At 28.4% G+C, this 115,343-nt stretch carries 113 protein-coding genes, 3 tRNA genes, 1 pseudogene, 1 riboswitch and 1 other annotated feature (1 of these 119 running past the window's edge); of the genes and pseudogenes, 68 read left to right on the top strand and 49 right to left on the bottom strand.

The window, feature by feature from the left end; all coding sequences use genetic code 11:
• From J2Z76_RS10830 to J2Z76_RS10765, 14 genes are all read right to left on the bottom strand, one after another.
• Nucleotides 1-1,114: the start of an S-layer homology domain-containing protein gene (locus J2Z76_RS10830; protein ID WP_209512072.1), read on the bottom strand. The gene continues 1,148 nt to the left of window position 1, outside the view; only the first 1,114 of its 2,262 coding nucleotides appear in the window; the start codon lies at nt 1,112-1,114; its stop codon lies beyond the left edge, outside the window.
• A 50-nt stretch (nt 1,115-1,164) separates the two neighbouring features.
• The gene (locus J2Z76_RS10825) at nt 1,165-2,343 is read right to left on the bottom strand and encodes an ABC transporter permease (RefSeq protein ID WP_209512071.1); all 1,179 of its coding nucleotides are present in this window, start codon (nt 2,341-2,343) and stop codon (nt 1,165-1,167) included.
• On the bottom strand, nt 2,333-3,028 hold the full coding sequence (locus J2Z76_RS10820) for an ABC transporter ATP-binding protein (RefSeq protein WP_209512070.1): 696 nt from the start codon (nt 3,026-3,028) through the stop codon (nt 2,333-2,335). Before J2Z76_RS10820 ends, J2Z76_RS10825 begins: the two co-directional genes overlap by 11 nt.
• Nucleotides 3,029-3,049: 21 nt before the next feature.
• Entirely contained in the window at nt 3,050-4,783 is a 1,734-nt protein-coding gene (locus J2Z76_RS10815) for an efflux RND transporter periplasmic adaptor subunit (RefSeq protein WP_209512069.1), read from the bottom strand.
• A 178-nt stretch (nt 4,784-4,961) separates the two neighbouring features.
• Nucleotides 4,962-5,594 (bottom strand): bifunctional phosphoribosyl-AMP cyclohydrolase/phosphoribosyl-ATP diphosphatase HisIE, encoded by a 633-nt coding sequence (gene hisIE, locus J2Z76_RS10810; protein WP_209512068.1) that lies wholly within the window; start codon nt 5,592-5,594, stop codon nt 4,962-4,964.
• Between the two features lie 18 nt (nt 5,595-5,612).
• Nucleotides 5,613-6,416, bottom strand: coding sequence for an imidazole glycerol phosphate synthase subunit HisF (gene hisF / locus J2Z76_RS10805; protein ID WP_209512067.1), 804 nt, complete (start codon nt 6,414-6,416; stop codon nt 5,613-5,615).
• A 2-nt stretch (nt 6,417-6,418) separates the two neighbouring features.
• A complete protein-coding gene (hisA, locus tag J2Z76_RS10800; protein ID WP_209512066.1) occupies nt 6,419-7,147 on the bottom strand; it encodes a 1-(5-phosphoribosyl)-5-[(5-phosphoribosylamino)methylideneamino]imidazole-4-carboxamide isomerase in 729 nt (242 codons plus the stop codon).
• A gap of 23 nt (nt 7,148-7,170) precedes the next feature.
• Nucleotides 7,171-7,776 (bottom strand): imidazole glycerol phosphate synthase subunit HisH, encoded by a 606-nt coding sequence (gene hisH, locus J2Z76_RS10795; RefSeq protein ID WP_209512065.1) that lies wholly within the window; start codon nt 7,774-7,776, stop codon nt 7,171-7,173.
• A gap of 1 nt (nt 7,777) precedes the next feature.
• Nucleotides 7,778-8,356, bottom strand: a complete 579-nt coding sequence (gene hisB / locus J2Z76_RS10790; RefSeq protein WP_209512064.1) for an imidazoleglycerol-phosphate dehydratase HisB — start codon at nt 8,354-8,356, stop codon at nt 7,778-7,780.
• Nucleotides 8,353-9,393: a histidinol-phosphate transaminase gene (hisC, locus tag J2Z76_RS10785; RefSeq protein ID WP_209512063.1), complete on the bottom strand. Its 1,041-nt coding sequence runs from the start codon at nt 9,391-9,393 to the stop codon at nt 8,353-8,355. The genes hisB and hisC overlap by 4 nt, the downstream gene beginning before the upstream one ends.
• 27 nt (nt 9,394-9,420) lie before the next feature.
• Nucleotides 9,421-10,710: a histidinol dehydrogenase gene (gene hisD / locus J2Z76_RS10780; RefSeq protein WP_209512062.1), complete on the bottom strand. Its 1,290-nt coding sequence runs from the start codon at nt 10,708-10,710 to the stop codon at nt 9,421-9,423.
• A complete protein-coding gene (gene hisG / locus J2Z76_RS10775) occupies nt 10,694-11,335 on the bottom strand; it encodes an ATP phosphoribosyltransferase (RefSeq protein ID WP_209512061.1) in 642 nt (213 codons plus the stop codon). The genes hisD and hisG overlap by 17 nt, the downstream gene beginning before the upstream one ends.
• Complete coding sequence (locus J2Z76_RS10770; RefSeq protein WP_209512060.1) at nt 11,332-12,285, bottom strand: ATP phosphoribosyltransferase regulatory subunit; 954 nt, start codon at nt 12,283-12,285, stop codon at nt 11,332-11,334. Before J2Z76_RS10770 ends, hisG begins: the two co-directional genes overlap by 4 nt.
• Nucleotides 12,286-12,857: 572 nt before the next feature.
• Nucleotides 12,858-13,769 carry a DUF2156 domain-containing protein gene (locus tag J2Z76_RS10765; RefSeq protein WP_209512059.1) on the bottom strand — a complete coding sequence of 304 codons (912 nt, stop codon included), beginning with the start codon at nt 13,767-13,769 and terminating at the stop codon, nt 12,858-12,860.
• Nucleotides 13,770-14,010: 241 nt separating this feature from the next.
• Here J2Z76_RS10765 and J2Z76_RS10760 point away from each other — a divergent pair, with 241 nt between their 5' ends.
• From J2Z76_RS10760 to trxA, 4 genes are all read left to right on the top strand, one after another.
• Nucleotides 14,011-14,739, top strand: coding sequence for a cytochrome c biogenesis CcdA family protein (locus J2Z76_RS10760; RefSeq protein ID WP_209512058.1), 729 nt, complete (start codon nt 14,011-14,013; stop codon nt 14,737-14,739).
• 92 nt (nt 14,740-14,831) lie between these two features.
• Entirely contained in the window at nt 14,832-15,266 is a 435-nt protein-coding gene (locus J2Z76_RS10755) for a winged helix-turn-helix transcriptional regulator (protein ID WP_209512057.1), read from the top strand.
• A 27-nt stretch (nt 15,267-15,293) separates the two neighbouring features.
• Nucleotides 15,294-16,154 carry an NAD(P)/FAD-dependent oxidoreductase gene (locus J2Z76_RS10750; RefSeq protein ID WP_245210421.1) on the top strand — a complete coding sequence of 287 codons (861 nt, stop codon included), beginning with the start codon at nt 15,294-15,296 and terminating at the stop codon, nt 16,152-16,154.
• A gap of 33 nt (nt 16,155-16,187) precedes the next feature.
• Nucleotides 16,188-16,511, top strand: a complete 324-nt coding sequence (gene trxA, locus J2Z76_RS10745; protein WP_209512056.1) for a thioredoxin — start codon at nt 16,188-16,190, stop codon at nt 16,509-16,511.
• Nucleotides 16,512-16,556: 45 nt separating this feature from the next.
• Here the strand turns inward: trxA and J2Z76_RS10740 are convergent, their stop codons facing one another.
• From J2Z76_RS10740 to J2Z76_RS10730, 3 genes are read right to left on the bottom strand one after another with little or no spacing between them, the layout of a single operon-like run.
• On the bottom strand, nt 16,557-17,108 hold the full coding sequence (locus J2Z76_RS10740) for a GNAT family N-acetyltransferase (RefSeq protein WP_209512055.1): 552 nt from the start codon (nt 17,106-17,108) through the stop codon (nt 16,557-16,559).
• A gap of 42 nt (nt 17,109-17,150) precedes the next feature.
• The gene (locus tag J2Z76_RS10735) at nt 17,151-17,840 is read right to left on the bottom strand and encodes an LrgB family protein (protein ID WP_209512054.1); all 690 of its coding nucleotides are present in this window, start codon (nt 17,838-17,840) and stop codon (nt 17,151-17,153) included.
• A complete protein-coding gene (locus J2Z76_RS10730) occupies nt 17,833-18,216 on the bottom strand; it encodes a CidA/LrgA family protein (RefSeq protein ID WP_209512053.1) in 384 nt (127 codons plus the stop codon). Before J2Z76_RS10730 ends, J2Z76_RS10735 begins: the two co-directional genes overlap by 8 nt.
• A gap of 554 nt (nt 18,217-18,770) precedes the next feature.
• Here J2Z76_RS10730 and J2Z76_RS10725 point away from each other — a divergent pair.
• Nucleotides 18,771-19,796 (top strand): DmpA family aminopeptidase, encoded by a 1,026-nt coding sequence (locus J2Z76_RS10725; protein WP_209512052.1) that lies wholly within the window; start codon nt 18,771-18,773, stop codon nt 19,794-19,796.
• 89 nt (nt 19,797-19,885) lie between these two features.
• Here J2Z76_RS10725 and J2Z76_RS10720 read toward each other — a convergent pair whose 3' ends face one another.
• Genes J2Z76_RS10720 through J2Z76_RS10700 form a run of 5 tightly spaced genes read right to left on the bottom strand, consistent with a single transcriptional unit; the run spans nt 19,886 to nt 25,318 of the window.
• Nucleotides 19,886-21,499, bottom strand: coding sequence for an ABC transporter substrate-binding protein (locus J2Z76_RS10720; RefSeq protein ID WP_209512051.1), 1,614 nt, complete (start codon nt 21,497-21,499; stop codon nt 19,886-19,888).
• A 59-nt stretch (nt 21,500-21,558) separates the two neighbouring features.
• On the bottom strand, nt 21,559-22,542 hold the full coding sequence (locus J2Z76_RS10715; RefSeq protein WP_209512050.1) for an ABC transporter ATP-binding protein: 984 nt from the start codon (nt 22,540-22,542) through the stop codon (nt 21,559-21,561).
• A gap of 2 nt (nt 22,543-22,544) precedes the next feature.
• Nucleotides 22,545-23,516, bottom strand: a complete 972-nt coding sequence (locus J2Z76_RS10710) for an ABC transporter ATP-binding protein (RefSeq protein WP_209512049.1) — start codon at nt 23,514-23,516, stop codon at nt 22,545-22,547.
• Nucleotides 23,517-23,528: 12 nt separating this feature from the next.
• Nucleotides 23,529-24,377, bottom strand: coding sequence for an ABC transporter permease (locus J2Z76_RS10705; RefSeq protein ID WP_209512048.1), 849 nt, complete (start codon nt 24,375-24,377; stop codon nt 23,529-23,531).
• Nucleotides 24,377-25,318: an ABC transporter permease gene (locus tag J2Z76_RS10700; protein ID WP_209512047.1), complete on the bottom strand. Its 942-nt coding sequence runs from the start codon at nt 25,316-25,318 to the stop codon at nt 24,377-24,379. Before J2Z76_RS10700 ends, J2Z76_RS10705 begins: the two co-directional genes overlap by 1 nt.
• A 255-nt stretch (nt 25,319-25,573) precedes the next feature.
• Here J2Z76_RS10700 and J2Z76_RS10695 point away from each other — a divergent pair, with 255 nt between their 5' ends.
• Together J2Z76_RS10695 and J2Z76_RS10690 are read left to right on the top strand one after the other, a co-directional pair.
• Complete coding sequence (locus J2Z76_RS10695) at nt 25,574-26,992, top strand: serine hydrolase domain-containing protein (protein ID WP_209512046.1); 1,419 nt, start codon at nt 25,574-25,576, stop codon at nt 26,990-26,992.
• A 185-nt stretch (nt 26,993-27,177) separates the two neighbouring features.
• The gene (locus J2Z76_RS10690) at nt 27,178-29,184 is read left to right on the top strand and encodes a sigma-54 interaction domain-containing protein (protein WP_209512045.1); all 2,007 of its coding nucleotides are present in this window, start codon (nt 27,178-27,180) and stop codon (nt 29,182-29,184) included.
• A gap of 89 nt (nt 29,185-29,273) precedes the next feature.
• Here J2Z76_RS10690 and J2Z76_RS10685 read toward each other — a convergent pair whose 3' ends face one another.
• The 11 genes from J2Z76_RS10685 to dnaA form a co-directional block, all read right to left on the bottom strand.
• Nucleotides 29,274-29,642: a VOC family protein gene (locus tag J2Z76_RS10685; protein WP_209512044.1), complete on the bottom strand. Its 369-nt coding sequence runs from the start codon at nt 29,640-29,642 to the stop codon at nt 29,274-29,276.
• A gap of 198 nt (nt 29,643-29,840) precedes the next feature.
• Nucleotides 29,841-32,699, bottom strand: coding sequence for a UPF0182 family membrane protein (locus J2Z76_RS10680; RefSeq protein ID WP_209512043.1), 2,859 nt, complete (start codon nt 32,697-32,699; stop codon nt 29,841-29,843).
• A gap of 27 nt (nt 32,700-32,726) precedes the next feature.
• On the bottom strand, nt 32,727-33,476 hold the full coding sequence (locus J2Z76_RS10675; RefSeq protein ID WP_245210420.1) for a SigB/SigF/SigG family RNA polymerase sigma factor: 750 nt from the start codon (nt 33,474-33,476) through the stop codon (nt 32,727-32,729).
• Between the two features lie 25 nt (nt 33,477-33,501).
• Nucleotides 33,502-33,879 carry an ATP-binding protein gene (locus J2Z76_RS10670; protein ID WP_209512041.1) on the bottom strand — a complete coding sequence of 126 codons (378 nt, stop codon included), beginning with the start codon at nt 33,877-33,879 and terminating at the stop codon, nt 33,502-33,504.
• 11 nt (nt 33,880-33,890) lie between these two features.
• Complete coding sequence (locus tag J2Z76_RS10665) at nt 33,891-34,205, bottom strand: STAS domain-containing protein (protein WP_209512040.1); 315 nt, start codon at nt 34,203-34,205, stop codon at nt 33,891-33,893.
• Nucleotides 34,206-34,222: 17 nt separating this feature from the next.
• Nucleotides 34,223-36,688 (bottom strand): DNA gyrase subunit A, encoded by a 2,466-nt coding sequence (gene gyrA, locus J2Z76_RS10660; RefSeq protein WP_209512039.1) that lies wholly within the window; start codon nt 36,686-36,688, stop codon nt 34,223-34,225.
• A gap of 40 nt (nt 36,689-36,728) precedes the next feature.
• The gene (gyrB, locus tag J2Z76_RS10655; RefSeq protein WP_209512038.1) at nt 36,729-38,642 is read right to left on the bottom strand and encodes a DNA topoisomerase (ATP-hydrolyzing) subunit B; all 1,914 of its coding nucleotides are present in this window, start codon (nt 38,640-38,642) and stop codon (nt 36,729-36,731) included.
• Nucleotides 38,643-38,653: 11 nt separating this feature from the next.
• Nucleotides 38,654-39,775, bottom strand: a complete 1,122-nt coding sequence (recF, locus tag J2Z76_RS10650; RefSeq protein WP_209512037.1) for a DNA replication/repair protein RecF — start codon at nt 39,773-39,775, stop codon at nt 38,654-38,656.
• Nucleotides 39,762-39,992 carry an RNA-binding S4 domain-containing protein gene (locus tag J2Z76_RS10645; RefSeq protein ID WP_209512036.1) on the bottom strand — a complete coding sequence of 77 codons (231 nt, stop codon included), beginning with the start codon at nt 39,990-39,992 and terminating at the stop codon, nt 39,762-39,764. The genes recF and J2Z76_RS10645 overlap by 14 nt, the downstream gene beginning before the upstream one ends.
• Before the next feature lie 20 nt (nt 39,993-40,012).
• The gene (gene dnaN / locus J2Z76_RS10640; protein ID WP_209512035.1) at nt 40,013-41,113 is read right to left on the bottom strand and encodes a DNA polymerase III subunit beta; all 1,101 of its coding nucleotides are present in this window, start codon (nt 41,111-41,113) and stop codon (nt 40,013-40,015) included.
• 264 nt (nt 41,114-41,377) lie between these two features.
• Nucleotides 41,378-42,706 (bottom strand): chromosomal replication initiator protein DnaA, encoded by a 1,329-nt coding sequence (dnaA, locus tag J2Z76_RS10635; RefSeq protein ID WP_209512034.1) that lies wholly within the window; start codon nt 42,704-42,706, stop codon nt 41,378-41,380.
• Between the two features lie 416 nt (nt 42,707-43,122).
• Here dnaA and rpmH point away from each other — a divergent pair, with 416 nt between their 5' ends.
• From rpmH to J2Z76_RS10530, 21 genes are all read left to right on the top strand, one after another.
• Nucleotides 43,123-43,257: a 50S ribosomal protein L34 gene (gene rpmH, locus J2Z76_RS10630; RefSeq protein ID WP_209512033.1), complete on the top strand. Its 135-nt coding sequence runs from the start codon at nt 43,123-43,125 to the stop codon at nt 43,255-43,257.
• 52 nt (nt 43,258-43,309) lie between these two features.
• Entirely contained in the window at nt 43,310-43,651 is a 342-nt protein-coding gene (gene rnpA, locus J2Z76_RS10625; RefSeq protein ID WP_209512032.1) for a ribonuclease P protein component, read from the top strand.
• The gene (gene yidD / locus J2Z76_RS10620) at nt 43,644-43,853 is read left to right on the top strand and encodes a membrane protein insertion efficiency factor YidD (RefSeq protein WP_209512199.1); all 210 of its coding nucleotides are present in this window, start codon (nt 43,644-43,646) and stop codon (nt 43,851-43,853) included. The genes rnpA and yidD overlap by 8 nt, the downstream gene beginning before the upstream one ends.
• A 15-nt stretch (nt 43,854-43,868) precedes the next feature.
• Entirely contained in the window at nt 43,869-44,651 is a 783-nt protein-coding gene (locus J2Z76_RS10615; RefSeq protein ID WP_209512031.1) for a YidC/Oxa1 family membrane protein insertase, read from the top strand.
• Between the two features lies 1 nt (nt 44,652).
• Nucleotides 44,653-45,279, top strand: coding sequence for an RNA-binding cell elongation regulator Jag/EloR (gene jag, locus J2Z76_RS10610; RefSeq protein ID WP_209512030.1), 627 nt, complete (start codon nt 44,653-44,655; stop codon nt 45,277-45,279).
• Between the two features lie 150 nt (nt 45,280-45,429).
• A complete protein-coding gene (gene mnmE, locus J2Z76_RS10605; protein ID WP_209512198.1) occupies nt 45,430-46,821 on the top strand; it encodes a tRNA uridine-5-carboxymethylaminomethyl(34) synthesis GTPase MnmE in 1,392 nt (463 codons plus the stop codon).
• A gap of 48 nt (nt 46,822-46,869) precedes the next feature.
• Entirely contained in the window at nt 46,870-48,795 is a 1,926-nt protein-coding gene (gene mnmG, locus J2Z76_RS10600; protein ID WP_209512029.1) for a tRNA uridine-5-carboxymethylaminomethyl(34) synthesis enzyme MnmG, read from the top strand.
• Nucleotides 48,788-49,504 (top strand): 16S rRNA (guanine(527)-N(7))-methyltransferase RsmG, encoded by a 717-nt coding sequence (gene rsmG / locus J2Z76_RS10595; protein ID WP_209512028.1) that lies wholly within the window; start codon nt 48,788-48,790, stop codon nt 49,502-49,504. The genes mnmG and rsmG overlap by 8 nt, the downstream gene beginning before the upstream one ends.
• 13 nt (nt 49,505-49,517) lie before the next feature.
• Nucleotides 49,518-50,306: a nucleoid occlusion protein gene (gene noc / locus J2Z76_RS10590; protein WP_209512027.1), complete on the top strand. Its 789-nt coding sequence runs from the start codon at nt 49,518-49,520 to the stop codon at nt 50,304-50,306.
• 11 nt (nt 50,307-50,317) lie between these two features.
• On the top strand, nt 50,318-51,079 hold the full coding sequence (locus J2Z76_RS10585) for a ParA family protein (RefSeq protein WP_209512026.1): 762 nt from the start codon (nt 50,318-50,320) through the stop codon (nt 51,077-51,079).
• An 11-nt stretch (nt 51,080-51,090) separates the two neighbouring features.
• Nucleotides 51,091-51,936 (top strand): ParB/RepB/Spo0J family partition protein, encoded by an 846-nt coding sequence (locus J2Z76_RS10580; RefSeq protein ID WP_209512025.1) that lies wholly within the window; start codon nt 51,091-51,093, stop codon nt 51,934-51,936.
• A 290-nt stretch (nt 51,937-52,226) separates the two neighbouring features.
• Complete coding sequence (nuoE, locus tag J2Z76_RS10575) at nt 52,227-52,715, top strand: NADH-quinone oxidoreductase subunit NuoE (RefSeq protein ID WP_209512024.1); 489 nt, start codon at nt 52,227-52,229, stop codon at nt 52,713-52,715.
• 11 nt (nt 52,716-52,726) lie between these two features.
• Nucleotides 52,727-53,095, top strand: a complete 369-nt coding sequence (locus J2Z76_RS10570) for a (2Fe-2S) ferredoxin domain-containing protein (RefSeq protein ID WP_209512023.1) — start codon at nt 52,727-52,729, stop codon at nt 53,093-53,095.
• A 30-nt stretch (nt 53,096-53,125) separates the two neighbouring features.
• Nucleotides 53,126-54,916, top strand: coding sequence for an NADH-quinone oxidoreductase subunit NuoF (nuoF, locus tag J2Z76_RS10565; protein ID WP_209512022.1), 1,791 nt, complete (start codon nt 53,126-53,128; stop codon nt 54,914-54,916).
• Nucleotides 54,917-54,933: 17 nt separating this feature from the next.
• Nucleotides 54,934-56,745, top strand: coding sequence for an NADH-dependent [FeFe] hydrogenase, group A6 (locus tag J2Z76_RS10560; RefSeq protein ID WP_209512021.1), 1,812 nt, complete (start codon nt 54,934-54,936; stop codon nt 56,743-56,745).
• Between the two features lie 138 nt (nt 56,746-56,883).
• A complete protein-coding gene (locus tag J2Z76_RS10555; protein ID WP_209512020.1) occupies nt 56,884-58,149 on the top strand; it encodes a dihydroorotase in 1,266 nt (421 codons plus the stop codon).
• A 151-nt stretch (nt 58,150-58,300) separates the two neighbouring features.
• Nucleotides 58,301-59,443 carry an aminotransferase class V-fold PLP-dependent enzyme gene (locus tag J2Z76_RS10550; RefSeq protein WP_209512197.1) on the top strand — a complete coding sequence of 381 codons (1,143 nt, stop codon included), beginning with the start codon at nt 58,301-58,303 and terminating at the stop codon, nt 59,441-59,443.
• Between the two features lie 142 nt (nt 59,444-59,585).
• Entirely contained in the window at nt 59,586-60,656 is a 1,071-nt protein-coding gene (locus J2Z76_RS10545; RefSeq protein WP_209512019.1) for a DUF5711 family protein, read from the top strand.
• A gap of 62 nt (nt 60,657-60,718) precedes the next feature.
• On the top strand, nt 60,719-61,414 hold the full coding sequence (locus J2Z76_RS10540; protein WP_209512018.1) for a CvpA family protein: 696 nt from the start codon (nt 60,719-60,721) through the stop codon (nt 61,412-61,414).
• 12 nt (nt 61,415-61,426) lie between these two features.
• Nucleotides 61,427-62,020, top strand: coding sequence for a sulfurtransferase-like selenium metabolism protein YedF (gene yedF, locus J2Z76_RS10535; RefSeq protein ID WP_209512017.1), 594 nt, complete (start codon nt 61,427-61,429; stop codon nt 62,018-62,020).
• 116 nt (nt 62,021-62,136) lie between these two features.
• Nucleotides 62,137-62,358 (top strand): DUF951 domain-containing protein, encoded by a 222-nt coding sequence (locus J2Z76_RS10530; RefSeq protein WP_209512016.1) that lies wholly within the window; start codon nt 62,137-62,139, stop codon nt 62,356-62,358.
• A 73-nt stretch (nt 62,359-62,431) separates the two neighbouring features.
• Here J2Z76_RS10530 and J2Z76_RS10525 read toward each other — a convergent pair whose 3' ends face one another.
• The gene (locus J2Z76_RS10525; RefSeq protein ID WP_209512015.1) at nt 62,432-63,793 is read right to left on the bottom strand and encodes an MATE family efflux transporter; all 1,362 of its coding nucleotides are present in this window, start codon (nt 63,791-63,793) and stop codon (nt 62,432-62,434) included.
• A 259-nt stretch (nt 63,794-64,052) separates the two neighbouring features.
• On the opposite strand from J2Z76_RS10525, the gene J2Z76_RS10520 reads away from it, so the two are divergent.
• From J2Z76_RS10520 to pyrE, 7 genes are all read left to right on the top strand, one after another.
• Nucleotides 64,053-64,679 carry a HutD/Ves family protein gene (locus J2Z76_RS10520; protein WP_209512014.1) on the top strand — a complete coding sequence of 209 codons (627 nt, stop codon included), beginning with the start codon at nt 64,053-64,055 and terminating at the stop codon, nt 64,677-64,679.
• 49 nt (nt 64,680-64,728) lie between these two features.
• Complete coding sequence (gene pyrB / locus J2Z76_RS10515) at nt 64,729-65,655, top strand: aspartate carbamoyltransferase (protein WP_209512013.1); 927 nt, start codon at nt 64,729-64,731, stop codon at nt 65,653-65,655.
• Nucleotides 65,655-66,074 carry an aspartate carbamoyltransferase regulatory subunit gene (locus J2Z76_RS10510; protein WP_209512012.1) on the top strand — a complete coding sequence of 140 codons (420 nt, stop codon included), beginning with the start codon at nt 65,655-65,657 and terminating at the stop codon, nt 66,072-66,074. The genes pyrB and J2Z76_RS10510 overlap by 1 nt, the downstream gene beginning before the upstream one ends.
• A 75-nt stretch (nt 66,075-66,149) precedes the next feature.
• Nucleotides 66,150-67,016, top strand: coding sequence for an orotidine-5'-phosphate decarboxylase (gene pyrF, locus J2Z76_RS10505; protein ID WP_209512011.1), 867 nt, complete (start codon nt 66,150-66,152; stop codon nt 67,014-67,016).
• A gap of 10 nt (nt 67,017-67,026) precedes the next feature.
• On the top strand, nt 67,027-67,749 hold the full coding sequence (locus J2Z76_RS10500; RefSeq protein WP_209512010.1) for a dihydroorotate dehydrogenase electron transfer subunit: 723 nt from the start codon (nt 67,027-67,029) through the stop codon (nt 67,747-67,749).
• A gap of 15 nt (nt 67,750-67,764) precedes the next feature.
• The gene (locus tag J2Z76_RS10495) at nt 67,765-68,667 is read left to right on the top strand and encodes a dihydroorotate dehydrogenase (protein WP_209512009.1); all 903 of its coding nucleotides are present in this window, start codon (nt 67,765-67,767) and stop codon (nt 68,665-68,667) included.
• A 67-nt stretch (nt 68,668-68,734) separates the two neighbouring features.
• A complete protein-coding gene (gene pyrE / locus J2Z76_RS10490; RefSeq protein ID WP_245210417.1) occupies nt 68,735-69,298 on the top strand; it encodes an orotate phosphoribosyltransferase in 564 nt (187 codons plus the stop codon).
• A gap of 103 nt (nt 69,299-69,401) precedes the next feature.
• Here the strand turns inward: pyrE and J2Z76_RS10485 are convergent, their stop codons facing one another.
• The 7 genes from J2Z76_RS10485 to J2Z76_RS10455 all read right to left on the bottom strand — a co-directional run bounded on the left by J2Z76_RS10485 (nt 69,402) and on the right by J2Z76_RS10455 (nt 76,134).
• A complete protein-coding gene (locus tag J2Z76_RS10485) occupies nt 69,402-69,638 on the bottom strand; it encodes a hypothetical protein (RefSeq protein WP_209512007.1) in 237 nt (78 codons plus the stop codon).
• Nucleotides 69,639-69,738: 100 nt separating this feature from the next.
• Nucleotides 69,739-71,304, bottom strand: coding sequence for an aldehyde ferredoxin oxidoreductase N-terminal domain-containing protein (locus tag J2Z76_RS10480; RefSeq protein ID WP_209512006.1), 1,566 nt, complete (start codon nt 71,302-71,304; stop codon nt 69,739-69,741).
• Entirely contained in the window at nt 71,297-72,058 is a 762-nt protein-coding gene (locus J2Z76_RS10475; RefSeq protein ID WP_209512005.1) for an ABC transporter ATP-binding protein, read from the bottom strand. Before J2Z76_RS10475 ends, J2Z76_RS10480 begins: the two co-directional genes overlap by 8 nt.
• Before the next feature lie 11 nt (nt 72,059-72,069).
• Nucleotides 72,070-72,696: an ATP-binding cassette domain-containing protein gene (locus J2Z76_RS10470; protein WP_209512004.1), complete on the bottom strand. Its 627-nt coding sequence runs from the start codon at nt 72,694-72,696 to the stop codon at nt 72,070-72,072.
• A gap of 15 nt (nt 72,697-72,711) precedes the next feature.
• Nucleotides 72,712-73,509 (bottom strand): hypothetical protein, encoded by a 798-nt coding sequence (locus J2Z76_RS10465; protein ID WP_209512003.1) that lies wholly within the window; start codon nt 73,507-73,509, stop codon nt 72,712-72,714.
• Nucleotides 73,510-73,528: 19 nt separating this feature from the next.
• The gene (locus J2Z76_RS10460; protein WP_209512002.1) at nt 73,529-74,485 is read right to left on the bottom strand and encodes an ABC transporter permease; all 957 of its coding nucleotides are present in this window, start codon (nt 74,483-74,485) and stop codon (nt 73,529-73,531) included.
• On the bottom strand, nt 74,485-76,134 hold the full coding sequence (locus tag J2Z76_RS10455) for an ABC transporter substrate-binding protein (RefSeq protein WP_209512001.1): 1,650 nt from the start codon (nt 76,132-76,134) through the stop codon (nt 74,485-74,487). The genes J2Z76_RS10460 and J2Z76_RS10455 overlap by 1 nt, the downstream gene beginning before the upstream one ends.
• Before the next feature lie 295 nt (nt 76,135-76,429).
• On the opposite strand from J2Z76_RS10455, the gene J2Z76_RS10450 reads away from it, so the two are divergent.
• The 3 genes from J2Z76_RS10450 to J2Z76_RS10440 all read left to right on the top strand — a co-directional run bounded on the left by J2Z76_RS10450 (nt 76,430) and on the right by J2Z76_RS10440 (nt 77,500).
• Nucleotides 76,430-77,284, top strand: a complete 855-nt coding sequence (locus J2Z76_RS10450; protein ID WP_209512000.1) for a polysaccharide deacetylase family protein — start codon at nt 76,430-76,432, stop codon at nt 77,282-77,284.
• A 56-nt stretch (nt 77,285-77,340) separates the two neighbouring features.
• Nucleotides 77,341-77,416, top strand: a tRNA-Thr gene (locus tag J2Z76_RS10445).
• A 10-nt stretch (nt 77,417-77,426) separates the two neighbouring features.
• Nucleotides 77,427-77,500: transfer RNA gene (locus tag J2Z76_RS10440), tRNA-Gly, on the top strand.
• Nucleotides 77,501-77,596: 96 nt separating this feature from the next.
• On the opposite strand, the gene J2Z76_RS10435 is transcribed toward J2Z76_RS10440, so the two are convergent.
• Nucleotides 77,597-79,831, bottom strand: a complete 2,235-nt coding sequence (locus tag J2Z76_RS10435; protein WP_209511999.1) for a HelD family protein — start codon at nt 79,829-79,831, stop codon at nt 77,597-77,599.
• A 310-nt stretch (nt 79,832-80,141) separates the two neighbouring features.
• Between J2Z76_RS10435 and J2Z76_RS10430 the strand changes: the two genes are divergently transcribed.
• From J2Z76_RS10430 to J2Z76_RS10390, 9 genes are all read left to right on the top strand, one after another.
• Nucleotides 80,142-80,717 carry a helix-turn-helix domain-containing protein gene (locus J2Z76_RS10430; protein ID WP_209511998.1) on the top strand — a complete coding sequence of 192 codons (576 nt, stop codon included), beginning with the start codon at nt 80,142-80,144 and terminating at the stop codon, nt 80,715-80,717.
• Between the two features lie 61 nt (nt 80,718-80,778).
• Nucleotides 80,779-80,983 (top strand) — a binding site (T-box leader).
• Nucleotides 80,984-81,035: 52 nt separating this feature from the next.
• A complete protein-coding gene (gene serS, locus J2Z76_RS10425) occupies nt 81,036-82,310 on the top strand; it encodes a serine--tRNA ligase (protein ID WP_209511997.1) in 1,275 nt (424 codons plus the stop codon).
• Nucleotides 82,311-82,436: 126 nt separating this feature from the next.
• A complete protein-coding gene (locus tag J2Z76_RS10420; RefSeq protein ID WP_209511996.1) occupies nt 82,437-83,201 on the top strand; it encodes an HpcH/HpaI aldolase family protein in 765 nt (254 codons plus the stop codon).
• A gap of 171 nt (nt 83,202-83,372) precedes the next feature.
• Complete coding sequence (locus J2Z76_RS10415; protein ID WP_209511995.1) at nt 83,373-84,536, top strand: D-alanyl-D-alanine carboxypeptidase family protein; 1,164 nt, start codon at nt 83,373-83,375, stop codon at nt 84,534-84,536.
• Nucleotides 84,537-84,750: 214 nt separating this feature from the next.
• Nucleotides 84,751-84,827 (top strand) — tRNA-Arg (locus J2Z76_RS10410).
• A 146-nt stretch (nt 84,828-84,973) separates the two neighbouring features.
• On the top strand, nt 84,974-85,531 hold the full coding sequence (locus J2Z76_RS10405) for a hypothetical protein (RefSeq protein ID WP_209511994.1): 558 nt from the start codon (nt 84,974-84,976) through the stop codon (nt 85,529-85,531).
• 13 nt (nt 85,532-85,544) lie between these two features.
• Nucleotides 85,545-85,910 carry a GntR family transcriptional regulator gene (locus J2Z76_RS10400; RefSeq protein ID WP_209511993.1) on the top strand — a complete coding sequence of 122 codons (366 nt, stop codon included), beginning with the start codon at nt 85,545-85,547 and terminating at the stop codon, nt 85,908-85,910.
• Nucleotides 85,911-85,926: 16 nt separating this feature from the next.
• Entirely contained in the window at nt 85,927-86,832 is a 906-nt protein-coding gene (locus tag J2Z76_RS10395; protein WP_209511992.1) for an ABC transporter ATP-binding protein, read from the top strand.
• A complete protein-coding gene (locus tag J2Z76_RS10390) occupies nt 86,804-88,558 on the top strand; it encodes a hypothetical protein (RefSeq protein ID WP_209511991.1) in 1,755 nt (584 codons plus the stop codon). The genes J2Z76_RS10395 and J2Z76_RS10390 overlap by 29 nt, the downstream gene beginning before the upstream one ends.
• Nucleotides 88,559-88,589: 31 nt before the next feature.
• On the opposite strand, the gene J2Z76_RS10385 is transcribed toward J2Z76_RS10390, so the two are convergent.
• On the bottom strand, nt 88,590-89,675 hold the full coding sequence (locus J2Z76_RS10385) for an S-layer homology domain-containing protein (RefSeq protein WP_209511990.1): 1,086 nt from the start codon (nt 89,673-89,675) through the stop codon (nt 88,590-88,592).
• Between the two features lie 169 nt (nt 89,676-89,844).
• On the opposite strand from J2Z76_RS10385, the gene tadA reads away from it, so the two are divergent.
• A complete protein-coding gene (gene tadA, locus J2Z76_RS10380) occupies nt 89,845-90,312 on the top strand; it encodes a tRNA adenosine(34) deaminase TadA (protein ID WP_209511989.1) in 468 nt (155 codons plus the stop codon).
• Between the two features lie 9 nt (nt 90,313-90,321).
• Entirely contained in the window at nt 90,322-91,410 is a 1,089-nt protein-coding gene (locus J2Z76_RS10375; RefSeq protein ID WP_209511988.1) for an alanine racemase, read from the top strand.
• Nucleotides 91,411-91,460: 50 nt separating this feature from the next.
• On the opposite strand, the gene J2Z76_RS10370 is transcribed toward J2Z76_RS10375, so the two are convergent.
• Nucleotides 91,461-91,802, bottom strand: coding sequence for a hypothetical protein (locus J2Z76_RS10370; protein ID WP_209511987.1), 342 nt, complete (start codon nt 91,800-91,802; stop codon nt 91,461-91,463).
• Between the two features lie 3 nt (nt 91,803-91,805).
• On the bottom strand, nt 91,806-93,074 hold the full coding sequence (locus J2Z76_RS10365) for a DUF1576 domain-containing protein (RefSeq protein ID WP_245210416.1): 1,269 nt from the start codon (nt 93,072-93,074) through the stop codon (nt 91,806-91,808).
• A gap of 203 nt (nt 93,075-93,277) precedes the next feature.
• On the opposite strand from J2Z76_RS10365, the gene J2Z76_RS10360 reads away from it, so the two are divergent.
• From J2Z76_RS10360 to J2Z76_RS10340, 5 genes are all read left to right on the top strand, one after another.
• Complete coding sequence (locus tag J2Z76_RS10360) at nt 93,278-94,357, top strand: alpha/beta hydrolase (protein WP_209511986.1); 1,080 nt, start codon at nt 93,278-93,280, stop codon at nt 94,355-94,357.
• Between the two features lie 76 nt (nt 94,358-94,433).
• Nucleotides 94,434-95,186, top strand: a complete 753-nt coding sequence (locus J2Z76_RS10355) for an exodeoxyribonuclease III (protein WP_209511985.1) — start codon at nt 94,434-94,436, stop codon at nt 95,184-95,186.
• Between the two features lie 123 nt (nt 95,187-95,309).
• On the top strand, nt 95,310-96,872 hold the full coding sequence (locus J2Z76_RS10350; RefSeq protein ID WP_209511984.1) for a M23 family metallopeptidase: 1,563 nt from the start codon (nt 95,310-95,312) through the stop codon (nt 96,870-96,872).
• A gap of 74 nt (nt 96,873-96,946) precedes the next feature.
• Complete coding sequence (locus tag J2Z76_RS10345) at nt 96,947-97,381, top strand: NfeD family protein (protein WP_209511983.1); 435 nt, start codon at nt 96,947-96,949, stop codon at nt 97,379-97,381.
• A 16-nt stretch (nt 97,382-97,397) separates the two neighbouring features.
• Nucleotides 97,398-98,324: an SPFH domain-containing protein gene (locus tag J2Z76_RS10340; protein WP_209511982.1), complete on the top strand. Its 927-nt coding sequence runs from the start codon at nt 97,398-97,400 to the stop codon at nt 98,322-98,324.
• A 65-nt stretch (nt 98,325-98,389) separates the two neighbouring features.
• Here J2Z76_RS10340 and J2Z76_RS10335 read toward each other — a convergent pair whose 3' ends face one another.
• Nucleotides 98,390-98,968 carry a DUF5317 family protein gene (locus J2Z76_RS10335; RefSeq protein WP_209511981.1) on the bottom strand — a complete coding sequence of 193 codons (579 nt, stop codon included), beginning with the start codon at nt 98,966-98,968 and terminating at the stop codon, nt 98,390-98,392.
• Between the two features lie 255 nt (nt 98,969-99,223).
• On the opposite strand from J2Z76_RS10335, the gene J2Z76_RS10330 reads away from it, so the two are divergent.
• The 6 genes from J2Z76_RS10330 to J2Z76_RS10305 are packed head-to-tail and all read left to right on the top strand — an operon-like array spanning nt 99,224 to nt 103,290.
• Nucleotides 99,224-100,282 carry a type II secretion system F family protein gene (locus tag J2Z76_RS10330; protein ID WP_209511980.1) on the top strand — a complete coding sequence of 353 codons (1,059 nt, stop codon included), beginning with the start codon at nt 99,224-99,226 and terminating at the stop codon, nt 100,280-100,282.
• 21 nt (nt 100,283-100,303) lie between these two features.
• Nucleotides 100,304-100,603 carry a hypothetical protein gene (locus tag J2Z76_RS10325; RefSeq protein ID WP_209511979.1) on the top strand — a complete coding sequence of 100 codons (300 nt, stop codon included), beginning with the start codon at nt 100,304-100,306 and terminating at the stop codon, nt 100,601-100,603.
• Between the two features lie 38 nt (nt 100,604-100,641).
• Complete coding sequence (locus J2Z76_RS10320) at nt 100,642-101,145, top strand: DUF4860 domain-containing protein (protein WP_209511978.1); 504 nt, start codon at nt 100,642-100,644, stop codon at nt 101,143-101,145.
• 13 nt (nt 101,146-101,158) lie between these two features.
• Nucleotides 101,159-101,668, top strand: coding sequence for a hypothetical protein (locus J2Z76_RS10315; protein WP_209511977.1), 510 nt, complete (start codon nt 101,159-101,161; stop codon nt 101,666-101,668).
• Complete coding sequence (locus J2Z76_RS10310) at nt 101,661-102,227, top strand: hypothetical protein (RefSeq protein WP_209511976.1); 567 nt, start codon at nt 101,661-101,663, stop codon at nt 102,225-102,227. Before J2Z76_RS10315 ends, J2Z76_RS10310 begins: the two co-directional genes overlap by 8 nt.
• Before the next feature lie 4 nt (nt 102,228-102,231).
• The gene (locus J2Z76_RS10305) at nt 102,232-103,290 is read left to right on the top strand and encodes a type IV pilus twitching motility protein PilT (protein ID WP_209512195.1); all 1,059 of its coding nucleotides are present in this window, start codon (nt 102,232-102,234) and stop codon (nt 103,288-103,290) included.
• A gap of 69 nt (nt 103,291-103,359) precedes the next feature.
• On the opposite strand, the gene J2Z76_RS10300 is transcribed toward J2Z76_RS10305, so the two are convergent.
• Nucleotides 103,360-104,241: a transglutaminase-like domain-containing protein gene (locus tag J2Z76_RS10300; RefSeq protein WP_209511975.1), complete on the bottom strand. Its 882-nt coding sequence runs from the start codon at nt 104,239-104,241 to the stop codon at nt 103,360-103,362.
• Between the two features lie 87 nt (nt 104,242-104,328).
• Nucleotides 104,329-104,412: riboswitch (cyclic di-GMP riboswitch) on the bottom strand.
• A gap of 200 nt (nt 104,413-104,612) precedes the next feature.
• Here J2Z76_RS10300 and J2Z76_RS10295 point away from each other — a divergent pair.
• From J2Z76_RS10295 to J2Z76_RS10285, 3 genes are all read left to right on the top strand, one after another.
• Entirely contained in the window at nt 104,613-105,944 is a 1,332-nt protein-coding gene (locus tag J2Z76_RS10295) for a hemolysin family protein (protein ID WP_245210415.1), read from the top strand.
• Nucleotides 105,945-106,062: 118 nt separating this feature from the next.
• The gene (locus J2Z76_RS10290) at nt 106,063-106,680 is read left to right on the top strand and encodes a site-2 protease family protein (RefSeq protein WP_209511974.1); all 618 of its coding nucleotides are present in this window, start codon (nt 106,063-106,065) and stop codon (nt 106,678-106,680) included.
• 10 nt (nt 106,681-106,690) lie between these two features.
• The gene (locus J2Z76_RS10285) at nt 106,691-107,257 is read left to right on the top strand and encodes a 5-formyltetrahydrofolate cyclo-ligase (protein WP_209511973.1); all 567 of its coding nucleotides are present in this window, start codon (nt 106,691-106,693) and stop codon (nt 107,255-107,257) included.
• A 78-nt stretch (nt 107,258-107,335) separates the two neighbouring features.
• Here J2Z76_RS10285 and J2Z76_RS16990 read toward each other — a convergent pair whose 3' ends face one another.
• Entirely contained in the window at nt 107,336-108,058 is a 723-nt protein-coding gene (locus tag J2Z76_RS16990) for a ComFC family protein (RefSeq protein ID WP_209511972.1), read from the bottom strand.
• A gap of 14 nt (nt 108,059-108,072) precedes the next feature.
• On the bottom strand, nt 108,073-110,316 hold the full coding sequence (gene recD2 / locus J2Z76_RS10275) for an SF1B family DNA helicase RecD2 (RefSeq protein WP_209511971.1): 2,244 nt from the start codon (nt 110,314-110,316) through the stop codon (nt 108,073-108,075).
• Between the two features lie 291 nt (nt 110,317-110,607).
• Here recD2 and J2Z76_RS10270 point away from each other — a divergent pair, with 291 nt between their 5' ends.
• The 5 genes and pseudogenes from J2Z76_RS10270 to J2Z76_RS10250 all read left to right on the top strand — a co-directional run.
• Nucleotides 110,608-112,203: a putative polysaccharide biosynthesis protein gene (locus tag J2Z76_RS10270; RefSeq protein WP_209511970.1), complete on the top strand. Its 1,596-nt coding sequence runs from the start codon at nt 110,608-110,610 to the stop codon at nt 112,201-112,203.
• 2 nt (nt 112,204-112,205) lie between these two features.
• A complete protein-coding gene (gene yabN, locus J2Z76_RS10265) occupies nt 112,206-113,651 on the top strand; it encodes a bifunctional methyltransferase/pyrophosphohydrolase YabN (protein ID WP_209511969.1) in 1,446 nt (481 codons plus the stop codon).
• Between the two features lie 42 nt (nt 113,652-113,693).
• Complete coding sequence (locus tag J2Z76_RS10260) at nt 113,694-113,969, top strand: HU family DNA-binding protein (RefSeq protein WP_209511968.1); 276 nt, start codon at nt 113,694-113,696, stop codon at nt 113,967-113,969.
• Nucleotides 113,970-114,160: 191 nt separating this feature from the next.
• The gene (locus J2Z76_RS10255) at nt 114,161-114,697 is read left to right on the top strand and encodes a GNAT family N-acetyltransferase (protein ID WP_209511967.1); all 537 of its coding nucleotides are present in this window, start codon (nt 114,161-114,163) and stop codon (nt 114,695-114,697) included.
• Nucleotides 114,698-114,811: 114 nt separating this feature from the next.
• Nucleotides 114,812-115,343: pseudogene (locus J2Z76_RS10250) on the top strand (HTH domain-containing protein); the annotation flags it as partial.

The following is a 115,343-nucleotide window of genomic DNA, read 5'->3' as shown; positions in this document are numbered from 1 at the left end:
TATCATTTACACTAACCTTATTTCCATTTCTCATAACTATTACGTTTGAATTATTTGTATTAAATAAGTTGCTCCAATTTGAATCATTAGCTATAACCGGTCCTTGCATTTTATTACCTGATACTACTACAAAATCTATGTTTCCTCTTGAATAAGATACCTTTATAATATCTCCTACACTTATGCTAGAAACTATATTATCAACAGTTGTTTTAGTCCCTTTATAATATACAGTTGTACTTTTATTGAGCCCTAGTGATTCTGTATACCCACCAGACATTGAAACTATTATATCTCCATCAATTGCTGCATATGCAATATAGGTTGTAATCTGGTCATCCGAAGGGATAAAGCATATAATTTCATCATTATTATTCAATATAGCATTCCCTTTTCTTCCTATGTTCTCTACATTAAACATACTAGTAATCTTATATGTACCTGCTGAAGTAGAAATCTTTCCAACACTAATTGATGAATCTTCATCGGAAGTAGCAATTAATATTACATCTTCAAGTATTTCATACCCTAAAGAATCAACATAGGCACTACCTGATTTTGTATTGCTATTTAGCATATTGTATATTATTTGCATTGCATCATTTCTAGTTATTTCAGTTCCTGCTTGAACAGAAGAGTTTTTCAATAAACCTATATTAGTTGCTAAGCTCAGTTGACCATATGGCCAAGATGAACCAAAGTCTTCACTTGTATAACCCATTAAGTTAAGTACGACTGTTACAGCTTCTTCAAGTGTTACATTTTTATCTGGCTTAAATGAAGAATCTGGGTACCCTGTTATAAGCTTGCTTGCAACTGCAACGCTTATGTATGGTGCTGACCAACTGGAATACGGTACATCTTTAAATGGTGATGTAGTTGATTTTGATGACACACTATTTTTATAAGGAGATGCATTTACTATTATTTTTGCAAATTGTGCCCTCGTAAGTTTATCTTCTAGATGCATGTTTCCGTCCGAGTATCCGCTCATTATATTGAGTGATTTCATCATCTGTACTATATCATCAGATGATGTTTCAGCTGCATATGTTGTAGCAAATATGGTACAAAATGTTAATACAATTAATGTAAGTGCTATTATTTTTTTCAATTATATCAATCCTTTCTTTTTTTAAGGTTGTAATTATGTTGTTGATTGCGTTAGTCTTGTCTTAATGCATCTATTGGGTGCATTTTAGCTGCTTTATTAGCTGGAAAATATCCAAATGTTATTCCTATTATAACTGAAACAGAAAAGGCAATGATCACTGCATAAAAGGATGGCTTAACAGTCATATCTAGTAAGGATCCGATTCCATATGCTGATACTACTCCAAATATAATACCAATTACCCCTCCTACTGAACTAGTAGTTGCAGCTTCTACAACAAATTGACTCATTATATCTTTTCTCTTTGCTCCAAGTGATTTTCTTATGCCTATTTCTCTTGTTCTCTCTGTTACTGAAACGAGCATTATGTTCATAATTCCTATACCACCTACTAGAAGTGATATTGCCGCGACTCCAACTAGTACCAATGTTACGGTTCCCATTAACTCATTTACTTGGTCTAGAGCCTGGGATGCACTAAATACACTGTAGTAATTAGTGCTGCTAAATACTTCTGACATTTTTTTATTTATTGCTTCCATTGCTTTTTCTACAGTTTCAGTAGAAGTTGCACTAAATGAATAGTTGCTTATTGACATCATACGTGATAATCTCGATGCTGAAGTGTATGGTATCATCACTATATCATCATCTCCACTCTCTTCGGAATCTGCTTTTTCTGCTAAGACTCCAACAACAGTAAATGCTGTTCCATTTATTTTTATCTGTTTTCCTATTGGTGATTCATTTTCAAAGAGTTCATTTTTTACATACGAGCCAATAACACATGTTTTTTGTCTTTTTTCAACATCTAAATAACTTATGTATCTGCCCGATTCAACAGTTGAATTTTTTATTTGGGGAAAATATTCATTACTTCCTGTACAAGTTGTTGTCATATTGTTATATTCAAACTTTACAGTAGCATTATTAATAGAAACTAAAGGAGTAACAGCTGCTATTGAATCTGGATTTTCTTCGGCAAGTTCCTGCATTTCCTTTGGATTCAATGTTATGTTTCCACCTCTACCCCTAATGTTTACTGATATAAGATTTGTTCCCATACTTTCAAAACTTTCTGACATATCAGCTGCCATACCACTTATTAAGCTAACTAAAAGTATAACCGATGCGACACCTATAATAATACCTAGCATTGTTAAAAATGAACGCATTTTACTTCCTCTTAAACTTTTTATTGCTAATATAAAGGATTGTTTAAAGTTCATTTTCTGCCACCCCCAATACTTTATCTTCAATTATCTTGCCATCGTGCAGCCTAACTATTCTCTTGGCTTGCTGGGCAATAAAATTATCGTGAGTAATAAGGACTATGGTGTTTCCTTCTCTATTAATTTCTTTGAGGAGCTCAAGAACCTCTGCTCCAGTTTTTGAATCTAATGCACCTGTTGGTTCATCTGCAAGTATAACAGGTGGATTTCCAGAAAGGGCTCTGGCAATTGAAACCCTCTGCTGCTGTCCTCCTGATAATTGTGATGGCATATTTAATATCCTGTCTGTCAAGTCCACTCTTTCTAAGGATTCTTCTACCATTTTCTTTCTTTTATTCTTTTCTACTCCCCTATATATCAATGGCAACTCTACATTTTCAAATACATTTAGCTTTGAAATTAAATTGTACTGTTGGAATATAAACCCTAATGTAAGATTTCTTATTTCTGAAAGTTCATCTTCTTTTAATTTGCTTGCATCTTTTCCGTTTAAAATAAATTTACCTGATGTTGGAATATCTAAGCAACCAATCATGTTCATACATGTTGATTTTCCAGACCCCGACTGTCCTACTATAGCTACAAATTCATTTTTATCTATATGCAGATTTATTCCATCAAGTGCCCTTATTTCACTGTCACCTATTTTATATATTTTATATAAATCTACTAAATCTATCATGTTCAACCTCCCGAATTATCACTACATACCTCCTGGAGGCATTCCACCGCCACCTGTAGGCATTCCTCCGCCTTCCATTCCTCCTCTGAAGTTTTGTTGATTTGTAGTGGTTGTAGTTGTTACTTCAGTAGGTACTACAACAACGTCACCTTCTTCAAGTCCACTCACTATTTCTACATAATCTGTATCATTTATTCCTATTTCAACTGTTACATATGTATATCCTTCTGGTGCACTTGTTGGAGCAAAGGATTTTATGCCATTGTTATTTTGATTGTTTGTTTTTGAATTTTGGGCTTGAGCTGCTGCTTGTGCTGCTGCTTTAGAACCATCTTTATCTTCTACTAGAACTCTATTGTTTCTATTAAGTGCTGATGATGGTATTCTCAATATATCTTGCTTTGATTCAATTACAATTTCTGCATTGACATTCATTCCTATCATTAAGTCACCAGTGTTATCCATTTCTACGGTTACAGGGTATGATGCTACGCCATCAGTGCTTGTTCCTATAGCACTAATGTTCTCAATTGTTCCTTCAAAGGATTTACCACTTAGGGAATCCGCTGTTACTGTAACTTTTTGACCAACTGCTATCTTTCCTATATCTAGTTCATCTACATCTAACTCAAAGGTTAGTTTTGACATATCTGCTATAACTGCCATGGTGGTACTTTTAGTATTAGTGTCTAAGGTATCTCCTGCTTTGGAGTTTTTTTGAACAACTGTACCTGATATAGGTGATGTAATATTGTAATCATCTAATTGATCGTATGTATTTTGCAAAGCAAGTTCAGAATCTTTTAGAGAAAGCTCACTTTGTTTAAGTGAAATTTCAGCACTTTTACTTTCTAAATTTACTATGATACTTCCATCACTAACTTTATCACCCGTTGTATGATTAAGGCTAATTACATCTCCAGATGTTTGTGCTGTAACTGTTTTTTGTTCCCAATAATCAAATGTTCCCGATGAGTTGCATGCCATGTTGTTTATTATTGCTGTTGCCTTATCTGCGTTTGTTATAGATCCTGGATTTTTAACTTTTATCTTTACTGTGGATACTGTAGCCCCAGAGTCTATTACTATTTCACCAGACGAAACATATTGAACAGTACCTGTCGATTCATAAAAAGAATTTTCAAGAGTTACCTGTGCCGTATCTCCAACATTTATATTTGAGGCATCGTTTGAATTGAATGGAATTTCTAACATCATATACTCATTATTTATAATATCCGCTATTTTAGTACCACTTTGTACATAATCACCATTTTTTACATAACATTCAGTTATGACCCCTGGTATGGGTGAAGCTACTAATAAGCCTGCATATGAATCTAAAATTTCACTATGAGATAATTGCTGCTTTTCTAAAGATACTTTTGCTTTTTCTATAGTATTTTCTATATCTTTTGTATCAATAACATAAAGCAAATCTCCTGCTTTAACTTCTTGCCCTTCTTCAAAATCTGACTGAAGTATTTCTCCTGTAGCTAATGATGTTATTTCATACATCTCGATTGGTTCAATTACACCCGAACCCTCTATTGATACAGTTATACCTCCTTTTGTTACTGTAGCAGTATTAAAATTTTCAATACTTTTACCTAAAAACAGTTTATTATACCCATAAATACTACCTCCTAGAACTACTACGCCTATAATTACAATTATTACTATTTTCTTTTTTGTTAGCTTAGGTAACTTTATTTTTTTAGGCTTCCATTTCTTCGATTTCTTTCCATTATCCATACAATCCTCCTAGTTTACTCTATTTGCACTTATTCCAAATAATAGAATTTATTTGTGTTGAAAATGTGTTAATTTAGTGTGTTGAAAATGATATATTCCCAGCCAAAATAGTTTATTTTTTATTTACTTACTACATAAAAAAAGAGTACAATATATTATTGCACCCATAGTTTAATTTCTATTTATGTCTTTTCGCTAATTCTTGTTTTATCTCATCTATTGTTACACCTTCACTTACCATTAACACTAAGGAGTGATATATTAAATCACTTAGTTCATATACAAGTTCTTCTTTATTTTTATTTTTCGCTCCTATTATTACTTCGCTTGTTTCTTCTCCAACTTTTTTTAATATTTTATCTAATCCTTTTTCAAATAAATAATTTGTATATGATTCTTCTACTGGATTTTCTTTTCTATTTATAATTTGATTGTACACTTTTTTTAATATTGCCTGATCTGTAACATTTTCTTCATATGCCTTATTATAAAAGCATGAATATGCTCCTGTATGACAAGCACATCCTATTTGCTCAACTTTCATTAGTACTGCATCTGCATCGCAGTCGTAATATAAACCTTTAAGCTTTTGAATATGTCCTGATGTTTCACCTTTTCTCCATAAACTTTGTCTACTGCGTGAAAAATAGCATGCCCTCTTTTCTTTTAATGTAATTTCTAATGATTCTTTGCTCATATATGCTACCATAAGAACTTCATTTGTTATATAATCCTGTGCTACTGCAACAACAAGTCCCTTTTCATCAAATTTAATTTGTTCTAAAAATTCTTTTAATTCTTTAATTTCCATAATTTTATCCTTTATATTTTATTTTTTATAATTCTCACTTTTATCTTTTGCAATAGTTCTCTCTATTGTTCTAATTTCTATTCCATTATTTTTTAAATATTTCTTTAAATCAACAATCTTTATTTCACCAAAGTGAAATACTGATGCCGCTAGTATACCATCAACATTTGCGTATTTCGCTGCTTCTAAGAAATGCTCATATGTACCAGCTCCTCCCGATGCTATTACAGGAACACGAACTGCATCGGTAATTTTTTTTAGGAGTTCAATATCATAGCCATTTTTCATACCATCTTCATCTATGCTATTTACTACTATTTCTCCTGCGCCAAGTTCCACGCCTTTTTTTGCCCACTCAATTGCATCTAAATCTGTTTTTTCTCTTCCACCCTTTACATAAACGCTCCATGAACCTAAATCATTTTTCTTAGCATCTATTGATAGTACAACACATTGGTTACCAAAACGCTCTGATGCTTCTTTAATTAATTTTGGATTTTTAACAGCAGATGAATTTATAGAAACTTTATCTGCACCACTTCTCAATATATATTTAAAATCATCAAGAGATGAAACCCCTCCTCCTACTGAAAATGGTATATTTATTTCTTGTGCAACTTTTTTTACAAATTCTAGTGATGTTTTTCTTTCTTCATTTGATGCTGTTATATCATAAAATACAAGTTCATCTGCACCTGACTCACTATAAAATTTACCTAAGCGAGCAGGGTCATCAACATCTTGTATGTCTTTAAAATTTTTACCCTTTACTACTCTACCATTTCTAACATCTAAACAAGGTATAATTCTTTTTGCTAACATAATTAATCCTTTCTTTTATTATTCATCGCTCTTAGTGCTTCATTAAAATCTAGTTTATTGTCATATAATGCCTTTCCTATTATTGCACCATACATTTTCATATTATTTAATTTTTCAATGTCTGAAATTGTTGTTACTCCACCTGAAGCTATTATATCTAGACCTATTTTTTGTGATAGTTCCTCATATACAGCAAAATTTGGACCATTTAACATACCGTCCTTTGATATGTCTGTATAAACAATTGTTTTTATTCCTATTTGCTCTAAAAATTTGCATATATCAACAGAATCTGTGTCTCCTACAGCCTGCCACCCTCTAACTGCTACTTTCCCTTTATATGCATCTATTGAAACTGCAATTTTCTCTTTATATATTTTAGTTAGTTTCTCTAATAATTCTTGGTTTTCTATAGCCATTGTTCCAACTATAACTCTATTAACACCAATATCTATAAGGTTTTTTATCCTTTCTTCACTCCTTATACCTCCACCAGTTTGCATTGGTATTTTAATTGAGTTTGCTATTTTTTCTATAGATTTTCTGTTTTGAAAACCTTCATTTTTTGCTCCATCTAAGTCTACTACATGTAGGTAACTTGCGCCGAGACTTTCCCACTTTTTAGCCATTTCTACTGGATCGTCTGAGTACACGTTCATATTATCAAATTTACCTTGTTTAAGTCTAACGCATTTATTATCTTTTATATCTATTGCAGGAAATAATATCATAATTTATCCTCTCATTTTTAAATTTATTTTTCTATAATTTCTTTATATGCCTTAAGTATATTAAGACCTGTTTCTCCACTTTTTTCAGGATGAAACTGAATTCCATAAACATTTTCGCTTCTAACTATCGCTGGAACATTTTTTTCATACTCTGCATATGCAACTAGCTCCGAATTATCCGAAACTGCATAATAGGAATGCACAAAGTACACAAATTCATCTTCTTTTATATACCTTAATATTGGGTCATCTTTTTTAAACTTTAAATTATTCCATCCCATATGAGGTATTTTAAGTTTAATATCCATATACTCTATATTTCCTTTAATAAGTCCTAAACCCTCATAATCTCCATATTCGAATCCTCTTTGATAAAGTAATTGCATGCCTAAACAAATACCAATTATATTTTTACCTTTTGCTACTTCATCTTTGATAGCATCTATTAACTCATACTCTTCAAGAGATTTTATTGCATCTCTAAACGCTCCTACTCCAGGTAATATCAACGATTTTGCATTTTTTAAATCTTCAATTTTATTGCTAATTTTAGTTTCCACATCTAACTTTTCAAATGCTCTTTGAACCGATGCTAAATTGCCCATTCCATAATCTATTATAACATGCATTTTATAAATTTCCTTTCGTTGATTGTAATGTAGAGGAAGTTATGCGGCTTGCACTTTTTAATGCCCTTCCAAATCCTTTAAATATCCCTTCAATTTTGTGATGATCATTTTCTCCATACAATAACTCAATATGTAATGTAGTCAAAGAATTATTTACAAATCCCTTAAAAAATTCCTTAAAATCCTCTGTAGAAATATCTTTAATCATTGCTCTATTAAAATCTAAGAGGTAAACGAGATATGGTCTGCCACTTATATCAACAACAACCCTAGCCAAAGCTTCATCCATGGGCAAAAGCATCGTCCCATAGCGATTTACCCCTTTTTTATCTCCTATTGCTTCTTTAAATGCTTGACCCAAAGTAATTCCTATATCTTCTGCTGTATGATGAGAATCTACTTCTAAATCACCTATGCATTTAATTTTTAGGTCAAATCCTCCATGAAATCCAAACAAGGTTAACATGTGATTTAAAAACCCAATGCCAGTATCTATTTCTGTTTTTCCACTTCCATCTAAATTTATCTCAACTTCTATACTTGTTTCATTTGTTATTCTTTTAATATTACTTTGTCTCATACAATCTCTCCACTTATTATATTTTTAATTTCAGTTAAGAGTATTTCATTTTCTTCTTTTGTACCAACTGTTATCCTATAATAAATATCACTATTATAATTAATTTTTCTAATTAATACTCCACAGATCATGAGTTTTTCGTATAAGTTATCCACAGGTGACTTGATAAATATAAAGTTAGAACCAGAATCATACACTGTAAAATTTAATTTCTTTAAATTATTCATTAATTCTTCTCTTAAAATAGCGACTTCTTTTGTATATAAATTTACAAGGTTGATATTTTCTAGAGATTTAACTGCTGCACATTGGGATAATATATTGATATTATATGGAACTTTTACCTTCCAAATCTGCCTTACTAAATCTTCATTTGCAATCATAGCTCCTACTCGTAAACCTGCTAAACCAAAAGCTTTTGATAATGTTCGCATAACTATTAATTGTTCATAATTGTTTATTAAATTAACTATTGAATTTTCACAAAAATCAACATAGGCTTCATCAATTATTATTATAGAATCTTTAACATTGTCCAACAGCTTTATTATATCTTGCTTAGCTGTAACATATCCCGTAGGATTATTTGGAGTGCAAAGAATAACTATTTTAGGATTTATCTCTAAAGATTTGTCAATAAGTTTGTCTATATTTTGAGAGAAGTCTTTTTCTGTTTCAACTCCCTCATATTCAGCTCCACACAAGTCACAATATGTTTGATACATGCTAAATGATGGTACAAAACTTGTTACTTTATCACCCTTTTCACAGTAAGCATTTATAACCATATTAATTAATTCGCTCGAACCATTTCCGGCTAAAATATTTTCAGGATTACAACCATAGTACAAAGCCATTTTTTCTCTTAATAATTTAGAGTCGCTATCAGGGTATAAATTTGGATTAAAATCTTCAATATTCAATCCACCTTGTAGTAAATAATTGCTTCCTTCATTTGCATCAAGTTTAACTTTGTATGGCACGTCATTTACAAAATATGCATTTAACTTTTCTACACTTGGTTTTAGTTTTATCATTTTTGGCCTCTTCCTAATAAAATTATTTTAAATTGATTTTTCTCTTATTCTAACTGCGTTTGCATGTCCTGTTAGTCCTTCATTTTCAGCAAATCTAATTATATCTTCTCTGTTTTCGTTCAATGCTTCTTTGCTATAATATATAATAGATGTTTTTTTAATGAAATCATCTACACATAGTGCTGATGAAAATTTAGCTGTAGAGCTTGTAGGAAGTGTGTGATTAGGTCCTGCAAAATAATCCCCCACAGGTTCTGGGCTATATTCTCCTAAAAAAATTGCACCTGCATTTTTTATTTCTTTATACATTTCAAAGCAATTCACTGTTAGAAGCTCTAAATGTTCAGGGGCTATTTCGTTGGCAATGTCTATACACTCTTTTATGCTATCTGTTACAATTATTGCACCGTGATTAGTAAGAGATTTTTCTATGATTTCTTTTCTTTCTAACAGATTTACCTGTCTCTCTAGTTCTTTTACAACTTTATCTACTAAACTTCTTGATTCTGTAACAAGAATAGATGCTGCCATCTCATCATGTTCTGCTTGTGAAATCATATCTGCAGCAATATATTTTGGATTTGCACATTCATCAGCTATTATGAGGATTTCACTCGGTCCTGCTATCATATCAATCCCAACAAAACCTGAAACTTTTCTTTTAGCTGCTGCTACGAATATATTACCTGGCCCAGTAATCTTATATACTTTAGGTATAGTTTCTGTTCCATAGGCGAGTGCTGCAACCCCTTGTGCCCCGCCAACTTTAAAAATTCTATCAACACCTGCTAATGATGCAGCAACAATTATTGAATCTTTAATTTTTCCATCATTTTGTGGAGGTGTTATCATATTTATTTCATTTACACCTGCTATTTTAGCTGGAATTGCATTCATAAGAACAGTTGAAGGATATGCGGCTTTCCCTCCTGGCACATAAATGCCGACCTTATCTATGGGATTTACCATTTGACCAAGTATTATATCCTTGCCTTCTGGTTTATATTTAAATCCTTTATTTACTTGTCTTTTGTGAAAATTATAAATATTTTCTTTTGATTTTTTTATAGTGTCTAACAGTTCTTTATCTATAGTATTAAATGCTTCCTCTATTTCTTCTTTTGTTACCTCTATGTTGTTTATGGAAACTTTATCAAACTCTAAGGTGTATTTTTTTACTGCACTATCTTTATTATTTCTTACATCTTCTATTATTTTATCCACTACTTCATAAACATCATTGTAGTCTTCTGCATTTCTTTTTTGAAGTTCTCTTAAAAATCCTATTTTATCAACATCATTAATTATTTTTATCATTTTTTTCGTCCTCCGCCCTTATTATTTCAATTGTTTCCTTAATTTTTTCCCTCTTAAACTTATAGCTTATTTTATTTGATATAATCATTGCATTTATATCATACATATCATCAAAAATTTCTAACCCATTTGCTTTTAATGTATTACCTGTTTCAACCAAATCCACTATCACATCTGATAACCCTAATATTGGAGCAAGCTCTATTGATCCATTAAGCTTTATAATTTTAATTTTTTGACCTTTCACACTAAAATATTTTTTTGCTATTTCAGGAAACTTAGTAGCCACATTTAATATAGTATCATCTTTGAATATTCTTTTTCCTTTTATTCCTGCAACGGACATTTTACATCTACCTATGTTCATTTTATAAAGTTCATATATATCTGCATTTTTTTCCATTACCATATCTTTGCCTGAAATTCCTATATCTGCTACTCCATTTTCTACATATGTTATTACATCTGAATTTTTAAGGAGCATGAACACTATGTCATTTTTTTTATCCTCAAATATAAGCTTTCTTGAATCTTCATCAATTGTTTCGCCTATTCCAGCAGATTTAAACATATCTATTGTCTGATTCCCAAGTCTTCCTTTTGGTATTGCAACTGTTAAACTCATATTGTCATTTCCTCCTCATAAATAGTTTTAATTAACTCATCTAATTCTATTGAAAAACCTATGGCTGGTATCTTGTATCCATATTGCTCTGTAAAAGAATCATATCTTCCACCTTTTATGATTACTTTATTTGAACCATCTATGTAACCTCTAAATATAATTCCATCATAATAGCTTAACTCAGAAACCATTGATAAATCATATATAATCTTGTGTGTATTACCATTTAAGCTTTTATCTAGGGTGCAAAGTTCATCTATTCCTTGTTGCATTAAATCATTAATATATAAACCTTTAAGGTTTTGTAATATTTCATCAAGACTGCCTTCCAAATCAAAAATATTTATTAGAGTACTCATTGGTTCTTTGTATGAAATCTTTGATAAATATTCTTTTAACTCCTGCTTATTCTTTGAATATAATAAATTCAAAATATTTTTATAATCATAATTGTTAAATGAACAAGCTTGCATTATACCCTTTAGAAATTTGCTGTTACCTATCTCAAATAAATATTGATTGCTGTATTTTTTCATAGTTTTTATAGCTATGCTTAATACACTTTCATCTGTATTATTATTTTTTTCTCCTATGAGTTCTACGCCCATTTGTCTGTTTTCTTTTATTCCTATTCCATTGTTTATGTATGTCTTACCGTAATAAAATATTTTGAGTGTAAGTCCTAACTCCCATCTTGGCATTAATTTATTAACTATTCCTGTTGTTATATCTGGTGATAGTATAAATATATTTCCACTGTTTTCTAAAAGTTTTACTGATGATTTTTTGTCCACTCTGAAGTTTATTCCTGTAAATTCATCGTAGTTTTCATATATTGATGGTTCTATGTTTCTATATCCCTCTTCACATAAAAATTGTTCTATTTCTCTTTTTAAAATAAACATTTTATGTGAAAATTTAACCTCGTCTTCTATTTTTAAAAAATCCATGTTTTCCTCCTATAATATTTCTTTTTTAATTAGACCTATCGCAGTTTCGCATCGCAAATTTATTTACTCTCTATCGTTCGCATAAATTTGGAGCTCATTGCAGTTGACCTACCAACCATTTTTCAGAAAAAAGACTCTGAAAAATGGGGTTAGGGCCTTACGCAGTCTCATTCTCCAATGTATTTGCTCCCTATGGTCGCATACATTGGGAATTCGTTGCGGTTGACCTACCAACCATTTTTCAGAAAAAAGACTCTGAAAAATGGGGTTAGGGCATACAATAAAAGCCATCTGACTTGTATATCAGATGGCTTATCTTAACGTTTATATTATTCACCACAGATACAAGTCTTTTAATTAAATGACTAAAAGAGCTTGCATCTGTGAACTTAAATCTTACTTAAAGTTCCCTAACAAACCCTGTTCTGTGATGATGATGTAATTGTACACATAATAATTTAATATCCATGTTACACCTCTCAAATTTTTACCATTGTACTACGATTGTTTTTATATGTCAATACTATTTTGAATTTTTTTATAAAAATATATTTTATGTATATGTATTTAAATTAGCTCAATTTAACTAAATATTTTTTTACCATCTTTACAGGATGATAAGATTTTTTTGCTTTTCTTAATCCAGAATTACCCGTATCTTCCTGTCTATTTACAAATTCCGTGTCTGAAAAGCACTCCATTAAAAATTTTCTATTTATAAAAGCATATACTCCCTTATATTCTAGTTCACCACGCTCCACATGTATTACGGCTAATTTATCATTAACTCTCTCACCAACTGTGAAACCTGCTAGTTTTTCATCAACATAAACAGCTATTGACTCAAGATTAAGATATTGCAATTCACCAAAAATATCTTTTATTGCATCTATCTCCATGCACATTTCTTTATCAATAGTTTTTAAAACTTCTTCATGCCATTTATGTAACAACTCTAAACAATCCTTAATGACACTTTCATTTGTTATAGCTTTTATTTCATAGTTGTATGTTTTTTCAAAAGTATTAACATGATTTTTCTTTCCATGATATTTTTTACCCCTTAATTCAATTAAATCTTCTGTTTTATATACATACTCAAAATCATCAACATCTTCTATAATTTCTATATTATAATCAGTATATTCCTTTAAATCGTTTATAAAGTCTTGATCAACATCACCAAAAAAATAATCTCTATCAGTGTAATCTTCATTTCTTTTTTTTAAAATTTCAATTAAATTTACAAGATTTTCTTTCTTATAATGAAGTGGTCTTGCATAAAATGTTCCTTTTCCCTCTTCATTTTTTTCTATTATAAGTGTATCATCTATTATTGCATACTTAACTCTATTTAATTTTCTCCACATATATAGTGATGAAAATAAGTATTCATATGATTCAATTGAATTCATATTAACAAACTCATTTATTATCTGTTTATCATCTAAAGTCAAACCCTTAAAATTAATTATTATAATCACTCCTCAATATTGTCAACGATATTATGTTGTATTTATTTGTTATATATTTCTAGTATAATCTACCCTATATAATATGTTTTAAACAAAAAAATTATTTATAAATATATTTAAGTATATGATAAATAGGAATTATTTTCAATATAATGTTTAATAAATTATGTCATTTTACTATTTATAGTTACTTGACAAATTAAAGTTACTGTGCTATATTAAATTAAAGTCTTATACTAGGAGGTAGACCTTGTTTAGTGGATTATCTATTGTTAATAATGTTAGCTTTGTTTTAGTATTTTTCGAAGGGGTTTTATCTTTTTTTTCGCCTTGTGTTATACCACTTATTCCTGTTTATATTAGTTATTTAGCAGGCAATGGTAAAATTATTAATGAAGATGGAACTATTTTTTACAAAAGAAAAAAAGTATTAACAAATACATTGTTTTTTATAGCTGGTATTTCAAGCACTTTTTTTATACTTGGACTTTCCTTTTCTGCTTTAGGAACATTTTTTATTAATAATAAAACATTATTTAGCCAAATTGGTGGAATAATAATTATAGTATTAGGACTTTCACAAGTAGGATTGTTAAAATTAAATTTTTTAAAAAATGAAAAAAAGTTTAATTTAGAATTAACAGATAAAATGAATCCAATTATAGCATTTATTATGGGCTTTACTTTTAGCTTTGCATGGACTCCATGTGTTGGCCCCGCTCTTTCATCAGTGCTAATTTTGGCATCAGGCGCGTCACATCCTCTTAAAGGCAATTTATTAGTACTTGTTTATGCTATTGGATTTGTCCTTCCTTTTTTAGCATTAGGCTTATTTACAACACAAACTTTAAATTTCTTTAAAGAAAATAGAAATTTGATGAAATATACAGTTAAAATAGGTGGAGCAATTTTAATCATAATAGGTATTTTAACATTTACAGGACAATTCAATGATTTAACTAAATTACTATCTTTTTAATTAAGTGTGATTTAGTATATTATCTTATAAAAATAAAATAATATTAGTATTATTAAATATGCATAGTCAAATAGTACTCAAGGAGCATTCAAATGAAAAATCAATATAATTTGCCATGTAATATTGCTCAAACATTAAACATCATAGGAGATAAATGGTCTCTACTTATTCTTCATCAAATGTTAATTGGTAATGAAACATATAAAGAAATTCAAGATGGACTAGAAGGAATACCAACAAACTTATTGTCTGAGAGACTTAAGACTATGGAAAATGATGAATTAATTAAAAGAGAGTTATACCAAACTCATCCACCTAGATATAAATATTCTTTAACTGAAAAGGGTTATGATCTGGAAGATGTTTTTAATAGTTTAATATTATGGGGAGAAAAATATTTAGATAAATGTTATAAAAAATTAGTTCACAACGAATGCAACCATAGTGTTGTACATCGTTATTACTGTTCTAATTGTAATAAAATTGTTGAAATTAACGAAATTTCTGTTCAAGAACCAAAAGAATGATAAATATATACTAATTTGAGGTGAAATATGAGTGATATAATTGATGTTGCAATAATAGGTGCTGGTCCAGCAGGCCTTTCCGCAGCTGTAAACACTTTAGCGAGAGGAAAAACACTACGTTTGTTTTCTAGCAGTGAAAATTATTTAGCAAAAGCTGAACGTATCGACAACCATTTAGGATTTTATAATATAAGTGGAAAAGAATTAATGAATCGTTTTGTTGAACATGTAAATACTATGAATGTCCATATAGAAAATGAAAAGGTTGTAAATATACTACCCTTCTATGATCATTTCATGGTCAATATCAATGGAGAAATTGTTGAAGCTAAAAAAGTAATTCTTGCTATGGGAATGTCAAAAGTTAAAGAAATACCTGGTGAATCTAAATTACTTGGAAACGGAGTAAGCTATTGTGCTACATGTGATGGAATGTTGTATAGAAATAAAACTGCTGTAGTTTGGGACCAAAGTAAAGATGCTACAAGAGAAGCTAATTTTCTAAATGAAATTGGTGTAAAAGTAATTTTTGTTTCTAAAAACGAACAACCTAAGGAACTAAATCCTAATATAGAATTTATATCTGGAACAATAGATGAAGTAAATGGCAATACAAAAGTTGAAAGTGTAATTATCGGAGATAAAATAATTAAAACTGATGCCGTTTTTATGTTAAGAGAAATTGTAGCACCAACAGCACTTATAGATGGTTTAGAATTAGATGGTGGATTTATTGCAGTTAATAGCTCCATGGAAACAAATATTGAAGGTGTTTATGCTGCTGGAGATTGTACAGGAAAGCCACTTCAAATTTCTAAAGCTGTAAGTGAAGGTCTTATCGCTGCACAAGATGCAGCTAAAAAAATAGATAAAATTAAATTAAAATAAAATATTTAAAAACTAAATAAGGAGATTTTTAAAATGAATATATTATATCCAAAAAATACAAAAGAATTTGATGATATTATTAAAAAGGATAAATTAGTTTTGGTTGATTTCTGGGCTACATGGTGCTCACCTTGCAGAATGCTTGCTCCTGTTATTGAAAAAATTGCAGAACAATATGAGGGAAAAATAACTGTATTAAAAGTTGATGTTGATGACCAACAAGAACTTGCAATACGCTATGGAATTCAAAGCATACCAACAGTAACTTTATTTAAAGATGGTAATGTTGCAGCAAAGGAAATTGGAGTAAAACCACTTAATTCTTTTACTAGCATGATTGAGGCTAACATAGCTTAATATATAATAATATGTTATATATCATATAAATTTAAAACCGCCTGACTACTTTAGGCGGTTTTCATTATTAAAATTATATTCATGTTTAAGTAATCCATACAAAAACATATCGTATCTTTGATTATTTCTTAGAACAAAATCCCTAAATACACCTTCTCTTTTAAAACCAGCTCTTTCATATAATTTTATTGCAGAAGTATTAAATTCTAAAACATTTAATTGAATTCTATAGAAATCCATATCATTAAATCCATAATCTAATAATATTTTCAGAGATTCATTTCCATAACCTTTACCTCTTAATTCTTTATCTCCTATACCTATAAAAAGAGTTGCCACTTTATTTGATTTAACCATATCATCAAACCCTGCTATACCAATAATTTTATTATCTGATTTCAATCTTATTGCAAATACTACTGATTCATCTTTTGTTTCATAATCATTAAAAGTTTGATTAACCTCATCTTTGCTTTGTGGTACAGGAGGTACATAATCATAATATTTTAAAAAGTTTGTATCTGAAAACCATTGATATAAATAATGCATATCTTCCTTTTCTATAATAGAAAAATATATTTTTTTAGCATTAATCATTATAACTTCCTCCCATTTTATTTTCTAATCATTATTTATCACTTAAATAAAATTGCGTATTACTATAATTATTAAAATAGTTGTTATTCCTGAAACTGCTATTGCTAATCCACTTGCTGCTCCAATTTCTTCTCCCATTTCAACTGCTTTAGAAGTTCCTATAGCATGTGACGATGTACCTATACCTAATCCCTTTGCCACATCATTTTTTATTTTACCATACTTTATTACAAAAGGTGCAAATCCAGCTCCAAGTATTCCTGTTATTGCAACTGCAATTATAGTTATAGATTCACTTCCACCAAGAATTTTTGTAGCTTCTACAGCCATTGGAGTTGTAATAGATTTTGAAAACAATGATAACATTATTGAATATTTAATATTAAACATTTTACATAAAAGAACAACTGTTATAAAGGTAGTTACTATTCCAGCAAAAATACCGCCCATAATAGGTATGAAATTCTTCATTAAAGCCTGTCTGTTTTTATAAAGTGGTATAGCCAATACAACTACTAATGGACCTAGTAAGCTTGTTATTGCTCTGCCACCCTTATTATATGTAGGATATGGAATTTTAAATAAAATTAGTAATAAAATAATAAAACATGATGATACTAAAACTGGGTTTAGTATCGGTGATTTTATATTAAGGTACAATTTATTAAAAGACATATATATAATTATTGTTGCTACAATGAAAAACAAAGCTGAAAATATTTCATTAATCATAATTTTGTTCCTTTCTAAAAAAAATAATTAATAAATCCGTAACCTTACATGATACAAACATTACAGATATGCATGAAATTACTAATATGATTAACAACTGTAGAAAATTATCTTGAATTAATTCAAACGAATCCATAATCCCTACTACTAATGGAACAAAAAAAAGCCCCATATACTTTAATAAAAAATTTCCTGTATCCACAATCATAGATAATTTTACAATGTTTGTGCACAAAAAAATAAATAATATCATCATCCCTATCAAACTACCTGGAATAATTATAATAGGTGAAATAATTTTACTTATATAATTTCCTATGATATATATTACATAGATTATTGCTATTTGCAACAGTATCTTGATGATTTTTTGCATTTCATGCCCTCCTTACTACAAATTGCTATAATGATTATACCTTATTCTCTATAAAAAACATAGTAACTTTTTAATAATTTTACTCAATAAAATTTAATAAATTGGTATATCAAATACTATATACTTTATAACATTTTTTTGATAATATTAAATTTTTAATAAATATAAATTATTATAAGTTATATATTCCTAATGAAGTTATAGTTATTTAAATACCACCACTTTCAAAATTAGAAAATGTTGAGTCATTTTTCTAAACAGTTAAAAGAATTTTATTTAAGTAAAAATTCTTATGTAAATATCCTAACTAATTGGTTTAAATAGGACTAAATGTATATTAAATAAGAGTAAATAGGTCGAATACTTTTCTAATAAATAATATTAATTAGAATATGTGTTTTAAAATCTTATTTATTAGTTTATAATAATACCAAATTCTTCTTTTATATTTTTTTTACAAAATTGGAACGATATTTGCAAAGTATACTTGAGAAGAAATATTTATAATATATATAATCTGCTTTACATTCAATATTTTAAAGGAGGTAACTATTATGGGTTTACCAAGTAAAAGTGGCTTAAATTTATATGAAAAGTATAAAAAAGGTAAAAAAAATCTAATTACAGATGTAAAAGGTGTGAAAATTGGAAACATAACTTTACAAAAAGAAAATATTAATACAGGTGTTACTGTTATTTTTCCTCATGAAGGTAATATTTTTCAAGACAAAGTAATGGCAGCCACTTATATTTTAAATGGTTTTGGGAAAAGTATAGGACTATTACAAATAGAGGAATTAGGTACAATTGAAACTCCAATTATCATGACCAATACTCTTAGTGTTGGAACAGCAGCTACAGCTTTAACAAAATATATGCTAGAACAAAACAAAGATATAGGTGTTACAACTGGAACAGTAAATTGTCTGGTTACAGAATGCAATGATAGTAGGTTAAATGATATTCGAGGTCTTCACGTAACAGAAGAAGATGTGCTTAAAGCTTTAAATTCCCCTTTGGAAGATTTTGAAGAAGGTGCTGTAGGTAGCGGAACTGGAATGTGTTGCCTTGGTGTAAAAGGAGGTATAGGCTCTTCCTCAAGACTTATTGATGTTGATGGAAAAGAATTTACTATTGGCGCTTTGGTAATGTCAAATTTCGGTTCTTCCGGAAATTTGATAATTGGTTGTAACCATATAGGAAAAAAAATAAAAGAAATTCAAGACGAAGACAAAGATCAAGGGTCTATAATTATAATTATTGGCACAGATATACCTCTTTCTGAAAGACAATTAAAAAGGGTAGCTAAACGGTCTGCCATATCCCTTGGAAGAACAGGCTCCTATATGGGAAATGGTAGTGGAGATATTGCTATAGCATTTACTACTACAAATCGTGTTCCTCACTATAGTGATAAAGATATTATTGAAACAAAGATGTTCTTTGACGATAACATAGACAAGGTTTTTGAAGCTTCAGTAGAGGCAGTTGAAGAAGCTATTATAAGCTCACTTTATCACGCCAAAACCACAGTTGGATATTTGAATAAAAAGGTCAAAGGATTAAGAGACTATTTATAGTATACATTCATAAAATGAATCCATATAACTAAAAGCAAGAGTGTAAACCTCTTGCTTTTATATCTATACATTAATATATTTAATAAATCTTATTTAACATTTTTGAAATTACCATCTGCATCAGTAACCACATCACCAAGATAGAATCCACCTGTAGGCGTATGTACAATTCCTTTTATCTCAGATCTCCAACAACGATATCCGTTGTTATCTATAAGAGGAATAATTGTACAATAATCAAATAGTTTTTTCTGAATAGCAGTAATCTGCTCAGTTATTTCATCATAATCAACTGTTTTTCTGGCTTTAGCTACCATCTCATTGTATTTTTCAGGATCCGGATTAGTACATTCCACATTTCTATTACAAAAATTATCAACTAATAAGAACGGTTCTGACCAACCTAACCCTAAATAACCCATTTGGAAGTTACCATCAACTACATCTTGATTTACATATGACCAGTTTTGTGTTTTTATTTGCATGTCGATTCCAACTGCCTTAAGATCAATTTGAAGAGATTGTGCAACCTTCTTTGCTGTTTCCGAGTCTCTGCAATTAAATTCAAATACAAAATTACTTCCATCTTTATCTATAAATCCATCATTATTTGTATCTTTCCATCCAGCATCAGCTAATAATTGCTTTGACTTATCCGTATCATATCCATAATTAGATTTATAGTAATCAACTGCTTTATCTGAATAGTTTAAACATTTTTTTAAAACTAAGCTATATGCAGGCGTTTCAAATTCACTTAAATACTTCGCTAAATTATCTCTGCTGATAGCATGAATAATTGCTTTACGAATGTTAATGTCCTGGAAAAGAGAATCAGTCATATTGAGTTCTACGTAATTAACTTCTGCACCATAAGCTTCAAATATATCAATATTATCTGCAGCTTTTAACTCGTCGTAGTATTCTGAAGGTACTGTTGAAAGAACATCATAGTCACCATTTTTAACACCTTGAGCAAATGTAAAATCCTCTCCAGTGAACACTACTTTTAAAGTTTTTACAGGAGAAGATCCTTGATTTTTCAACATAGGGTTGTTTGTTTTATATCCTTCATTAGCTTTCAAAATTGCAAATGCTCCTGGCTGATATTCATCAAGATAGTATGCACCATATGGATGGCAACCCCAAAGTTTATCGTCAGCAGACATATTATCAATTTCATCTTTATCAATTAAACCTACAAAACAACTTTGAAAATTATACTGCATATCTGCTTGATATTCGCTTAAATTAACAATGACATTACGTCCATCAACTTCCATTGACTCAATAGCTCTATAACCATCTGCATATGGACTTACTTCTAAACCATATTCAACACTTGCAATGAAATCCTCAGGTTCAACTTGTTCACCTGTGGAATACTTCATTCCTTCGGGAAAAGTAAGTGTCCATGTAAGACCATCTTCGCTCCATTGAGAATCTGAAGCAATTCCTGGAAGAACCGCTCCTGTTTCCGGATCTTTTTCAAGAATAGGATCTGCTAACAGACATTGCATGTCATTCCAAGAAGATACTTGGAAAAGATCTACACCTTCCCAAGCAGAGTCCTGAATTATCAATGTTTGTCCCTCTGCCAATTCATTAGAAACCTTACTTCCATCACTACAGCCAGTAAAACTCAAGAGAGAAAGTACTAAAGCAACAATTAAAATAAGTGTAATTATCTTATTTTTTTTCATTTTATTCCTCCTATAATTTTAATTTATAATATATGAATAGTTTATCTATTCAGTATATTCTAAGAATTTTTTCCAAATAACTCATATTTAAAGCAAGTTACTTGATGTCCATTAGAAAGTATTATATTTTGAGGTTGTTCATTCTGACAACGTTCTGTATAATAAGGACATCTTGGATGGAAGTGACATCCTGTTGGCAAATTAATTAAACTTCCAGGATCTCCCTGCATTAAATACTTTTCTTTATCCCTATCATGAGGATTAAGTATTGGAGATGCTGCCATCAAACCTTCTGTATATGGATGCTTCGGATTTTCTATTATTTCCTTTGTAGGACCAAATTCCACAAGCTTGCCTAAATACATTACTGCTACTCTATCGCTTATATATCTTATTACATTCAAGTCATGGGTAATAACAAGATATGTCAGACCAAGACTCTCTTGTAAATCAAGGAGCAAATTTAGTATTTGTGCCTGTACTGAAATATCAAGGGCAGACGTAGGCTCATCTAATATCATTACTTTAGGGTCAAGTACCAATGCTCGTGCAATGGCAATACGTTGCAATTGACCTCCCGATAATTGATGTGGATAGCTATTGAGATATCTTGAATCCATTTTAACTAGTTCCAAAGAATCTATTGCTTTTTGCTTTGCTATTTTTTTTGATATTCCATGTAGTATCATTGGTCTCATAATTGAATTCATAACTGTGTCACGAGGATTCAAATTTGATGCTGGATCTTGAAAAACAACCGCAACTTCAGTACGAAATTTTTTCATTTCCTTGCTAGTAGCCTTTGATAAATTTACTCCATTAAACACAACATGGCTATCTGTAGGCTTTGTAAGATTTAGAAGTACTCTTGCCAAAGTAGTTTTTCCACTTCCTGATTCTCCTACCAAACCAACAATTTCTCCCTTATTGATGGTAAGAGTAACACCATCTACTGCTTTCACATATGCCTTTTTATTTTTTATTCCTATATTTATTTTAAAATATTTTTTTAGATTGTTTAGTTCAATTACTGCTTCGCTCATTATTACTCACCTCCCTTTTCTAAATGACAATTAAAGAAATGCGATTCTGTAACTATTCTTCTTTCTGTATCTTTTATTTTACAAATATCCATTACATATGGACATCTATTTTCAAATCTACAACCAGGTTTGTTCTCAGTCAATCTTGGAACGCTACCATTTATGGTCTGTAAACGCCCTTCTGATTTTGCTTTTCTTGGTAGCGATTTCATAAGTAATTTAGTATAAGGATGTTTAGGATTGTCAAATATATCAAACACTGTTCCTTGCTCCACCACTTCTCCTGCATACATTACTGCAACTTTATCAGCAACCTCTGCGACCAAACCAAAATTGTGAGTAATCAACATAACTGCCGTATTATATTCATCTCTAAGTGTTTTTATTATATTTAAAATTTGTGCTTCAATGGTAACATCAAGTGCTGTAGTAGGTTCATCTGCAATTAGTAATTGTGGTGTTCTAGAAAGCATCATGGCTATCATTACACGCTGTCTCATTCCTCCCGATAATTCATGTGGAAAGCTTTTTGCACGTTTCTCTGCGTCAGGCATTTTAACATCATTATATAAATTTATAACTCTATTCCACGCTTCTTGTTTTGAAACATTGTCAAGCATTATTCCCTCTGCTACCTGAAACCCAGTAGTATACACAGGATTAAGGGAATCGAGAGGATTTTGAAAAATCATTCCTATTTCTCTTCCACGGATGCTCTCAAGCTGTTTATCCGTATATTCATGTAGATCTTCTCCATTAAAAAATATATTTCCTTTTATTATTTCGTTATGTTCAGGTAAAAGACGTAAAATAGAATGGGCAATTGTGGATTTTCCACATCCAGATTCTCCTACAATAGCAAATATTTCCCCTTTATTTATAGAAAAAGAAACTTTTTTCACTGCAGACAAATATCCTTCTTTAACCTTATAATCAACATATAATTTATTTAACTTTAATAATTCTTCGCTCATATTTGTCTCCTCCTACTGTGATTTCATTCTTGGGTCAAGCAAATCACGAAGACCTTCACCCAAAATGTTAAATCCAAATACTGTATAAACTAGTGCCAGTCCTGGAAAAATACAAAGCCATGGTCCACGAGATATGAAATTAATTCCCTCAGAAACCATTAGCCCCCAGTCAGGTGTAGGTGGTTGTGATCCTACTCCAAGAAAACTAAGAGTAGTTGTTGACATAATAGTTCCAGGCAACTGCATAGAAACAGTTACTATTAATACCGGAACTATATTCGGTAAAATATATCTAGTCATTATAGCTAAAGGCTTTTCACCAAAGGATATTCCAGTTTCTATGAATGCTTGATTTTTTATTGACATTGTTTTAGCTCTCACCAGTCTTGCATAAGATGCCCAGTTTACTATAGCAATAGCAATTATTGCATTAGTGAGACCTGTACCTATTATGGTGACAACAGCAAGGGCCATAATCATTCCCGGAATGCACCAAGTTAAATCTGCCATAAATGTTAAACATCTATCAGCAAGACCTCCAAAGTAACCACAAATTAAACCTATAGTTACACCAAAAATCAACTGAAGACCTGCACCTAATATTGCAACTTGCAAAGTAATTCTACTTCCATAAATTATGCGACTAAACAAATCCCTACCCATATTGTCTGTACCAAATATGTATTCAACACAAGGAGAAACTAAAATATCTTCAGGGTGTGCTTCATCAAAACTAAACGGAGCAATTTGCTTAGCAAATATTGCAAAAATAACTACACTCAATACCATAATAAAACCAAGCATAAAATTTCTATTTTTATAACAAGAGTTTAAGAATTCTTTAAATGGACTATCATTCATTATTTGTCACCCCCTGTAACTGAAATTCTAATTCGGGGATCTAGAATACCCAGAACTACATCGCTAAGTATATTGCAAATGATTGTTAAAGCAGTGATAATTAATATACATGCTTGAACAACGTTAAAATCCTGTTGAATAATAGAATTTATCATCAAATTTCCCATACCTGGTATTCCAAATATTTTTTCAATAATAATATATCCTGAAATCAACCAAGGTAACGACATGAATATATTTACAGTTATTACAATTAAAGAATTACGTAACACATGTCTTGTTAATACTGTTTTGTTGTCCAGCCCCTTTGCATAGGCTGTTGTTACATATTTTTCTCTTAAAACATCCAAAGCTTCTGATTTAGTTAGACGTATGGTGCTTGCTAACCCTCCTATTACACCTGTAGTTATAGGCAATATGTAATTTTTCCACGATTCATACCCACTTAATGGTAGCCATTTTAGCTGAACTGCAAAAACCAACATTAGTAATACTGCTAACCAAAACGAAGGTATGGCTGTAAAAACCAAAGAAGTATTTACCGTTATACGGTCAAACCAGCTATCTTTTTTATATGCACACATAAGTCCTAGTGGAATAGCTACAATTGTACTTATAATCATTGTTGTAATTGTAAGTTTGAGACTTATTGGTATACAATTTTTAATTAATGACCAAACATCTATTCTGTACTTATACGAAATACCAAAATCGCCTCGGAAAATTATGCCTGACATCCAGTCCACATATTGCACCAATAAAGGTCTATCCAATCCATACTCATGTCTTAATCCTTCTAAATTTTCCACTTTAACTAGTGGTCCTGCCATTAGAGTAACTGGATCCCCCGGCATCAGATATAACATACTGAAAACCAAAAATGATACACAAAAAAGTAGTAAAACTCCTACTCCCAATCTTTTTATTACATAGTCTCTCATGAAAAACCATCTCCTTTCTTAATTTGCATTTAAATCTGTCTGAAAATGTTTTCAATAAAGTTTTTTATCTTCTTAAGTATTAATTATCTTCTTAATTACTAAACACATTCAGAATATAACAACTAATACAATATATGCAATATTTATGCCAAAATTATAGAAGCATTTACAGGTAAAAGTATTTATTGACAGCAATATTTCTTTATTGTACTATTTGCATGAACATGAAAATTAAATACTAGGAAGGTGATTATTATGTATGATACTAAAAAATTTGATGACTATTTAAAAAAATTATTTGAAGAAAAGGAGTACCCTAGTCTGGCAATCTGCATAAGAGGACCCGAAGGCATTATCTTTGAAAAGGGTTACGGATACTGCGATATGGAGAAATCCAGACCTGCCAATGTCAATACTATTTATGGAATTGCCTCCATGAGCAAATCCATGACTACTCTTGCTTGTGCAATTCTTGAAACTGAAGGAAAACTAAGCTTTTCAGATCCAGTAATAAAATATTTTCCTCAATTTTCTATTCCTGGAACTCCAAAAGAAAGCGTAACATTACGACATTTGGCAATGCATACGGCAGGAATACCTCCAATTCCCCCATTAGAGTGGTCCATAGCAATGAATACTTCAGAGCGAAGTACGGAAACATCTCGCAAACTTAGAGAAAGTGCACCAAACAAAATGAGTACAATTGAAGATATTATAGATTATATTGCCAATAGTGGAGCTTATGAACCACTTGGAGCTCCAGGTGAATGCATGAGTTATTCTAATGATGCATATGCAATGCTCTCTTATGTTGTTGATCAAGCAGCTGGAATGCCTCTTGAGGAATTTCTAAAAGAAAGAATTTTTAAACCCCTTGGGATGACTCGCTCAGTGCTTGATTTAGACGGAAAAGAAGCTATTGCTTTGGCAAATGGCAATATTGCTGATTTATTTGATTTAGATGATAATGAAAATCTATACACAGATCAGATATGGTCTATTCTTCCACCTTACCGTGGCTGTGCTTGTGTGAAATCTACCGCTATAGATATTACAAAATATTATCAAATGCTTTCTCAAAATGGCAAATTTGAAGGAAAACAAATAATCGACTCAAAAGCTGTTGAAATTCTAATAGGTCGTGAGTTTCCTGAAACCCGTTATCCATTCTACTGCTTTGGTTTAAATAAACGTTTAAAAAATGGAAAAGTAATATGTGAACATTCCGGAGGACTTCATGGAGTTTCAACTTATGGAGGGTTAATTATGGGAGGTTATTCAATGACCGCTCTATGTAACCAAGGAGATGTTACCACAGAACCTTTTATATGGGCCTGCTACAATTTAATTTTGGGACTGCCTCTTGACGCATCTCATGCCTTTGCAATCCCTTCAGGTAAAAAATTCAGCATGCCTAAAGCAGTAGTTGGTACTTACATCAGTAGAGAAGCAGTCCCATCATATTGCATTGTAACTACAGACGAGGACGGAAACTTGTTCGCAAATTATTATGATGAGAATCTAGTATTGTATTACTGCGAAGAAACACTTTTCAGTGCACGAACTGTTGATGACCCTGACGTTCAACGTACCACTATGCGCTTCTTGATCAGAAATGGTAAAGCATGGGGAGTAAGATGCTACACAAGGGTTTTTCAAAAAATTAATGAGTAATAAAAAGTATTATAATAAATATTAAAATAAATTAATAATATAATATAAAAAAATATTAATGTAAAATATTAGGATCAAATAGGTTAAATCCTATTAAATCTTAATATTTTTATATTAAGTCCTTTTAAATTATATAAATTTATATTATAATAATTTATATAATTCATATATTATTGGAGACTACCATGAAAAAAGTTGCAGTTATTTACAAAAATAGTGATAATCAAGAAGTCATTAAATATTTAAAAAATAATTTAGAAAAAATATTTGAGAATTATATAATTGTTGAAAACCATTATTTAGATGAACTTCCCTCCAATTTCAAAATACATGCTGATGCTTATATAATTACAGATGAAACAATGTTGTATCCTCTAAAAGAAAGAATTACTAACTACAACAATATCGTAACAATGTACAGAAGTATAAAAAAACAAAAGCTTTATGAAATTTCAAATATTCCAAGTAATACAAATGTATTAATTATTAATGATACCTATGAAACTTCTGTTCAAACATTATGTTCTCTTTATGAGTTAGGTATGGGTCATATTAATTTAGTACCTTTTGATCCCAGTGATGCAGATAATCCACAATACAAAGACTTTAAAATTTGTATTACACCAAATGAAGTACATTTAGTACCAGAATACATACAAAAAACTATAAATATAGGTTATAGAGAAATAAGCTTTGAAACACTTATGAGACTTATGATTAGACTAGAACTTGATTTTGAATTAACAAATAGAAACCTGGTACGTCATATTAAATCTATAGCTGAACCAAATATATATATTTACAATAATTATTTAAACAATTTTGTTAAAAATTATGTTTTTGATAGTGTTATTAATGATTCCCCCACAGCATTAATTATAACGAATGAAAAATATCATATTCTTTTTTCAAATAATAAAGCTAAAGAAATGTTCAATTTAAAAAGTAAAAGTGCTGTGATACCTCTATCTAACATAATGGAAAGTGATAAATTTGCAGAAATTCAAGAAGAAACTATGCCAAAAGATGGTATTATTTTTAATGGAATTCAATATTTTATTGAAAAAAAACCTATTATGTTAATTGACGAAATAATGGGTTACCATATTATTCTTCAAAATGAAAAAGATATAAGAGATATAGAAATAAATGCAAAAAAAATGTTAGAAAAAAAAGGCTTAGTTGCAAAGTATAATTTTTCAGATATTATTCATGTTTCTCGTAAAATGAAAGAATGTATTAATACTGCAAAAACAGTTGCATTAACCGATCATACTGTTTTAATAACAGGTGAAAGCGGAACAGGAAAAGAATTAATGGCTCAATCAATTCACAATTATTCTGATCGCAAAAACATGTCATTTGTAGCCATAAATTGTGCTGCAATTCCTGAATCATTATTAGAAAGTGAACTATTTGGATATGAAAGTGGTTCTTTCACCGGTGCAAAGAGAAACGGAAAACTTGGACTATTTGAACAGGCAAATGGTGGTTCTATATTTTTAGATGAAATCGGAGATATTTCACCTAACCTTCAGTCAAGACTTCTTCGAGTATTACAAGAACGTCAAATCATGCGTATTGGTAGTAATAGAATGATAAGTATAGATACAAGAATACTTGCAGCTACAAATAAGGATTTATTAAGTGAAGTTGAAAAAGGTAATTTTAGAAGAGATTTATTTTATCGCTTGAATGTAATCTCCATATGTATTGAACCTTTAAGAAATAGAAGAGAAGACATTCTTCCATTGATTTCAAGTTTTTTAGGTGCAAAATATAATCACCTTAATGATTCTAATAAAAACTTATTATATACATATTCATGGCCGGGAAATATTCGCGAACTTGAAAATACTGCTATACATTATAATACTTTGTCCACATTGCCTAAATATCTTTTAAATACACCGATTACACCACTTACTATAAATAATACAGATAAGCCCGCAGATAGTGTTTGTATTGAAATGGAAATTTTAAAAATAATTATGGAAAATTCACAATGCTTCCATGGTATTGGTCGCTTGCAAATTAATAATTACTTAAAATCACTACAAATAAAAATTGGTGATGCAAATTTGCGCAATATACTTCAAAACTTACAAGAAAGAGATCTAATAACAATAGGAAAGGGAAGAAATGGAACAAAAATAACTAAATTAGGAATACAAAAAATCAAGTATTTTTAATATTATTACTAGGCTTAATTTTATATTAATTATATCATTAAATTTAATTAATATAATATAACAGACAAGGGACCTAGCCCCTTGTCTGATTATCTAGTCGGTACTATTTCAATCCAATATTTATCTGGATCTGTAATGAAATATATTCCCATTGACTCATTTTCAAATTCTATACATCCCATTGCTTTATGTTTTTTGTATGCTGATTCATAGTCATCAACTACCATAGCTAGATGATATTCTGTTTCCCCTAAATCATATGGTTCTTTTCTATCTCTCATCCATGTTAACTCCAAAGTAAAATCTGAAATACCATCTCCTAAATATACTAAAATAAAACTTCCGTCTTTTGCTTCTTTTCTCCTTACTTCACTAAGTCCTAAAGATTCTTTATAAAAATCTATACTTTTCTTTAAATCCACTACATTAAAGTTAAAGTGATTAAATTTAAACTTCATAATTGAAATCCTTTCTTAAAATATATTTTAGTTATATCATAAAGCAAGCCAGAAAACGGCTTGCATCACAACTATTCAATAAATACATTAAGTTAATTTTTTTTTATTGTCAAACTAAATAACTTTTTAATTAAAAATATAGAAATATAGAGATACTAAAAAGCTAACTACAATTAAATGAAGTTAGCTTTTTTTTAACTATGGTGTTACAGTATTTTCTACTGCATTTGTTTGATCTTGATCTATTCCAGTATCATTTGTAACTGTTTGACCATTTACAACAATATTTAATTGTATAAGTATATTTTCTAATTGTTTTAAATATTCTCCATAAGCGTTCCAATCACCATTTTTTGATGCTTCATTTGCTTTAATATACATATCATTAGCTTGCAAAATTAACATGTTAATATTATCATCTTCATAATTATTATCTGTTGGGTTACTTGGTTCAACTGTTTCTGGATCTTGATTATTTGATGCTCCAAAAATTTTTTCTAATGCTTTTTCAAGTGTCATTTCCATAACTGTTTTATCGTTAAATGAAACTATAACCATTTTCATCTCAGGGAAATTACTCTCTGTATCAGATTTTAAATAAATTGGCTCTACATACAACAAAGAATTTTCTATTGGCATTACTAATGTATTACCCCTAAGTACTGATGATCCTCTTTGACTCCACAATGTAAGTTGTGATGATATGACAGTATCTTGATCAATTTTTGTCTCTATCATATTAGGTCCAGGTATTGTTTTTGTTTTAGGGAATTCATACAATATTAATTGTCCATAATTCTCACCATCGTTTCTAGCTGCTAATAAAGCAATCATATTATCTTTGTTTTGTGGTGAGTATTGTGTCGTTAATAAAAACTCTACATTTTCTTCTTCTGGTAGTTTGAACATTACATAGCTTGATTCTACTGAAACTTCACCTGTATCCATATATTTTTCTGTTGAAATATCCCAATAATCCTCTCTACCAAAGAAAACTGTTGGATTTTCTATATGGTATAACCTATACATGTCTGATTGAATATTAAATAAAGACTGTGAATATCTGATGTGATCACGTATACCTTGTGGCATTTCACCTATTGGCTTAAACAAGTCTTTAAATATATTGCTATATGTATTTATTATAGGGTCGCTTTCATCGGATATATAAAAATCAGTTGTTCCATCATATGCATCTACTACAACTTTTACTGAATTTCTTATGTAATTTACATTCATTCCCTCTATAAAACTACTTGTAGGTTGAGAATATGGGTACCTTTGACTTTCTGTAAATCCTTCAATTATCCAATAAAGCTTACCATCATCTTGATTTGCTACTAGGTATGCATTTGAATCATAATATATAAATGGTGCTATTTCATATACTCTTTGTAATATATTTCTATTAATTACAATTCTGCTATCTTTATTTATATTATTTGAAATTAATAGTTTATAACTTGCTTCTCTTATACTAAAAAGCAATCTATTCATGAAAGTTAACTTGATTCCAGCACTACCTTCATACAATGTTTCTTCATTATCTGAACCAGATGGGTAATCAAATTCTTTTTCATCTGTATTTACTATTACGTATTCATTTGTTTTTTCACCAAAATAAATTTCTGGTCTATCTATTTTTAAATCTGTATTTGTTGTTGGTGGAATGTTTTTTACAATCATTTCAGGTTGACCCTGCATTGTAACTTTATTGACTGGTGACAGTGTAACCCCATATCCATGGGTATATTTTAAATATTGATTTACCCATGTTTTTGCCTGTTCATTTAACCTACTTTGATCTAATTCCCTTGCAGACAAGAAAACCTGAGTATAATTACCATTTATTGTATATCTATCAACATCTACATCATTAAATACATAATATGGTCTGATACCTTGTAATTGATTATATACTTGTATCAATGGTTCTCTGTCATTTATTTTAATATTCTCTATTACTTCTTTATTCTTTTCCAAATCTTCTATAGTTAAATTATTATCTGCAGTAAATGTAATTTTTTTTACATCTTTCAACATATATGCATCTTGAGTACTATTTATACTATATTCCATATATTTTGTTTCTTTAGATAATTGGTCAGGTTCTACAATAAATTTTTCTACAACTCCTCCTAAACCAGTACCTAAAATAGAAATAACTATTAAAATAGCAGGCATTACCAAAGCAAACTTTAAGTTTTTCTTTCTTGCACCAACAAAAAATGTAAATGCTGCTATAACACTTCCTACTGCTAATATCCTATATAAATTTAATGAGACAAATATATCTGTGTAACCTGCTCCAAAAACCCTACCCATTTGTGAATATAATAAATCATAGCACCTTAGAAAAAACCTAAATCCTAAAAATATAAAAACTAATGATCCTATAATTGATATTTGATTTAAAATTTGAGTAATAAATTTTTTATTTAATAATGTACTGAAATCAAATACTTGGCTTGGATTAAAATGTGATATGTCTTCAAATGGTCCTGTTGCATTTTTTATTCCATTCTTTAATGCTAAGTATCCATAGAATAAAACCGTAACAACAATTAATAAGAATAATATGTTTATAACAAAACTAACTAAAGTATTTATTAGTGGTAAATTAAATACATAAAAACCTATATCATGCCCAAATATAGGATCAACAATATTAAACTTTTCAGCATTAATATACTGTAAAATTTCAAACCATAAAGTTGATACTGTATTTACAGTAAACATAAAGCTAAATATAATTGAAGCAATATTTATACCAAATTTAATTTTTTTATCATGTTGTGTATCTACTATTTCAGATTCTATAAAAAACTTCTTTTTAAGTTTGTTCAAGTATACTATTAACAATAATGACAAAACAATAAAAAGAGGTATTCCTATTAAAAACTGAGCCTTTAACTTTGTTAAAAAAGTTTCTGTATATCCAATTTCACTAAACCATTTATAGTCAGTTGAAAATCTTACGATACTACCAAAGGAATTAATAATTATAAATAATACAATTATTGTACCTATAATAAAAAAACGATTTTTATTTTTCACTATTTACCCTCCTACGCATATTTTTTATTATTTATCAATTTCTATTCTTAATTTATCCAAAGTTTTTTTTTCTACTCTTGATACTGTCATTTGTGATATATTAAGTTTCTTTGCTATTTCACTTTGAGTTTTATTATTAAAATATCTATTGATAATTATTTCTCTTTCAAGTTCATTTAATTTATTTAAAGATTTATTAATAAAATCTGCATTTTCAATTTGTATAAAGTATTTATCATCAACTCCAACTAAATCCATTAATGTTGCTTCGCTTTCATCACTACTTGTATCAATTTTAATATCTAACGATTGTGAGGTAAACATTTTGCCTGCTTCAAAAGCTTCTAATACTTCTTCTTGAGTACAATTAACATGTTCAGCTATCTCTTTTATAGATGGAGTTCTATGCAGTTTATTACTTAAATAATTATTTGAATCATTAACCTTTTTTGATACTTCTTGTATTTTTCTTGGTACTTTTATTGCCCATCCCTTATCGCGAAAATACTTTTTAATTTCTCCTAAAATAGTAGGTGTTGCAAAGCTAGTAAATTCATAACCTTTTGATATATCAAATCTATCTATAGCATAAATTAAACCCATACATGCTATTTGATATAGATCTTCATATTCTATTCCCCTATTATTATATTTTTTAGAAATTATTTCTGCCATATATTTATATTTATCAAAAATTTCATTTCTTATTTCAATATTTTTTGTTTTTACATACTTTAAAAACAATTCTTGATTTTTTATTTTTTTTGAGTTTTGCATAATATCATTCATAGTTTACCAACGCCTATTCAATATCTATACATTTTTTTTCAAAACATATTTTCTTGTTTTTTAAATCTACTATATAATTATCTGCTAGACTCTCAATAATTAATATACACATTTCACTTTTTTCTTTACTAACATCAGTTATTTCACCGTCGTTTAAATCACATACTTCTATTTTTAATTTATTTTCTTCAATAAAATACTCAATTTCAAAAGGTTTTTCATTTTTTTTAACATTATTTATAAAAAAAATACAAATTTCTGATAAAATTACTTTTAAATCATCTATATCATCTAAATTATAACCATTAATGCTAGATAAAGCTGATGTAGTAAGTCTTATAGTACTTAAATATTCGGATTTTTTAGGTATTACTAATTTTATATTTTCCATACTTACCACCCTTATTTAATATTAAATACTTTATTTAAACCAGTTATATCAAATAATTTATATATATTTGGTTTTAAGTTTATAATTTGTATTGATAAACCATGTTCTTTTACTTTCATTAAAATACCCATTAATACACCTAGACCTGTACTATCTATATATTCTAACTCATCAGCATTAATAGAAATATCAATCTTTTCTTTTTCAATTAATTCTATAACTTTATTTTTAAATTCTGGAGAAGTAGAAATATCTACTTCTCCTATTGGTTTAATTTCTAAATAATTATTATCTGAAGTTTTACTATATTTTATATCTAATGACATTTTTTGTAACCTCCAATTTAATATTCTTCTTCTGTTTGAATTTCATCCTCATCTGCTATTATCTTAGCAATTGAAACAACTTTATTCCCTTCATTTAATCTCATAGCTTTTACTCCTTGAGTATCTCTTCCCATCCTAGAAATATTCGAAGAATGCATTCTAATAATTGATCCGCTTGAACTTAAAATCATAAGGTCATCATCTTTATTTACTATCAATGAACCAGCTATATTACCTGTTTTTTCATTAATTGTATGGGCTTTCATACCTCTACCACCTCTGTTTTGGCACCTGTATTCTTTTGATAAAGTTATTTTACTATAACCATTTTCTGTTATAGTCAATATTAATTTATCTTCATCATCTTTTGTAAGAATGCTCATTGCTACTAACTCATCGTCTTCTGATTTAGTTATAGCTTTTACGCCCATTGTATTTCTACCAGTTTCTCTTACATCACTTTCACTGAATTTTATACCTTTTCCATTTTTGGTTACAATAAATATATCTTTAGTCCCATCTGTTCTATTTACGCTAATTAACTCATCATCTTCTGCTATTTTAATCGCAACAAGTCCAGATTTTCTTGATGTGTCAAAATCACTAAGTTTAGTTTTTTTAATAATTCCTTTTTTAGTTGCTAAAATTAGATATTCTTCCTCATTATTAAAATCTCTAATAGGAATTATTGCTCTTATTTTTTCATCACTATCTATATTTATAAGATTAATAGCTGCTGTACCCTTTGCTTGTCTTCTTGCTTCAGGCACCTCATATGCTTTTATTCTATAAACTTTTCCTTTGTTAGTTAAAAACATTAAATAATCATGAGTTGAGGTAATGAATAAATCTTTAACAAAATCTTCTTCTCTAGTTGTTAGTGCTGTTATTCCTTTTCCACCACGTTTTTGTGCTTTATATGTATCTTCTGGCAATCTTTTTATATATCCATAATTAGTTAAAGTTATAGCAACATTTTCTTCTTCTATTAAATCTTCAACATTTATTTCGCCTTCATCATGTATTATTTCTGTTCTTCTCTCATCATAGTATGTATTTTTAATTTCTTTTAATTCATCTTTTATTATTTGATCTACTAAAAATTGATTTGATAATATTTCCTTAAATTTATTTATCATTTTTATTAATTCTTCATACTCTAAATCAAGTTTTTCACTTTCAAGACCCTGTAATCGTCTAAGTCTCATATCAATTATTGCCCTAGCTTGAATTTCAGATAAATTAAATCTTTCCATCAAACGCATTTCGGCATCATCATATGATGATCTAATTATTCTTATAACTTCGTCAATATTATCAATTGCAATTCTTAAACCTTCAACAATATGAGCTCTTGCTTCAGCCTTGTTTAAATCATATTGAGTTCTTCTTACAATAATTTCTCTCTGATGTAATACATAATAATGAATCATTTCTTTTAAATTTAAAACTTTTGGTTCATTATTAACTAATGCTATCATAATAATACTGAAATTATCTTGGAGTTGAGTATGTTTATATAAATTGTTAAGTACAACATTTGGATTATAATCTCTTTTAATCTCAACTACAATCCTCATACCTTTTCTATCGCTTTCATCTCTTAAATCAGAAATTCCTTCAATTCTTTTATCTTTAACAAGTTCAGCTATTTTTTCAATTAATCTAGCTTTATTTACTTGATAAGGTATTTCAGAAACTATAATTCTACTTTTATTATTTTTAATTTCTTCTATTTCAACTCTTGATTTTACTTTTACAAAACCTCTACCTGTCATATAGGCATTTTTAATATTTTCTCTACCAACTATTATAGAACCTGTAGGAAAATCTGGTCCTTTTATGTACTTCATAAGTCCTGGTATATCTATGTCTGGATTATCTATATATGCTATTGTTCCATTTATTACTTCACCTAAATTTTGTGGTGGAATAGAACTAGCCATACCTACCGCTATTCCTGATGAACCATTTACCAATAAATTTGGAAATCTGCTTGGTAAAACAACTGGTTCTTTTAATGTCTCATCAAAGTTTGGTCTAAAATCAACTGTATCCTTTCCAAAATCCTTTAGAAGCTCCATTGCCATTTTAGACATTCTAGCTTCTGTATACCTCATTGCAGCTGCTCCATCGCCATCAACAGAACCAAAATTTCCATGTCCATCAATAAGTGGATATCTCATTGAGAAATCTTGTGCCAATCTTACCATTGCATCATAAACTGCTGTATCACCGTGTGGGTGATACTTACCTAGTACGTCCCCTACGATACGAGCACTTTTCTTATGTGGTTTATCTGGTGAAAGGCCTAAGTCACTTGCAGAATAAAGTATTCTTCTATGTACAGGTTTTAATCCATCTCTTACATCTGGTAATGCTCTGCTGACAATTACAGTCATAGCATAGTCAAGATAAGATTTTCTCATTTCACCGCTTATATCGGTCATTAAAACCTTATCGTTATTATCAATTTCACTCATCATAACCTCCGAAAACTATTATCAAAAAATATGTTATTTATTATATATCTAAATTTTTAACATATTTCGCATTTTCCTCTATAAATTCTCTTCTTGGTGCAACTTTATCTCCCATTAATGTGTTAAAAGTCTCATCTGCATATTGTGCATCATTTACTTCAATTTTTAAAAGAATTCTGTCTGCTGGATTCATTGTTGTTTCCCAAAGTTGTTCTGGATTCATTTCCCCAAGACCTTTGTATCTTTGTAGTTCAACTTTATTATCTCTGCCTATTTCTTCAAGAATTTTATTTAATTCATCATCACTATATACATACTTTTCAAATTTTCCTTTTTTAACTTTATATAAAGGTGGCTGTGCCGCATAAACATGACCTTCTTCTACCAGTTCTCTCATATATCTGTATAAAAAAGTTAAAAGTAGTGTTCTGATATGTGCACCATCAACATCAGCATCGGTCATTATTATTATTTTACCATACCTTAATTTACTGATATTAAAATCATCTCCAATACCACATCCAAAAGCTGTTATCATGTTTTTAATTTCTTCTGAATTAAGAATTTTATCGATTCTTGATTTTTCAACATTTAATATTTTTCCACGAAGAGGTAGTATAGCTTGAGTTCTTCTATCCCTTCCACCCTTTGCAGATCCACCTGCCGAGTTACCTTCAACTATATAAATTTCGCATAAATCAGGGTTTCTTTCAGAACAATCTGCTAATTTTCCAGGAAGTGCCATACTTTCAAGTACATTTTTTCTTCTGGCAAGATCCCTAGCTTTTCTTGCAGCATCTCTAGCTCTTGCTGATCTTAAAGTTTTTTCTATGATTAATTTAGCAGTTTTGGGATTTTCTTCTAAGTATGAATATATAGCTTCCCCAGTAACACTGTCTACTACACCTCTTACTTCACTATTACCCAATTTAGTTTTTGTTTGCCCTTCAAATTGAGGATTAGGAATTTTTATAGAAAGTACTGCTGTTATTCCTTCTCTAATATCCTCACCCGTTATTGCAATTTCATTTTCTTTTATTAAATTATTCTTTTTAGCATAATCATTTATAACCCTAGTTAAAGCAGTCTTAAATCCAATTAAATGAGTTCCACCTTCAATAGTATTTATATTATTTACAAATGAATATATATTTTCTGAATATGAATCTGTATATTGAACTGATATTTCAACAATAGCTTTATCTTTTTCACCTTCTGCATATATTATATCGTCATGCAAATTATCTTTTTTTTCATTTAAAAAATGTACAAATTCTTTTATACCGCCTTCATAATAAAAATTATCATGTACATTATTTCTTTTGTCTTCTAAATTTATTCTTATACCTTTGTTTAAAAATGCTAATTCTCTCATTCTATGTTTTAATGTGGTATAATTATACACTACTTCTTCAAAAATAGTTGAATCTGGTAAAAATAAAATTTTTGTTCCTGTTTTATCGGTATTTCCTATAAATTCTAATTCAGATTTTGTTATTCCTCTTTCATAATTTTGTCTATAAGTTTTACCATTCCAATTTACTTCTGCTATTAAAAATTCTGATAATGCATTTACACAAGATACTCCAACACCATGAAGTCCTCCAGACACTTTATATGCATCGTTATTAAACTTTCCACCTGCATGTAGTACTGTTAAAACTGTTTCAAGTGTAGATTTTCCCGTTTTAGAATTTTTTTCGATAGGTATTCCTCTACCATTATCAATCACTTCAATTGAATTATCTTCATTAATTGTTACATTTATAGTATCACAAAATCCTGCTAAAGCTTCATCGATACTATTATCAACAACTTCATAAACTAGTTGATGCAACCCTCTCTCCCCAGTTGAACCAATATACATACCTGGTCTTTTTCTAACAGGCTCTAATCCCTCTAAAACTTGAATTTGATCTGCACCGTAATGTTGAATATTATTTTTTTCTACCATTTAATACACCTCTAATTTGTAATATTTCCAATTTTTCCATCATTTATGTAAAATATTTTTTTATCGAAATCTTTTGTTAAGTTTATTAGGTCATTGTCATCTGTTGTAGTTATTACAGTTTGTATGTTCTTTATATAATTTATTAAAAATCCCTTTCTCTTATTATCTAACTCTGATAAAACATCATCTAATAATAATATGGGATATTCACCAATTTCATCTTTAATTATTTCTATTTCCCCTAACTTCAATGCTAGTATAGCTGAACGTTGTTGTCCCTGCGAACCAAAATATTTACACTCTTTATTGTTAAGGCTTATAATTAAATCATCTTTATGAGGTCCATACATTGATGTGTTTTTTTGTATTTCGTTATCAATATTTTTATTTATTTTTTGATGAAAAATATTTTTAATAGATTCTTTATCCATATCACATATATTTCCAATGTTGCATTTATACTTTAAATCAAATATCTCTTTATTTCCAGAAATGTCTGAATATATATCTACAGCATATTTTTTTAAGCTATTTATATATTCATTTCTATACCATATTAATTCTGTCCCTATATCTATTAAATAATTATTCCAAATATCTATAATATCCTTATTTTCTTTATTTGTATAGTAATTTTTTAAAATATTATTTCTTTGAGTTATAATTTTTTTATATTTATTAAGCAAATACTTGTATTTAGGCTTAATTTGAGAAATATCTATATTTATGAATTTTCTTCTTTCTATTGGACTTCCTTTGATTATTTTCATATCATCAGGGGTAAAAATGACATTATTTAATACACCTATCATTTCCCCTGTTTTATCTAGTTTAACTTTATTAATTTTTACTTGTTTTCTTTTTCCTTTTTCTAAAAATAATTCTATATTTATTTTATATTTATTTTTATCTAATAACAACTCTATTGTACATTTATTTTCGTTAAAATTAATTAATTCATCTTCACTATTAAGCCTAAATGTTCTTCCAATAGAACATAAATATATTGATTCTAATAAATTTGTTTTTCCTTGTCCATTATCTCCAATAAAAATATTTAAGCTATTTATTAATTTTAAATCAACTTCTTTAAAATTTCTATAATTTTTGATTTTCAAATTATTTACTATCAATTTGTTCCTCATTTAAAATTAAATATTTTTCATTATTAAATTCAACTTTATAACCATTTTTTAATTTTTTTCCTCTTTGTAATTCTATTTCTCCATTAACTTTAACTAAGCCTTCTAAAATTACAAATTTAGCCATTCCGCCTCCTTCAACAACATTTACATACTTTAAAAATTGATCAAGTTTTATATAATCTGTATTAATGTATATTTTTTCCATTTTACCTCCCATTTTTTTAATTAACTAATTCTTACAGGTAAAATCATATATATATATTTATCATTTCCCTTTTCTTTTATAAAACAAGGATTATTTTTCCCAATTAAGTTCATAGTTATATATTGACTATCAATTACTTTTAAAACATCTAAAACATATTTAGAATTAAATCCAATTTTAATATTTTCTCCATCTTTTTCTACATCTATATTTTCTTCAGCATTTCCATATTCAGAAGCTGAATTAATTTGCATATTATTATCTACTATATCTAAAATAATTAAATTATTTTTATCTTCTCTGGCAAGTAGAGAAGCTCTTTCTATACTATTTTTAAAGTTAAAATTATCAATTTTTATTACTGAAACGTAATTATCTTTTAATATACCTTCATAATCAATAAATTTTCCTTCTAGTAAATTTGATATTATAGTTGTATTTTCTATTTTAAATGAAATATGACTATCTGATATTGTTATTTTAGTATAACCTTTGTTTTCTTCTAAAATTCTTAATATTTCAAGTAATGTCTTTGAAGGTACAACAGCAGAAATTTCTCCATCATAATCTATTATATCTTTTTTTATTGCCATCCTAAAACCATCTAATGCTACAAATGTACATATTTTATTTTTTATTTCAATTAAACAACCTGTAAAAATTGGTTTTATATTATCTTGAGCAGCTGCAAAGTGAGTATATTTTATTGAATTTCTTAATGATTCTGATTTTATTTCAAAGGATATACCTTGATTATCAAAAGTACTGTCAGGATATTCAGATCCTGAGTTACCTAATATATTAAATTCTGAATTTAAACATTTAATTTCTATACTATTATTATTTGTGATTTCTATATTTACAGTAGTATTAGAAGGTAATTTTCTAATGAAATCTCCTAATAATTTTGAATGAACAACTATAGAGCCTTCTTCTATTACTTCACAATCTGAATATGTTTTTATTCCAAGTTCTAAATCTGTAGCTGTTAATATTAACTTATTATTACTTGCTTCGATTAAAATTCCCGATAAAATTGGCATTGTAGTTCTTGAAGAAACAGCTTTTTGTACTATATTTATTGACTTATATAATTCATTTTGATTTATTTTAAATTTCATTTTATTCTCCTTGAATAATTTATATTAACAATTTTTAAAAGAGGAAAGGTTATTAATAATATATAAAATATTTATTAGTAATAATAGTAGTGTTTGTTAATTTGTTGAAAACAAGTTTTATCGTTTGTATTTAGATAATTAATAAAAAATATAGTTGTTGATGAATTATAGTTTTCTCTTAATAGATTTTTTTTATGAATAAAATTGTAAACAGGTTTTAACACTTTATTAACATACATACTTTATAGATTTATATATTAATTTCTAATTATTTAACATTGAAATAATATCATCAACATTTTTCTTAACTTCTTGATTATTTTCTGTATCTTTTTCTATTTTATTAAAAGCATGTAAAACTGTTGAGTGATCCCTTCCTCCAAACTCTTCTCCTAATTTAGGGAGTGAGTAGTCTGTAAGTTTTCTAGAGATAAACATTGCGACTTGTCTAGGAAAAGCTATATTTTTTGTTTTCTTTTTAGATACTAAATCTTCAACAGATATATTATAGTAGTTTGCAACAACTTCTTTAATGTCTTTTAATGTTATTTTTTTATTTGTAGAGATTAGATGTTTTAATGCTTCTTGTGCAAGTTCAAGGGAAACTTCTTTTTTATTTGTTAATGAAGAATATGCAAAAATTCTTATTAATGCGCCTTCAAGCTTTCTAATATTTGATTGAATATTTTGAGCTATATAAGTTATTACTTCATCTGGAACGTCATAGTTTTCTGCCTCAGCTTTTTTTCTGAGTATTGCAATTCTTGTTTCGTAATCTGGTGGTTGAATATCAGCTATTAAACCCCATTCAAAGCGGGAGCGAAGTCTATCTTCTAGTGTAGGTATGTCACTTGGTGGATTATCACTAGATACAATTATTTGTTTGTTAGCTTCATGTAAAGTATTAAAAGTATGAAAGAATTCTTCTTGTGTACTTTCTTTTCCTGCAATAAACTGTATATCATCTACTAATAATACATCAATTTTTCTATAAGTGTTTCTGAAATCTGCGTTTGTACCGTCTTTAATAGAATTTATTAAATCATTTGTAAATTTTTCTGACGTAACATATAAGACAGATGCATCAGGATTATTATCTAAAATATAATGTCCAATTGCATGCATAAGGTGTGTTTTTCCAAGTCCAACTCCACCATATAAAAATAAAGGATTATATGCAGTCGATGGTGCTTCAGCAACAGCTAAGGATGCTGCATGAGCAAAACGGTTACTATTACCTATTATAAAATTATCAAATTTATATTTAGGATTAAGCTTTCTATTTGGATCTTCATTATCTTCTTCTAGTGAATTGTTTGTTTTTTTATTTTCATCTTTATCAATATTTTCTCCTGGAATAGTGAAAATTAACTCAGTTTCTTTCTTTAAAACATAAATAAATGCATTTTTTAAAAAGTTATAATGCCTCTTTTTTAGTGTATTTCTTAAAAAATCATCTGCTGTTTCTAAATATATAGTATTTTCTTTATAGGCTACTATTTTAAGAGGTTTAAACCAAGTATTGAAACTAACTTGATTTGTGTCTTCTTTTACAATATCTAATACCTTATTCCATAGTTCTTCAAAATTCATATTATTCCTCCCCAATTGTTTATAAAGAAATCCCAAGGCTGTTGATAAAAAGTTACAATCTATTTGAATAATTAACATATAAACAGTTGTTGATACATGTTATAAACAGTTTATATATTGTTTTTTTAACAAAAGTATTTTTTTACAAATAAGTTGTCCATAAATAGTTAGAATCTAAAAAGTTATCCACAACTCATATTATATTAGCATTTTTTATCCACAATTTCAAATTAATTTTATTTTTTTTAAAAAATATTTGCAAAATATATAAAAATGTAGTATATTACAATAGCTATAATATTTTTGTAACATTTAATATGCTTGACATAGGTAATTAAAAATATTATAATTTTAATCATATGAAAAAAATTAAGATATTAATATATATATCTGCTATACAAGGAGGTGTTTTTATAATGAAAATGACTTATCAGCCTAAAAGAAGACAGAGAAGCAAAGAACACGGATTTACTAAAAGAATGAGTACTAAATCTGGTAGAAATGTTTTGAAGAGAAGAAGAGATAAAGGTAGAAAAAGATTGTCAGCATAAGGCCGCTTAAGTGGCCTTTTATTCCATCAAGGAAAGATTTTAGGTAGCAAATATGATAATAATAAAAAAAAATATTGAATATAAGTCAGTATATAATTCTAAAAATTCTGTTTCTGATTATAATCTTGTAATTTTTATTAAAAAAAATAATTACGGTTATAACAGGTATGGCTTTACTGCTGCTAAAAAAATAAAAAAAGCAGTAACTAGAAATATTATACGAAGAAGACTTAAAGAAATAGTAAGATTAAATGAGTGCAAACTAAAAGAAGGATATGATATTATTTTTATGGCAAGAGTTAATGCATCTGAATCTGATTATAAGAATCTATTAAAATCATTTATTAAATTAATAAAAAGAAATAATTTATTTAAGGGTGATTTAAATAAGTAAAATACTAATTAAAATTATAAGAATATATCAAAAGTTTTCTTCTAGTACTGGCATAAGACATTGTAGATTTTATCCTACATGTTCCCAATATTTCGTTGAGGCTTTACAAAAATATGGTTTTATAAAAGGCTCATTTTTAGGGGTTAAACGCATTTTAAGATGCCATCCTTTTAATCCTGGAGGATATGATCCTTTGAAATAAACTTGGAGGAAAATAATGAATTTAGATTTTATATGCTACCCTATTGGTATGCTTGTTAAATTGTTATATAATATGGTATCTATATTAGATACTAATATACTTTCTGCTTATGCAATTTCAATTATATTGGCAACAATATTTTTTAAATTAATTTTAATGCCTTTAACATTAAAGCAGACAAAATCTATGAAAGTAATGCAAGAATTAAGTCCACAAATAAAAGAGATTCAAAAAAAATATGAAAAAGACCCACAAACTCTTCAGCGCAAACAAATGGAATTATATAAGGAAGCTAATTATAATCCTATGTCTGGATGTTTACCTATGTTAATTCAAATGCCTATATTAATTGCATTTTTCTATGTTATAAGACAGCCTGTACAGTTTATTTTTCAAGATCAAGCATTTTTTGATGCAATGAATAAGTCTTTCCTTTGGATTAAAGATTTAGGATATACAGAAAATTTTCTGTTTGAAAATGGGACTTTTAATGGTTTATCAATGGGTGGATTGACAATACCTTTTATAGGTGGAGTATTCCCTATATTAGCAATAATGTCTGGATATTCAACTTATTTAACAAGTAAAATGACTACAGCATCACAACCTTCTATGAATGAACAACAAGCATCTACACAAAAAACAATGACAATGATGATGCCAGTTATGTTATTTGTGTTTTCAATTCAGATGCCAGCAGGATTAGCTTTATATTGGGTAATATCAAATATATTCCAAGTTGTACAGCAATATGTAATATTAAATTCATCCAAAAAACCAAAGGAGGAATTAAAATAATATGAAAAGTATAACTGTTGAAAAAAATACAGTTGATGAAGCTGTTGAAGCAGCTTTAAAAGAATTAGAAGCTGAAAAAAGTGAAGTTGAAGTTGAAGTAATAAAAGAGCCTACAAAAGGGTTATTAAGTTTTCTTGGTAGCAAAGTTGCTAAAGTTAAAGTTTCTGTAGTAAATGGTCCGGAAGAAAAAGCAAGAAAATTTTTTGATGTTCTACTGAATAAAATGAATATTAAAGCTGATTTTGAAATAAAATATACTGCAAATTTGTTAAAGGTAGATATTATAAAAGTAAACGAAGACGATAAAGGTATAATTATAGGAAAAAGAGGAAAAAATTTAGATGAAATTCAATTTCTTTTAAATTTAATTGTAAATAGAGGAAGAGAAAATTATATAAGGGTTACTTTCAATGTTGAAGATTACAGAGAAAAAAGAGAAGAAACTTTAAAGAGATTAGCAAGGAAAATGGCTGAAAAATGTAGATATTATAATCATAAAGTAAAGCTTGAACCTATGAATCCTTATGAAAGAAGAATAATACATTCAACATTGCAAGAAGAAAAGGATATTATAACATATTCTGAAGGTGATGAACCATATAGAAAAGTGGTTATCGATAAAAAATAAGAATAATCTTTATTAATGATAAATAAAACCCGGGTATTCGGGTTTTATTTTAATGTAAAATGAATTATTTATGTACATTTATATAATTTTATTGTAAAATGTATATAAGTATATTTATATGGCAATATATGTAATGAAAGATATGGTGATATTATGAATAGTGATACAATAGCTGCAATAGCAACATTTCCAGGTAATTCTGGAATTAATATAATAAGAATAAGTGGGGAAAATGCATTAAATATTGCACAAAGTATTTTTATTGGGAAAAATGAAAAGAATATAAACTCTTCAGGTAAAAGAATTTTTAAATCTAGATATTTACATTATGGGAATATTGTAGATTTAGATAATAAAAAAATAGATGAAGTGTTATTATCATATATGAAAGCTCCAAACACCTATACAAAGGAAGATATAGTTGAAATTAATTGTCATGGTGGTATGATTTCTGCTAAAAAAATATTAGAGGTAATTTTGAAATTTGATTGTAGATTAGCTGAAAGAGGAGAATTTACTAAAAGAGCATTTTTGAATGGAAGAATAGATTTAACTCAAGCAGAAGCTGTTATTGATATAATTAATTCCAAAACAGATTCAAGTCATCAAATTTCTGTAAATCATTTAGAAGGAAGATTATCTCAAGAAATAAATAATGTTATTGATAAACTAATGGATTTATTAGCTAATATTCAAGTAAATATAGATTTTCCTGAATATGATGAAGATGAAATGACAATTAGTAAAGTAAAAGAAACATGTATTTCTATTGTAAATGAATTAGATAGATTAATAAGAACTGCTGATACAGGTAAAATTTTTAAAGAGGGAATAAAGACAGTAATACTTGGAAAACCAAATGTTGGTAAATCATCTCTTATGAATTTTCTTTTAAATGAAAATAGAGCTATAGTAACTGAGATAGCAGGAACTACGAGAGATACAATTGAGGAGTACGTAAATATTAATGGTGTTCCTTTAAGAATTGTCGATACTGCTGGTATAAGAGATACAGACGACTTGATTGAAAAAATAGGTGTAGAAAAAGCCTTAAATAAGGTTAATGATTCAGATTTAATTATTATGTTGTTTGATTCATCAAGAGAGCTAGAGAATGAAGATATAAAAATATTAGATTACATTAGTGGAAAAAAGGTAGTTTATTTAAAAAATAAAACAGATTTAGAAAGTAAATTAAATTTAAAAGAATATAACGAAATAGAAAAAGAAATAATTAATATTTCAGTGTTAAATAATAAAGGATTAGATGAAATTATTGAAAAAATTAGTGAAATGTTTTTTAAAGGTACCATTAATTTAAGCAATGATTTAATAATAAATAATATTAGACATAAAAATTTGTTAGTTAGTGCAAAAAAAAGTTTAGAAGAAGTATTAAAATCTATTGATAATGGAATGACTATAGATTTTATCGAAATAGATTTAAAAGATTCTATGGAAAGTCTAGGACTTATAGTAGGTAAGTCTGTAAGTGATGACTTAGTTCAAAAGATATTTAATGAATTTTGTATAGGTAAATAGATATGTAAGTTAACATATATGTGGATATAAGTTTAGAAAGGAATATGTATGGAAGATAAAGTTAGAGAGTTTCTTGAAGATAAATATGAGGTTATTGTAATAGGAGCTGGTCATGCAGGGTGTGAAGCTGCACTTGCCTCTGCAAGATTGGGGATGAAAACTTTAATATTGACAATGAGTCTTGATTCAATTGCTATGATGCCATGTAATCCTAATATAGGTGGTACAGGTAAAGGACATTTAGTTAGAGAAATAGATGCACTTGGTGGACAAATGGCTTTAAATATAGATAAAACTATGATACAATGTAAGATGCTAAACATTTCAAAGGGCCCAGCTGTACACTCACTTAGAGCACAAGCAGATAAGAAGTATTATCATACAGAGATGAAAAGAGCAATAGAAAATGAAAAAGGACTATGTTTGAAACAGGCAGAAGCAACAGATATAAGAATTAATAGCGATGGAAGTTTTAATGTATACACACAATATGGTTCATATTTTAATTCTTTGTCAGTTATACTTACTACAGGTACTTACTTAATGGGTAGAATTTATATAGGTGAGTATAATCATGCTTCAGGTCCAGATGGACTAGCTCCATCTAATGAATTATCAAATTCTTTGATAAAACTTGGAATTCCATTAAGAAAATTTAAAACTGGAACTCCGGCTAGAATTAATTCTGATACAATTAATTATGATGTTATGGGAGTTCATAGTGGTGACGATGAAATAATTCCTTTTTCATTTATGACTAATGAAATTAATATAGAGCAGGTTCCATGCTATATAACATATACAACTGATAAAACTCATGAGATTATTAAAAATAATTTAGATAGATCACCTTTGTATGAAGGTGTTATACAAAGTGTTGGGCCAAGGTATTGTCCATCTATAGAAGATAAAGTTGTAAGATTTTCTGATAAGGAAAGACATCAGCTTTTCGTTGAGCCGGAAGGTTTAAATACAAAAGAAATGTATATACAAGGCATGTCTTCATCACTTCCATTAGAAGTTCAAATTTCTATGTACAGATCAATGATCGGACTTGAAAAATCAGAAATAATGAGGCCAGCATATGCTATAGAATATGATTGTATTGACCCAACACAATTGAAAAGTAGTCTTGAGTATAAAAATATAAAAAATTTATTTTTTGCAGGACAGGTTAATGGAAGCTCTGGGTATGAAGAAGCTGCTGCACAAGGTATAATTGCTGGTATAAATGCTTCCATGAGTATACAAGGCAAGGATCCATTTATTTTAGATAGATCGGAAGCTTATATAGGTGTATTGATAGATGATTTGGTTACAAAGGGTACAAATGAGCCATATAGAATGATGACATCAAGAGCAGAATATCGACTTGTATTAAGACAAGATAATGCAGATGAACGATTGACTGAAAAAGGATATAAAATTGGATTAGTAAAAGAAAATAGATACAGTAAATTTAAAGAAAAAAAAGAAAAAATAGAAACAGAAATAAGTAGAATTAAAAATTTTAAAATAACACCAAAATCAGAGGTTAATGAGTTTTTAGAAAGCATTGGAAGTGTTCCCCTTAAGATGCCTATTAGCATTTATGAATTGCTTAAAAGACCTGAAATTAACTATGATAATATTATTTCTTTAGATATACAAAGACCTAAATTAAATAAAGAAATTAAAAATTATATTGAAACAATTATTAAATATGAGGGATATATATCTAAGCAAGCCAAGCAAATAGAACAATTCAAAAAACTAGAAAATAAAGTACTTTCAGATGAAATAGATTACAGTTTAATAAGTGGACTTAGAAACGAAGCAAAACAAAAGCTTAATAAAATAAAACCTAAATCAATAGGTCAAGCTTCTAGAATATCAGGGGTTTCACCTTCGGATATAAACGTATTGTTGATTTATTTAGAGCAAAGAAAAAGAAATAATCAGCATGTTGAAAAGGATGGTGAAATAATTGACTAAAGAAATTCTAAAGGATGGTTTTAATAAATTAAATTTGTCCTATGACAGCATAAAAAATGAAAAGTTCGAGAAATATAAGAACCTTTTAAAAGAGTGGAATCAAAAAATTAATATAACTGCTATTAATGATGATGAAGAAATATATATTAAACATTTTCTTGACAGTGTTATTATACTTGACAAAAATATGGAAAATGAAAAAAAAAGAATAATAGACATAGGAACAGGTGGCGGTTTTCCAGGAGTTCCCTTGAAAATTTCAAATAGTAATTATGAAGTTACACTTTTAGATAGTTTGAAGAAAAGAATAGATTTTCTATCAATAGTAATAAAAGAACTAGATTTAAAGGATATGCATCTCATTCATGGAAGAGCGGAAGATTTTGGACAAGATAAAAATTATAGAGAAGAATATGACATTTGCGTGTCTAGAGCAGTAGCTCAACTAAATGTTTTAAGTGAACTTTGTATTCCTTTTGTAAAAGTAGGAGGATATTTTGCGGCTTATAAAAGTGAAAATATTGCCGAGGAAATAAATAGTTCTAAAAGTGCTATTGCAAAACTTGGAGGAAAAATAACAGAAGTTAAGGAAATAAAATTACCTGGTTCTGATATTGTTAGAAAAATAGTTATAATTGAAAAGATAAAAAATACAGATAAGATTTATCCGAGAAAAGCAGGAAAACCAAGTAAAGATCCATTAATATAAGGGGGAGAATATTTTGATAAATAATATAGTAAATATAGATATTAACAAAATAATTCCAAATAAAAACCAGCCGAGAAAATCCTTTGACGATAAAGCTTTAGCAGAATTAAGTTTGTCAATAAAAAATTATGGAATAATTCAGCCTATAACTGTGAGAAAAATATATGATGATATATATGAAATCATAGCTGGGGAAAGAAGATTTAGAGCAGTTAAATTATTGGAAATGGATTCGATACCATCTGTTGTGATTGAGACTGGAGAAGAAGAATCTGCTGCAATGGCACTTATAGAGAATTTGCAAAGAGAGGATTTAGATTTTATCGAAGAAGCTATGGCTTTTGAGAGGCTTATAGAGGATTTTGACCTTAATCAGACAAAACTAGCAGAAAAATTGGGTAAATCTCAATCAACTATAGCAAATAAAATGAGAATACTTAAGTTACCTGAAAGTGTTAAAATTAAAATAAGAGAAGGCGGTTTAAGCGAACGTCATGCAAGAGCCCTTTTAAAAATTGAAGATGAAGAATTACTTCTTAGCTTAGTTGATAAAATTGTAAAAAAAGAGTTAAATGTCAGTGAAACTGAAAAGCTTATTAAATCAATTGTAGAAGATTTTAATAAGAAAAAAACAAAAGATAAAAAATATGTTAGAAATTTCATTAATTATAAAATTTATATAAATACAATTAAAAATGCTTATAATGAGATAGTTAAGACAGGAATTAATGCAAAATTTGAACAAGAAGAGTCTGAGGAATTTATTGAATTGAAAGTAAAAATACCTAAAAAAAGCATGTAAAGGGTGATATGATGTCTAAAATAATAAGTATATTCAATCAAAAAGGTGGAGTAGGAAAAACTACAACGAATGTAAACCTATGTGCAGCACTAGCTTTAAATGGGAAAAGCGTACTAAGTATTGATATTGACCCACAAGGTAATTCCACAAGTGGATTTGGTATAGAAAAAAATAAACTTGAATATACTATATATGATGTTTTGGTTGAAGATTATGATATTAATAGAGTTATTCATAAAACAGAAATATGTAATTTAGATTTAGTACCTGCAAATATTCAGCTTGCAGGAGCGGAGATAGAGCTAACCAATACTAAGTATAGAGAAAAAACATTAGATGAAAAAATCCAAAGCATTTTAAAAAAATATGATTATATTATTATAGATTGCCCTCCATCATTAGGATTGTTATCGCTGAATGCTCTTACAGCTTCAAATACTGTATTGATACCTATACAGTGTGAATATTATTCTTTAGAAGGTGTAAGTCAGTTGATGGATACCGTTAAACTTGTTAGGAGAAATTTAAATCCAAACCTTGAAATAGAAGGCGTTGTATTAAATATGTTTGATGGCAGAACCAATTTATCTATTCAAGTTGTTGAAGAAGTAAAAAAATATTTTAGAGATAAGGTTTATAGAACTGTTATTCCAAGAAATATAAGACTTGCAGAAGCACCAAGTTTTGGACAACCAATAATGGTATATGATGAAAAGTCGAAGGGTAGTGAAGCATATTTGAAGCTATCTGAAGAATTTATAAAAAACAATTAAGGAGATAAATCATGGTAGCTAAACGAAATGCCTTAGGTAGAGGATTATCAGCCTTAATACCTGAAGATTTGGAGAAAGAAGATAAGAATAGAATAGAAGAAATTGATACTAATTTAATATGTCCAAATCCAATACAGCCTCGTAAAGTATTTGAACATGATAAGCTTGAGGAACTCACAGAATCAATAAAAAAATATGGAGTGATACAGCCTATAATTGTTAGAAAAGAAGATAATTTATATACAATTATTGCAGGAGAACGTAGGTGGAGAGCTTGTAAGAGTGCTAATATAAAAAGTATTCCTTGTATTGTAAGAGATATTGAAAATAAAAATGCTTCAGAAATTGCATTGATAGAAAATATTCAAAGAGAAGATTTAAATCCCATTGATGAAGCTAATGCTTATGAATATATTATGGAGAGATATGGTATAACTCAAGAAGATGTATCAAATATAGTTGGCAAATCAAGAGTATATGTTACAAATATAATGAGACTAACTAAACTTGATAAATTTGTTCAGGAGAAAATTGTAACAAATGAAATTACCGCGGGACATGGTAGAGCAATATTAAGTTTACCAAAGGATAAACAAATTGAAATAACTAATAAGATAATAAAAGAAGATTTAAGTGTAAGAGATGTTGAAAAACTTGTTAGAGAAAATAAAAAGATAAAAACTAAAAAAGTTTTTGTTAAAGATAAATATATAACATATGTAGAGGAAATGCTTACTGATAGATTTTCTACAAAGGTAAATATTCAAAGTAAAAAAAATAAAGGTAAAATTGAAATAACATATAGTAATAGTGACGATTTAAATAGAATATTAGAAATACTTAAAATTGAGGAGTAAACATTGCTTTTGTGCAATGTTTTTTATTTTTAATACTTAAAACAAGAGAATGTATCGATATGTATACACTATACAAATTTTTGAAACTCAGATTATAATAAGGTATATAATTATAATGAATATTAAAAAAAATCTAATTTTAATGATGAATTATTAATTTTAGTAACTTTTAAACTATTTTACTTACTAAAACAATTATTATTTAATAACGATTGACAATTTATTAACACGAATATATAATTATAGAGTCATTGATTAATTATTATATAAAGTATAGGGAGGTTATATAATTGCAAAATGTACTTGATTTAACAGCTAAGAAAGCTGAATTTAAACAACTAAAAACGTATATGGACTCAATAAAAGATTCCCAAGGTGTATTAATGCAAACGCTTCACAAGGCACAAGATATATTTGGATATTTGCCAATTGAAGTTCAAAAATTTATATCTAAAGAAATGGATATTCCTTTAGCAGAAGTTTATGGAGTTGCAACATTTTATACCCAATTTTCTATTGAGCCTAAGGGCAAGCATAAAATCGGAGTTTGCTTAGGAACAGCGTGTTATGTAAAAGGTTCTCAGTTAGTATTAGATAAACTAGCTAAAGAACTTAATATTAAAGTAGGTAGTACTACAGAGGATAATTTATTTACACTTGAAGCAACAAGATGTTTGGGTTGCTGTGGATTGGCACCAGTTATGATGATTGACGATGAGGTTTATGGAAAAGTTGACCCAAAGAATATTCCTGACATTATAGCAAAATATAAAGAATAGAGGTGTAATAAATGAAATCGTTAGACGAACTAAAAAAATTAAGAGATGAATCTCTTAAAAATATGGAAATGAGAGATACTGGAAAAGAAATAAGAGTTGTTGTTGGTATGGCAACATGTGGTATAGCTGCTGGTGCAAGACCTGTTTTAAGTTCTTTAGTAGAAGAAGTTGCAAAAAGAAATTTAAAAAATGTACAGGTTGTTCAAACAGGATGTATTGGCATGTGCATATATGAGCCAATAGTTGAAGTATATGCTCCTGATAAAGAAAAAGTAACATATGTTCATATTGATGAAGAAAAAGCAAAGAGAATAATAGCAGAACATATAGTTAATGGTAACGTTGTTAATGAGTATACAATAGGCGCTGTTGAAAAATAGTTTTATTATAGACTAAATGGAGGTAAAGTTATGGCGATTTTCAGATCTCATGTTTTGATTTGTGGGGGAACAGGTTGCACATCATCAAAATCTGATCAAATAAAGAAAAGATTTGAAGAAAAAGTTAAAGAAGTTAATCTAGAAAATGAAATTCAGATTGTTTCTACAGGTTGTTTTGGTCTTTGTGAGGAAGGGCCAATAGTTATAGTTTATCCTGAAGGTTCGTTTTATTCAAGAATGACTATAGATAGAGTTGACGAAATAGTAGATGAACATTTAGTGAAAGGTAGAATTGTAAAAAAATATTTATATGAAGATGGTAGCAAAGATGATAAATTAAAATCTCTAGGTGAAGTTGATTTTTATAAAAAACAATTAAGAGTAGCACTTAGAAATTGTGGTGTTATTGATCCTGAAAATATTAATGAGTATATTGCTAGAGATGGATATATGGCATTAGGGAAAGTACTAACTGAAATGACTCCAGAAGAAGTAATTAAGTTAGTAAAAGATTCAGGTCTTAAAGGTAGAGGTGGAGCAGGTTTTTCTACTGGTATGAAGTGGAGTTTTGCAGCACCAAATAAAGCGGACCAGAAATATGTTATATGTAATGCAGATGAGGGAGATCCAGGTGCATTTATGGATAGAAGTGTTTTGGAAGGAGATCCTCATGCAGTACTTGAAGCTATGGCAATTGCTGGTTATGCTATAGGGGCAACAAAAGGTTTTATATATGTTAGAGCGGAATATCCAATAGCAGTCCATAGGTTAGAAATAGCTATAGGACAGGCAAAGGAATTAGGATTACTAGGTAAAAATATTTTTGGTAGTGGATTTGATTTTGATTTAGAAATTAGGCTAGGAGCAGGTGCTTTTGTATGTGGTGAAGAAACTGCTTTAATGCAGTCTATAGAGGGTAAAAGAGGTATGTCTAGGAATAAGCCTCCATTCCCAGCTAACAAAGGATTATGGGGTAAACCAACAATAATAAATAATGTTGAGACATTAGCAAATATACCTCAAATAATCAATAATGGAGCAGATTGGTTTAGAAGTTTTGGTACTGAAAAATCAGCTGGGACTAAGGTATTTGCACTAGGTGGTAAAATTAATAACACAGGTCTTGTTGAAGTTCCAATGGGAACTACTTTAAGAGAGGTCATTTATGATATAGGTGGTGGATGTCCAAATGGAAAAGCATTTAAGGCTGTACAAACTGGTGGACCTTCTGGTGGATGTTTAACAGCAGATCACTTAGATACACCTATTGATTATGATAATTTAATAGCACTTGGATCTATGATGGGTTCTGGTGGAATGATTGTAATGGATGAAGATAACTGTATGGTTGATATAGCTAGGTTCTTCTTAGACTTCACTGTTGATGAATCATGTGGAAAATGTACTCCTTGTAGAGAAGGTACAAAACGTATGTTGGAAATACTAGATAAGATTACAGAAGGTAAAGCTACTATGGAAGATTTGGATAAACTTGAATCTCTTGCTAGAAATATTAAAGAGACTTCTTTGTGTGGTTTAGGACAGACAGCTCCAAATCCAGTTTTATCAACTATGAAATATTTTAGAGATGAATATGAAGCTCATGTTAAAGACCATAGATGTCCTTCTGGAGTTTGTCAGGCATTATTAAGCTATGTTATAACTATGAATTGTAAAGGTTGCACAAAATGTGCAAGACTATGTCCAGTTGGAGCAATAGAAGGAAAAGTTAAAGAACTTCACACAATAGATCAAAGTAAGTGTATAAAATGTGGTGCTTGTATGGATGCATGTTCATTCAATGCAATCATAAAAAAATAGAGAGGTAGGTGTTCATTTTGGATAAAATAAATATGACTATTAACGGTATACAAGTTAGTGTACCTAAGGATTATACTGTATTATTAGCAGCCAGAGAAGCTGGAATAGATATACCTACACTTTGTTATTTGAAAGATATAAATGAAATAGCAGCTTGTAGGGTTTGTGTTGTAGAAGTAGATATTAATGGTGTTCCTATGAGAAATCTTCCTGCTTCTTGTGTATTGCAAGTACAGGAAGGTATGAATGTTAGAACAAACACTCAAAGAGTTAGAAATGCAGTTAGAATGAATGTAGAATTAATACTTGCTAATCATAATAGAGAGTGTTTGACATGTTTAAGAAATGGAACATGTGAATTACAGAAACTTTGTGATGAATTAGGCATTAAAGATATAGAGTATCAAGGTGAAAAAAGAGAAGCTAAAATAGATAATTTGTCTCATTCAATAGTTAGAGATTCAAGCAAATGTATTCTTTGTGGAAGATGTATAAGTACTTGTAGAGACGTACAAGGAATAGGAGTTTTAGATTTTGTAAACAGAGGATTTAATACTGAAGTTGCTCCAGCGTTTAATTACAGTATGAAAGATGTTGATTGTGTATATTGTGGACAATGTATTCAAGCATGCCCTGTGGCAGCTTTAAGAGAAAGGACATACATTGACGATGTTTGGGATGCTATTGATGATCCAGATAAGTATGTTGTTGTTCAAACAGCTCCAGCAGTCAGAGCATCTCTTGGTGAAGAGTTTGGACTTCCAGTTGGTACTAGAGTAACAGGTAAAATGGTTACTGCATTAAAAATGTTGGGATTTGATAAAGTATTTGATACTAACTTTTCTGCAGATTTAACTATTATGGAAGAAGGAACAGAATTATTACAAAGAGTACAAAATGGTGGAAAATTACCAATGATTACTTCTTGTTCACCAGGTTGGATTAGATATTGTGAAATGAAATATCCAGATTTCTTAGATAACCTTTCAACATGTAAGTCACCACAACAAATGTTTGGGGCAGTATTAAAATCTTATTATGCTGAAAAAGAAGGTATAGACCCTAAAAAAATTGTTTCAGTTTCTGTAATGCCTTGTACATCTAAAAAAACTGAGGCTAATAGACCTGAAATGGAAGTTGATGGATTAAGGGATGTTGACTTTTCAATAACTACAAGAGAACTTGGAGATATGATAAAACAAGCTAGAATTAGCTTTAATAAATTATCAGATGGTCATGCAGATAATATTATGGGTGAATATACTGGAGCGGGTGTAATATTTGGAGCTACTGGCGGTGTTATGGAAGCTGCTCTTAGAACTGTGGCTGACATATTAACAGGTAAAGATTTAGAACAAATTGAATATCAACAAGTTAGAGGTATTGAAGGAGTTAAAGAAGCTTCTGTAGTACTTCCTATAGGTGGTAAAGATACAGAAGTTAAAGTTGCAATAGCTCATGGAACTAAGAATGCTGCAAAAATTCTTGATTCTGTAAGAGCTGGTGAGAAAAATTATCACTTTATTGAAGTTATGGCATGTCCAGGTGGTTGTGTTCATGGTGGAGGACAATCTCATGTTTCAGCAAAGAAAAGATTAGATGTTAATCCTAAGGTTAACAGAGCTAATGCATTGTATGATGAAGATAAATCTCTTCCAATTAGAAAATCACATAAAAATCCTGAAGTAATTAAACTATATGAGGATTATTTAAAAGAACCAAATGGTCATTTATCACATAAATTACTTCATACTCATTATGCAAAAAGAGATGTTTATGAAGTAAGCCAACAAGATGAGTTTGATAAGTTGTTAGATGAAATAAAATAAGTTTATTAAAAACCGGCTAAGCCGGTTTTTTTATTCATATAATTATGTGTAAATATTTATTAGCATATATACTTTTAGTTAGTATATACTTGTGATATAATAGTATTAGTATAAAGTAAATTTTGTTGGGGTGATTATATGATATTAATTAAAAATGGGAGGGTAATCGACCCAGAATCAAAAATAGATGAAGTGCTAGATGTTTTAATTGATGAAAACAAAATAGTTGAAATAAAAAAAAATATTGAAAATAGTAATGTTAAAACAATTATTGAAGCAGATGGAAAAATTGTAGCACCTGGACTTATAGATGTTCATGTACATTTTAGGGACCCTGGATTTACATACAAGGAAGATATATTTTCAGGATCAGAATCTGCTGCATGTGGTGGTTTCACGACGGTAGTTTGTATGGCTAATACTAATCCTGTGGTAGATAATGCGCATACGTTGAAATACCTTATTGATAGATTTAATAATACTAAGATTAATTTACTTCAAACTGCATCTATAACAAAGGGGATAAAAGGCAAAGAACTAGTTGATATGGAGTATTTAAAGTCAGAAGGTGCAGTTGGATTCACAGATGATGGAATACCAATTTTAGATAGCAGCATAATATTGAAATCAATGATTAAAGCTAAAGAACTGAATGTTCCATTAAGTTTTCATGAAGAAGATCCATGTTTTATTGAAAATTCAGGTATAAATGAAGGAATAATATCTAAACAACTTGGATTAGGAGGAGCATCGCATCTAGCTGAAGATTTAATGGTATCAAGAGATTGTGTTTTAGCTATTGAAACTGGAGCTAAAATTAATATTCAACATGTTAGTTCTGGTACTTCAGTTGATTTAATTAGATTTGCAAAATCACATGGTGCAAATATTACTGCGGAAGTTTCACCACATCATTTTTCACTTACAGAAAAAGATGTGTTAGAGTATAAAACATATGGTAAAATGAATCCACCTTTAAGAACTGAAAAAGATAGGTTAAAATTAATTGAGGGATTGAAAGATGGCACAATTGATATTATCGCTACAGATCATGCACCACACAGCTGTAATGAAAAAAATGTAGAATTTACTAAAGCGCCAAGTGGGATAATAGGTTTAGAAACTTCGTTATCACTTGGAATTACAAATTTAGTGATGAAGAAATATCTGAGCATAATGCAGTTGATAGAAAAGATGACTTTAAACCCTGCGAAATTGTACAATCTTAAGGCTGGAAGGATTAATATTGGGTCAATAGCAGACATAGTAATTTTTGACCCTAGTGAAAAGTGGGTTGTTAATAAATTTCATTCTAAATCTTATAATTCTCCATTTTTAGGTAAGGAATTGAGTGGTAAAGTTAAATATACAATTTGCAATGGAATAATAGTTTATAATGATTAATTATTCTGAAATTTTGATAGTATTTAAAGGTTATTGTATTTATTAGGTGAAACAGGTTTAATGAATATAATAAAGAAATTATATCCATAGAAGTGTATTGACATATAATATATAAATATTAAGTTTAAAATAATAATAAGTAGGTGATATGGTGATTTATTTAGATAATGCAGCCACTTCTTTTCCAAAGCCAAGAACAGTATATCAAAATGTAACTAAAGCTATGACTAAATTTGGTGCTAATCCAGGCAGAGGAAGCCATTCTATGGCAATTGAAGGCGCAAAAGTAATATATGAAACTAGAGAACTTTTAGCACAATTTTTTAACTTGGGTGATCCAATGAAAGTTATATTTACGTTTAATGCAACGGATTCATTAAATTTAGCAATTAAAGGTCTTTTAAAATCAGGAGACCATGTTATTACAACATCAATGGAACACAATTCAGTTTTAAGGCCAGTGATGGAACTTGAAAAAATAGGTGTAAGCAATACAATTGTTTCATGTCAAACAGATGGGAAAATTAATATTTTAGATATTGAAAACGCTATAACAAGTAATACTAAGCTAGTTATAACGACACATGTTTCTAATTTAACAGGAACAATTTTTCCCATTGATCAAATTGGAAAAATATGCAAAAAACACAAAATTCATTATTTAGTTGATGCGTCGCAAAGCGCTGGTGTTTTAGATATTGATATGCAAAGTTCAAACATAGACTTTCTTGCTTTTCCTGGTCATAAAGGTTTATTAGGACCACAAGGAACTGGAGCTTTATTAATTAATAGTGAAGTTGAAATGAGTCAATTAAAAGAAGGTGGAACTGGTAGCGAGTCTAGTAATTTAAATCAGCCGAATTTTTATCCTGATAAATTTGAGGCAGGTACACCTAATTTACCTGGTATAGCAGGTTTAAATTCTGGGTTAAAGCACATAATAAACAGGGGCACAAAATCAATTTACAGCCATGAAAAAGAACTTCTTGACCTATTCGTTAAACAATTAAAAAATATCAATAAAATTCAAATATATGGCCCAAATGATATAAATGATAGATGTGGGGTTGTTCCGATTAATATTGAAGGGATTGATTCCTCTGAAGTAGCATATCTGTTAGATACAAAATATAATATAGCTGTTAGACCTGGTTTGCATTGTGCGCCATTAGCACACAAAACTATCGGTACAGAAAAAATAGGTGCAGTGAGATTTAGTGTAGGGCCATTTAATACAAAAACTGACATATTGGCAGCAGTAAAAGCATTAGATGAAATATCTCAAGGTGAGTAGTAAATATATAAAATTTTTTATAATTAGTGACTTAAATAAGAAATGTAATTTGTGTAAATTACATTTCTTAATATTTTTCTAATGAAAAATATTTATAAGTTTGATATACTGTATATTATACAAATTTTGTTAAAGGAGAAATATGAAAAAATTTATACTCTTTTTAGTTACAATGTTATTTGTTTTTATAGTAACATTTTGGTTTACTGGAGGAAAGAAAATAATTGCAACTTTTGATGATAATAAAACATATGAATTTGTAAGTGAAAGAATGATAAGTTACAAATCTCTCGATAGTAGTAAGTTATTTTGTAACGGGATTTTAACTTATAATAATCAGAAAATTACATATTTAGATTATAATAATAATATTATGTGGGAAAATCGTAATAGAGTTTTTATTGATAGTGTATTTATAGATGAAAATTATATATATAAATGTTTTGAAAATAGCATGGAGATAATTAATAAAAATAATCAGAACTATGTAGTTGCTGAAATTCAGGGGAAAATAATAAATGTTTCACGTGAAAATAATAAAATATTTATTATTTCAAAACAAAATAGTGGTAAAAATTTATTGTATATATTAAATGACAATAATGAAGTTATAGTTGAAAATAAGCAATATGATGAAAGTATTACTGGGGTTACTATAAATGGTAAAGCTGAATCTTATTGTGTAAGTACTATAAAATATACAGGTGGAATTATAAAAAATACTATATCATATAATTTAATTGAAGATGTGGAGCTATGGAATGAGACTATTGAAGACGAAATAGTTATAAAAGTAGAAATTTCAAACAACAATATTATAGTATTAGGAACTGAAAATATTTATTGCTTTAATATAAATGGAAGTTTAATGTGGAAAAACAGCAATTATAACAAAGTTAATGACTATGAAATTAATGAAAAACAAGAAAGAATATATATATTATATGATGAAGATGAAAAAACTGAAATCCTAGCATATAATTTTAAAGGTAAAGTAAAAGAAATATATAAATTACCTAAAAACACAAAAAAAATCAAGATAATAAATAACAAGTTATTTATTTATAACAACAATTCAATTAGTATAGCACATGATGGAATTGTAAACAAGCTATTCGATGAAGGCAACTCACAAATAATTGATTTTAATGTTAAAAATAATGAAATGTATATTTTACTCGAAGATAATCTTATTATAGGAAAATTAAAGTAATATATTATTAACAGATGTAAAGTATGATTTATAAATAACTAAAGAAGTGATTAGGAGGGAATATGAATTTTATTGATATTGTTATAATTATATTTATAGGAATAACCTGTTTAGATGGTTATCGGAGAGGGTTTATAAAAACATTATTTGATACCATTGGTATTATAGTTGCCTTTTTTTTAAGCAAGCATTTTTATTATATAGTTGAAGAGTTTTTGTTGCAAAACACTAAATTATTTGCTAAAGTTCATAATTTTTTTGAAATTAAAGCGCTAGGGTTTACTGAGATATTACATAATGGTTCTCAGGATATTGCAAGTGCATTTAGAGAAAAATTAAATCTTCCTATAGAGCTGCAACACGTTATAGGGAATATGTTTAATAATGGTAACTCAACGAATATAGATAATTTTAATGTTTTCGTAAATAATATAAGTGTTATAGTTGTTAGGTCAATTAGTTTTTTAATTACTTTTTTAGCTATTTACATTTTATTGGTTATAGCTTCAAATATTATTAACATGTTATTTAAACTTCCCGTTCTTAACCTAACTAATAAGATGTTTGGAGCAATAACTGGTGCAGCAAAAGCAATAGTAATATTATATATAGCATTTGCACTTTGTTCTCCAGTTATTGGTTTTGTGGAAAACAATATGATAATTGAAGGAATTATGAAATCTGAATCAAGTAAAATATTTTATGATAATAATATAATATTAAATTATTTATCCTATAAAGGATTTTATGAAAATTAAATGGAGGTAGTTATGAAAATAGTAGATGCAAGAGGAAAAACGTGTCCTCAACCAGTAATAATGACAAAAAAGGAAATAGACCTAGGAGAAAATTCAATAACAACAATAGTTGATAATGAAACAGCTAAGCAAAATATTATAAAACTTGGAACAAAATTAAATTATAGTTTTAGTGAGTTATCAAAAGAAGATGGTATATACATAACGCTCAATAAGGGCGAAACAATTGAAGAAGTTGATTATGTATCACCGGATATTGAATTAAGTAAATTAAATAAAGGGTTTGTTTTTGGTACAGATGTATTAGGTTCAGGGTCTGATAAACTTGGTAAAATGTTAATGAAAGGTTTTATTTATACTATTACTGAAACAAAGCCATATCCTAACTTCATAGTATTTTTAAATAGTGGAGTAAAGTTAACAACTGAGGGTTCGGAATCCCTTGATGATTTAAAGAAACTTGAAGGTGAGGGAGTAAAAATTGTTTCATGTGGAACATGTTTAGATTTCTTTGAAATTAAAACAAAATTAGCAGTAGGGCAAGTTAGTAATATGTATGATATAGTAGAAATAATTACAAATTCTGATAATGCAGTTATGATATAATAAATACAGCTAGTGAAACAAAGACATACGTCTTTGTTTTGATGTATTTATTGAATCGTTGTGATGCAAGCCGTTATCTGGCTTGCTTTATGATATAATTAAAGGAGATAATAAGTATGCCTATGAATTTAAATGTAGGAGATGTTGTAAAGCTTAAGAAAAAACATCCATGTGGAGGTTATGATTGGGAAATACTAAGGGTTGGTGCAGATTTTAGAATTAAATGCATTACGTGCCAGAGACAAATCTGGCTGCCTCGAAAGGAAGTTGAAAGAAGGATTACAAAAGTAATAAGTACAGTTGCAGATGATAAAATCAATGTTAAAGAAGAAGACTAATATAAAATAAAAAAGCACATTGTGCTTTTTTATTTTGTATTACATATTAAAAACATATTGAATTAATCACAAATCAATAATCTACTATAAGATTATTGATCCATTTTTTACTTACATACCTTCTTAATACGATAATAAGCTTCAATATTTCTTCACCAAAAACAACAGCCATTACTAGATGTACAGGTAAATGTAAAACTAAAACAGCGAAAAATGAAAGGGGGACTCCAATAAACCATATTGTAACTATATCAAGAAACATACAGAATTTAGTGTCACCACCTGCCCTCAAAATTCCACAAATAAACATATATGTGAACATTTTTGGGGTAAAATATAAACAAAATACAATTAAAGCTTTATCAAGATAATAATTTGTAGTTGTAGACAAATCAAAGAAATCAATTATTTTTCCTCTAAGTAGAAATAATAATATAGAAAATGCTATACTTAATGCTAATGTAATTTTTATAAATTTTTTACTATAGTCGAATGTAACATCTAAATTATTTTTACCAATTTCATTACCTATCATGACAGCAGAAGCGCTTCCAACCCCCATAAATACAGCTTGAAAGAAGTCAGATATATTAGTAGAAACTTGAACAACTGCAATTGCATATGAACCTATTAATCCATAGGCAACAAAGTAAACTGATGTTCCAATTGACCAAGCTGCTTCTGACATAATAACAGGTAGGGAGGTTTTAAGTACACTTTTAAGCATATTTTTATTCCAAGATGTAAATTCTTTAAGAGTACCAGCCAATGGGTGTTCTTTATCTTTATAAATAAAGTACAGTAAAGCTAAAAATTCAAAAGTTCTTGAAATTAGTGTAGCTATCGCAGCTCCTCTAACACCATACGAAGGAAATCCTAGATTTCCAGTTATTAATACCCAATTAATAAAAGTGTTGATAGAAAGTGCAACTGCATTTATTATTGTTGGTACCTTCAATCTGTGAATAGCTCTTGAATTAAAACTAAAAGCAAAAGATATAGATGTAAATGTATATGAAAAGGCTATAATCTTCATATACTGAGCACCCAAATCAATTACATATGAATCAGAAATAAAAATTCTCAGTATTTGTTTTGGAAATAAAAATACGATAATTGAGAAAATAATAGACAAAGATGTGCCGATTATAAGATCAATTCCAAAAATTTTCTTGATACTTTTTGTATCTCCAACTCCCCAATATTGAGCAATGAAAATAGATGCACCACTAAAAATTCCAAAACAAATAGTAGAAAAAATAAAATAAAACCTATTTCCTAAACCTACTGCGGTAATAGCATCCTCTCCTAGTTTACTTACCATTACAGTATCTATCATATTGAGTCCGATACTAATAATGTGTTGGATAATAACAGGTAATGCAATAAAAAACAGAGTTTTATAAAACACCTTATCCTTAGTTAAATTATTCATAATGCACCTATCCTTATAAAATATGACCAATATAAAATCCATTATATAATAAAGAAAATATTAATACAATGAAAATAATACAAAAATGTATTGACTTACAGTTTTAAATGCATTATGATAAAAGAAATTAAATACCTTTAATCTAGCACAGAGAGGCTGGGAAGGAAAATCTAAACGTATAGGATTATTACGTCTTCCATAGCCATATCTGCTTGGAAGACATTTTTTATATAATAAATTAATAATAGGTGGTTATATGATGTTAGATTATAGAATAATAAAAAATACTCAGCATAAGACCAGTAATTGGTCAGGAGGAACAACTACAGAGCTATGTATATATCCAGAAGATTCATCTTATCAGGACAGGGATTTCACGTGGAGAATTAGTTCCGCAACAGTAGATTTAGAGACATCAAAATTTACAGTTCTTTCAGATTACGAAAGAATCATTATGATCTTAAAAGGAAAGTTATTTATAAGTCATGATGGGATAAATTCAAAAACTTTAAACAAACTTGAACAATATGAATTTGATGGAGGTATTAATACTGACAGTATTGGTAAAGTTATAGATTATAATTTGATGATGAGGAAAGGTTTGTGTTCTGGTAAAGTTGAAGTTGTACAATTAGAACCAAAATCAACATTAACAACAGTATTTGAAGATGAAGAAATAGAAAAATTCGACCAATGCATTGAGGTGTACTATAATATTAGTGAAAAGCTAAAATTATCAATAAATGAAAGTAGTACTATAATTCTAGAAAATAAGGATATATTAGTAGTAAATAAAAAAAACAATTCAACTTTGTTTGAATGCTACAATGGTTGTGAGCAAGATGCAGTAATAATAAAGTCTAGTATATTATTTAATAATAAATAATAGATTATATATCTTTAAAATAGTCCAGAGAGGCTAAAAAGGAGGAAGAATGTTAAAAGGAAGAAGTTTAATTGAACCAATGGATTTATCGTTAGAGGAACTTGATGAGATTTTAGATTTAGCAAGTGAGATTGTAGATAACCCATCAGAATATTCAGATGTATGTAAAGGAAAAATATTAGCTACATTGTTTTATGAGCCAAGTACAAGAACAAGGTTAAGTTTTGAAGCTGCAATGTTAAGACTTGGTGGAAGTATTATGGGATTTTCTTCTGCAGATTCAAGTTCAGCTGCTAAAGGTGAGAGTGTTGCAGACACAATTAGAACAATTGCATGTTATGCTGATATTGCAGCTATGAGACATCCAAAAGAAGGTGCTCCTAAAGTTGCTTCAATGAGCACAGATATGCCTGTAATAAATGGTGGAGATGGAGGGCATCAACATCCAACACAAACTCTTACAGATTTGTTAACAATTAAGTCATTAAAAGGAAAGTTAGATAATTTCACTATTGGGTTGTGTGGAGATTTAAAATTTGGACGAACAGTTCATTCCCTTATAAAAGCATTATCACGATATAATAATATAAAATTTGTTCTCATATCACCAGAAGAGCTAAGAGTGCCCGAATATATAAGAGAAGAAATATTAATAAAAAATGGAATAGAGTTTAAAGAAGTTGAAAGACTTGAAAGTGTAATGGAAGAATTAGATGTGTTGTATATGACAAGGGTACAAAAAGAAAGATTTTTCAATGAGGCAGATTATATTAGGTTAAAAGACAGCTATATATTAAACATGGAAAAACTTGAAGTAGCAAAAAAAGACATGATAATAATGCACCCTCTACCAAGAGTAAATGAAATTTCAGTAGAGGTTGATTCAGATCCAAGAGCAGCTTATTTCAAACAGGCTAAATTTGGAATGTATGTAAGGATGTCATTAATTATGAAGTTACTGGGGGTAGAAAAATAATGTTAAAAATAGATAGTGTAGAAAAAGGATTAGTTATAGATCATATACAAGCAGGAAAAGCCATGGAGATATATAAGTATCTTAACCTAGACAAATTAGATTGCAGTGTTGCAATAATAAAAAATGTCAAAAGTAAGAAACTTGGGAAAAAGGATATAATAAAAGTAGAAAATAATATAAATATGGATTTGACAGTTCTTGGTTTTATAGATCCAAATATTACAATCAATGTAATAGACAACGATACAATAATAGATAAAATTAAACTTGAACTTCCATACGAAGTAATTAATGTAGTAAAGTGCAAAAATCCTAGATGTATAACTTCCATAGAGCAAGAAATTCAACACAAGTTTAAATTAACCGATAAGGAAAAGAAAACATATAGATGCGTATACTGTGATACAGCTTACGAATAAAATTAGACATAAATAAAGCTGATGATTTATTCATCAGCTCTATTCTTATATATAATGAATAAATGTGGAGGTAAAATGATAGTAGATAAACTATATAAAGAAGTTGAGCAAAAAGGGCATGTATGCGTTGGACTTGATACAGATTATAGCTATATACCTAATATCTTTGCTAAAAATTTCTCTTCTAAAGGTGAAGCAATTTATAACTTCAATAAGGAAATAATAGATGAAACTTATGATGTAGTAACATGTTATAAAGTTCAAATAGCTTACTATGAAGCATTTGGAATCGAAGGACTAAAAGCGTATAGTGACACACTAAAATATATAAAACAAAAAGGTTGTATATCAATTGCAGATATAAAAAGAGGTGACATAGCAAAAACAGCAGAAATGTACGCTATGGGTCATTTTACAGGTGATTTTGAAGCAGATTATATTACAATTAATCCATATATGGGTGTAAATGATAGTATTGAACCATTCATTAGTTATGTACAAAATAATAATAAGGGACTTTTTGTACTTGTGAGGACATCAAATAAAGGCGCCAAAGATTTCCAATATATAAAAAATGAAAATTGTAATCCATTATATGAAATTGTTGGTGAAAAATTAGAAGAACTAGCAATGAAAAATATGGGTAATTGTGGATTCAGTTCCATTGGAGCTGTAGTTGGTTGTACTAATAATGAGGAAGGTGTTTCTCTTCGCAAAAAAATAAAATCTATGTTTCTTTTAATACCTGGATATGGAGCGCAAGGTGGAAAGGCAGAGGATATAGTTACTTATCTTGTAAAAGGAAATGGAGCTGTTGTAAATTCTTCAAGAGGAATATTACTAGCTTATAAAAAGGAAGAAAATGGTGAAAATAATTTTGCAAAATGTGCTAGAAATGAAGCTATTAGAATGAGGGATGATATAAGGTCATATATAGACTAGGAGGTATATCGTGAAAGTTCAAAAAAGTAAAATACTGGAAAATAAACTAATATCAAATAAAATATATAGATTAACTGTAGAATTTGTTGATGAAATAAAACCTGGTCAATTCTTTATGTTGAAAACATTAGACAATTCATTTTTACTACCACGTCCCATTAGCATAAATGATGTTAATGATAATTTGATTACATTATTATATAGAGTAGAGGGAATTGGTACAACGGTTGTGAGTAGAATGAAAAAAGGTGATGAAATACAAGTTTTTGGACCACTAGGAAATGGATTTGATATTACTAGTCTTAAAGGTAAAATTGCTGTAATAGGTGGAGGAATTGGCATAGCCCCATTATTATATTTAACAAAAAAAATAGGTAAAAATTCAGATGTATTCTTAGGGTATAAAGATAGTGTATATATTGCAGAAGAATTTGAGAAATATTCTAATAATACTATAATTGTAACAGAAGATGGCAGTGTAGGTAAAAGAGGTTATGTAACAGATTATGTTGATTTTGAAAAATATGATGTTGTAGTAACTTGTGGACCAGAAATAATGATGAATAAAATAATTGACAAATGTAAAGAGAAAAAAATTAAATGCTATGTTTCTCTTGAGAGAAGAATGGCTTGTGGATTAGGTGCATGTCTAGGATGCACTGTTGAAACTGTAAATGGGAATATGAGGGCATGTAAAGATGGTCCAGTATTTTCAAGCGAAGAACTTAAATAGTAACAGGAGAAAACTATGGCGAATTTAAAAGTAAAAACTATGGGTATGGAATTTAAAAATCCAGTATTAACTGCTTCAGGAACTTTTGGATTTGGAGAAGAATTTTCAAAAATATATGATATATCTGTGATTGGTGGGATATGCAGTAAAGGACTTACAATTAATCCAAAGTTAGGTAACAAAGGTGAAAGAATATGGGAAACACCTATGGGTATAATTAACAGTATAGGTCTACAAAATCCAGGTGTAGAAAAATTCATACAAGAAGAGCTTCCTAAAATGAAAAAATATGATACAAAAATAATAGCTAATTTAGGTGGAAACACAACCGAGGAATATTTAGAGGGAGTAGAAAAGTTAAGTGGAACAGAAGTTGATATAATAGAATTAAATATATCATGTCCAAATGTAAAAAGTGGAGGTATGGCATTTGGTATAAAGTCTGAAGTAGCAAATGACATAGTATCAAAGGTTAGAAAAAAATGTAATAAACCACTAATGGTTAAATTGTCACCAAATGCAGAGAATATAGTTGAAATGGCTTTAGCATGTGAGGAAGCTGGAGCAGATTCAATTTCCTTAATTAATACAATAAAATCTATGGCTATAGATATAAAAAAAAGAAAAGTGGTTTTTGAAAATGTATATGCAGGTTTATCAGGTCCATGTATTAAGCCTATAGCACTTAGAATGGTTCATGAGGTATCAAAGGCTGTTAAAATACCTGTCTGTGGATTAGGAGGCATTATGACAGCTCATGATGCTATTGAGTTCATTATGGCTGGAGCAACTCTTATTCAAATAGGTACAGCGAATTTTATTAAACCAGATATCGCAGTAGATATAATAAATGGAATATCTGAATTTATGGATAAAGAAGGTATAAAATCATTAGACGAAATTAGAAATATAATTTAGTTAGCTGTGATGCAATTATTAAATGCATATCGTTTATTAAAGACCAATATAAAACATGGAGGATAATATGAATATAAATGTTGTTGAAATTTTAAAAGAGTGTGATGCACTATTAGAAGGGCACTTTTTATTATCATCGGGTAAGCACAGTAATAAGTATTGTCAATGTGCAAAATTAATGCAATATCCTGATAAAACAGAAAAAGTAATATCACTTGTAAAAGATAAAGTAAAAGATTTGGGTATAGATGTAATAGTTGGACCAGCTATGGGTGGTATAATAGCTGCGTATGAACTTGGGAGACAATTGGGCATTAGAGCAATTTTTACAGAAAGAGAAAACAATGTTATGACATTGAGGCGTGGATTTGAAATAAAACCAGGTGAAAAGATATTAATAATGGAAGACGTTGTAACTACGGGAAAATCATCTATGGAAACTGCAAAAGTATTAGAGGAATTTGGTGGAAAAGTAATTGGAATAGGCTGTATAGTTGATAGGAAAGTGAGTAAAATCGAATTACCGCTTTTTTCTGCAGTAGAACTATTATTCGAAACATATGACGAAAGTAATTGTCCATTATGTAGGGGTGGTTCATCTCCGGTTAAACCAGGTAGCAGGAAATTTTAATACTTATTACTAATTCTTTATATACAGCCAAATGTAAATAATATAATTTACATTTGGCTGCTTCATTTAGTATTATACTTTGCTAAAATTTAGTGATTTAATTTTAGAAGAAGAAAAATGGCCAGAACATCCACCACATAGGATTTCTACATCTACCAGTTCTATCACAGTCTGGATAATTATAATATCTGTTGTCATCCAATCTATCGTATCTTCTATCGTATCTTCTATCATATCTTCTATTATTGTATCTATTTATGCTATATAATTCTTCTTCATCTTTGTAGTTATTATACATATCCTTATTGTAATCTGATATATTTCCATTATTTGTTTCCATATATATATACTCCTTTATATATTTTAATATATTATAATATATGTAATATATTATATCATGTTACGGGATTTAATATATTTTGTCGGAATTTACCGTGAAATTATAAGCTGAAATATCTGTATAAAACTTTTGTGAACTCAGGTATGTTTTTTTGTATAACTCCAACTGCATTATCTTTTTCATTTCTTATTTCACTTTCTATACACTTATCAGCAAAGTTTATCATTTCAACAGCAGTTATTTTCTGACCCGTTTTATAATAATACATATTAGAAATTATGTTTAGTGCTTCTTTGTTATTAATAAGTGCAAATGCAGTAAAAATGCAAAATCCAAGGTTTGAAAGTAAAAATATTTGTCTATACATTAATTCTAAATCATCAACATTTTCAAAGTCTTTAAATAATTTATCAAGAGCTATATTAAAATTTTTCTCTTCATTAATTACAGGTTTAGTGACTAATTTTTCAAGTTCTTGATTTTCTCTAAAGAAATTATAAATTCCTTGTGTCTTAGAACCTATAATTTTTCCTAAAATTGTATTGTTTTCAATTTCTGTTAATAAAACATAAATATCATCTTTAGAAGGTACTTTATTTATTGCTTTATAATATAGATGGCTACTAAATACAAATTCTGTTGAATCAATTCCTAATTCAAATGCTCTAGTGTTAATTTTTTTAGAAAATAATATATCTTCAATATTGTAACAGTGACTTAGTGCGGCATTTACTTCGCTTTCAGCTGGAGCAGAAAAAGCTTCTTCATCATTTTTACAATGTCTGTTCAAACATCCAATTACACACAACGGTGCACAAGTTTTATTAATTTTTTTAGCAGGACGAAATTCTTCTAAAGGTAACTTTACTTTAGGTACATAAGCTTTAGAAGAAGGAATATTATCTTTGTTTTTTAATAATTTAATTAATGTAATAGACCCATGACCAGGTAGTGCTTGGCCACATATAGGGTTATTAATTATTAATTTAGCGAGTTTTTTACTTTCTATAGAGAAATTTTTTTCATCGAAGCATATATTTTGAAAATATTTATCATGATTGACTATAATAGCTTTTAGATTTTTACTGCCAAATATATCACCAAAACCATTTCTTGTACAATAGTATTGTGGATAACCTTCTGGATATGTAGAGAACATTGTGGATAAAGGCATCATATTATTTGACGCAGGTCCCGTTCCAATAATAGCACAATCATTTCCATATGTTGTTTTAATTTCAGATATAATTTCTGAAACAAATTTCTTATTGCAATTATCTAAACTTTTTATCTCGATTTTATTTTTATCAATATAAATTATTGTGTTGTTATTTATAGATTTACCTGATATTACCAAAGATTCAAAACCTAAAGAAGCAATTTTTTGAGGTAATGCACCGGTCATATTAATTATTTGCATTCCAAGTCCTTTGCCCTTTTTGGTTGCTATAGAGATTCTTCCTGTACTTGGAGCTGTAGTGCCAGTAAAAAGTCCGGGTGTCAAAACTATAACATTTTCACCATCAAATCTATCAGTTGATGGAGATGTACATTTATTTACTAAATAGGAAGTAAGACTCCTTCCATGGTATATCAAATTTTCAATATTATAGTTTTCGTATGATATTTCATTAGTAGTTAAATTAATATAACATATTTTACTCATATTGGTCCCCTTTGTATTTGAAAAATTTAAAAGCTTCAATTAATTCTTTGCTATATATGTTTTTAGCATTATTATAAAAATTCTTGAATTCACTGTATTCTAAAAGATTACCATCTTTAAATATAGCTATTTTATCCCAGTATTCACTATAAAAATCAACTTCATGGAGTATTGATATTAAAATTATATTTTTTTCTTGTTTTATTTTATTAAGCAAATTAAATATTTCTTCACTATTTTTTTTGTCTAACATAGAAGTACATTCATCTGCAATTATAATTTTAGGCTTTGTTATTAAAGAACGTGCTATGCAAAGTTTTTGTTTTTGACCGCCACTTAATATATCAACTTTTTGGTCTAAATAGTTTAACAGATTTTTATCAACGTTTATAATGCAATCTTCTATTGACATATAATCATAATTATTTCTTTTACATATGGTTACAGTTTCATTTAATGTTTGTAAAACAGTAAAATTTTTTTCAAGAGCACTGTATGGGTCCTGAAAGATATATTGAATTTTAGCGCATGTTTCAAAGTACCTTTTATTAATTGATTGAAGTATTTTATTGTTTAATAAAATTTCCCCACTATTTTGTTTTTCTAAACCAATTATTATTTTTGCAAGAGTAGTTTTACCACTTCCGCTTTCACCAACAATTGCAGTACTTTCACCTGGTTTAAAATCAATATTAATATTATTAAGTACCTTTTTACTGCCGTAACTTTTATTTATATCAATAATTTGTAGCATTTTATTCCTTTCTAAATTTTAATAACTCTATCGCAGAGCTTAACAAGGAAATCATAGTTGTGGGAAACCATAATTATTGTTGTATGATCTTTAATTTTAATCATAAAGTTTACAATAGTTTTTAATGTAATTAAATCAATAGCTGAAGAAGGTTCATCAAATATTAGAAGTCTTGGATTTTTTATTACACTTAACATTATAGCAATTCTTTGCTTTTGACCACCGCTTAGCATGTATGGATAATAATTTAAAAGTTCTATATCTAATAATAAATCGTTAAAAATATTAAAAACCTTTTTTTCATCATAATTTAATCCATTTCCTTTGAGTGTAAGCTGAATATGCTCATTTACATTTATTTTAGGGTTTAAAGCATCTTGAGAAAATTGAGGACTGTAACTTATATATTTATATTTTTCTTTACCAAGGCTTAATAAGTCCTTATTTAACAGATTAGCCTTGGAGTAAGATACCTGACCCTTGAAATTAATGCCAAATAGAGAATCTAGTAGTGATGATTTACCGCATCCACTGTTTCCACTAAATCCTATAAACTCATGTTCATATATTTTTATATCATCATATTTAATTATTTTATTATTATCAAAAGTAATTATATAGTCTTTAATTTCTAACATACTTAACCTCATTTATTATTTTTCATCAAATATAAGTAAAGAAAGTGACAATATATAAATGAATACACAAATCACTGGTGGAAACAGATACCAAAAAATTACATTGTCGTAAAATAAATTCTCATAATTCATTGCAGATTTAATTAACTTACCCCATGTTTTAGATAGTGGGTCGCCTATTCCAAAAAATGATAATGTAGTTTCATACATTACTGCTTTATTGCATTGTAATATAAAGCTCGTTATTACAACAGGATATAAGTCGTAATATAGTTTTTTAAATATATCAAAAATATTTCCTTTAATAAGAAAAGTGTATTTAACCTTATTTTTATCCATATAACCCATTAATTTAGAGCGAGCCATTTTGAACACCTTAGTCCAAGAAAAAAATACTATAGCTAAAATTGTATTTATCATAGTAGGACTTGCAAATATAGCAAAAAACATAATTATAATAATTTCAGGTATTATTATGAGTAAATTTGCTATGTGACAAATGGTATTATCAATTATACCCTTATAATAACATGATACAAACGACAATATAACACCTATTGTAGTACTTAATATACCTGAAATTATGGAAATTAATATTGAAATTTTAAAGCCATTTAAGAGCAATGAAAATAAATCATGTCCCATTTCATCTGTTCCTAGAATATGTTTAAAAGATGGAGTTTGTAGTATTTCACTACTAAAGTCATCAATCGAAAATGGCATTATAAAGTTACTTATTATTGCTATAACAATATAAATAAAAATTATAAAGGAACATATTCTTTTAGTTCTTGATAAATTTTTTATTATCATGTGAATAAACTCTCAATCATTAATATTTTTCAGTATTATTTTTTAAAACTATTTCAAAGATAAAGTTAACAATTAAACCATAAAAACAAGTCAAAATCAGTATTCCTTGAATAAGTGGATAATCTCTACTTGATGCAGCTGATTTTAAAAGCTGTCCTATACCAGGATATGAAAATATAGCTTCAACAAAAAGTGACCCTGTTATGGCGTAAATCAATTGAATGTTAAGCTTGCCTAGTATTTCAGGTATTATATTTTTAAAAATAAATTGTTGGTTTATTTGTTTATCTTCTATATTTAAATAACGAGCCATAATAACATAATTTTCTTTTTTAATTTTTTGAGAACTGTTATATGTTAATATATAAATTCCAGGTATTTCACAAAGTATCAATGTTAATAAAGGTAAAATGAGATGCAAAAGAACATCTAAATAAAACGTATGTGTAAAAAAAACTGTTCCCGGTTTATATGCTCCCCATGCTGGAAGTAGTTTAAGTTTATAAGCAATAACTCCTTGAATTAGTATTGCAACTAAGAATGTAGGCATGGATTGAATAGCAATCATCATTCCAATTTTAAAGTTGCTTGATTTATTAAGTAGCGATGTTTTAATTGCCCATGATATACCAACAAATGAGGATATTACTATAGATGTAAAAGATAAGAGCAATGTCCAAGGTAATCTTCCAAATATAAGATTTGAAACAGGCAACTTATAGTAAAAAGAATATCCAAAATCAAACCTTGATAAGTTATATAAATATTTATAGAATTGATTAAAAAAAGGTTCGTTAGGAGCATAGTATTCTTCAAAAGCATTAAAAGTATCTTCAGGCAATGACTGATTTAAAATGTAAGTATCATTATGATTATATGATAAAGGACTCCCGGGTATTATCCTCGGGAGTACAAAACTTATTAATAATATTAAAAATATGTAAATGAAATACTTTACTAAAACTCTCAGTTTCATTACTTATTCCACTGTCCTCGAACAAAGATTAATTTATTGTGAATAGTAGGTACTGCTAATGAAACACCATCCTTTGTGAAGAACCATCCATCAAATACTTCTGGATTATAAGCACTTATAGATTTCTTATAGTATAGTGTTAGAGTAGGCAATTCATCTGAAATTATATTTTGTAATTTTCCAACTAACTCATATCTTTTTTCTCTATCAAGTTCAACTATTTGTTGATTAAAAATTGTGTTAAATTCTTCATTATGCCAGTTTTGTCCACCTTGAGTTGTTACTTGAGGAGTTGAAGCAGCCGTTTCTTCAGAAACAAAGCCCTTTAATAAAACAGGATCCCCGCCAAATGAACCGTGGCCATTAAATGCAAGAGTAAATTTACCTTCTTTTATTAATGATGCGATTGTATTTTGATCCATAGCTTTCACTTCAAGTTTTATTCCTATATCGCCAAGATATTTTGTTATTAATTCTGCAAGAGGGACTTGCTCTTCGGGAACTATAAATTCATATGATAAATCTTTTCCATTGTATTCAACAATACCATTTTCATTTGTATCAGTTATACCAACGCTTGTTAAAAGCTCTATTGCAGTTTCTGTATCATAATCATAATTCTTGATATCTGATGAATACCATTCTGAAGTAGGATGTATATGACCTGGATTGCCTACCTCTGCTGCTCCCTTAAGCGCTTTCTGAACTAATTCATCTCTATTTATAGCATAGTACATTGCTTGTCTTACTTCTTTAATGTTTAATTCTTCTATTCCAAAATTAAAATAAAGTCTTCCAACCCATAATCCTGGACCCTCTATTACTTTATATTTACTATTTTCTTCTTTGAGTTTCATAGCTTCGCCATACTTAACATTTGAAGCCATATCTATTTCATCAGCAACTAAAGCTTCTTTTGTGTTTTTTACAGAAGACATTATAAGTTTGTCAATTTGAACTTCACCCATAAAATAATCTTTATTAGCATTATAGATATATACACCAGACTCTTTGTCATAGCTTTCTAATATTAACGGTCCTGAACCAACAATTGCCTCTTTTGTATTAAATTTTTCAGGTTCAGTCACATTTTCCCAAATATGTTTTGGCATTATTGGAACATTACCGGCTATATCAGTTACAAAAGGCACATATACTTCGTTTAAAACTATCTGAACAGTTTTTTCATCAACTGCTGTAACTTGTTCTACAGGAGCTACACTAACCCATTGATATGGGTGTTCTTTTAAATAATCAAAAGAAAATTTAACATCTTCTGCTGTAAGTGGTGTACCGTCAGTAAACTTAATATTCTCATTTAAATTAAATGTGTATGTTTTATTGTCATCAGATATTGACCAATCTTTTGCAATAAGTGGAATTACACCCGTTTCATCTTTCCATACTAACGTGTCAAATGTAAAGCTTACTAACAAATAACCTCTTCCTTTTGGTGAGGAAGTAAAAACGGAAGGATAACCTAAATTGTCACCATCCATTCTTAATACTCTTTCTTCTCTTGCAGTTTTTTTAAGTCCTTGTTCACTTGTCATAGGTTGCTCAGTTTTTTCAGTTTGTCCAGCAGTGTCACAAGCTGCTAAACTTAAACTTAACAACAAGATAATTATTAATGAAATAAATTTTTTCATAAATCCTCCGTTAATTTTATAAATAATTGTTATAGACATAACAGTATATATTATATAGGGTAATATATTATAAATGAAATGAAATAAAGTTTACAATTGGTCTCCAATTATAACGGAAGGTTATATTTATCAATATTATTAAATATTAACAGCTTTGTAAACACAAATATAATTTATATTAAATATTTATAAAGCTGTTGAATTGATAAAGAAACAACTATTAGTTTTAGTAAATGTAATTATACAAGCTTTCAAGGCATAAACATATATTAATTCATGATTATGAGGTGATGTTTTGATTGTATTAAAATTGAACAATAAAAAGATAATTTCTGCTTTATTGATTGTAATAATACTAATAACATTTTTTTATGGTAAAGCAAGTAAGGTAATATCAACATCAACAAATCCCGCTATAAGGTTACCTATTATTATGTACCATTATATATTAAAAAATCCAAAACACTGGGGTAAGTATGTTATATCTCCAGATGATTTTGAAAGTGACATTATTTATTTGAAAGAAAAAGGTTACACAACTATTGTAATGCAAGATTTAGTAGATTTTGTATACAATAAAAAGGAGTTACCTAAAAAACCTATAATGTTAACTCTTGATGATGGTTTTTTAACAAATTATACTTATATACTTCCCATATTAGAAAAACATAATTGCAAGGCTGTAGTTTCAATAGTAGGGAAATATGTTGATGATTGTTCAGATTTTTCTGGTTGCAATAGAACATACCTTAATTGGGATCAAGTCAAAGAACTTGTAAAGTCACCATATATTGAAATTCAAAATCATTCATATAATATGCATGACGAAAATAGTAGAAGGGGTAGCTGTAAAAAGAAGGGTGAAACAAATGATGAATATAGAAAAGCATTAAATGAAGATGTGGGTAAATTTCAAATTTTAATAGAAGAAAAGACAGGTTATAAACCAACTTCATTTACGTATCCTTATGGTTTTATATCAAAAGAGTCAAAACAAATATTGATAGACATGGGTTTTTTAGCAACATTATCATGTAACAAAGGAGTAAATTTGTTATCAGGAAATAAAGAAGACCTATATGAATTAAAAAGGTTTAATAGACCAAAGGATATAAATCAAGAACAATTTTTTAAACAATTCGAAAATTAAAAAACTTTTTATTTACAAATGAGCCAAAAAGTATTAAATTATATATATACGTTTTTGCTGCCGTGGCTCAGCAGGTAGAGCGACGCACTCGTAATGCGTAGGTCACCAGTTCAATTCTGGTCGGTAGCTCCACATTGAAAACGCGGGTGTTGCTTAGTGGTAGAGTTCTGGCTTCCCAAGCCAGCTGTGTGGGTTCGATTCCCATCACCCGCTCCATAAATTAGTAAATAGAAAATATATATTAAAAATAAACCCACAAATCTTAGCTAAAGTTATTTGTGGGTATTATTTTTTTGATTTTAAACTATTTTTTTATGCTAAGAGATTACTTATTACACCAGTGTAGTACAATGAGAGCCTATGAAGTGCTCGAGTACATGCTATATACAACAATTTTTTATCATAATCTGTTTTATAATTTATAATATCTGTTTCATATACCATTACGCAATCAAACTCTAATCCTTTTGCCATGTATACAGGTATAACTGTAATTCCGGTTATAGCAGTGCGTTCATTGCTATCTATAAGTTTAATATTAATTTTACTTTTTAATCTGAAGTATAAATCAGATGATTGTTTTCTACTTTTACATATTATTGCAATAGAGTCAAAACCTAAAGATTTATATTTTTCAATGTCTACAATTATTTTATTTTCAAGTTCATTTTGACTAGATTTGTATATTATTTCTGGTTCTCTTTCATTTCTTTTAAATAACTCAGTATTAATATTTCCGTCTAGTAGTTTTTGACTAAATTTACTTATTTCGTAAGAATTTCTGTAACTTTTAGTTAAAAAAAGTTTATTACTTTTACTTTTATTAAATATAGATATTATATCATCATAAATAGAAAGATTTGACTTCTTTTCAATTGTTTGATTTATATCACCTACAATAGTAAATCTTGCTTCTCTAAATATAGTTTTAAGAATATTATAATGTATAGGGTAGTAATCTTGTGCTTCATCAACCATAACTTGCTTTATATTGCTATATAAATTACATCCTTCTGCTTTTAACTTAAGATACATTAATCCTATACCGTCAGAATATGGAATGTTATATTTATCTTGTATATTTTTATTTGTATACTCAATTATATCATTTATATTGTCTGGCAAATCTAAACCTTTTGCCACTTTAAAAAATATATTTTTATCACGGAATAATGTCTTGTAAAGATAATAACAATCAAATTCAGTAAATTGACGTAATTTTTGAGTAAATAGAGATGTTTCTTTAGCAGCAAGTACTCTTGCAAATGACTGTATTTCAAATTCATGATTATTTGAATTACTTACTATTTTTTCAATTTTTTCACGTCTTAATTTTTTTACTTCATGAACTTTATCAATAATTCTGCTTTCAATGATTTTCAACTTTTTAGAAGTTGGCATATTTAACTTATTGCTTAAAAGTAATGATTTAAGTAAATCACGATTTTCTATTATTTTTCCATTGAAATAGATATCTTCAAACTTAATCATTTTATGCTCAAAATAATTAATATAACGATTAATAATTTCTAAAAAAGTAGAGGAGCCTTTAAAGTCAGCGTATGATCTTAAAAACGCCTTTTCATCTTCATCTTTAGCACAAATTATTTCTTCTAGTTGTTCGCTTTTAGTTTTTATAGATAGTTTTTTTTCGAAAATTTCGGTAAAAATATTCTCAAAAGTTAATTCTACAATATTTTCTTCTCCTAATTCTGGTAATACATTAGAAATATATTGAGAAAAAAGCGTATTAGGTGAAATGATTATAATGTTATTTGAACTTAGATTTAGATTAAGCCCTTGATATAGAAGGAATGCTATTCTATGAAGTGCAACAGATGTTTTACCGCTTCCTGCAACTCCTTGAACAATAAGCAATTCATTTACTAAATCTCTTATAATTAAATCTTGCTGTTTCTGAATTGTTTCAACAATAGTTTTCATTTTTGATGACATATTTTTTGATAAAGCTTCTTTTAACATTTCATCAAGAATATTAATATTGCTATCAAAAAAGTATTCCATTTTACCTTTTTTTATTTTATATTGTCTCTTGAGTGATACATTACCTTTTATTTTGCCTACAGGTGCAATGTATTCAACTGGTCCAGTTTCTGAACGGTAGAAAATGCTAGAAATAGGTGCGCGCCAGTCATGAATTTTAATTTCATGCGTTTCTTCATCCATAAGATTAAAAAGACCTATATATATTTTTTCTGTATCATCATAACCATTTTCAGTAAAATCAATTCTTGCAAAGTATGGACTATCAAGCATTTTTTCAAATTTTGAAACTAATTTTGCAGAATCGGTATAACTTAGGGTTTGATTTTGAAGAGCGCTTAAATATTGGTTTGCATCAGAAACTTTGTCAAAATCAGCTGATGAATGAGTTGCATTTTCCCACATTTCTTTACGTGCTTCAATTAAATCTTTCTTTTTATTTTCAAGGCTATTAGCCTCTATTTCTAATTTATAACTAATTAAGTCAATTATTTCTTTAAGATAATTAGTTTCTTCAATATATTTTCTTTTATATTCACTCATTATAAACCCCTTTATTAGTTTAATTAATGTATCAACACTATATTATGTAGAAAAATTTCAGTGTATACTAATAAAATTATTTAAATTAGTATAGAGAAATTTAATATTCTATTATATCATATAGGATAAACTTTTAAAAGACCATTAGAAAAATAAATAAGGTAGATTAATTATAAATAATTAGAATAAATTAAGTTAATATTATATAATTGTAAATTTTGACTATTTTTAGTATTTTTTACGTGACAACTATAGAATTTAGTGTATAATATTAGGGAAGGATATCGATTTTTAGCAGTTTTTATAATATATGAATAGAGGGGTAAATATATTGATAGGCGAAAAAATAAGGAATATAAGAAAAAGCAAAAATTTAACAATTGTAGAATTATCTGAACAAATTAATGTAACATCTGGGTACATATCTCAAATTGAAAGAGATTTAATATCTCCATCACTAGCTGTTTTAAAAAGAATGGCTCAGGCATTAGAAATACCACTGTCTCTTTTGTTTATGGATGAGAATACTGAAAGTGTAGTAACAATTCATAACGATGAAAGAACAAAAATAAAGTTTAGTAATATTAATGTAGATTTAGAATTTTTAACTCCATTTGAACGCAATGGTGAAAAATTTCATGGGTTGGAAGCTTTCTTTTGTAAATTGCCTCCTAAAACATGGATTAGCAATAATACTATAATTAATGATTCTAAAGAATTTATTTATATCTTAAAAGGTAAAATTGAATGTCATATTGGAAATAAGGTTTATATAGTTTCAAAGGGTGATAGTATTTGTGTTCCTGAAAGAAATGGTCATTTAGTTTATAATCCAGAAGATGAAGAAATGGAAGCAATTTGCATAATTTCACATACTGCACATTAAAAATATTAATCTTTTTTTCTTGACAAAATCTTGTGTTTAATATATATTTATTTAAATTACATAATAAATTATGATAGAAAGTAGTAAATGATATATTTATTTAAGAGAGCTAACATCTGGTGAAAGTTGGTATAAATAGTTGTTGAATCCGTTCTGGAATTTTCAGGGGTAAAAAACCTGAACGTGTTAAGGCGTTAATTTTGCTAAGCGATTGTATTTAAGATACAATAATTAGGGTGGTACCGCGAGTAAATCTCGTCTCTAAATTTTTAGAGATGAGATTTTTTGTATAAAAAAGTATTATTATGGAGGCATAAAATGTTAGATATTAAAAGAATAAGAAAAAATCCTGAGGAAGTAGAAAAGCTTTTAAAAAGTAGAAATCCAGATTTGAGCCTTGATAAGGTTTTAGAACTTGATAAGAAAAGAAGAGAAAAACTTGTAGAAGTTGAAAATATGAAAGCAGAACAAAACAAAGAATCTAAACAGGTTCCATTATTAAAAAAGGAAGGTAAAGATGTTACTTTTTTGCTCCAGAATATGAAGGAACTTGCTGAAAAAATCAAAGTTTTAGATAATGATGTTAAAGAAATAGACTTTAAAATTGAAGAGGAGCTCTTAAGTATACCTAATACGCCAAATCTAAATATAGCAGTAGGGTTATCTGATGCAGATAATAAAGAGGTCAGAAGATGGGGAGAACCAACTAAGTTTGACTTTGAACCAAAGGCTCACTGGGAGTTAGGTGTAGATTTAAATATACTTGACTTTGAAAGAGCTACTAAAATAACCGGTACAAGATTTTCAATGTTTAAGGGTATAGGTGCAAGGTTGGAAAGGTCAATTACTGCATATATGCTTGATAAACACACTATAGATCATGGTTTTACCGAAATAGCACCTCCTTTTATGGTAAACAGAGATAGTATGTTTGGAACAGGTCAGTTGCCTAAATTTGAAGAGGATATGTTTAAATTAAATCAAAAAGATTATTATTTGATACCAACTGCAGAGGTACCTGTTACAAATATATATAGGGATGAGGTTTTAGAGGAGACTGACTTGCCAATATATATGACAGCATATACTCCATGCTTTAGAGCTGAAGCCGGTTCTGCTGGAAGAGATACTAGAGGATTAATAAGAAATCATCAATTTGATAAAGTAGAAATGGTTATGTATTCAACTCCTGAAGAATCATACAACCAACTTGAAAAATTAACAAACTTTGCAGAAGAAATTCTAAAAGGATTAGGTCTCCCGTACAGGGTCGTAGAACTTTGTACTGGGGATATAGGATTTAGTTCAGCAAAAACATATGATTTGGAAGTATGGATGCCAAGTTATAATAGATATGTAGAAATATCTTCATGCTCAAATTTTGAAGATTTTCAAGCTAGAAGAGCAAATATTAAGTATAGGCCAGATAATAAAGGAAAACTTGAACTTATACACACACTAAACGGTTCAGGGTTAGCTGTAGGAAGGACATTTGCAGCAATCTTAGAAAACTGTCAACAAAAAGACGGCACAATATTAATACCAAAAGCATTACAAACATATATGAGAGGTATGGAAAAAATTAATTTCTAATTATGAAAAGTGTTGTAAAAATTAACATGTTGAGATATATTTAATTGTTTGTTTAATATACGTGAAGGTTTGAGACATATATATTTAAACACACAAGTACGGTGATGTAAGAAGGAGATAATCAAAATGAAAAATGTATTAAAGGAAAGTTTGAAACAAGGAAAACCTGTTTTTGGTACCATGATTACAACAGGTTGTGTAGATATAGCAGAAGTAATTTCTTATACGGGTGTGGATTTTATTATGATAGATTGCGAACATGGATCTATTGGAATAGAAACAGCAGGTAGAATGACTTCGTTAATTAAAAATATAAATGTTACACCATTTATAAGAGTTGCTATTAATGAAATGTCGCCTGTTCAAAGCAGTTTGAATACTGGGATACATGGCATCATGATTCCAAATGTAAATACAAAGGAAGATGCCATGAAGGCAGTTGGATTTTGCAAATATCCACCGGTGGGTAATCGTGGTGTAGGACCAAATAGAGCAGTTTTATATGGTACTGGTGCAGATGAATTTTCAGATTATTATTCTACTGCTAATGATGAAATCTTAGTAATTGCACAGATAGAACACCATGTTGCTGTGAAAAACATTGATGATATACTTTCAGTTCAAGGAATTGATATTGCTTTTATAGGGCAGCGTGATTTGTGTATGTCAATGGGTATACCAGGTCAGATAAATCATCCAGATATTGAAAAAAGTTGTTTGGAAGTAATTGAATCATGCAAAAAACATAATGTAATTCCAGGTATAGTAACAAAACATGGGAGTATTGAAAAACATCTTAATATGGGATTTAAATTTTTGCAATGTGGTACGGATAGTTTATTTTTATATAATGGTTTAAATGAAGTAGTAAATGAATTTAAGTCTTATTGATTTTAGTATATTTTTATAGGTATAATTGAATAAGGAATCACATTGAAATAAACTTTATGACTATCAAAAAACTTACCTGTTAATAATTAACTGTAAGTTTTTTGATTTTTATAATGATTTTTTTATGAAAATATTATATAATTATGTCATTAGAATTATTGGAGGGAACTAATGAAAAAAGCGAGTAAAATATTGTCGATATGTTTAATTATTATTATGTTGTCTAATACTATGGTTTTTGGTGAAATTAATATAAATGAATATATAAAAGGTGCACTTCTTGGGGATGTAGAAACTGGAGAGGTATTGTATGAATATAATATAAATGAACAACTTGCAATTGCCAGCATTTCAAAACTTATGACTTATTTATTGATGAAAGAAGCTATTGAAAATAATGAAATATCGTTAGATGATGATGTTGTTATTAGTGGGCATGCTGCTGCGACTGAAGGTAGTAGATTTGGATTAGTTTCTGGCGAAACAATAAAGCTTAGTTTGCTTACAAAAGCAATGTTAATAGTATCGGGAAATGATTGTGCAACTGCTATTGCAGAACATGTAGGTAAAACAGAAGATAATTTTGTTAAAATGATGAATGAAAAAGCAGCTGAGCTAGGATTAATGTCAGCTAGTTTTATAAATCCTAGTGGATTTCCTATTAACGATCAAGAAACTGGACAAAATCACATGTCAATTTCTGATATATTTAAGTTGGTGAGATACATTTTAATGAAATATCCTGAAACATTAGATATAACATCACAAAAAGAGCTTATAATAACAGAACGTAATTTTAGTAAAGCATCAACAAATCCTGTCTTTGGAGTAGTTGAAGGGGTTGACGGTCTCAAGACTGGCTATACAGATAAATCTGGGCTATGCCTTGTGTCAACTATGCCAATTACAGGAAGTGGTCAGGATTTTAGGATTGTTTCAATAATAATGGGTGCTCAAAGCCATGAAGATAGAATAAGCAAAACAAAACAGCTATTAGAGTATGGAAGAGATAATTTTAGCAGCCAAAAGCTTACAGACACATTTATTGCAATTGATACAGTCTATGTATCAAGTTCTAAATATGGAAAGATAGATGTATATCCTTCAACTGACTTTAAGAAACTTGTTAAAAACGGTGAAGCGGTTAAGACTGAAATATCATATAATGAAGAGGTCTCAGCTCCAATAGCAAAAGGAGAAAAAATTGGTACAATAACTATATATATAAATGATCAAGAAATTGGACAAGTTGATGCCGTTGTTAATGAAAACATAGGAAAGGCTAATATTTTTGTAAGGATAATTAGATTTATTAGTAATTTATTTGGATTTTAACTATTATTCTATGTATTTAATGTATTGTAAAGAATAAGTTAGCTGTAAGATTGTTAGAAAAAGTTTTGGTTGTTCTTAAATATGAATTCAACCAAGACTTTTATATTTTATGATAATATTGATATGCAAACAAAAATATTGACAAATACTTAATTTTAGTGTAAAATCCATTATTGTAAGTAAAGTTATAATTGTAATTAGTAATTTAGATATTGCATCTGTAGCTCAGTAGGATAGAGCGGTGCCCTCCTAAGGCATGTGCCAGGGGTTCGATTCCTCTCAGGTGCACCAATTTAAAAACAAAAATCCACTCTAAATGGGTGGATTTTTATTTTTAAAATTTAAGTTGACAAGCAACAATCTATAGTATATAATACATTTACTGTACTATGTGTATTAATACACGTATACATATATTTTAAATAATGGAGAACTATATGAAAGAAATAAGCATTGTTTTAACACAGACAAATACAATAATTTCTAAGACTTTAAAAGCTTTTTCTAAAAAACCGTATAATCATATATCAATATCATTAACTGATGATTGTTCAACAATGTATAGTTTTGGAAGAAAAATAATGTGGTGTCCTCTTATAGGCGGTTTTGTAAAAGAAGATATAAATAGCGGTGTATTTAAAATGCACCCTGAAACTAAGTGCAAGATTTATAAACTTGAAGTAACTGATTCTGAGTATAATATTATTATGAAGAGGTTAAATAGATTTATAGATTCGCCAAATAATTTTAGGTATGGGATTTTGAATGTGTTTTTAATGTACTTTAATGTTGCACCTAAGAGGGAATATTGCTATGTTTGTTCTAGCTTTGTATCTTATTTGTTATGGGGAATAATTCCTTTAAAGAAAGAAGTATCATTGGTTACCCCTGATGATTATAATTCAATGGATCTCAAAACTATATATGAGGGGAAATTACATGATTATGTAAAGAATAATAATACTAATAGTAGTTTTGCAAATAGTTATATTTAATAGGAGGTGCAGTTTGATAAAAATAGATTATACAAGTTCTAAGGCAATATATGAGCAAATTTATGATGAGATAACTAGATTAATATTATCAAAGGCACTTAAACCTGATGATAAGTTGCCATCTGTGAGAGAACTCGCTGCGATGACAAAAATTAATCCTAATACAATTCAAAAGGCATATAAGGTTCTGGAATTTGAAAATTATATTTATTCTGTTAAGGGTAGAGGAAATTTTGTTAAAAGTTCAGATGATTTAAGGATTCTACACATTAACAAGCTTGAGGAAAAATTGTTTAAGACAATAAAATCTTTAAAAGAACTAGGATTAAAAAATGATGATATTAGTAAAATGGTAGATAATATATTAATATCTAATTAGTTGTATGGAGGATTGAATGTTAAAAGTAAATGATTTAAGTAAAAAATTTAGAGAGTTTCAAGTTCTAAACAATATAAATTTAAATGCAGATATGGGTCAAATATATGGTTTGGTTGGATCTAATGGTTGCGGTAAAACTACTTTACTAAAACATATCATGAACATATATAAACAAGATAGTGGATACATATTTTTTAATGGTGAAGCAGTTAAAGATAATTCAGAGATAGTGGAGGACTTTTACTATGTACAGGATAACTTATTTTTTCCAAATCAGTATTCTTTAAATAAACTATTGGAATTTGAAAGTTTGATATATAAAAATATTTCAAAAGAAAAATTTGACAGGCTTGTTGATTTCTTTAATTTAGATAAGGACAAGAATTTGAATAAAATGTCAAAGGGTCAAAAAAAGCAAGCTGCATTTGTAATGGCTATATCAACTCAGCCAAAAGTTTTGCTACTTGACGAAATTGTTGATGGATTAGATGCTGTAGTAAAAAGAAAATTTTGGAGCGTACTTATTCAGGAAGTTATTGATAATGAAATGGTTGTAATAATATCATCTCACGATTTAAAAGAACTTGATAATATATGTGATAAGGTAGGTATAATGCATGAGGGAAAGATATTAAAAGAAGAAAATTTAGAAAAAATGAAAAATGAAATTAAAAGAGTTCAGTTTGCTGTTGAGGGTGAATTAGGAGAACTCGATAGTAATGATTTTAAGGTATTAAAATTAGTTAAAATAGGAAGCATTTATATATGCACATTAACAGGGAGTATTGAAAAATTTAAAGAGTATATGAATAGTAAATACAAGGTAATTATATTTGATGAGTTATCCATGAGCCTTGAGGATATTTTTATTACAGAATTAGGAGGTGTTGGATATGGAACAGAAGACCTTGAAATCAAATGATTTTGTAAAGTTATTAATACATTCATTAAAGCAGAAAAAAAATTGGTTTCTTATTTCAACAGTTATTATTTTTGTTACAACTTTATTGATTCCATATATATTAAAATTTTCCGAAGATTTCTTTTTAGTGTTTGGGATAGTAGAAATTTTTATAATAGTGTTTTTAAATTGCTTAATTGACAATAGTTTCTTGCATAACGATTCAAAACTGGCTTATTACAAGTCAAAGCCAATTACATTAAGAAGACAAGTAACACTTGCAATTACAACAAATTCTATTTTTACATTTTTCTTAATTATGCTACTATCTTTATCAATTGGATTTCATCAAGCTCCAAATGAATATTTTGAAGTATTGAAGGTAATAATTCCATGGCTTATTGTAGGTATTTTTGTAACGTCTCTATCTTCAATCTTAACTGGAAATACTATAGTAGCAGGAATTATGACAATTTTCAACTTTTCACTTCCAGCTTTATTTTATGTAGTAATTATGTTTGTATTCACAATATTAGAGGATATAGTTATTGGATTTAATGCAGATATATTGATGGACACATTAACTAATACCTTTTACAGGTTAGATTATATATATTTTTTAGAATATATTAATAAGCCAATTAACTTATTTTATGTTTTGATATTAATGATTATTTTAATATTTATTTCACTAATCATTAAAATTTGCCTAAAAAGAAGGAAAAACGAAAATACTGGTGATTTTATTGTATTTGATGGATTTAAATATTTTGTTTCTGTCATTGCGGGTATAATAATTCCTGCAACTTTTTCAATGGCATTGTATAATGTGGGAGTAACAAGTAAAATTATTGTATCATTATTGCTCTCAATGCTGACATATTATATTATAATTGCAATTTTAGAAAAGTCATTTAGAATATCAATATATTCGATTAAACTTTTTGCAGGATTTATGGTTGTTTTTATGATAGTTACAGGTGGTACAGTAATATTTGCACAACAGTTTAAGAATGATGTTCCAAATCCTAAAGATGTAAATATGGCGTATATAGGAAATAACTCATGGGCTTTTAGCAACTATGTGTATAATAAAGATAACTATATAACTGATGATTATGAAAATAGTTTAGATTTTGCAAGGAACAATGGTATTACTATTTTTACTGATAAGAGAAGCATTGAATTAGTAACAGAGCTACATCATGAGATGTTATTAGATCAAACTTATTTCCAAGGCGATTACTATACAAGTAATATTGTTATATCTTATTTGATGAATGATGGTAGTACAATAATTAGAGATTACAAGCTAGATGGTAATGGTAGTTCAAGTGAAGGAACTAAAAGGAAAAATGATATTTCTAATAAGATAATAAATCTAGATGAAGTAAAAGAAAAACAATATTATTATTTATATGATGAAAATTATTATAAAGAAAAAGATATATATTATAATGTAAAAAGCATTAGAGATAATAGTATCAAAACAAAAAGTTCTAACATTGATGAAATAAGACAATATTTAATTAAAGATATAGACAATATGCTTTTGAAAAAAGAAGATGCATTTAGGCATTTGATTTTTGGCGGAAATAATTATCCTTATTTTAAGGATGAAAATGATAATATTTTTTATATGGAAATTATTGAAAATGGTAATGGTACTGAAGACAATATTTTAGATGAAATATCCGTAGATAATAATTTCAAAAATACAATAGAATATTTAAGACTAAACAACTAAATTAAAGGGATGCATATAGCATCCCCTTTAATTATCTTATAGTACTTTTTATTTGAATATTGTTACCGATTTTCTCCACTGTAGCATCTGCTGACAATTTAACATTATCAATGTAAATATTATCGTTGCATGTTATTTTTACAGAGTTATTTGGGTCATCAACTACTAAATTTCTAACTTTTACATCAGTTAATATTACAGACTTAACATTTTTAGCTAAGATTTTGATATCACCTAAAACAGTAACATTATTTATATAAACATTACCTGAGCCAACTGAATCAAGAATATTTAAATCACCAACGACTACGGCACCGTAATATGATTCATTATAATTAGTTATATTGAAGCCGAGTTCAATATTTTCATTATCTAAGACTTCATAAATAATTTTAACTGCTTCTGCTCTAGTTAATGCTTTAGAAGGCATGTACGTTTTATTAGGATAACCCATTATATAACTTTTGTTATATGCAATGTTTACACTATTTTTAGCCCAATCTTGTATTAAGTTATAATCGCTTAGAAGTGTTGCTCCATCTCCATCAATATTGCCTGTAGTAATAGCATTACTTATAACTTTAGCTACTTCTTGTCTTGTAATTGGGTTGTTTGGCCTGAATGTATTGTCTTCATATCCAGAGAAATAACCCACAGCAACAGCTTTTTCAATTTGATTATAATACCAATCACTTTTTTTTATGTCTTTTAAATAAATTTGGATAGAATCATTATTATTCATAGCATTATTCAATAAAGTGGCAAATTCAGCTCGAGTTACGGTTTTGTCAGGCTTAAATGTTCCATCTTGATATCCAGTAACAAATCCAATTTTTGATGCTTCTTTAATTCTACTTTCTGCCCAATGCCCATTGATATCTGAAAATAAATTTTCATTTATATCTTTTTCTAATTTTAATTCATCACTTATTTGCTCAATATTGTGATATTCTATTGTTTCAGTGTTTTGAATCATTTCAGTATCCTGTTCAGTGGTTTCAATATTAAAATCATCAGTAATAGCATCTAATACATCCGCAAATACAATAGAATTAAAATTTAATAATATATTAAAACATATTCCAACAGTTATAATTTTTCTAGTAATATTTTTCAAAATAATCCTCCATTCTTAAGGGTAGAAATATAAATGTTACCCTAGTCTAATTATAGGTCTAAAACTTAACAAAGTAAATAGGTAATAAAAGTAATAATAAATTATTGTATATTGACGTATGTATTCAATTTGAATTATAATTAATGTAACAAAACTTTCGAGGAAAATTATGGACAACTATTTTATGAAAGAAGCTATATGTGAAGCGTTAAAAGCATATGAATTAAAGGAAATACCTATTGGTGCGGTTATAGTAAAAAATGAAGAAATAGTAGGAAGAGGTTATAATCTAAAGGAAACTTTAAAAGATGCCACACTTCATGCTGAAATTTTAGCTATTAAAGATGCATGTAAAAACTTAGGGGGGTGGAGGCTGCCAGGATGCACTATGTATGTTACGCTAGAACCATGTGCTATGTGTGCAGGAGCATTAGTCAATGCACGTGTAGAAAGATTGGTTATAGGGACAAGGGATCATAAAACAGGAGCATGTGGGTCAATATTAAATATAGTTCAAATGCAAAATTTGAATCATCAAATAACTGTAGAATTTGGAATTTTAGGAGATGAATGTTCAAATATGTTAAAAAGATTTTTTTCTGAGTTAAGAAAAAATAAAAACATTAAATATAGGTAGGAGGTTTTTATGGAAAGATATCCAATGCTTGAAATGAATTTAAACATACTATACGACAACACTAAAGTAGTTACAGATTTATGTAATAAAAATGGTATTAATGTAGCAGGCATAATAAAGGGTTTTGGGGGCATACCAGATGGTGCAAAAGAAATGATAAAAGGTGGATGTACTCAAATAGGCAGCTCAAGAATAGAACAGCTTAAAGATTTAAAAGAAATGGGTATTGATATTCCCTTACTTCTTGTAAGAATACCTATGGAAAGTGAAATAGAGGATGTAATAAAGTATAGTGACATTAGTCTTATTTCAGAAAAGGGGACATTAATTTTACTAAATGCTGAAGCAAAAAAACAAAATAAGGTATATAAGATAATATTAATGTATGACTTAGGTGATTTAAGGGAAGGTGTTTTTACAAAAGAGGAACTTTTAGATTTAGCATTATATGTTGAAAATAAATTAGATAACATTGAGCTATACGGGGTAGGTTCAAATCTAAGTTGTTATGGTTCGGTTGCTCCAACTACAAAAAACTTAAGTGAATTAGCCTTTGCCGCAGAAAAGATTGAAGAAAAAATTGATAGGAAACTTAATATTGTTTCTGGAGGAGGTACTACGACATTACCACTCTTGGTAACGGGTGGAGTTCCAAATAAAATAAATCATTTACGACTTGGAGAATCAATTAATAACACGCAGGATTTACCTTTGTATTGGAATTGTAATATAGAAGGCCTCAATCCAGATATATTTGTTTTAAAAGCTCAAATAGTTGAGCAGAATGAAAAACCAACACATCCAATAGGTGAGTTGATGGTAAATGCTTTTGGTGAACATGCTCAGTACGAGGATAGGGGAATAAGAAAGAGAGCAATAGTTGCCCTTGGAAATCAAGATGTAGGAGATTGTTTTAAGCTAATTCCTAAAGATAAAAATATAAAGGTTGTAGGAGCAAGTAGTGACCATACTATATTAGATATTGAAGATTGTGTAAATCAATATAAACTTGGTGATATAATAGAATTTAATGTATTGTATCAAGCTATGCTCTTCGCATCTTTATCTAAATATGTATATAAAAAGTTAATTAAATAAGATTTAATAATAAATGATAAAATAAAAATCGTGTGAAATAATACACGATTTTATTTATACCTTATTAATTTTACTTTTAAGGAAGGTGCTATATAATCGATATATGATTCATCAACCATCATACCAACTAAATTATATTCATCCCCATCCAGGTCATTACCAGCCAGTTGCCAATAATATTCTTCCATTTCTCTTTGTCTTTGAACATTAAGTAAATCTTTTAAATGTTTTGCATTATCGTTACTGCAAATTATATGGTCAGATTGAACTTCTATAATAAAAGATGTTTCTGTTTCTTCTATAGATATGTTGACCTTTTTAGTAGAATGCGAGTAAAAAAAATCAATTATTTCTTCAACTATTTTAGATATCTTTTGTATCTCATATTTCATAAGTTAATCCCCTTTCTTAATACTATTTAAAAGTGGGAACAATATAGCAGCTACAAGTCCACCTGAAAAGCCGTTGTTGTATAAATTTATTCCACCATGTATTATACCTATATTCATTACCATTGTTAAATGTATAAAACCTGCCATTAAACCTACAAAAATACCATACTTACCAGCTAATGGAGCAAGTGTTGTTCCAAATAAACCTGCCATTATTACTATAGTTGATTGTGTATCAAAAATAGTAACAAAACCACATATTAATACTCCAATCATTATAGGAATTGTATTTCTAGGATGTTTTCCAAAAGCGGCAAAACCTACTATTGTAAAAATTGCTCCAACAATTGGACCATTAAAGGTTACATTCAATGCTATTACGTAAAACATTGATACAAGTCCCATAATCCCCATATTTACAAAGGTTAAACCATACCCTACAAGTTGAGTATAATCTGAAACTAATCTACCAGAAAAATTTAATATTTTTGTATATCCCTTAAAACTTTTACGATTAATAATAAAACCAACTATTATTATAATTATGAAAAACCCTGTAAGGAATAATTTTAAAATTAAATCATATTCGGTAGAAAGAATTTGTTGTTGCTTAATATTAACACCAAAGCTTTTTAACAATGAGTTTATTAAAGTTCCTAGCAATCCTGCGGTAAAGCCAATGTTATATAAATTATAACCATCATGAAGCCTGTTCATGTGAGAAGATAAAGGTGTTATAATAAATCCACAAAAGATACCAAAAATAATTCCTACAGGTAAGCTTATCCATAAGGATGTGTTTAAACCAAAGGCTAATTCACTTGTTACTGGTGCAAGTGCTGTTGAAAACATAATTATTACTAATATGTTTTTAAATTCAATCTTTTGATATTTTACATATAAGTATCCGCCTAAATACATAGGCCAAACATTAAAAATATTTTTACCTAAAAATGAAAAACCAATTATAGTAAAAATAGCCGCTATTAGAGCACCGTTGACTTTTAATTTTAACTTATATATAATAAAAATATTTGTAAAAGCTAATATGGACGCATTAAAAAAAGTAGCTCCTATTCCTCCTATTTCCAAATAATCAGTCAATAAAACATCAGGAGATATAATCATTTTATATAAACCATGTAAAACATCACTTGGAGAATCTAATAAAAATGCCATAATAAGCATTATAGATGGTAAAATAAGAAGAATCTCTAAATTTCCTAACCTACCTATTTTTATTTCAATATCTCTTCTTTCAGGCTCTGGCAAAAATCCACCCCACTTTATTATTTTTATATTTTAATCTAATATTTATTTATATTATAATAACATAATGCATTAGTGGTTTCAATTAAAAATAATAAAAAATTATGAGGTATATAAAAGTTAAAGGTTTGTTTATGAATAAGTATATAAAATATATATTGTGAAAATGGATAAAATATTGTAGATTTTTCAATTTGGAGGATATGATGAATAGAGTTGTTTTTGTATTAATGACAATGGTTTTATTTACAGGAGCTGTAACAGGCTGTAATGAAAAAATAGATAATTCAGAAAATAAAAAAGAAAACAATCAACATATTATTTTTAATACTGCTTATGAAAAACTTGAAAATCAAGAAGAAAGTGATGTTAAACTTCCTTATGGAATTAAGGAGATAGAAATGGATTTAGCTATTTCGGGTGGCAGAAAACTACCAGGAAAACTTACACTACCTCAAAATGGCAGTAATTTTCCTTGTATAGTATTAGTGCACGGTTCAGGACCTAATGATATGGATGAAACTGTTTTTGAAAATAAACCTTTTAGAGATTTAGCTTGGGGTTTAGCTGAACAAGGAATAGCAACATATAGATATGATAAGAGAACTAAGGTTTATCGAAATGACTTAGCTAAAGATTACAAATTAACACTTGATGATGAAGTAGTATATGATGCAGTTGATGCAGTTGATATGCTGTTAAATGTTGATTATATTAATAAAGATAAAATATATTTGTTAGGGCATAGCCTTGGAGGTTATTCAATACCAAGGATTGCAGAAAAATCAATTAATTCTGTAGGATATATAATAATGGCAGGCAACGTAAGAGGGATAGATGAGCTTATAAAAGAACAGTATGATTACCTTGTAAATTTCGATGGAGTAATATCACTAGAAGAACAATTACAAATTGATGCACTTGAATTAGAGTTAAAAAAAATACATAGCATAAATAGTTTGAATTCAAAGACAGTAGTTTTAGGAGCATATAAAGAGTATTGGAAGGATTTATTAAGTTATAATCCTATAAAATTAGCCAAAGAAATAAATAAACCTGTACTTGTCCTTCAAGGTGAAAGGGACTATCAGGTTACAATAACAGAATATAATTTATGGAAGGGTGCATTTGGAAATATTGATAATTGGACTTTTCGGTTATATCCCGACCTAAATCATCTAATGATTAAGGGTGAAGGAAAGTCAAATCCTAGCGAATATATGATAAAAGGTAATATCGACAAAAAAGTTATTAGTGATATTGAAAAATGGATTGGTAATCAATAATAGTAAATGTTTGAAAATATTTTGTTCTGGTATATAATAAATATAGATTATTTAATTTAACAGAAGGAGAGTGTTTATGAAGATAGTATCATGGAATGTTAATGGATTAAGAGCATGTGTGACTAAAGGATTTTTGGATATATTTAAGGAGTTTGATGCAGATATATTTTGTCTTCAAGAAACAAAATTACAAGAAGGTCAAATAGATTTGGAATTAGATGGATATTATGATTATTGGAACTATGCAGAAAAAAAAGGATATTCTGGAACAGCTGTATTTACTAAAATTAAACCTATATCAGTAAAATATGGAATGGGTATAGAGGAGCATGACATGGAGGGTAGGGTTATAACTCTCGAGTTTGATAATTTTTATTTAGTGAATGTATATACTCCTAATTCAAAAAGAGAGCTACTAAGATTAGATTATAGGATGAAGTGGGAAGATGATTTTAGAACTTATCTTAAAAGATTAGATGAAAAAAAACCTGTTGTAATGTGTGGAGATTTGAATGTTGCACACAAAGAAATTGATTTAAAAAATCCTAAAACAAATAGAAAAAATGCTGGATTCTCAGATGAAGAAAGAGAAAAAATGACAGAGTTATTATCATCAGGGTTTACAGATTCATTTAGATATTTTTATCCTGACAAAGAAGAAGCATACTCATGGTGGTCTTATATGGGACGTGCACGCGAAAGAAATACTGGCTGGAGGATTGATTATTTCATAGTATCTAAAAGCTTTGAAAATAAATTAATTGATTCGTTTATAAGTCCTGAAATATTAGGAAGCGACCATTGCCCAGTAGGGATAATAACGAAGTAGGAATAGTTTTACAACATCAATTATATTATATGTGAGTTATTAAAGTAGTATATATGGAATTTATTAAAATATAATGTATAAAACAAATTTTTAAACAAAAACTATGAAAAATAGGAGGTTTTGATGCGTTTAAGAAATAGACATTTATTATTGTTAATAATTTCAATATTGTTTATCGTTAGCTGTGGGATAAATACATCTGGTATTACAGAGGTAGAAATAGTAAATCCAACGACTGGTGAGAAAAATACTATAATGAATAATGCTGAAACAGCAAAATTAATTGTTTCTGCTGTTAAAAAAAACGAAAAAGTAGATTTAGATATTTCAAAATTACCTTCATTTGAAATCTACATAAACAAGGATTCTAAAAATGATGGTTATACAATGAGTTTTGATGTAGAAAATAGGAGTGTTTATTTATCGAAAGATAATTATTTGTATAAAGTTAAGGATAGCATAGCTAAAGATTTACTTTTAGACGATAATTTTTCATTTGCTTACATTACCAAATCGATGAACAAAATATATATCTACAATAAAGGAGAGCTAATAAAACCAAGCATACAATATGACTGGAACTATAAAAATATAAATGATGAATATAAAAACAAAACAGGAACGCTGCTAGAATCAAGTGATAAGATTGTTGTAAGCAAAAATGATAACATTGATATTAAATTTGATATAAATCCTAGTACACAAATTACAAGATTGTATTCTGAAGGTAATGTTATAAATACGAGTAAAAGCATTTTGGATGCTATAAATTCAATTCAATATGATGGAGAGTATTTCATTGAATCAGAGTTTAGATGGAATCAAAAGGATAACTCTTCTTATGGGAGTCAAACAGTAAGTTTTATGGCTCAAGTAGATATACCAGCTGACTTTAAAATCATAACAAAAGACAATTACCCAGGAAATATTTTAATTATATCTGTTGAAAATATGAATGAAGGTGAAACAGTAAAATTACAGACAGATATAGTGAAAACTCAAATAGATATTTTTCCATATAAAGATAAATATATGTTGATATTACCAATAGATTTATATACAAAATTAGGAGATTACGATGTTAATGTTATCTTTAATGAAGGAAAAGCAACAGAGTATACAAATACAAAAATATTGAATATTAAAAACAAAGAATTTAAAGTTCAGTATTTAACTGTTTCTGAAGAGTTGAATAGCAATAATAATGACTACAAGGCAATTCAGGAATTTGCACAATATGTTAAGCCTGCAAGAACTGAATCTTCATCTAAAAAATTGTGGGATGGACAATTTATTATGCCTGTGGAAGGAAAATTGACAACAGATTTTGCTGAAATAAGGTATGTTAACGATGAATTATCGTCATCTAGACATTCGGGAATCGACTTAGCTGCGCCAAGGGGAACGGATATAAAAGCCCCTAATAATGGGAAAGTTACACTTGCAATGAATGGACTACTATCCACTGGAAATACGCTAGTAATAGATCATGGTATGGGATTATTTACTTCATATTATCATTTAGATTCTATTTCTGTCAAAGAAGGAGATGTAGTAGAAAAGGGCAGTATAGTTGGAAAAGTTGGTTCGACTGGATTCTCAACAGGACCTCATCTTCATTATGCGGTGAGTATATATAATACTTATGTAAATACATATCAAATATTAAATGGAATCTTTGATTGATAAATAAAAAAAATGTTTATTTTTTAACGGTTTGGGTATATAATTTAAAATGAATAAACCATTGGGAGGTTTGTATGGATTATATTGGATGGGCATGGTTATTTGTTATAGTGGTATGTATTGTAATTGAAGCAACTACTATGGGTTTAACTACTATATGGTTTGGTATTGGTGCTATTGTAGCGTGGATAACTAGCGGATTAGGATTTAGACTTGAAGTACAAATATTTGTATTTTTGGTAGTTTCGATTTTATGTCTTGTATTAACAAGACCTATAGCGGTTAAAAAATTAAAAATAGGAAAAATAAGAACTAATGCAGACAGTATAATAGGTGAATGTGTTAAGGTCATAACAACTATAAATAATATTAACAATGAAGGTACTGTTAAAGCAAGAGGTCAAATTTGGTCAGCACGGTCATTTAATGATGAAGTAATTGAAAAGGATGAAATAGTTTGTGTTAAGGAAATAACTGGCGTAAGGTTAATTGTAGAAAGAAAAAAATAATACATGGAGGCTAAAAATGTTTAATGGATTTACTATTTTGTTTTTAATTTTGGTAATACTTATTGCAACTAATATTAGGGTTGTACCTCAGGCTAGTGCATATGTTGTAGAGCGTCTTGGAGCTTATCAGAGCACATGGGGTGTTGGTATTCATATTAAGATACCGCTAATAGATAAAATAGCAAAAAAAGTTTCTCTTAAGGAGCAAGTTGTAGATTTTCCACCTCAATCAGTTATAACAAAAGACAATGTAACTATGCAGATAGATACAGTCATATTTTTTCAAATAACTGATCCTAAGTTTTACACATATGGAGTTGATCATCCGCTTTCGGCAATTGAGAACCTTGCAGCTACAACTCTTAGAAATATAATTGGAGATTTAGAGCTCGATGAAACTTTAACATCTAGAGAAATTATTAATACGAAAATGAGATTAGTTTTAGATGAAGCAACAGACCCATGGGGAATCAAAATAAACAGAGTTGAGGTAAAAAATATTATACCTCCAGAGGAAATTCAAGATGCCATGGAAAAACAGATGAAAGCTGAAAGACAAAAGAGGGAATCTATTCTAAGGGCAGAAGGAGAAAAGAGATCTGCTATATTAGTATCAGAAGGAAAAAAAGAATCTGCAATTCTTGAAGCAGAAGGAGAAAAACAATCAGCAATTTTAAGGGCAGAAGCAAGAAAAGAAGCTTCGATTAGAGAAGCTGAAGGTGAAGCAGAAGCTATTATAAGTGTTCAAAGAGCTACAGCTGAAGGGATAAAAATGCTTAGAGAATCCGATCCAAACAAAGCAATTTTAACTCTAAAGAGCCTTGATGCTTTTGCAAAGGCAGCTGATGGAAAAGCAACTAAGATTATTATACCTTCGGAAATACAGGGTATAGCTGGTCTTGCATCATCTTTAATTGAAACTGTAAAAGATAATGATAAATAGAAATAACTAAAAAAACACCATGTTAAGCAGTATACTAAATCTGTTGGCGTGGTGTTTATATTTTTTTATTTGAACATTTTTTTTGAGAAGGTTATGTTACTTTTATTTCTTAAATATTTATCTGAAATGATAGCTTGAACTATTAATACAATTCCTAATGAAATTATAATATCTCCAATACTTACAATCTTATAGTTTCCAAGAGTTATGATGCTTCCTAAAAAGCTTAAAGATGAATTTTCAGCAGGAATAAAAAATTTTATTTTGCCATTAATTAATAAATTATATATCTCGGTTCCATATATCATTGATACGGAATTAGAAGACATAGGGAATTTAAATCCATTTACTAAAAAACATAATACATTTGAACATAATCCAATTAAAGTTACAAACATGAATTTAATATCTAGGTTTACAATAATAAATATAAATATTAAAGCATAAGACATTATTAAAAATGCATTATAGAGGAATGAAGCATAATCGAGAAGTCCTAAGTTCATAATTATAATACAAATATAAAGCAAAACTGATATATATATTAATGGAGACATATTAAAATGGATATATGATAACCTATTGATTTTACCACGTCTTGCTATTCCAATAATTATACCTAATATAACTGCTACGATAAACATACTTATAGCCTCCAAAGTAATTCTAAATAAATAATAAATGTTATTACAATATTTTACAACATATCTTAATTTTTATCAACCATATTTTTAAAAATAAGATAATTGCAATAATTAAAAAAGTAGTTATCATTATCCTAAATTTGTAAATACATATATAATTTTGTTGAATTTTGAATAAATATATATTATAATGAATCAAAGTTATGCCTATTTTATTTGTTAAATAAATATAAAGTTTGAAAGTCGGTGAATTTTATGAAAAAAATTTATAATAATAAGCTTTCAGCATCAGAATTATCTTTTTTTTGTATGCAAATTGCATTGATATTAAAGTCTGGTATGCTTATTCCTGAAGGTGTTTATTCCATGTACAATGACGTTGAGGAAGGGAGAGTTAAAGATGCATTAGGTATTCTAAAAGATGAACTTTCTAATAAAGTGCCTCTTTATGTGGCTATGGAAAAATCAGGTTGTTTCCCTTCGTATTTAATAAATATGAGTCAAATAGGAAGTTTGACAGGTAGTTTAGAAAATGTTATGAAGTCATTATCTGAGTATTACGATAGAGATGAATTTATTAAGATAAAAATTAAAAATTCTATTTTTTATCCATCAATGCTTTTTGTGATGATGTCTTTTGTTATTATACTTTTAGTTACAAAAATTTTCCCAATATTTGAAAATATGATATATGAATTAGGTGGGGAATTATCTAATGAAGCATCAGCCTTAATGTCATTTTCTAATGGTATAATGGCAGGAAAATTTACTATGACATTTGTTATTTTAATTTTATTTCTGATTTTAGTAAGCTTTATTTCATTTAAAACTAAGGTAGGTAAATTGGTTTTTAGCAAGTTTTTAGAGCGTTTTATATTAACTAGATCAATTGTAAAAAAAATCACAGTATATAGATTTACTTCATCTATGTCACTTTTATTATCAAGTGGAATGAACATAGACAAATCAATTAATATATTGTTAGATATTGTTGAAGAATCTTCTTTGAAAAATAAAATTGAAACATGTAGCAAGGCAATAGAAGAGGGGGATAGTTTCATTGAATCTTTATCAAGATTATCATTATTCTCGAATATGCATTTACAGATGCTACATATGGGGCAGCGGACAGGTGAAATAGATAGTGTTATGGTAAAATTAACAAACATATATGAAAATGAAGCTGAACAAGCGCTTAATAGTTCAGTTGCACTTATTGAACCTATTTTAGTAGGTATTTTATCTATAGTTATAGGATTTATACTCATTTCTGTTATGATTCCTTTGATGAATATAATGTCATCTATAGGATAATGCGAGGAAAGGAATGGTTTTGTGAAAGATAATAAATTTAAAATTTTATACTTTACTATTTTTTTAATGTTTGTTGGTTTTTTATTTATTGCAGTTAATAATGCTGAAAGTGGTGCACATGAAGAGAAGTATAATATTTTAAAAGATGCACTTAGTCGAAGTGTTGTGCAATGTTATGCAATAGAAGGATTCTATCCTCCGGATATAGAATATTTGGAAAATAATTATGGGTTAATGGTTGACCATAACAAATATATTATAAGTTATAGTATTTTTGCTTCAAACATAATGCCGGAGTTTGATGTGTTTAATATAGATTAAAATTTGGTTATTACTTTGCTAAGTAGGAGAATTAAATTATGAAAAGAAAAAAACATATTTCAAGTAAATTTTCAATTCAATTTATATTTATTATGCTTCTTTTTCTCATAATCGTTATATTATCAATTATGATTATTAATCTTGGCAAGGAAATATACATTAGTATAAATAATGATAGAACAAATAATTATGAACTTAGAGTGTCTCTTTCATACATTTCAAATAAAATCAGACAAGCTGATAAAAAAAGCATGGTAGATATTAGAGATTTTAATGGGAATCCAGCTATTGTAATAAAAGAAACATATGATGGATTAAATTATGAAAATTGGATTTACTATAATGACAATAATATATATGAGATACTTATAGATGAAGGTGAGTCATTTGGTATATATGATGGTATGAAAGTTTTGGAAGTTGATAATTTTAATATATCAAAAATAAATGATAATTTATATAAGATATCTGTTGTAGAAGAAGGTCGAAGTTCAGATTTAGTAATATCTTTATACTCTGTTCAGCGAAAAACAATGGATTAAGGTGGTGTAAAGTTTGAAGGGTAAGTCATCGATAAGCTTAGAAGTATCATTAGTGGAAATAATTTTATCAGTGTTAATATTTGCAATAACAGGCATAATTATGTTGAATTGTTTTGCTATGGCAAGATATACTCAAATTAAATCTAATGATATAACTATAGCAAGTTTAAAATCACAGACATTCTTAGAGTATATTAAATCATCTAAAAATAACAATGAAATGAATGAAATCATAAAAAAGATGTTTGATGAAATTTATTATGATAATAGCAGTAGTAAATATGTGAATTATTATGATAAGAATTGGAACAAATGTGATGATAAAAACAGAATATATTTTATTGAATTATATATTTCGACAAGTGAATTAAATTCAGGAGAGTTGAATGATATAAAAATAAATATTGGTAGAATTAAAAAATATCCTTTTATAGATAAAAAAAATTCTTCCTCTTCAATATTTGTTATTGAAACAAAAAAGTTTTTCCCTATAAATATCATAAGGGGGAAGCAGGATGTTTAGTGTAGAAGAAAATAAATCAGAAAATAGAACATATTCGAGTACTCCTTTTGGTATAGGTGGAACATTGATTATGGTAATATTTGTTTCTCTTTGCTTAACTATTTTTTCTACATTGTCTTTTACAACAGCCTACTCAGACTTGAAGCTATCTATAAAAACACAGGAAATGGTAAAGGATTATTATGTTGCTCATGGTAGAGCTGAAGAAAAATTATCTCAAATATATGGAAAACTATTGTTGTCACAAAGTTATTTAAATACTAAAGTGGATAATAGTATATCTATATTAGAAAATTATAACATTATTGCAAAAAATAAAGTTTTAGAATTAGAAGGAATAAAAGTATTAGAAAGTCGAGAAGAAGTTAAAGATTTTGGATTTACAGTGTATTATGAAGCCTTAGGTAATTTTAATCAAAAAATTTGTGTAACCTTGAATATTTATTACGACAAAATAAAAAATAAGCCATATTATGAAGTTGTTTCATGGAATTTAGCTAATATAGATTTACCAAGCTATGAAGAAGATGTATATGACCTATGGGAAGGAATTGATTGATAAAATGAAAATTAAAGAAATGTTAAGTAATGCTATAGATAAGAATGCCTCAGATATTTTTATAATTGCAGGAAGACCTTTGTCATATAAAATTATGGGTGAAATAATTTCGCAAAACGAAGAACCTTTGTTATCGGAAGATACATATGAAATTATATATGACATTTTTAAAATTGCTGACAAAGACGGTATTGAGGAATTGTCAAAGGAAGGAGATGTAGATTTTTCTTTTTCATTGCCTAAATTAGGAAGATTTAGGGTAAGTGCATATAAGCAGAGAAATTCCTTTGCAGCTGTAATAAGAGTGGTACTCTTTGAATTACCAAATCCTATGGAGTTAGGTATACCAGAAGTTGTGATGAATTTATATAAAAAAACAAAGGGATTAGTACTTGTAACAGGACCAGCTGGGAGTGGAAAATCAACTACACTCGCATGTATTGTAGATAAAATTAATAGTGAAAGAAACTGCCATATAATGACTTTTGAGGATCCTATAGAATTTATTCACAGGCACAAAAAATCTATTGTTAGTCAAAGAGAAATATCAACGGATTCTAAAAGTTATATATCATCGCTTCGTTCATCCTTAAGACAAGCTCCTGATGTTATTTTAATTGGAGAGATGAGAGATTTAGAGACTATTGAAATTGCATTAACAGCAGCTGAAACAGGTCATCTTGTACTATCTTCATTGCATACTACAGGTGCTGCAAATACAATCGATCGTATAATAGATGTATTTCCACCGAATCAACAACAACAAGTTAAAATCCAGTTGTCAATGCAACTTCAAGCTGTTATATCTCAGCAGCTCATACCATCTCAAATATGTGGTCGATCAGCAGCTTTTGAGGTAATGTTAGTAAATAATGCGGTTTCTAATTTAATAAGAGAATCAAAGGTTCACCAGCTTAACAGTGTAATATATTCGTCTGAAGGAAGAGGAATGAAATCAATGGATTCAAGTATTATTGAACTATATAAAAATGATAAGATAAGTAAGGAATGTGCATTGACATATTCAATTGATTCAGACTCAATAGTTAAACATCTTAAATAGCAAACAGAACAATAAATAAAATAAATCCCCCCCTTCTAAATTTATATAAGAAAGGGGAGGACTTTATAATTAATATTCAAATTGTTTAGTATAATATTTAGGGTTAATGAGCTTATTTGTATATTCTATGACTTTTGGGCTATTAGATTGTTTAGCAGAGGATGCTATTGTACTGTCCATTAGTTTCCATTCGTTTCCATCGAAATACATTTCATTTAGTACAATCCAACCAGTTTCATCTGTATAAACTTCATTCCAAGCATGATATACGCTTAAATTCGAAGAATAACCGGTTACTAATTTTGCTGGTATATTTTCTGAGCGAAGCATTGAGGCCATTATAGATGCGTAATCAAAACATATTCCTTTATTACTTTTAAGTATTTCATCAACATCTGGAACATATCCAGGTTTTACATTTTTAGCTTTGTCTGTATCATAAACAACGTTAGTTATAATATAATTGTAAATTATATCTAATTTTTCAATTTCATCATCTGTTTTCTCTGTTAACTCATGTGCTTTTTTTGCTACATCAGAACTTTCAGAATAATTTACTAATTTATTTGCAACTAGAAATGGCGACTTAGGATCACTTAATTCCACTTTAATATCAATGCTTTGTTTTACACTGTATTTATTATCAGTAATATTTTCAAAAACTTTTATTTTATATTTCCCGTCACCCATTTGTAGCGGAAATGTATCATATTCACCTTCATTATTTAAATCATATGTATATTTTGTTGAATCTTTTTCAATAATTACTTTTAGATTTTTACTTGTAGTTTTTGTATACTTTATTTTAATGTAACCATCATTACTATTAGTTGCATTTATTTCAGAGCTTGTACCTTTATAAATATTGTCTGCACCATAACAAATTGTTGAATAAGTAAGAAACAAAATAATTATAAATATAGAAGAAAAAAATATTCTTAGTTTTTTCATAATGTAACCCTCCTCTAAAATAAAAAAACTTTACTGAATAGGTCAGCAAAGATAATTAGCATAATTAATATTGTACAAAATAAATTGTACAGCAACTGGCTATCTTACCACAATGGTTTAGACCCTATAGCTTTGCGTCATTTTCTTTAGAAAATTTTGCCTATTTAATTACGTTTATCATAGCACTTAAAAAAGTAGTTGTCAACAAATTAATGTGTATTGTGATAAAATAATAATATATACTAATACTAATAAAAAAAGGGTAGATTTTAAACATTTACATATGATTAATAGAGGTTCCTGTGTTGACTAAATATTATATATGTGCTATTATTTTTTTAATTAGTGTAAAAAATTAGGAGGTTACAAAATTGCTAGATGAAGACCCTATATGGGGGCCAATATTATTACAAATATTTTTGATTTTACTTAATGCTGTTTTTGCATGTGCAGAAATTGCTGTTATTTCTATGAATGATAATAAATTAGCTAAATTAACTGCATCAGGTGATAAAAAGGCTATGAGGTTATCTAGGTTGACTGAACAACCGTCTCATTTTTTATCTATAATTCAAGTAGGTATTACTTTAGCTGGATTTTTTGGGAGTGCTTTTGCTGCCGATAACTTTTCAGAAAAATTAGTATCTCTTTTATTAAGTTTAGGAGTTAATTTGCCAGTATCTACATTAAATACAATATCCGTTATCTCTATAACTTTGGTTTTGTCATACTTTACTCTTGTATTTGGAGAGTTGGTACCGAAACGAGTTGCTATGAAAAATGCAGAGTCCCTAGCACTTGCCATGTCAGGACTTTTATATTTCATTTCTAAGGTCTTTGCACCTATTGTATGGTTTTTGTCCTTATCTACAAATGCGATTTTACGCATTATTGGTATTGATCCTAATTCAGATGATGACGATGTCACAGAAGAAGATATAAGAATGATGGTTGATGTAGGAAGTGAAAAAGGTTCAATAAATATTAATGAAAAAGAAATGATTCAAAATGTTTTTGAGTTTGATAATAAAACAGCTGAAGAAGTTATGACTCATAGAACAGAAGTTGTTATTTTGTGGTTAGATGAAAACGATAATGAATGGGAAAATAAAATTAATGAGAATAGACATTCAAGATATCCAGTTTGCGATGATATTGCAGATAATATAGTAGGTATTTTAAATACAAAAGATTATTTTAGACTTAAAGAAAAAACACGGGAAAATATTATGAAAGAGGCTGTTAATACTGCTTACTTTGTACCAGAAACAGTACGCACAGATATTTTGTTTCAAAACATGAAAAAAAGCAGGAATCACTTTGCAGTTGTGTTTGATGAATATGGTGGTATGAGTGGTGTTATAACAATGAATGATTTACTTGAGCAAATAGTTGGCAATCTTGATGATGATTATTCAAATCCACAAAAACCTCCTCTAATACAATCAATAGATTTAAATACTTGGGAGATAAAAGGAGCAGCACCTTTAGATATAGTATCAAAGCATATTGGAATAATGTTACCTGATGATGATTTTGATACATTTGGTGGTTTGGTGTTTGGTTTATTAGGTACAATTCCCGAAGATGGTAGTACGCTTGAACTTGAACAGTATGGATTGAAAATTAAGATAACTAAAATTAAAGGTCGAAGGTTGGAAACAGCATTAGTATATTTATGTGATGATACAAATAATGATTGACATTTCAAAGAATATTATTTAAGGCAGTTATATAACTGCCTTAAATTTTTGAAATTAAGTATTAAGATAGATTTAAGATGTAGAATGTAATATGTAATAAAGAAAATAAGGAGGCATTATGTCGTATTTTTTAGATAAATTAATTATTCTTCCAGGAATTTTACTAGCTATATCAATACATGAATTTTCACATGGTTATGTTGCAGTAAAACTTGGAGATGATACACCAAGGATTCAAGGACGTATGACATTAAATCCAATTAAACATATTGATCCTCTAGGGTTTATTTGTCTTTTGTTAGTAGGATTTGGGTGGGCTAAACCAGTAATGATTGATTCAAGGAATTTTAAGAACCCAAGAAGAGACGACTTTTTAGTTTCTATTGCAGGACCTATATCAAATTTTATTATGGCTATTATTTTTGTAATTATTATGAAACTAGTTTATATGTTTTTACCAGTTACTGATATGACACAGGTAGTGTGGTCTGTTCTTGCCGGCACAGTTTCAATAAATTTGGTACTAATGGTATTTAACCTTCTTCCTATTCCGCCACTTGATGGACATCATATACTTGGAAGCATAGGTGGCCCTCCAGTTTGGAATTTTTATCACAGATATCGTGAACAGCTTAGGTTTGCAATATTAATTTTAATTATTTTTAACTTTATAGGGAAGATAATTGGACCAATAGTTATATTTCTGAACAATTTTCTATTTTCAATATTTTTTTGAGAGGTAATCTATGGAAACTAAAGGTGATATACGTAAAAAAATTTTAAGTATTAGAAATAGCATAGAAAATAAACAAGTTATAGAAAAAAGCGAAATTATAATTAATAAACTTAAATCTATTAGTGAATTTAAAAAGAGCAAAACAGTTTTTGTATATATGGATTTTAAAAATGAAGTTAAAACTCTTGATTTAATAGAAGAAATGATTAAAGAAAAAAAGCGTGTTGTTATTCCATATACAGATGTTGACAATACAGTAATTATACCAGTTGAAATTAATGATATAAACATTGACTTAAAGTTTAGTTCTTTTGGATATTTAGAACCTAAAGAAGAAAAAGTAATTCCAATTGACCCTTTTGAACTTGATTTGATAATTGTTCCAGGCGTTGCCTTTGATAAGGAATTAAATCGAATAGGTTTTGGAAAAGGGTACTATGATAGGATATTATCAAAAAAGAGAAATGATGCAAAAGCTGTTGCTATTGCTTATGAATTTCAAATATTAGATGAAATACCAAGTGAGGAACATGATATTAAAATGGATAAGATAATTACGGAAGAAAATATTTATTAACAACTTAAAACTCAAAAGAACTAACAAAATAACAATTGTATATGGTAAGATTGTCTATTATGATTATTATTAATTGCTTTATCTTGCAATAGTTATAACATAAACTTTATTTACCCCATAATTCAGTAATGCTTTAGAACATTCATTAGCAGTGGAACCTGTAGTGTATACATCATCTACAAGTAGTACACTGCTTTTTTTTATAAAATTAATTTTGTTTTTTTTGTTGATTGTAAAAGAATTTTCTAAATTTCTCATACGATTTAATTTAGATTGAGAACTTTGTTTATTAGTTTTTTTTATTCTTTTTAAGGCATTAATATAAGGTATATTTAATTTGTTAGATATATATATTGCTAATAACTCAGATTGATTATATCCTCTGCTTTTTAATTTTGAACGATGGAGGGGAACTGATACAATATAGTTGAAATTCAAATAGTTTATTTTATTCATATACTGTAATAATAAACTTCCAAATAGTTTATAGTAATATGGTTTATTATAATATTTAAAATTGTAAATGCCATTTTTAATAATTCCTTCATATAAAAAGGGCGATCTGGATGTTTCAAAATATTTTTCAAAATTAAAACAATCAGGACATAAATTGATAGACAAACCATAATTTATTGGTTTGCCGCACTTATTACATAAAGGAGGAACAACTTTTTTAATAGATTGTCTACATTTATTACAAATATAGTTTTCACCTATGGATTCATCATAGTAATCACATATATAGCAAATATTTTTTTCAGGATATATTAATTCTAATAGTGATTCTATATAGGAATTCACATAATCACTTCCCTTTAGTTACTGAAATCTGTTAGGTTTTCATATGCACTATATATAGACGATAATCTATAGTCAAGTGCAGAATATCTATTATTAATTTTATTATTGGCTATCATAATTTGTATAAATTTTTCAAAACCAACCAATACTACAAGTTGTTTTGCTCTTGTTATTGCGGTATATAATAAATTTCTTGTTAAAAGCATGTTAGGTCCCCATACTATGGGCATTATTATTACAGGGAATTCACTGCCTTGACTTTTGTGTACAGTTGTTGCATAAGCTAGTATTAGTTCATCTAGTTGATTATAAGAATAAGCAACTTCTTTTTGATCATCAAATTGAACAAATATTTCTTGTTCAATTTCATCAATAAATATGATATATCCAATATCACCATTGTATATTCCTTCACCTGTTGAAACTTTACCATCATCACAAGTCATTGACCACACAGATTGGTAATTATTTTTAGTTTGCATAACCTTATCACCAACTCGAAAGGTATATTTACCAAAAGCTTTTTCTTTTTTTAGCTTTGAGGGCGGATTGATAGAAGCCTGTAATTTATTGTTAAGCTCGATAACTCCTACTTCTCCTTTTTTCATGGGAGATAGGACTTGAATTTCTTTTATTGGATCAAGGTTATATTTGGATGGTAAACGGTTATTGTATAAATCTACGATAACATCGAGTACCTCTTTATTGTTATTTTGGCGCATGAAGAAAAAGTCGGTATCCTTTTTATTAAATATAGGTGTTTTACCATTATTTATCATATGAGCATTTTGTACTATCATGCTTCCTAAAGACTGACGGAAGATAGTATCTAATTTTATTGTTTTAATAGAGTTGCTTTTTATTATGTCTCTTAGGACATTTCCAGCCCCAACAGATGGCAACTGATCTACGTCACCAACTAAAATAAGTCTAGTTCCAGTTTTTATAGCTTTTAAAAGGTTGTTCATCAACAGGATGTCAACCATGGACATTTCATCAACTATTAAGACTTCACAATCTAAAGGGGAATCTTCGTTTTTATTAAAGCATAAGTTGCTATCTTCTTCACCGTATGCATATTCTAATAAACGATGTATTGTTTTTGCTTCCCTACTAGCAGATTCAGTAATTTTTTTAGCAGCTCTACCTGTGGGTGCACATAGAAATATTTTTTTGTGCATCATTTCGAAAACTCGAATTATAGAGTGAATAATTGTAGTTTTACCAGTTCCAGGCCCCCCAGTAATAACAGTAACGCCATTTGAAATAGATTGTATTACTGCTTCTTTTTGCATTTTTGTAAGTTCAATATAGGATTCATTTTCTATAAGATATAAATAATCTAATATATCATTCTCAGGGATATTAAAATCAGCATTTTGTAAATTAATTAAGTTTTTACATACATTAACTTCAGCTGTATGATAAGGTAAATAATAAACTACTCTTTCATCTTCTATAAGTTCAATATGGATTTTTCCTTGAAAAGCCATATTTTTCATTTCATTTTCTATTATTTCAATATTTATTTCAAGTAAATTACATACACTGTCTATAAGCAATTTATAAGGAACATATGAATGACCATTTGCTGCATATTCGAACAGTGAATATTTAATGCCGGAAGCACTTCTAAATGGAGATGACTTTTCTACTCCGAGTGAATATGCTATCTTGTCAGCAAGTTTAAAACCTATTCCATAAATATCATCTGTTAGTCTATATGGATTTTCAGATATTATATTTATTGTATTTTTACCGTATTGTTTATATATTTTTACTCCATAGGTGGTGCTAATTCCATGCTTTTGTAGAAACATCATAATTTCCTTAATATCTATTTGTTCTACAAAACTCTTTGTTATCATTTCTACCTTTTTTTTTCCGATACCTTCAATTTCAAGTAATTTTTCTGGATGATTTTGAATAATATTAAAGGTATCTTCTTTAAATAGCTCAACAATTTTTTTTGCTGTAAAATCTCCAATACCTTTAATTAATCCAGAAGATAAATAACTTTCTATTTGATCGAGGCTAGAAGGGAGAACAGAATTGTACATTTCAACAGTGAATTGATGTCCATATTTTGGATGTTTTATTCTCTTTCCAAAAATTTCTATAGTTTCATTTGTAATATCAGTTCCAAAAAAACCAGTTATGGTAATGACTTCATTATCTATTTCCATTAGAGCTACAGTATAACCATTTTCACTATTTCGGAAAATTGTATCAACTATTGTTCCTTTGTGAGATTCCATATTGTTTTTCTCCTTAAAACATTTAAAATACTTAAAATTAACAATAATATTTTCTTAAAATACATATAATTAGTAATTTTTATATAAGTTGAGAAATATGTTATATTTATCAGTAAATAAATTATAACACAAATATAAATAATAAAGTAATATATTTCAACGTCTTGATAAAATTTTTCTTTATAAAAATGAAAAAATATGTTAAAGTAAATATCAAATGAAGAATTTACATAATAATTTAGAAATTAAATAAAAGTCAGAGATAATAATAGTATTAGAAAGGAATAAATCATGTCCAAAGAAAGTTTCGTAAAAAGTGCTGCTATTTTAAGTATTGCAGGATTTATAGTAAAAATATTAGGGGCAGTTTACAGAATTCCATTAACAAATCTTATAGGGACAGAAGGTATAGGATATTATCAACCTGCCTACAATATATATAATCTGTTGTTAGTTGTTTCATTGTCAGGATTCCCTACTGCAATTGCTAAACTAGTATCGGAAAGAAGAGCACTTAATAACTTTGAAGGTGCATATCAAGTATATAAGATATCTAAATGGGGCTTATTTGTTATAGGTTTGGTATCATCTATTTTTGTTTTAGTTTTTGCTCATCAAATTATGGATATACTAGGTTATCCAGGATCATATTATTCAATGGTGGCGCTTGTACCTGCATTGTTTGCAGTACCTTTATTATCATCATATAGGGGTTTTTTTCAAGGTACACAAAATATGACACCTATTGCAATATCACAAATTATTGAACAAATTTTTCGTGTTTTAGCGGGATTATACTTTGCGTACTATCTTATAAATTATGGACTTGAAGAAGCAGCAGCTGGGGCAACATTTGGAGCATCTGTTGGTGGAGTGGCATCACTATTAGTAATATCGATTATTTTCTTTATTAATAAGAAAAATATAAATAATGAAATAAAATTATCTAATAATAATAAGATAGAAAATACATGGGATATAGTTAAAAGTCTCTTATATATAGCTATACCAATTACTATTGGAGCTTCTATAGCACCTCTAATGGGTTTAGTAGATTCATACTTAGTATCAAGCAGACTTTCTGTTATTGGATATACAGATGTACAGATTGCTGATATGTTTGGGGAGCTAAGCGGAACAGCACAAACTCTTATTAATTTTCCATTGGTATTTTCAACCGCAGTAGCAATGAGTCTCGTACCTTCAATAACAGATTCTTTTACAAAGAAACATAAGACTAAATTAAATAAAACATCTAATGCAGGTGTTAGAATAGCACTAATAATAGGGCTTCCTTGTGGAATAGGACTTTATTTATTAGCAGAGCCAATAATAGCATTGTTATTTTCATCTTTAGGACCTGAGAAACACGCTAGTGCAGGAGAATTGTTGGAAATAATGGCTATTAGTGTAATATTTTTAACTTTAGTTCAAGCATTTACTGCTATATTGCAATCTGTAAACAAGCAATTTTTGCCTGTAAAAAATTTAGTTGTAGGTTTGGTTGTGAAGGTGATTTTATCATATATACTTATAAGTATACCTTCTATAAATATAAAGGGTGCTGCCATAAGTACAACAGGTGCTTATTTAGTAGTTGCACTTTTGAATTGGTATGATATAAACACTAAAACACCAATAAATATAAATTTAATTAAATTGTTAATTAAACCTATTCTATCATCGGTGGTAATGGCTATTGCTGTTTTTGTATCGTTTAAATTATTAATTGGTGTCTTTAGTCAAAGTATTTCAACACTATTGTCCATAGCTTTTGCAGTAATAGTTTATGTTATATTTTTATTTGTTACAGGTGCAATAACAGAAGAAGATTTAGATTTAATACCAAAAGGTGATAAACTTAAGAAATTTGTGAGGAAAAAATAATTATGAATACAATTCAAATAGTAGGTATGGGTGTTGGGAATATAGAGGATTTAACAATTAAGGCATATAATGCATTAACAAGTGGTATTCCAAATTATGTTAGAACTATAAGACATCCAGTTACAAAACAGCTAAAAGAAAAAGATATAAAAATAGAAACATTTGATGACTATTTTGAAAAATATGATTCTTTTGATGAAGTTTATGACGAAATTACAGCGAAAATTGTTGAATTATCTGAAAAGTATGGTAAAATAAATTATTGCACTGCTGGAAGCCCATTTTATGGTGATATTGTAACGAAGAAGCTATTATGTGAATATAAAGATGAAATTAATATAATAATAATAGATGGAATGAGCTTTCTTGATAAATGTATTAAGTTGTCGGGATTCTCAGATTATAAAAGTATAAGTATATTAGATAGTTTAGAGGTTGATGAATTTTCATTTAATGTAAATTCTCTAAATATCATTACACAAGTGTATGACAGAGAAATTGCTTCTCAGCTTAAAATAATACTAATGGAAGTATATGAAGACGATATTTTAGTGCAAAAAATAGATGTTTTAGAAGAAAAAATTGAAAAAGTACCGTTGTTTTTGATTGATCAAGAAAAAAAATATGGATTTTCAACATATTTTTGCATTAACCCTATTGAAATATCTGAAAATACAGTGTATAATATAAATAATCTTTGTAGGACAATAAGAACCCTCAGAGGTCCTGATGGATGTCCATGGGATATTAAACAAACGCATGAATCAATTAGACAATGTGTAATAGAGGAAGCGTATGAGGTTGTAGATGCAATAGATAATAATGATATTGATAATTTAGTTGAAGAACTTGGAGATTTACTATTACAAGTAGTATTTCATGCAGAGATAGCAAGTGAAGATGGCTTTTTTAACTTTAAGGATGTAGTTTCAAATGTTTGTAATAAAATGTATTCAAGACATCCTCATGTCTTTGGAAATAAAAAAGCAAACAACGTTGATGAAGCTCTTAAAAACTGGGAAACAGCTAAACAAAAAGAGAAGAAATTAAGTAATTATACTGATAATTTAAAAAATGTTCCAAAGTCTTTATCTCCACTTAGTAGGAGTTATAAAATTCAGAAAAGGGCAGCAGATGTTGGTTTTGACTGGCCAGACGAGGTAGGGGCTATTACTAAAATTAAAGAAGAGCTCTTTGAATTTATTGAAGAATATAAGAAATTAGATTTGGACAAAATGGAGAGTGAATTTGGCGATTTGATTTTCGCAATGGTTAATTTTGCTAGGTTTATGAAAATCAACCCAGATATTGCATTAAACAGGACTATAAATAAATTTATTAATAGATTTGAATTTATAGAAAAAAATGCTACAAAAGATTTAAAACAGATGACTCTAGAAGAAATGGATGAGTTATGGGAAAAATCAAAGATTCCTAATGGAATTTAGATAAAATAAAATAAATAATATTTTTATTAAGGAGGTAATTTTGTGAATAAAGCTGAATTAATTGCTAGTGTTGCAGAAAAAACTGGTTTTACAAAAAAAGATGCAGAAAAGGCATTAAACGGATTCATGGAAACAATAAAAGACGAATTAGTAGCAGGTGGAAAAGTTCAATTAGTAGGTTTTGGAACTTTCGAAGTAAGAGACAGAAAAGAAAGACAAGGAAGAAATCCAAGAAATCCTGGTGAAACTATTGATATCCCAGCTTCAAAAGCACCAGTATTCAAAGCAGGAAAATCATTAAAAGAAGCAGTGAATTAATTAAATTTTTTATTTTTAATGAGGGGGTATTAATAAATACTCCCTTTGGTTTTATCATGTAATTTAATTAATTCGAAAATATAAATTATGACATAAAATATTAAAATCGTGTGTTACAATATTTCTTGTTCATAATTTTTTATTATAAATTTATTTAATATAAAAAATAAAAAACAAAAGGAGGAGTAAGTTTGCAATTAGAAAAGGTTAAAAGTTTACCTAAAAAAGTAATAGAAAATCTGGAGGGGGATATTGGCAGATTAACAGTATATCTCGTTCAAGATTATAGTAATCAGTTTTTAAGAAGATTGGTTGATTTTGGAATGAATTTATTTGGTGATTTAGGAATGGATGAATGGGGTCTTGTACCACAAATAAGACATGGAAATGTTTTTGTTCTTAAAGAAGAAGATAAGAAAAATATAATTGGACTAGCTATTTTAATGAGAGACTGGGAAGACAGTGAAAAGGTTTATCTTTTCGACTATGCTATAGCAGAGAATTTACAGGGACAAGGATTAGGGTATCATTTTTTAAAAATAATATTAAAAAATATTGCGGAACAAGGATTTAAAAGGGTAGGATTGACAGTTGATACTGAGAATGTACCTGCTATTAGGCTGTATAAAGATAAAATAGGATTTATAACAACTGAAATGAGTGAAGATGAATATGGTAAATCACATGATAGATATATAATGGATTATGAGATTGTTAATGATAAATAAAAAAACTGCAAGGATATAAAATAAAATGTACCCTATAGAATAGACAATTAAAAAAAGTCTACCCTATAGGGTATTTTTATGTATAATAGAGAAAAAGGAAAGGTAGAGACGTTAATGAGTAAGAAGATATTTACAGATAAAGAAATAGAAATATTATCTAAAAATAAATATGTAAAATCAGTTAGCATAAAAGGAATAACATATTCTGATGAATTTAAACGTATATTTATAGCTGAGAATGAAAATGGTAAATTACCAAGAGAAATATTTGAAGAATGCGGCCTTTATGTAGAAATCCTTGGAAATGAACGTATTAATTCCTCTGGAAAAAGGTGGAGAGCTACTTATAGGAAAAATGGTGTATGTGGATTACAGGATACAAGAAAAGAAAATTCAGGAAGACCAAGTGAAAAAGAATTATCTATAGAAGAAAAATATGATCGTCTAAAAGCTCAAAACAACTTATTAAAAGCGGAGAATGAATTGCTAAAAAAAGTCGAAATGTTAGAAAGGGGGTTGATAAAGAAGAAAAAGAAATAAGCTTATCGGTAGAACAAAAATTTACACTAATAAATATGGTGATTAAAAAATATAATCTAAAAAACAGGATTAGCTATCTATGTAAATTATCAAATGTATCACGATC

The organism is Sedimentibacter acidaminivorans, assembly GCF_017873955.1.
Classification (GTDB): Bacteria; Bacillota; Clostridia; order Tissierellales; family Sedimentibacteraceae; genus Sedimentibacter; species Sedimentibacter acidaminivorans.
Note: the sequence above shows the minus strand (reverse complement) of the source record. Positions and strands in the feature narration are given on the sequence as shown.

Coding starts and splice junctions, on each gene's coding strand:
- J2Z76_RS10825 (WP_209512071.1), bottom strand. CDS start 2,343: ATGAACTTTAAACAATCCTTTATATTAGCAATAAAAAGTTTAAGAGGA.
- J2Z76_RS10820 (WP_209512070.1), bottom strand. CDS start 3,028: ATGATAGATTTAGTAGATTTATATAAAATATATAAAATAGGTGACAGT.
- J2Z76_RS10815 (WP_209512069.1), bottom strand. CDS start 4,783: ATGGATAATGGAAAGAAATCGAAGAAATGGAAGCCTAAAAAAATAAAG.
- hisIE (WP_209512068.1), bottom strand. CDS start 5,594: ATGGAAATTAAAGAATTAAAAGAATTTTTAGAACAAATTAAATTTGAT.
- hisF (WP_209512067.1), bottom strand. CDS start 6,416: ATGTTAGCAAAAAGAATTATACCTTGTTTAGATGTTAGAAATGGTAGA.
- hisA (WP_209512066.1), bottom strand. CDS start 7,147: ATGATATTATTTCCTGCAATAGATATAAAAGATAATAAATGCGTTAGA.
- hisH (WP_209512065.1), bottom strand. CDS start 7,776: ATGCATGTTATAATAGATTATGGAATGGGCAATTTAGCATCGGTTCAA.
- hisB (WP_209512064.1), bottom strand. CDS start 8,356: ATGAGACAAAGTAATATTAAAAGAATAACAAATGAAACAAGTATAGAA.
- hisC (WP_209512063.1), bottom strand. CDS start 9,393: ATGATAAAACTAAAACCAAGTGTAGAAAAGTTAAATGCATATTTTGTA.
- hisD (WP_209512062.1), bottom strand. CDS start 10,710: ATGATAAAAATAATTAATGATGTTGATAAAATAGGATTTTTAAGAGAA.
- hisG (WP_209512061.1), bottom strand. CDS start 11,335: ATGAGTTTAACAGTTGCAATACCAAAAGGAAGACTTGGGAATCAGACA.
- J2Z76_RS10770 (WP_209512060.1), bottom strand. CDS start 12,285: ATGGATTTTTTAAAAATAGAAGACGAGGTTAAATTTTCACATAAAATG.
- J2Z76_RS10755 (WP_209512057.1), top strand. CDS start 14,832: ATGAAAAATCAATATAATTTGCCATGTAATATTGCTCAAACATTAAAC.
- J2Z76_RS10750 (WP_245210421.1), top strand. CDS start 15,294: ATGAGTGATATAATTGATGTTGCAATAATAGGTGCTGGTCCAGCAGGC.
- trxA (WP_209512056.1), top strand. CDS start 16,188: ATGAATATATTATATCCAAAAAATACAAAAGAATTTGATGATATTATT.
- J2Z76_RS10740 (WP_209512055.1), bottom strand. CDS start 17,108: ATGATTAATGCTAAAAAAATATATTTTTCTATTATAGAAAAGGAAGAT.
- J2Z76_RS10735 (WP_209512054.1), bottom strand. CDS start 17,840: ATGATTAATGAAATATTTTCAGCTTTGTTTTTCATTGTAGCAACAATA.
- J2Z76_RS10730 (WP_209512053.1), bottom strand. CDS start 18,216: ATGCAAAAAATCATCAAGATACTGTTGCAAATAGCAATAATCTATGTA.
- J2Z76_RS10725 (WP_209512052.1), top strand. CDS start 18,771: ATGGGTTTACCAAGTAAAAGTGGCTTAAATTTATATGAAAAGTATAAA.
- J2Z76_RS10720 (WP_209512051.1), bottom strand. CDS start 21,499: ATGAAAAAAAATAAGATAATTACACTTATTTTAATTGTTGCTTTAGTA.
- J2Z76_RS10715 (WP_209512050.1), bottom strand. CDS start 22,542: ATGAGCGAAGCAGTAATTGAACTAAACAATCTAAAAAAATATTTTAAA.
- J2Z76_RS10710 (WP_209512049.1), bottom strand. CDS start 23,516: ATGAGCGAAGAATTATTAAAGTTAAATAAATTATATGTTGATTATAAG.
- J2Z76_RS10705 (WP_209512048.1), bottom strand. CDS start 24,377: ATGAATGATAGTCCATTTAAAGAATTCTTAAACTCTTGTTATAAAAAT.
- J2Z76_RS10700 (WP_209512047.1), bottom strand. CDS start 25,318: ATGAGAGACTATGTAATAAAAAGATTGGGAGTAGGAGTTTTACTACTT.
- J2Z76_RS10695 (WP_209512046.1), top strand. CDS start 25,574: ATGTATGATACTAAAAAATTTGATGACTATTTAAAAAAATTATTTGAA.
- J2Z76_RS10690 (WP_209512045.1), top strand. CDS start 27,178: ATGAAAAAAGTTGCAGTTATTTACAAAAATAGTGATAATCAAGAAGTC.
- J2Z76_RS10685 (WP_209512044.1), bottom strand. CDS start 29,642: ATGAAGTTTAAATTTAATCACTTTAACTTTAATGTAGTGGATTTAAAG.
- J2Z76_RS10675 (WP_245210420.1), bottom strand. CDS start 33,476: ATGCAAAACTCAAAAAAAATAAAAAATCAAGAATTGTTTTTAAAGTAT.
- J2Z76_RS10670 (WP_209512041.1), bottom strand. CDS start 33,879: ATGGAAAATATAAAATTAGTAATACCTAAAAAATCCGAATATTTAAGT.
- J2Z76_RS10665 (WP_209512040.1), bottom strand. CDS start 34,205: ATGTCATTAGATATAAAATATAGTAAAACTTCAGATAATAATTATTTA.
- gyrA (WP_209512039.1), bottom strand. CDS start 36,688: ATGAGTGAAATTGATAATAACGATAAGGTTTTAATGACCGATATAAGC.
- gyrB (WP_209512038.1), bottom strand. CDS start 38,642: ATGGTAGAAAAAAATAATATTCAACATTACGGTGCAGATCAAATTCAA.
- J2Z76_RS10645 (WP_209512036.1), bottom strand. CDS start 39,992: ATGGAAAAAATATACATTAATACAGATTATATAAAACTTGATCAATTT.
- dnaN (WP_209512035.1), bottom strand. CDS start 41,113: ATGAAATTTAAAATAAATCAAAATGAATTATATAAGTCAATAAATATA.
- dnaA (WP_209512034.1), bottom strand. CDS start 42,706: ATGAATTTTGAAGAACTATGGAATAAGGTATTAGATATTGTAAAAGAA.
- rpmH (WP_209512033.1), top strand. CDS start 43,123: ATGAAAATGACTTATCAGCCTAAAAGAAGACAGAGAAGCAAAGAACAC.
- rnpA (WP_209512032.1), top strand. CDS start 43,310: ATGATAATAATAAAAAAAAATATTGAATATAAGTCAGTATATAATTCT.
- J2Z76_RS10615 (WP_209512031.1), top strand. CDS start 43,869: ATGAATTTAGATTTTATATGCTACCCTATTGGTATGCTTGTTAAATTG.
- jag (WP_209512030.1), top strand. CDS start 44,653: ATGAAAAGTATAACTGTTGAAAAAAATACAGTTGATGAAGCTGTTGAA.
- mnmG (WP_209512029.1), top strand. CDS start 46,870: ATGGAAGATAAAGTTAGAGAGTTTCTTGAAGATAAATATGAGGTTATT.
- J2Z76_RS10585 (WP_209512026.1), top strand. CDS start 50,318: ATGTCTAAAATAATAAGTATATTCAATCAAAAAGGTGGAGTAGGAAAA.
- J2Z76_RS10580 (WP_209512025.1), top strand. CDS start 51,091: ATGGTAGCTAAACGAAATGCCTTAGGTAGAGGATTATCAGCCTTAATA.
- J2Z76_RS10570 (WP_209512023.1), top strand. CDS start 52,727: ATGAAATCGTTAGACGAACTAAAAAAATTAAGAGATGAATCTCTTAAA.
- nuoF (WP_209512022.1), top strand. CDS start 53,126: ATGGCGATTTTCAGATCTCATGTTTTGATTTGTGGGGGAACAGGTTGC.
- J2Z76_RS10555 (WP_209512020.1), top strand. CDS start 56,884: ATGATATTAATTAAAAATGGGAGGGTAATCGACCCAGAATCAAAAATA.
- J2Z76_RS10545 (WP_209512019.1), top strand. CDS start 59,586: ATGAAAAAATTTATACTCTTTTTAGTTACAATGTTATTTGTTTTTATA.
- J2Z76_RS10540 (WP_209512018.1), top strand. CDS start 60,719: ATGAATTTTATTGATATTGTTATAATTATATTTATAGGAATAACCTGT.
- yedF (WP_209512017.1), top strand. CDS start 61,427: ATGAAAATAGTAGATGCAAGAGGAAAAACGTGTCCTCAACCAGTAATA.
- J2Z76_RS10530 (WP_209512016.1), top strand. CDS start 62,137: ATGCCTATGAATTTAAATGTAGGAGATGTTGTAAAGCTTAAGAAAAAA.
- J2Z76_RS10525 (WP_209512015.1), bottom strand. CDS start 63,793: ATGAATAATTTAACTAAGGATAAGGTGTTTTATAAAACTCTGTTTTTT.
- J2Z76_RS10520 (WP_209512014.1), top strand. CDS start 64,053: ATGTTAGATTATAGAATAATAAAAAATACTCAGCATAAGACCAGTAAT.
- pyrB (WP_209512013.1), top strand. CDS start 64,729: ATGTTAAAAGGAAGAAGTTTAATTGAACCAATGGATTTATCGTTAGAG.
- J2Z76_RS10510 (WP_209512012.1), top strand. CDS start 65,655: ATGTTAAAAATAGATAGTGTAGAAAAAGGATTAGTTATAGATCATATA.
- pyrF (WP_209512011.1), top strand. CDS start 66,150: ATGATAGTAGATAAACTATATAAAGAAGTTGAGCAAAAAGGGCATGTA.
- J2Z76_RS10495 (WP_209512009.1), top strand. CDS start 67,765: ATGGCGAATTTAAAAGTAAAAACTATGGGTATGGAATTTAAAAATCCA.
- pyrE (WP_245210417.1), top strand. CDS start 68,735: ATGAATATAAATGTTGTTGAAATTTTAAAAGAGTGTGATGCACTATTA.
- J2Z76_RS10485 (WP_209512007.1), bottom strand. CDS start 69,638: ATGGAAACAAATAATGGAAATATATCAGATTACAATAAGGATATGTAT.
- J2Z76_RS10480 (WP_209512006.1), bottom strand. CDS start 71,304: ATGAGTAAAATATGTTATATTAATTTAACTACTAATGAAATATCATAC.
- J2Z76_RS10475 (WP_209512005.1), bottom strand. CDS start 72,058: ATGCTACAAATTATTGATATAAATAAAAGTTACGGCAGTAAAAAGGTA.
- J2Z76_RS10470 (WP_209512004.1), bottom strand. CDS start 72,696: ATGTTAGAAATTAAAGACTATATAATTACTTTTGATAATAATAAAATA.
- J2Z76_RS10465 (WP_209512003.1), bottom strand. CDS start 73,509: ATGATAATAAAAAATTTATCAAGAACTAAAAGAATATGTTCCTTTATA.
- J2Z76_RS10460 (WP_209512002.1), bottom strand. CDS start 74,485: ATGAAACTGAGAGTTTTAGTAAAGTATTTCATTTACATATTTTTAATA.
- J2Z76_RS10455 (WP_209512001.1), bottom strand. CDS start 76,134: ATGAAAAAATTTATTTCATTAATAATTATCTTGTTGTTAAGTTTAAGT.
- J2Z76_RS10435 (WP_209511999.1), bottom strand. CDS start 79,831: ATGAGTGAATATAAAAGAAAATATATTGAAGAAACTAATTATCTTAAA.
- J2Z76_RS10430 (WP_209511998.1), top strand. CDS start 80,142: ATGAATAGAGGGGTAAATATATTGATAGGCGAAAAAATAAGGAATATA.
- serS (WP_209511997.1), top strand. CDS start 81,036: ATGTTAGATATTAAAAGAATAAGAAAAAATCCTGAGGAAGTAGAAAAG.
- J2Z76_RS10420 (WP_209511996.1), top strand. CDS start 82,437: ATGAAAAATGTATTAAAGGAAAGTTTGAAACAAGGAAAACCTGTTTTT.
- J2Z76_RS10415 (WP_209511995.1), top strand. CDS start 83,373: ATGAAAAAAGCGAGTAAAATATTGTCGATATGTTTAATTATTATTATG.
- J2Z76_RS10405 (WP_209511994.1), top strand. CDS start 84,974: ATGAAAGAAATAAGCATTGTTTTAACACAGACAAATACAATAATTTCT.
- J2Z76_RS10395 (WP_209511992.1), top strand. CDS start 85,927: ATGTTAAAAGTAAATGATTTAAGTAAAAAATTTAGAGAGTTTCAAGTT.
- J2Z76_RS10390 (WP_209511991.1), top strand. CDS start 86,804: ATGGAACAGAAGACCTTGAAATCAAATGATTTTGTAAAGTTATTAATA.
- tadA (WP_209511989.1), top strand. CDS start 89,845: ATGGACAACTATTTTATGAAAGAAGCTATATGTGAAGCGTTAAAAGCA.
- J2Z76_RS10375 (WP_209511988.1), top strand. CDS start 90,322: ATGGAAAGATATCCAATGCTTGAAATGAATTTAAACATACTATACGAC.
- J2Z76_RS10370 (WP_209511987.1), bottom strand. CDS start 91,802: ATGAAATATGAGATACAAAAGATATCTAAAATAGTTGAAGAAATAATT.
- J2Z76_RS10360 (WP_209511986.1), top strand. CDS start 93,278: ATGAATAGAGTTGTTTTTGTATTAATGACAATGGTTTTATTTACAGGA.
- J2Z76_RS10355 (WP_209511985.1), top strand. CDS start 94,434: ATGAAGATAGTATCATGGAATGTTAATGGATTAAGAGCATGTGTGACT.
- J2Z76_RS10350 (WP_209511984.1), top strand. CDS start 95,310: ATGCGTTTAAGAAATAGACATTTATTATTGTTAATAATTTCAATATTG.
- J2Z76_RS10345 (WP_209511983.1), top strand. CDS start 96,947: ATGGATTATATTGGATGGGCATGGTTATTTGTTATAGTGGTATGTATT.
- J2Z76_RS10340 (WP_209511982.1), top strand. CDS start 97,398: ATGTTTAATGGATTTACTATTTTGTTTTTAATTTTGGTAATACTTATT.
- J2Z76_RS10335 (WP_209511981.1), bottom strand. CDS start 98,968: ATGTTTATCGTAGCAGTTATATTAGGTATAATTATTGGAATAGCAAGA.
- J2Z76_RS10330 (WP_209511980.1), top strand. CDS start 99,224: ATGAAAAAAATTTATAATAATAAGCTTTCAGCATCAGAATTATCTTTT.
- J2Z76_RS10320 (WP_209511978.1), top strand. CDS start 100,642: ATGAAAAGAAAAAAACATATTTCAAGTAAATTTTCAATTCAATTTATA.
- J2Z76_RS10310 (WP_209511976.1), top strand. CDS start 101,661: ATGTTTAGTGTAGAAGAAAATAAATCAGAAAATAGAACATATTCGAGT.
- J2Z76_RS10305 (WP_209512195.1), top strand. CDS start 102,232: ATGAAAATTAAAGAAATGTTAAGTAATGCTATAGATAAGAATGCCTCA.
- J2Z76_RS10300 (WP_209511975.1), bottom strand. CDS start 104,241: ATGAAAAAACTAAGAATATTTTTTTCTTCTATATTTATAATTATTTTG.
- J2Z76_RS10290 (WP_209511974.1), top strand. CDS start 106,063: ATGTCGTATTTTTTAGATAAATTAATTATTCTTCCAGGAATTTTACTA.
- J2Z76_RS10285 (WP_209511973.1), top strand. CDS start 106,691: ATGGAAACTAAAGGTGATATACGTAAAAAAATTTTAAGTATTAGAAAT.
- recD2 (WP_209511971.1), bottom strand. CDS start 110,316: ATGGAATCTCACAAAGGAACAATAGTTGATACAATTTTCCGAAATAGT.
- J2Z76_RS10270 (WP_209511970.1), top strand. CDS start 110,608: ATGTCCAAAGAAAGTTTCGTAAAAAGTGCTGCTATTTTAAGTATTGCA.
- yabN (WP_209511969.1), top strand. CDS start 112,206: ATGAATACAATTCAAATAGTAGGTATGGGTGTTGGGAATATAGAGGAT.